This is a genomic window from Cupriavidus pauculus (genome assembly GCF_008801835.1).
GTDB lineage: Bacteria > Pseudomonadota > Gammaproteobacteria > Burkholderiales > Burkholderiaceae > Cupriavidus > Cupriavidus pauculus.
The window spans coordinates 1-113,605 of sequence record NZ_VZOW01000017.1 but is presented as its reverse complement, the minus strand read 5'-3'; the positions used below and the strand labels follow the sequence as shown (position 1 = coordinate 113,605).

The following is a 113,605-nucleotide window of genomic DNA, read 5'->3' as shown; positions in this document are numbered from 1 at the left end:
TGGCTGCCGGCGTCAGCGGGATCGTCGGCGCGGCCTGCATGATCGGCGCCATCGGCACCATCGGCATGATCGGCGTGATCGGCTTCGGGCGGGGCTGTGCCGATGGCGAGCCGGGCACGGCGCGCCTCTGCGGCATCGATCTGCGCCTGCACGGCGGGCGACACGTTTTCGGTGTTGCGCGGTTTTGCCGCTGCGGCCTTCTGGCGCGCGCGTTCGATCGCCGCCTGGATGATCGCTTTCTTGCGCGCTTGCGCGGCCTGTTCGGCTTCGCTCGCGGCGGATTCGGCCTGCAGCGCTTCAAGCTTTGCGGCGGCTTTGGCGGCGAGGCGCGCGTCGTTTTCCGCGCGTTCGCGCACCAGCCGCTCGCGGCGCGCCAGATGACGGACGTGCGCGATGTCGGCCTGCTCCTGCGACCATGCCGCCCAACCAGTCTTCGCGCCGGTGACCGGGATCATGGCGATGCAATCGACCGGGCAGGGCGCCACGCAAAGGTCGCAGCCGGTGCACCAGTCCGGCAGCACGGTATGCATCTGCTTGGCCGCGCCGACGATGGCATCGACGGGACACGCCTGGATGCAGAGCGTGCAGCCGATACACAGCGACTCGTCGATCCGGGCCACGGTGCGCGGCTGTTCGATGCCGCGCTCGGGGTCCAGCGGTTGGGGTGCCACGCCCAGCAAGGCGGATAGTCGCACCACACCCTCGGCGCCGCCCGGCGGGCAGCGGTTGCTTGCGGCCTCGCCCGCGGCCATGGCTTCGGCGTAGGGGCGGCAGCCATCGAACCCGCATTTGGTGCATTGGGTTTGCGGCAGCAGGGCTTCAAGGCGGTCTGCCAGGCTGTCGCCGGCAGCGATCGATTGGGTGTGGATCACGACGTAAAACGGTTTTCGAGGGGAGCGGCTGCGACGTGGCGGGTCTGTGGCGCGCCTGCGCGGCAAGGATTATCCCCGATTTCGCCGCAGTGCAGAAAAGGCGATCATGCGGCGTCACTCGATAGGGGAGAGGCCGCCGCAAGCCGGGTGACACGCTATGCCATAATCCGCGCAACTGACAGACGGAATTTCATGTCGAACGAGCCAAGAACCAAGCGGGATCCCGAGGGCACACGCCGACGCATTATGGCGGCAGCCACCGAGGAATTTGCCAAGGGCGGTCTGGCCGGTGCACGCGTCGACCAGATCGCACGTCGCGCCGAAACCAACGAGCGCATGCTGTACTACTACTACGGCAGCAAGGAAGGCCTGTTTTTGGCCGTGCTGGAAAGGCAGTACGCCGAATTTCGTGCCGCCGAAGAGCAACTGCATATCACCGATGAAGATCCGGTGGCGGCGGTACGGACCCTGGCCCGCTTTATATGGGACTGGTATTACGCGCATCCGGAATTCATCCGCCTGGTCAACAGCGAAAACCTGCATGAGGCGCGTCATCTGAAGAAATCGGCGCAACTGCATGAGCTGATCAATCCGGTGGTGGACGTGCTGGCCGATGTGATTCAGCGCGGACAGAAGCAGGGCGTATTTCGCGACCAGATCGATGTGCCGCAGTTCTACCTGACGATTTCGGCGCTGGGCTATTACGTGCTGTCCAACCGCTATACGATCAGTGCGGTGATCGGTCGCGATGTGGCGTCGGAAGAAGAGCATGCGCGCTTTGCCGAATTGCACACCGATATGCTGCTGTCCTACCTGACCAATCGTTGAACCGACCTTTCTGATCGGGACGGCGCCAAGACAAAACGCCCGCGAAAAATTCGCGGGCGTTTTGTCTGGCGGCTTGCCGGATCAATACTTGCGGATGAATTCGCGCAGTTCCGGATAGATGTTCTCGCGCCAGCGACGGCCCGAAAAAATCCCGTAGTGACCGCACTTCGGCGCAGTGATGTGCTGCTTGCGCGTTTTCGGAATGCCCGCGCACAGGTCGTGCGCGGCTGCGGTCTGGCCCGCTCCGGAGATATCGTCGAGTTCGCCTTCGATCGTCAGCAAGGCCGTGCCCTTGATGTCCTGCGGACGCACCGGCGCGCCGTCGATTTCCCACGTGCCGTTGGCTAGGCGGAATTCCTGGAACACCTCGCGAATCGTATCCAGATAATATTCGGCGGCCATGTCGAGTACCGCGTTGTACTCGTCGTAGAACTTCACGTGGGCCTCGGCATTGTCGGCATCGCCTTCGATCAGGCTCAGGTAATAGTCGTAGTGCGATGACAGATGGCGATCCGGGTTCATTGCCACGAATCCCGCATGCTGCAGGAAGCCCGGATACACCTTGCGGCCGTGGCCGGGATAATTGGCCGGCACGGTGTAGATGACGTTGTTCTCGAACCACTCGAACGATTTGTTGGTGGCCAGCGAATTGACCGACGTCGGGCTTTTGCGCGCGTCGATCGGACCGCCCATCATGGTCATCGTGCGCGGCGTCTTCTCCCCGGCCGAGGCCATCAGCGAAATGGCCGCCAACACCGGTACGGTCGGCTGGCAGACGGAAATCACATGCAGGTTTTCGGCGCCGATATGGCGGATGAATTCCTGGATGTAATAGATGTAGTCGGACAAATGGAAGCTGCCGCTTTCCACCGGCACCATGCGCGCGTCGACCCAGTCCGTGACGTAGACCTTGTGGTCCTGCAGCAAGGTGCGCACGGTATCGCGCAGCAGCGTGGCGTGGTGGCCGGACAGCGGCGCGCAAACCAGTACGACCGGCTCGTCCTTGAGCAGCTTGATGGTTTCCGGGTCGTCCGCGTAGCGCTTGAAGCGGATCAGTTTGCAGAATGGCTTTTCCAGCACGGCCTGTTCGACGATGGGAATGTCGCGGCCGTTGGAACGGACAGCCTTGATATCAAAGGCTGGTTTTTCGTATTCCTTGCCGAGCCGGTAGAGCAGCTCATATCCCGCAGCCATCCGCGGCGCACCGGGAATCAGCGATAACGGGCTGAGGGGATTGGTAAATGTCTTGGCTGTCGCCTGAGCCCAGGCGGTCAACGGGTTCAGCATCGAGCGCTGAAATTCATGCAATTGGTAAAGCATGCTTGTCTAGCCTTTCTGGTCGCGAGTGCTTGTCGCGCAACGATTATGCCCGCAATCGAACGATCGTGCTCTGCAGCATATGCCGCCAACTTACCCGACCAAGCAGGGAGGACGATAGGACATCGGCCGTAAATCCTGATGACAACGCTGAAGAAAAGAAAAAGGCGACCCGGAGCGCACTCCGGATCGCCTTTTCATGTCGCGGGTGTTGCTTTTTTGCGCAACCGCCGCGAGGCGTCTTTGCGGACGCCTGGCTTAGTAGACCGCTGCGATAGCGTTTACCACGGCGTCGATGTTGCGGCTGTTTAGCGCGGCCACGCAGATGCGGCCGGTGCTGACGGCGTAAATGCCGTGTTCGGTGCGCAGCGTGTCGACCTGAGCCGAAGTCAGGCCCGAGTACGAGAACATGCCGCGCTGGGCTTTCACGAACGAGAAGTCGCCGGGCACGCCCTTGGCGGCCAGCTTGTCGACCAGGGCGTTGCGCATCAGCTTGATGCGGTCGCGCATTTCACCCAGTTCTTCTTCCCACATGGCGCGCAGCTCGGGGCTGTTCAGCACGGTGGCCACCACGGTGCCGCCGTGGGTCGGCGGGTTGGAATAGTTGGTGCGGATCACGCGCTTGACCTGCGACATCACGCGCTGTGCCTCTTCCTTGCCGGTGGTGACGATCGACAGCGCGCCGACGCGTTCGCCATACAGCGAGAAGCTCTTCGAGAACGAGCTGGACACGAAGAACGGCAGGCCCGATTCGGCAAACAGACGCACTGCGGCGCCGTCCGGGTCGATGCCTTCGGCAAAGCCCTGGTAGGCCATGTCCAGGAACGGAATCAGGTTGCGTTCCTTGACCAGTTCGACCACTTGCTTCCATTGGGCTTCGTTCAGGTCGACGCCGGTCGGGTTGTGGCAGCAGGCGTGCAGAACGACGATCGTGTTGGCCGGGTACGACTTCAGCGATTCGACCATGCCGGCGAAGTTCAGGCCGTGGCTGGCGGCGTCGTAATAGGCATAGTTGACCACCGGGAAACCGGCGGCTTCGAACAGCGCGCGGTGGTTTTCCCAGCTCGGGTCGCTAATGGCGACGGAGGCGTTCGGGTACAGACGCTTCAGGAAGTCGGCGCCGATCTTGAGCGCGCCGGTGCCGCCAAGTGCTTGGGCGGTCACAACGCGGCCTTCGGTGATGAGGGCCGAATCCTTGCCGAACAGCAGCGTTTGCACGGCCTGGTCGTAGGCGGCAATGCCTTCGATGGGCAGGTAGCCGCGCGGCGTGGCGGTGGCCAGGCGCGCTTTCTCGGCTTCCTGCACGGCGCGCAGCAGCGGAATTTTCCCTTCGTCCGTGAAGTACACGCCAACACCCAGATTCACCTTCGTGGAACGCGTATCGGCATTGAATGCTTCATTCAGGCCCAGGATCGGGTCGCGCGGGGCCATCTCGACGGCAGAAAACAAACTCATTTGGAATCTCGTGGTCAGCTGTGTAACAAAACGGAGGGCGTAGAATGCTTCGGACTGCGCTGTGGCTGCGTCGGAACATGGTCCGGTCGAATCCGGGGCGTCTGACACTCCTGACAGAACCTGACAGCAGCGTTCAGGCACACTGGCCTTGAACCGATCCGCGCAACCCCAAGATTCTAGCGTAATCCGCCAGTATTCCTCAGGTTTTTCCCTACGTTTATGACGAATCTCGCCGAAGTCGCCCCCGCCCTGGATGAAGACAAATTCGTCTCTTTTCCGGGGTCGCCGTTCCAGCTGTACCAGCCGTTTCCGCCCGCCGGCGACCAGCCCGAGGCCATCCGGCAACTGGTGGAAGGGGTGCAGGACGGACTCTCATACCAGACGTTGCTGGGCGTGACCGGCTCGGGCAAGACCTTCACAATGGCCAATGTGATCGCTCGCCTTGGGCGCCCGGCCATCGTTTTCGCGCCGAACAAGACCCTCGCGGCGCAGCTTTATTCGGAATTCCGGGAATTTTTCCCGCGCAACGCGGTGGAGTATTTCGTCAGCTACTACGACTACTACCAGCCCGAGGCCTATGTGCCTCAGCGCGATTTGTTCATCGAGAAGGATTCGTCGATCAACGAACATATCGAGCAGATGCGCCTGTCGGCCACCAAGAGCCTGCTCGAGCGTCGCGACACGATTATCGTGGCGACCGTTTCGGCCATTTACGGTATCGGCAATCCCAGCGAATACCACCAGATGATCCTGACGCTGCGCATGGGCGACAAGATCAGTCAGCGCGACGTCATCGCGCGTCTGATCGCGATGCAGTACACGCGCAACGAAACCGATTTCCAGCGCGGCAGTTTCCGCGTGCGTGGCGATACGCTCGACATCTTTCCGGCCGAACACGCCGAAATGGCCGTCCGTGTGGAACTGTTCGACGACGAGGTCGACTCGCTGCAGTTTTTCGATCCGCTGACCGGCCGCGTGCGGCAGAAGATTCCGCGTTTCACGGTGTATCCGTCCAGCCATTACGTCACGCCGCGCGAAACCGTGCTGCGCGCGATCGAGGACATCAAGGTGGAATTGCGCGAGCGGCTCGATTTCTTCTACAAGGAAAATCGGCTCGTCGAGGCCCAGCGCCTTGAGCAGCGCACGCGCTTCGATCTGGAAATGCTTTCGGAACTGGGTTTCTGCAAGGGCATCGAAAATTATTCGCGCCATCTTTCAGGAGCCAAGCCGGGCGAGCCGCCGCCCACGCTGGTCGATTATCTGCCGCCCGATGCGCTGATGTTCCTCGACGAATCGCACGTGCTGATCGGCCAGTTGAACGGCATGTACAACGGCGACCGCGCGCGCAAGACCACGCTGGTCGAATATGGCTTCCGCCTGCCGTCGGCGCTCGACAACCGGCCGCTCAAGTTCGACGAATACGAGCGCAAGATGCGCCAGGCGGTATTCGTGACCGCCACACCGGCCAATTATGAAAAGGAACACGCGGGGCAGGTCGTGGAACAGGTGGTGCGTCCCACCGGACTTGTCGATCCGATTATCGAAGTGCGGCCGGCCACCACGCAGGTGGACGACCTGTTAAGCGAGATCCACCTGCGCGTGAAGGTCAACGAGCGCGTGCTGGTGACCACGCTGACCAAGCGCATGGCCGAACAGCTCACCGAATTTCTGTCCGAGAACGGCGTCAAGGTGCGCTATCTGCATTCGGATATCGATACTGTCGAGCGCGTCGAGATCATTCGCGATCTGCGGCTTGGCACCTTCGATGTGCTGGTCGGGATCAACCTGCTGCGCGAGGGCCTCGATATTCCGGAAGTGTCGCTCGTGGCGATTCTCGATGCGGACAAGGAAGGTTTTCTGCGTGCGGAGCGGTCGCTAATTCAGACCATCGGCCGCGCGGCGCGCAATGTGAACGGCATGGCCATTCTTTATGCCGATCGCATGACCGATTCGATGAAGGTGGCGATTCAGGAAACCGAACGCCGCCGCATCAAGCAGACCGCGTACAACGAAGCGCATGGCATCGTCCCGCGTGGCGTGGTCAAGCGCATCAAGGACATTATCGACGGCGTGTATGACGCCAACGAGGTCAAGGCAGAATTGACCGCCGCTGCGGAACGCGCCAAATACGAGGATATGAGCGAGAAGCAGGTATCCCGGGAAATCAAGCGTCTGGAGAAGCAGATGCTGGACCACGCCAAGAATCTCGAATTCGAAAAAGCGGCTCAGGTGCGGGATCAATTGAGCAAGCTGCGCGCGCAGGTATTTGGCGGCGCCGCGGACGGCGACCATCTGCTGCCGCCGTCAAGTTGAGGGGATACCGGATCAGCTTCTGATGCGCATGCGGCGCGAAGGCATCCTATAGTGGTTAGGGCCTGTTTTTGAACAATGGGAACCCAGACTCTGCCGCCAACCAGGAGCGCGCCATGGTGACACAGTTCGAATATGGTGGTTATGCCGTTGTGGCCCGCGCGATCCCGCATGCGGGCGGCGGCTTCGCCGGAAAGCTGACGATTGCCGATGCATTTGGCGAGCCCGGCGGACCCACGTTTGAAACGGAAACCGGCGCGGCCCAGACGCCCGAGGCGGCACTTGCCCTGGCTGAGGCCGAAGCCATGCGCACGATCGATGCCGGCGAAGTGAATTGACCCAGGCCACGGGTCAATACAAGACACAGTCGGCCAGGAGACATTGATGGCCTACCGCAGTGAATGGAAAAAGAAGGTTTTCGACACGCACGAGATCCAGGTGCTGGTGAAACTCCGGACGCCGATCGAATGGGAATACACGGTGCGAGTTTGCCGCAAGGGCACGAATATTCGCGCCGCTGGCACGCTGCTCGAATCCTCCCCGCCGAGCGAGCATTTCGCGACACCCGAAGACGCCGAGACCGCCGGTTTCGCGCGCGGCCGTCAACTCGCCGAACAGCTTTAGCCGGCGATTGCGCATCGGCGCCGGTGCGCGGCAGGTAGAATCGCGCCGATGAAAAAATACGCCATTCTGATGTGCTGCATGGGCAATATCTGCCGTTCCCCCACGGCGGAGGGCGTGCTGCGCGCCAAGCTGCAGGCCGCCGGCCTGGCCGATCAGGTCGAACTGGATTCGGCCGGCACGCACAACTATCACGTTGGGCGGCCGCCCGATGCGCGCAGTCAGCGCCATGCGCTGCGGCGCGGTTACGATCTGTCGTCGCTGCGCGCGCGTCAGGTTGACGTGACCGATTTCGACCGCTTCGATCTCGTGCTGGCCATGGATCACGCCAATCTGGCGGCGCTGCGCGCGCTGCATCCCGACGGCGCCGCGAAGGTGCGCCTGCTGATGAGCTTCGCAGGCGATGCACGCGCAGACGAAGTGCCCGATCCCTATTACGGCGAAGGCGATGGATTCGAGCGCGTGCTCGACTACGTCGAGGACGCCTGCGACGGCGTGATCGCGTTTCTCGCACAACGGCTGGCTTGACGATGCGTTTGCTGTTTCGTAAATGGCGTGAATCGCGCAGCGCCAGTCTTCAGCTCGACGCCATCCTGGCAGCGGCCGATCCCGACGCGCCGCTGGCCGAGCGTAACGCCTGGCTGGTCGAACTTGGCTACTGGCTGCGGCGCGACGGCAACCCCGGGGTGGAGCAAGACGGCGATGCAAGCGCTGCGCGCCGCTATCCCGAGCACGTGCGCCTGCGCTATCTGCTGCAGGTTCTGGCGCGCCATCCCGAGTGGTCCGACAGCTTCGCCCGCACGGTGCGCGCCATCGTGCGCGACAACGATCCAACCGCGCTGTTCTGCGATACCGGCGTGGCGTCGCACCCTGGCATCTGGGGCGAGATGGTCGACCGCCTGCAGGCGCGGTTTCTGCCGCCGCCACCCAATCGCAGCGATATGGCGGCATTGTTCGCGCTGCTGTTTGTCGACGACAACGACGCCGAGTGGGTGGAAGCGCTCGACAACGAACTCGTCGAGCGCCTCGGGATGGCCGTGTTGTCCGACGCGGACGAGGGCGTGGAGCGCTTTCACGTCGCGCGTGAGGCCACGCTGACGACCAGCATTCAGGTGCTGGTGAGCCACGTCAAGGCCACCGGGCTGAGTCAGGCAATCCGCTCGCGCCTGCACGGGCGCGTCGAAGACACGCCGTTCTATCGGCTCGATACCGCCATCGTCGCGCTCTGCGAGGAAGGCCTTGCGCATGATGGCGCAACGTTCGCGCATCGTCTGAACTACTTCCGGGCCTTGCTCGACGGCTGCCATGCCGCGGCGCGCCAGGTCTACGACGACCTCGAGGAAAACGGCGTATCGGTGGAGGTGGTGTTCCAGATCGAGCGCATGAAGGCGCAACTGTCGCGTATCGACCTGCTGCTCAATGCCTGGGTCGATCCTTCGCGCCGCGAACGTCATGCGCACCTGATCGCCGAACTGATTCGCTCGACGCAGGCGCGCCGCAGCGTCGGACATCTGCTTGGCACGTCGTTCGCGCAGCTGGCGCGCAAGGTGGTGGAGCGTTCGGCCGAAACGGGCGAGCACTACATCACGCGCGACCGCAGGGAATATGGCGAACTGATGCGTGCGGCAGCGGGCGGCGGATTGGTGACCGTGATCACGGTCTATCTGAAGTTCCTGATCTATGGCCTGCACCTCGACAAATTCACCGAAGGCTTTCTCGCATCGCTGAACTACGCGGGCAGCTTTCTGGCGATCCATTTCGCGCATTTCACGCTGGCCACCAAACAGCCCGCGATGACCGGTCCGGCGCTCGCGCACCGGCTCGATGGCGCGGGGCGGCCGGACGGGCGCGAGCTGTTTGTCGATGACACGATCGCGATGATCCGCTCCAATGCGGCGGCGATCTTCGGCAATCTTTCGGTGGTATTTCCGGTGGCATTCGCGCTGCAATGGCTCGCCGCGAAGCTGCTCGGCACCAACCTGATCACGCCAGCCAAGGCCATCGCCACGATCGAATCGTTTTCGATTCTTGGCCCGACGCCGTTGTATGCGGTGTTCACGGGCGTGTTGCTGTGGCTGTCGAGCCTGATCGCCGGCTGGGCCGACAACTGGTTTGCGCTGCATCGCGTGCACGACGTGATGGCTTACAACCGTCGCCTGCGCTATGTGCTGGGACAGCGCGGCGCCACGCGCCTGGCGGATTTCTGGAAGCGCAACCTGTCGGGCATCACCGCCAATGTGTCGCTCGGATTCCTGCTGGGCCTGGGGCCCGAGATCCTGAGCTTCGTCGGCCCCCATATGGAAGTGCGTCACGTCACGCTTTCCACCGGATCGGTGGGGGCGGCGCTTGGCGTGCTGGGCGTCAATGCGCTGCGCATGCCGTCTCTGTGGCTGGCCGTGGCGGGAATCGCGCTGATGGGTGTGCTGAACGTCGCGGTGAGCTTCGCGTTGGCGTTCTATATGGCGTTGCGATCACGCAACCTGCGGCGCGTCGATCGCAAGGCGTTGGTAGGGGCGGTGCGGCGGCGCATCGTCAGGCATCCGATGTCACTGTTGATTCCGCCGCGCAGCAAGCCGGAGTCCCCGGCCGCGGAACGCTCATCGTTATAGCGGGTGGAACAGTGCGTTGCAGCAAGGGGAACTTGACTGATTTAGTCGGGATATCGTAAACTCGACCGAAATTCTCAAGTATTCCCTCTCCCCGAGCATCATGAGACTGACCACCAAAGGCCGTTTTGCGGTAACCGCCATGATTGACCTGGCCATGCGCCAGGATCAGGGACCCGTCACCCTGGCCGGCATCAGCCAGCGTCAGAAAATTTCCCTGTCGTACCTCGAGCAGTTGTTCGGCAAGCTGCGCCGCCACGAAATCGTGGAAAGCGTGCGCGGCCCGGGCGGCGGATACAGCCTCGCCCGCAAGGCCGAGGACGTCACCGTGGCGGACATCATCATCGCCGTGGACGAGCCGCTGGACGCCACGCAGTGCGGGGGAAAAGGCAATTGTAACGGCGACGACGGATCCGGGCGCTGCATGACCCACGAACTGTGGGCCACGCTGAACCAGAAGATGGTCGAGTACCTCGACTCTGTGTCGCTGAAACATCTGGTCGACCAGCAGCGCGCGCGGCAACCGGCGGTGTTGCACGACATGCGCGAAGACGCCGCGCAGCAGCCAGTGACCGTGGCCCGTGGCAAATCGGGGAAACAGGAAAAGCCCGCACGCGCCCGCATGGTCAATTCGGTCTTCAGTCTTGCGCAGTCCTGAGCAAGATTGCAGTAACCGATCTAAACTATTAGTAGGCAGTACGCGATTAGCGATCCCTATAAGGCAGTCATAACGATGAGCACCACCCCACATTTCCCGATCTATATGGATTACTCGGCGACCACGCCGGTGGACCCGCGCGTGGCCGACAAGATGATTCCGTACCTGCGCGAGCAGTTCGGCAATCCCGCTTCGCGCAGCCATGCCTATGGCTGGGACGCCGAGCGCGCCGTGGAAGAGGCGCGCGAGCAGGTGGCGGCGCTGGTTGGCGCCGACCCGCGGGAAATCGTGTGGACGTCTGGCGCCACCGAGTCGGACAACCTCGCCATCAAGGGCGCGGCCAATTTCTACTCGGGCAAGGGCAAGCACATCATCACCGTAAAGACCGAGCACAAGGCCGTGCTGGACACCACGCGTGAGCTGGAACGCCAAGGCTTCGAGGTGACGTACCTCGACGTCAAGGACGACGGCCTGATCGACATGGACGTGTTCAAGCAGGCGATCCGCCCGGACACGATCCTGGTTTCGGTGATGCTCGTGAACAACGAGATCGGCGTGATCCAGGACGTCGAGCAGATCGGCGAGATCTGCCGCGACAAGGGCATCATCTTCCATTGCGACGCCGCACAGGCCACCGGCAAGGTGCTGATCAACCTGGCCACGCTGAAGTGCGACCTGATGTCGTTCTCGGCCCACAAGACCTATGGCCCGAAGGGCATTGGCGCGCTGTACGTGCGTCGCAAGCCGCGCGTGCGCATCGAGGCGCAGATGCACGGCGGCGGCCACGAGCGCGGCATGCGCTCGGGCACGCTGGCCACGCACCAGATCGTCGGCATGGGCGAGGCATTCCGTCTGGCCCGCGAAGAAATGGCCACGGAAAACGAGCGTATCCGCATGCTGCGCGACCGCCTGTGGAACGGCCTGTCGAGCATGGAAGAGGTGTACCTGAACGGCTCGATGGAACATCGTGTGCCGCACAACCTCAACGTCAGCTTCAACTACGTGGAAGGTGAATCGCTGATCATGGCCATCAAGGACGTGGCCGTGTCGTCGGGTTCGGCCTGCACGTCCGCGTCGCTGGAGCCGTCGTATGTGTTGCGCGCGCTCGGCCGCAACGACGAACTCGCGCATAGCTCGATCCGCTTTACGGTGGGCCGTTTCACCACCGAAGCCGAAATCGACTACACCGTCGAGCTGCTCAAGAACAAGATCGGCAAGCTGCGCGAATTGTCGCCGCTGTGGGAAATGTTCAAGGACGGCGTCGACCTGAATTCGATCCAGTGGGCTGCGCACTGAACGCAGGCCAGGCAACAAGAAAAACCCCATAAAGATTCGTCAGAGGTAGCCAAAATGTCTTATAGCAACAAGGTTCTCGACCACTATGAAAATCCGCGCAACGTCGGCTCGTTTGACAAGAACGACGACGCGGTGGGTACCGGTATGGTCGGCGCCCCGGCCTGCGGCGACGTGATGAAGCTGCAGATCAAGGTCAACGAAGCGGGCGTGATCGAAGACGCCAAGTTCAAGACCTATGGTTGCGGCTCGGCAATCGCCTCGTCTTCGCTGGTGACCGAATGGGTCAAGGGCAAGACCGTGGACCAGGCGCTGGAGATCAAGAACACCCAGATCGCCGAAGAACTGGCGTTGCCGCCGGTGAAGATCCACTGCTCGATCCTGGCGGAAGACGCCATCAAGGCGGCCGTCGAGGATTACAAGAAGAAGCACGGCGGCGCCGAGCAGAAGGCAGCCTGATACCGCTCAGGCGGCCTGCAGCTTCAAATGGGTTGGTGTGACCTCGCGTGACGGCGCAAGCGGCGCGAGGTGTTCGACAGCAAGGCAAAGATGATCACAATGACCGAAAAGGCGGCGACGCACGTCGCCCGCTACCTGGAACGTCGCGGCAAGGGCGTGGGCCTGCGCCTGGGCGTGAAGACCACTGGCTGCTCGGGCCTGGCATACAAGCTCGAATACGTGGATGAACTGCTGCCCGAGGATCAGGTATTCGAGTCGCACGGCATCAAGGTGATCGTGGATCCGAAGAGCCTGCCGTACATCGACGGCACCGAGCTCGATTTCGCGCGTGAAGGGTTGAACGAAGGTTTCAAGTTCAACAATCCGAACGTCAGGGACGAGTGCGGCTGCGGCGAGTCGTTCCGGGTCTGACGGCCCGCGCCGCCTGCTTCGGTTTGCGACGCACGGGCGGCAACACGACAAGGGGCGGCATGACCGCTCCTTTTTGTTGTGAATGTTTCTTGAAAGACGCGCTTTGAAAGACGATTTCTTTTCGCTGTTCGGACTGCCCGCCCAATACGACGTCGATGAGGCCGCGCTCGACGCCGCCTATCGCACCGTTCAGACGCAGGCGCATCCGGACCGCTTTGCCAATGCCGGAGACGCCGAGCGGCGCGTGGCCATGCAGTGGGCCGCGCATGCCAACGAAGCGTACCGGACGCTGCGCCAGCCTCTGAAGCGCGCGATCTATCTGCTGCAATTGCGTGGCGTCGACATCCAGGCCGAGAGCAATACGGCCATGGCGCCCGCGTTTCTGATGCAGCAGATGGAATGGCGCGAGGCGCTGCAGGATGCGGTGCAAGCGCGCGCGGTCGACCAGCTCGATCGTCTATTGCGCGACCTGCGACAGGAAAAGCGCGAGCGGCACGCAGCCCTCGGCGCGTTGCTAGACGCCGGCGACAATGACGCCGCCGGCGGCGCCGCGCGCCAGTTGATGTTTATCGAGAAGATCGAACACGACGCCAGCGAAGCGATCGATCGTCTCGAAGATTAGAAGATTCCCATGGCACTGCTCCAGATTTCCGAACCCGGCATGTCGCCGGCGCCCCATCAGCGACGCCTGGCCGTCGGTATCGATCTTGGCACCACCAATTCCCTGGTGGCCGCCGTGCGCAACAGCATCCCCGAAGTCCTGCCCGACGACAGCGGCCGTTCGTTGCTGCCGTCCGTGGTGCGCTATCTGCCGAACGGCACCGCGCATATCGGCTACAAGGCCCAGGACGAAGCGGTACGCGATCCCAAGAACACGATTGTTTCCGTGAAGCGGTTCATGGGACGCGGCCTGCGCGATGTCAGCAATATCGAACACAGCCCCTACGATTTCGTCGACGCGCCGGGCATGGTCCAACTGAAGACCGTGGCGGGCGTGAAAAGTCCCGTCGAGGTGTCGGCCGAGATCCTGGCCACATTACGCCAGCGCGCCGAGGATTCGCTCGGCGACGATCTGGTCGGCGCGGTGATCACCGTGCCGGCGTATTTCGACGATGCGCAACGCCAGGCCACCAAAGACGCCGCGCAACTGGCGGGCCTGGACGTGCTGCGCCTGCTCAACGAACCGACCGCCGCGGCGATCGCGTACGGACTGGACAACGCAGCCGAAGGTATCTATGCCGTGTACGACCTGGGCGGGGGCACGTTCGATATCTCGGTGCTCAAGCTGACCAAGGGCGTGTTCGAGGTGATGTCGACCGGCGGCGATTCCGCGCTTGGCGGCGACGACTTCGATCAGCGCCTGCTGTGCTGGATCGTCGAGCAGGCCGGCCTGCAGCCGCTGTCCGCCGAGGACATGCGTCTGTTGATGGTGCGCGCCCGCGCCGCCAAGGAAGCACTGTCGTCCAGCGACAGCACCGTGATCGACGCCGTGCTGGCCAGCGGCGAGATCGTGCATCTGCCGCTGACGGCCGCGACGTTTATCGAAATCACCGCGCATCTGGTGCAGAAGACGCTCGCGCCGGTGCGCAAGGCGTTGCGCGACGCCGGTGTGACACCGGATGAGGTGAAGGGCGTGGTGCTGGTTGGCGGCGCCACGCGCATGCCGGCCATCCGCAAGGCGGTCGGCGAATATTTCGGCCAGCAACCGCTGACCAATCTCGATCCGGACAAGGTCGTGGCGCTCGGTGCGGCCATGCAGGCCAATCTGCTCGCCGGCAATCACGCGCCAGGCGAAGACTGGCTGCTGCTCGATGTCATTCCGCTGTCGCTGGGCGTCGAAACCATGGGCGGGCTGGTCGAGAAGATCATCCCGCGCAACAGCACGATCCCGGTGGCGCGCGCGCAGGAGTTCACCACCTTCAAGGATGGCCAGACCGCGATGGCGATCCACGTCTTGCAGGGCGAGCGCGAACTGGCCAGCGACTGCCGGTCCCTCGCGCGCTTCGAGCTGCGCGGCATTCCGCCGATGGTGGCCGGCGCGGCGCGCATCCGCGTGACCTATCAGGTCGATGCGGACGGCCTGCTTTCTGTATCGGCGCGCGAAACCAATTCGGGCGTGGAAGCGTCGGTATCGGTCAAGCCGTCGTACGGTCTGGCCGATGACGATATTGCGCGCATGTTGCAGGAGAGCTTCCGGGAAGCGGAGCAGGACATGAAGACGCGGGCGCTGGCCGAGGAGCGCGTCGAAGCCGAGCGTCTGATGGAAGCCACCCAGCGCGCGCTGGAAGTGGACGGCGATCTGCTGGCGCCGGAAGAACGCGCCGAAGTCGAAGCGCTGATCGCCAAGGTTGGCGAGATTGCCCGGGGCGAAGACCATCACGCGATCAAGGCCGCCGTTGAGGCGCTGTCGCACGGCACCGACGAATTCGCCGCACGCCGCATGAACCGCTCGATCAAGAGTGCGTTGGCCGGCAAGAAAGTGCAGGAGATCGGCTAAGCGCCGACGCTACAAAGAGAACAGGATAGAAATGCCACAGATCATCGTTTTGCCCCACGTCGAGTTGTGTCCCGAGGGAGCCGTCTTCGAAGCCAGCACCGGCACCAGCATCTGCGACGCGCTGCTCAACAACGGTATCGAAATCGAGCACGCGTGCGAAAAGTCATGCGCATGCACCACCTGCCACGTGGTAGTGCGCGAGGGCTTCAACTCGCTTGAAGATGCCGAGGAAAAAGAGGAAGACCTGCTGGACAAGGCGTGGGGTCTCGAACCCAATTCGCGGCTGTCGTGCCAGGCGCTCGTCGCTGACACGGACCTGACCGTCGAAATCCCCAAATACACGATCAACCACGCCAAGGAAGGCCACTGAGCCTGCCGCCCGGAGTTTCCCCGATGAAATGGACTGATACCTACGATATCGCTGCGGCGCTGTACGACAAATTTCCGGATGTGGACCCTTTGACGGTGCGCTTCACGCAACTGCGCCAGTGGGTGCTGGAGCTCGATGGATTCAGCGACCTGCCAGAGCGTTCGGGCGAGAAAATCCTGGAAGCGATCCAGGCCGCCTGGATCGAGGAAGCGCAGTAAGCGGATTTTCGACTCACGTCGTCACGAGCCAATCGCGGCGGCGCAACTCGAAAGCATGACGGCCTCTGGCGGGGACGCTAGGCCGTCTCAGATAACAAAGCCGGCACATGGCCGGCCTTGTACACGCGCCGAGTGGCGCCCGATATTTCCGCGGCGCTTCCGGCGTATCAGCCGGCGTATCAGCCGGTTACCAGCACGCCGCGCTCCAGATGCACACGCTGGCCCACCTCCACTCCCGGCGGGTTCTGATAGGTGAAGGTGCGTCTTGAGCCGTCATCCATCTGTACGCTGACACGGTAAGACTTGTTGGTGTTCAGCTTCTTCTCGGCATAGTTACCGCCAAAGCCGCCTGCGGCAGCGCCCGCTACCGTACCGAGGATGCGGCCATTGCCGTTGCCGATCTGATTACCGAGCAAGCCGCCCACAACGGCGCCGCCCACGGCGCCAAGTCCGCTGGTCGGCTTTTCGGCTTCCACCACCTGTACGCCTGTCACGTGTCCAGCGGTATGGCTGGGGCGAGCCGCCGGCCGGGGCTCGGCCTGCGCCTGCTGAGCCGGCGCGCCCGGCGGCGGCGCCATGCCGGACGCCTGCTGGGCATCGTAGGCGGGTGGCCGCGTGGTCGAGCCGGGTGCTGGCATCTGACCTTGCGCAGCCTGCGCCTGCGTACCCTGGGCCGCGCGCGCGGACGGATAGGGTTGGGGCTCGCTGTACGAGGCAGTCGCGTTCGACATCGATGCCTCGGGGGTGCCCTGACTGGCCTTGCCGGTCGGCAGCACGCCAGTAATGGCGGCAACCGCGGTCAGGCTGGCGATGACAACCGCCACCGCAGCGGCGCCGATCAGCGGATGCAGGCGGCGCGACGGTGGCAGGGTAGGAAGCGATTCCGGACCAGACATTGTTTGTTCTCCGACGACTACGGGACGTAGTAGATACTTGAAGTCTGTCCGAAGCGCGCGCCAAATGCCGTTTGATTTTGTAAGTATCTGTAGCTGAATTGTTCTTTTAAATTCAATGGGTTAGAGATCTTTTGCGACGGCCTGCCGGCGGCTCGTTGTTACAAGTGGCCGTGCGCGCGGACCGGAGCCTGCAGAAATGAAAAAGCCCCGCCAAAAAGGCGGGGCCTGTCATGCGCGGTGCGGGTCTTGCCCGCCAGCGCAACTGCTTAGTCTTCCCGGCGCAGGTGCGGAAACAGGATCACGTCGCGAATATTCGGGCTGTCGGTCAGCAGCATGACTAGGCGGTCGATACCGATGCCGCAGCCGCCCGTCGGGGGCATGCCGTATTCGAGCGCGCGAATGTAATCGGCGTCGAAATACATGGCTTCCTCGTCACCCGCATCCTTCTGCTCCACCTGCTTGCGGAAACGGTCGGCCTGATCTTCGGGATCGTTCAGTTCCGAGAAACCGTTGGCGATTTCGCGCCCGGTGATAAACAGCTCGAAGCGTTCCGTAATGCCCGACTCGGTATCCGATGCGCGCGCCAGCGGCGACACTTCGACCGGATAGTCGACGATAAAGGTCGGCTCCCACAGTTGCGATTCGGCGGTTTCCTCGAACAGCACCAGTTGCAGTGTGCCCAGGCCAGCGTTCAGGAACTGCGGCGCGCTGGTGTTGATCTTGAACTTGTTCTTGAGCTCGCTGCGCAGGAAGTCGGCATCGGCCAGCTGCGCGTCGGTATATTCGGGCGCGAACTTCTGGATCGCCTGGCAGATCGTCAGCCGATGGAACGGGCGCGACAGATCCAGTTCGCGGCCTTGGTAGGTCAGCACCGCGCTGCCGCTTGCGTCGATTGCCGCTTGTCGGATCAGGTTCTCGGTGAAGTCCATCAGCCAGCGATAGTCCGTGTAGGCCGCGTAGAACTCCATCATCGTGAATTCGGGGTTGTGGCGTGGGCTCACCCCTTCATTACGGAAGTTGCGGTTGATCTCGAACACACGCTCGAAGCCACCCACGATCAGGCGCTTCAGATACAGCTCGGGCGCGATGCGCAGGAACATCTGCATGTCCAGCGCGTTGTGATGCGTGATGAACGGCTTGGCCGCCGCGCCGCCCGGAATCGGATGCAGCATCGGCGTTTCCACTTCCATGAAGCCGGCGTCGGCCATATGGCGGCGCAGCGACGACATCGCCTTGGTGCGCGCGCGGAACGTGTCGCGAGTTTCCGGCGAGACGATCAGGTCGACGTAGCGCTGGCGATATTTGAGCTCCTGGTCGGCCAGGCCGTGGAACTTGTCCGGCAGCGGGCGCAGGCTCTTCGACAGCAGGCGCAGTTCGCGCACCTGCACCGACAGCTCGCCCTTGTTGGTGCGGAACAGCACGCCGCGCGCACTGATGATGTCGCCCAGGTCCCAATGCTTGAACGCCGCGTAGACATCCTCGCCAACCTTGTCGCGCGTGATGTAGAACTGGATCTGGCCGCTGCCGTCCTGCACAGTGGCAAAGCTGGCCTTGCCCATCACGCGCTTGAGCATCATGCGCCCGGCGATGGCCACTTCTACCGGATTGGCTTCCAGCGTCTGGCCGTCGGTCTCGCCGTATTGCGCATGCAGCGCGCCGGACTGATGCGTCGGGCGGAAGTCGTTCGGAAAGGCTACGCCCTGCGCACGCAGGGCCTGCAGCTTTTCGCGCCGCTCAGCGATGATCTTGTTCTCGTCTGCGGCTGGCGCTTCGGCGGCCGGCGTGCGGGTCTGTTCGGTCATGATGTGAGTTTCGGTCGCGCGCAAGCAAGCGCCCGCGCGCGTCAGTCGGTTCAATGGTTGCGGATGTCGTCGAGTTCGGTCTTGCCGAAATCGGCGCGGCCAAGATAGGTGACGATACGTTGCGCCACGTCTTCGGGCGACGCCAGCTGGTCGTTGGCCTTCAGGTCGCGGAAGCGTTGCACCTGCGCGAAATCGGCGCCGCGGATGGTTTCCTGCATGCCCGTGTCCACCACGCCCGGCGCCAGCGCCACGGCGCGCACCGCGTGCGCGTCCGGCAGGTTGCCGTACTCGGCGTTGACCGAGCGGATGAACATGTCCAGCCCCGCCTTGCCGGCGCAGTAAGCGCTCCAGCCCGGCACGGGATTGCGCGCCGCGCCGGACGAGATCGCCAGAATCTTGCGCGGGCAATCGAAGCGCGAGGTGCCTGTGATGAACGCGCCCGTCATCGTCATCGGCGTAACCAGGTTGGTTTGCAGATGCGGCACCAGCGTGTTCTCGTGCAGCGACGTGATCGGGCCGATCGGTTCCACCACGCCTGCGTTGAGGATCAGCGTGACGCTGGCCGGCGCCTCGTCCACGGCTTCCAGTACGCTCGCCAGCCAGCCCGCCGACGGGCCCGGTTGCGCAAGATCCTGCAAGTGCCAGGCCACCGGCACGCCGCTGGCCGACGCCTCGGCCTCCAGCTCGGTATTGCGGCTGCGTGCCACGCCAATGATGCGGTTGCCCGGCTTGAGCAGCGCGCGCACCAGCGCCGCGCCCAGGCCGCGCGAGGCGCCGGTGACGATATGGAGATGGGTGGAGCGGGGCGTTACGGTGGTCATGGCGTGGACCTTGTCTTGTGCAACGGCGAGATGGATGACGTGGGGTTGTCGCGTGCATCGTGGCGTGTGGCGCAGGCCACCGCCACGATGCATCGCAGGTCTTGCGGTATTACAGGCCCTGTTTCAGGCTGGCCTCGATGAACGGATCGAGGTCGCCGTCCAGCACCTTCTGCGTGTTGGACATTTCCACATTGGTGCGCAGGTCCTTGATGCGGCTCTGGTCCAGCACGTACGAGCGGATCTGGTGACCCCAGCCCACGTCGGTCTTGCCGGCCTCGAGCTTGTCGGCCTCGGCCTGACGCTTGCGCATCTCATGCTCGTACAGGCGCGATTTCAGCATCGACATCGCTTCGGCGCGGTTGCGGTGCTGGGAACGGTCGTTCTGGCACTGCACGACGATCCCGGTCGGGATGTGCGTGATCCGCACGGCGGAGTCGGTCTTGTTGATGTGCTGCCCGCCCGCGCCCGAAGCGCGATACGTATCGACGCGCAGATCGGCCGGGTTGACTTCCACCTCGAACGAATCGTCGACCTCGGGGTAGACGAACACCGACGAGAACGAAGTATGGCGTCCACCCGACGAATCGAACGGCGACTTGCGCACCAGTCGATGCACGCCGGTTTCCGTGCGCAGATAGCCGAACGCGTAATCGCCTTCAACCTTGATCGTCGCGCTCTTGATGCCCGCCACGTCGCCTTCTGATTCTTCCAGCACTTCGGCCTTGAAGCCCTTGCGCTCGCAGTACTTCAGGTACTGACGCAGCAGCATTGACGCCCAGTCGCACGCCTCGGTACCGCCGGCGCCGGCCTGGATGTCGATGAACGCGTTGGCCTGATCCATTTCGCCGGAGAACATGCGGCGGAATTCCATGTCGGCGACGATGGCCTCGAAGCCTTTTACGTCGGCCTCGATCGATTCCAGCGTCTCGTCGTCGCCTTCCTCGCGCGCGAGTTCGAAAAGCTCGTCAGCGCCGTTCAGGTCTTCCGTCAGCTTGCCGAGCGTTTGCACGACGGCTTCGAGCGCCTTCTTTTCCTTGCCCAGATCCTGGGCGCGCTTGGGGTTGTTCCAGACGTCCGGGTCTTCCAGCAGTCCGTTGACTTCGTCTAGGCGATTTGCTTTGACATCGTAGTCAAAGATACCCCCGTAGATCTTCCGTTCGCGAACGGAGATCGGAGATGGCACCGGAGATGGCGTTGAGGCGTTCTGCTTCCATGAAAATTGAGATTCCTGCGCTTGAAAAACGTTGAATTATAGCGGATTGGCGCCGGAAACCGGCCTCGGATCGCGCGCAGCCGGCATATATTCCGGGCGAACTGTTCGTGCAGCGAACAGTCTATTGCGAGACTTTCACCCATTTGGGCGACAATAGCGGCCACGATCAGGAGTTTTCCGGACGCATGACAGGACATCTCGCAGCAAATCACGACGCCCGTGCCACGCCCAGCCGCCGCAGCGCGCTGGGATGGCTGGCCGCTCCCGCCCTGGCCTTGATGTTGGCCGCCTGTGGCACCACGCCCAGCGAGCCGGCGCCCGAAGGTTACTACCGCGTCGAACGCGGCGACACGCTTTATTCGATCGCGCGCCGGCATAACCGCTCGGTTGCCGAACTGTCGCGCTGGAGCAATCTGGCGGACAACAATCAGATCGAAGTCGGACAGCTGATTCGCGTCAGGCCGCCCGCCGGCGCAGGGATCTCGGCGGCCAAAGCGGCGGACAAGGCTGCCGCGGCCGACAAGCCGACACGCAGCGCCGCGCCTGACCCCGCATCGGCCAAGCCGCCAGCCAGCGCGATCAGCCTGCAATGGCCGGCCGACGGCCGCGTGACCGGCCGCTTCGCGCCGCCCGCGGAGAAAGGCTTGCGTATCGAAGTGCCGGCCGGCGGCAAGGTGCGCGCCGCTGCGGCGGGCTGGGCCATCCACGTCGGGACGCTGCGCGGCTACGGCCAGATCGTCATCGTCAAACATAACGACGACTGGCTGACGGTCTACGGCAATCTGGACAAACCGCTGGTCAAGGAAGGCGCGCGCGTTGCCACGGGTCAGGAGATCGGCAGCATGGACAACGCTAGCGAACTGCATTTTGAAGTTCGGGGCAACGGCAAACCGATGAACCCGGCCAATTACCTGCCGTCGCGCGGCTGACCGGCTGACCGGCTGACCGTCTGACCGGCTGACCCGCTGACCCGCTGACCCGCTGACCCGCGGAACGGTTATTGCGCGTGCTCTACCACCAGTTGCACGCGCGTCGTCCCGTTGAAGGTGTTGTTGTCGAGACGATAGGCTACCGTGGCGCTGGCGCCGTCCAGCGCGTCCGGGTGGTTGAACCAGATGGCGTCGAAGCGCTGGCTACCGCGTCCCAGTTGCAGTTTCAGGTGCTTTCCCTTCAGGACCGTCTGCCGCAGCACATCAAACTCGCCTGAGAACGTGGGCGGCGGAAAGCCCTGGCCCCAGACATGGCCTTCGAGCAGCGTCACAAATTCCGGACAGAAGCAGGTGTCGTCGATATCGCCGTCGGTTTCAATCACGCGCGCCAGTTGTTCGTCGTTGAGCCATTCCCGACCCACCGCTTCGAAGGCGGCGACAAACGTGTCGAAATCCGCGGCGCGCACGGTCAGGCCGGCCGCCATTGCGTGGCCGCCAAACTTGACCAGCAGCCCTGGGTGCCGTTTTGACACCAGATCCAGCGCATCGCGCAGGTGAAATCCGGGAATCGACCGGCCCGAGCCCTTGATATGCTCGTCGTCGCCAGGCGCGAAGGTGATCGTCGGACGATGAAATTTCTCCTTGAGCCGCGACGCCACGATGCCGATCACACCCTGGTGCCAGGTTTCGTGGAACACGCTCACCGTATATCGCGACGCGGGATCCAGCCCATCCAGCGGCTGTTCCAGGATCTGCATGGCTTCCTGCTGCATGCCGGCCTCGATATCGCGCCGCTCGCGGTTCATCCCGTCCAGTTCCTGCGCAATCTCCCAAGCGCGGTTGGCGTCGTCGGTAAGCAGGCATTCGATGCCGAGAGACATGTCGGCAAGCCGCCCCGCCGCATTCAGACGCGGGCCGAGTCCGAACCCAAGATCGAACGTGTTGGCGCGCGACGCCTCGCGTCCCGCGGCGCGGAACAGCGCCGCGACGCCGGCGTGCATGCGGCCGGCGCGCATGCGCTTGAGTCCTTGCGCAACGAGGATCCGGTTGTTGGTGTCGAGCTTGACGACGTCCGCTACCGTACCCAGCGCAACCAGGTCCAGCAGCGTTTGCAACGGCGGCTGCGTGGCTTGTGTAAACACGCCGCGCTTGCGCAGTTCTGCCCGCAACGCCAGCAGCACGTAGAACATCACGCCGACGCCGGCCAGGTTCTTGCTCGGAAACTCGCAGCCCGGCTGGTTCGGATTGACGATCACCGCCGCGTCGGGCAACACCGCGCCGGGCAGATGGTGATCGGTCACCACGACGTCAATGCCGCGCATATTGGCCGCCGCCACACCGTCGACGCTGGCGATGCCGTTGTCGACCGTCACAATCACATCCGGCTGTTGCTGGGCGGCCAGTGCGACGATTTCGGGCGTCAGGCCATAGCCATACTCGAAGCGGTTCGGCACGATGTAGTCGACGCGCGCCCCCAGCATCCGCAGGCCGCGTACCCCTACCGCGCAAGCGGTGGCGCCATCGCAATCGTAGTCGGCCACGATCAGCAGCTTGCGTTTCGCGGCAATGGCGTCGGCAAGGTATTCGGCGGCGTGGCCGATGCCCTTCATCGCCGATGGTGGCACCAGTTCGGGCAGATCGGTGGCCAGTTCGGAAGGGCTGAGCACGCCGCGCGCCGAGAGGATCCGCGCGAGGGTGGGATGCAGTCCGGCGGCCGCCAGCGCGTTCGCGTGGTCGTCGGAATAGTTACGGATGGCAATCCGGGTCATGGGCGAGTTCGGTAGTTTTGGATCAGGCGGCCATCGCCAGATTGGACAGCAGCGCGCGCCAGTCCCCGCGCGTGCCAAGGCCGCGCCAGAACTTGCGCAGATCCGCGCGCGTGACGGTGAATTCGGCAAAGTGGTTTTCGCCGCCGAGCACCAGCGTGACGGCCTGGAGCCCGCCTGCGGCAAGCGCGTCCAGCGCCGGCTGGAACCAGTCGGCGTCCAGGCTGTGCATCCGTTCGATCCATAGGCCCCAGTCGGTGGCGATATGCGCTTCGGTGGCGTCGGCGAGCATCGTCAGTACGGAGCCGTCGATGCGTTCGATATCGGCGAAACGCGCTGGCTGGGCGGCCAGCCGGCTGCCGCCCGCCAGCGCCAGCCCGGCCAGGAACGGATCTTCGGCGAGCACAATATCGGCAAGCCGGGCAACCGGCGCGGCCGCCCCGCCGCCGTGCAGCCACACCGAGTTGATCGGAAGTTTGCCTTCGGTTTCGCGCGCGGCGTTGACCGGATGGTCGTGCCACGTCATCTGGATTTCGTTCTGCAGCCGCCGCCATTCGCGCGCCCGCGCGCCGGCCTGCATCCAGATATCGATGTTGCGCCCAGTGGCGCGCACGGGCGTGGTGGCCACCAGATCGCCAAAGACGCCCTCGGGCACATACCAGCGCGCCGGATGGGGCGCATCGAGCGGGATGCCGGCTTCGGCAAGGAGGTCGTCGATCGCCGCACGCAGCGCGGCGGCCTCGTCGGCACGGATGGCCAACTGGTCGGGATGCATCAGGACCAGGTGATCGCGCGCCGCATGGATATGCACCGGCTGGAGACAGGCCCACGCACCGGCAGGCTCGATTGCCCCGGCCGCCGCCTGGTTGGCCGCCGACCCCGCAGCGGCATGGTCGGCCAGACGCATAAAGGGCGCAGTCGGCACCCGCACGGTGTCCAGCCCGGCGCGGCCGGCCAGCCAGCGCTCTTGCGGCAGCGTGCGCAGATAGGGATCATCGTGGTTCTCGCGCGGGCCCGGGGTGGCGCGGGTCAGCAACTTTCCGAGCGCGGGCAACTCCAACTGCCGCAGTACCGCGCCGGGAACGACATCGTCCGTGGCGTCGTCGCCGGCGCCAGGTGGGACGGAAAAAGGCACAATCAGGGTCAGGTGCGTCATCATGGTTGCCGAGATTGTAAACTTCCGGCTGGCCGGCGCCACATTTCCGTCTTTCGGGGCGGTCATGCCAGGCGCCGACGCGTTTCTAGAACAACAGGACTCCTCTTGAACTTTCCTTACGAGTGGCAGATCGGCTGGCGATATACCCGCGCGAGCAAGCGCGCCAGCCGCAACACGTTCATTTCGTTCATTTCGATGATCTCGATGCTTGGCATTGCGCTGGGCGTGGCGGCGCTGATTGTGGTGCTGTCGGTCATGAACGGTTTTCAGAAGGAAGTGCGGGATCGCATGCTGTCGGTGCTCTCGCACATCGAAGTCATCGGCGCCGGACCGCTGCAGGACTGGCAGAAGACGGCCGCCGAAGCCGAGCGCAACAAGGAAGTCATCGGCGCCGCGCCGTATGTGGCCGCCCAGGCGATGCTTACCCGCGACGACGCCGTGCGCGGCGTGCTGCTGCGAGGCGTAGATCCTGCGCAGGAACCCAAGGTGTCCGATGTCGCCAGCCAGTTCCGCGCGGGCAGCATGAACACGCTGGTGCCCGGCGGCTTCGATATCGCGCTGGGCAGCGAACTGGCCAATGCGCTGGGCGTACGGGTGGGCGACAAGGTGACGCTGGTGGCGCCGCAGGGCACCATCACGCCGGCCGGCATCCTGCCACGCCTCAAGCAATTCACCGTCAGCGGCATTTTTTCCTCGGGTCACTATGAATTCGACAGTGCGCTTGCGCTGGTCAACATGGAGGACGCAGAGGTGCTGTTCCGCCAGAACGGTCCGACGGGCGTGCGCCTGAAGCTGCAGGACATGCAGCGCGCGCCCCAGGTGGCGCAGGATCTCGCCACCACGATGAGCGGCGACCTGTATCTGCGCGACTGGTCCAAGCAGAACCGCAACTGGTTTGCGGCGGTGCAGACCGAAAAACGCATGATGTTCATCATCCTCACGCTGATCATTGCGGTTGCCGCCTTCAACCTTGTTTCGACGCTCGTGATGACGGTGACCGACAAGCAGCCGGACATCGCCATCCTGCGGACGATGGGCGCCCAGCCGCGATCGATCATGAAGATCTTTATTGTTCAGGGCGTGGCCATCGGCTTTATCGGTACATTGCTGGGCGTGCTGGGCGGCACGCTGATCGCCACCAATATCGACGTGATCGTGCCGTTTATCGAACGGGTGCTGCATGTGCAGTTTCTGCCAAAAGATATCTATTTCATCAGCGAATTGCCCTCGGATCCCCGCGTGAACGACATCGCCACCATCGGCATCATTTCCTTTGTATTGGCCACCCTGGCCACGATCTATCCGAGCTGGCGTGCGGCCCGCGTAAATCCGGCGGAGGCGCTGCGCTATGAGTGATTCGACGCTGCTTCAGGATGTGTCCGCGCCAGTGGCGCCACACGCTTCGGCGCAGGCCGGCGCGCCCGTGCTGGTCGCCGAAGGATTGACCAAGCGATTTCGCCAGGGCGGGCTCGACGTAGAAGTCTTGCGCGGCGTGGACGTGCGCATCCATGCCGGGGAAAAGGTGGCGATCGTGGGCGCCTCCGGATCGGGTAAATCCACCTTGTTGCATGTGCTGGGCGGGCTCGACAACCCTGACTCCGGGCGCGTGGCGTTGCACGGCAAGCCCTTTACGGCGCTGCGCGAGAAAGAGCGCAATATCGTGCGCAACCGCTCGCTCGGCTTTGTCTATCAGTTCCACCATCTGCTTCCCGAGTTCACGGCGCTCGATAACGTTGCGATGCCGATGCGCATCCGGGGGCTGCCGGAGCGCGAGGCGCGTGACGCCGCGCAAGCCATGCTCGAACGCGTTGGCCTTGGCAAGCGATCGAAGCACCGCCCCGGCGAGCTGTCCGGAGGCGAGCGTCAACGCGTGGCCGTGGCACGGGCGCTGGTCGGACAGCCGGCTTGTGTGCTTGCCGACGAGCCCACGGGCAACCTCGACGACCACACCGCCGGCGGTGTCTATGACCTGATGCTCGAGCTCTCGCGCACGCTCGGCACCAGTTTCGTGATCGTGACGCACGACATGGAACTGGCAGGCCGCTGCGACCGCATCTTCCGGCTGCGCGACGGCCTGTTGCATCCGGAACGCTGACCTTTTTCGCCCGGGATCTCCGCCATCATGTGGATCGACACCCACTGCCATCTTGACGCCAGGGAATTCGATGCGGACCGCCCGAGCGTCATGGCGGCCGCATGCGCGGCGGGCATCTCCGGCATCGTGCTGCCCGCCGTCGCGGTATCCAACTTTGACGCCGTGCGGGCGCTCGCCCACGGCCAGTCCGGGAATGCTCCGCAATGCGTCTACGCGCTTGGCATTCATCCGCTCTGTACGCCCGGTGCGGGGCAGTCGGATCTTGACGCGCTGCGACGCGAAGTGGCCGCATCGATCGATGATCCTCGACTGGTCGCCATCGGCGAGATCGGGCTCGACTTCTTCGTGTCCGGGCTGGACGCTGCGCACCAGACCTGGCTTTACGTGGAGCAGCTCAAGATCGCGCGCGAGTTTGACCTTCCCGTGTTGCTGCATGTGCGCAAATCTCAGGATCAGGTCTACGCACAGTTGCGCCGCGTGGGTGTTCGACAGGGCATTGCCCACGCGTTCAATGGCAGCCATGAGCAGGCGCGTCGCTATATCGAACATGGCATGAAGCTCGGGTTTGGCGGCAATGTCACCTTTTCGCGCGCCAAGCAGATTCGCCGGCTTGCGGTAGACGTGCCGATCGAGGCGATCGTGCTCGAGACCGATGCGCCCGACATCGCGCCTGCGTGGCTGTCGGACGACCAGTTCGGCGAGCAACACAAGGCGCGCAACACACCCGCTGAAGTGGCGGGCGTGGCGGACGTGGTGGCCGGACTGCGCGGGCTGGCGCAGCGCGATCTCGCAGACATCATGTGGCGCAACTCCTTGGCGGCGCTGCCTCGACTGGCAGCCTTCGCGGACATCATGGCGCCGCGTTGAGCCGCCGACAAGCGACATCTCGCAGATTTAACTCATTGACACATCGACGTATCGCGCGGACACGTTTTTGCCTGCGCTTACGCGGTACAACTACGCCCATCGATAACTGATGGGGACCTCCGATGCGTGCAGTGCTGCTGGCATTCGTGGCGGGCTGCTGGCTGCTGCAACAGCAGTCGGCGCTGCCGGCGGGCCGGCTATTGGCGGCCGGGGGCGGCATCGCAGCGGCGTTGTCGCTTGTGGCCTGGCGCATGCATGGATCGCGCGCAGCATGGATGCGGATCGCGCTGTGCATGGCCGTGGCATGCCTGCTCGGTTTTGCCTGGGCGGCATGTCGCGCTGAAGTGCGGCTCGCACGCTGGATCGATCCCGGGCTGACCGGCCGCGACGTCGAGATCGATGGCGTCGTCGCAGGTTTGCCTGATACGGCCGCTCACGGCACGCGCTTCGTCTTTCTTGTCGAGTCCTGGCCCGCCACCGCAATGCCCGAAGCAGCGCGACGGCGCACAACGCCCCAGCATCTGATCCTGACGTGGCAGGACCCGCCCGAGCAGTTGCAACCAGGGCAGCGCTACAGGATGACCGTTCGCTTGCGACGCCCCCGCGGTCTTGCCAACCCTCATGGCTTCGACTATGCGTACTGGCTGCTGTCGCAGGACATCGATGCGACTGGCTACGTGAGCGCAGGCGCGGCGCTCCCTGCCACAGGCGCGACGGCATCGGGTGCTCGGCCTGTTCCGACGGCTGTCCGCGTGACCATACTGCGGGCCCGGATACGCGATCACCTGCGCGCGTCTCTGCCTGAGAATGCGCGGTTCGGGCCGATATTGCTGGCGCTTGTCATCGGCGATCAGCGCGGCATTTCGCCGGCGGACTGGGATGTATTCCGACGGACCGGCATTGCGCATCTGGTCAGCATATCCGGGCTTCATATCACCATGACCGCGGGCCTTGCCGGGGCAAGCGCGCGGCTGCTGTGGCGACGCTCGTTCGGATTTGGCGGTCGAATGCGCAGACCGCTGCCTTTGCTCTGGCCCGCGCAGAAGGCCGCACAGGTTGCGGCGCTGCTGTTGGCCCTGGTGTACGGCGCGATTGCCGGCATGCAGATTCCTGCGCTGCGCACGGTGACCATGCTCGCCGTGGCGGCGATTGCGCTGTGGGGGAATCGCTGCCCGCCAGCGTCGTTGGTCCTGATCTGGGCCGCGGCGCTGGCCATTGCGATCGATCCCTGGGCCGTGATGCTGCCCGGCTTCTGGTTGTCGTTTGGCGCCGTCGCGGTAATTTTCCTGCATGCGCAAGGCGATTCCGATCAGGAGCTTGCGCGCGCCGGGCCACCGTCCTCGCTCAAGCGCGCAGGCGGGCGAAGCGTGGCGGCGAAAGCGGCGGCGTGGTTGCCGGAAAGCTGGCGCGCAGCGCTAAGCGGTGCTGCGCGGACCCAATGCGCGGTGACGATCGGACTCGTGCCGTTGACGCTGGTGCTGTTCGGGCAGGTTTCGGTGGTGTCGATCCTTGCCAACGCTGTGGCGATTCCCGTCATCAGTCTGCTGGTGACACCGCTAGCGCTGACGGGCGCTGTATTGCCGCAGGCATGGTCGGCGGTCGTGCTTGGCGTCGCGCATGGGGTGCTCGTGTACCTCATCGATGGACTGGCGTGGCTGGCGCGCCCATCGTGGGCGGTTTGGGAAGCAGCACAGCCGGGGATCATCGCCACCGTGTTGTCGCTCTGCGGGATTGTGCTGGTACTGACGCCGTTGCCGCTTGCGATATCTAAGGCATCGAATGGATCGAATGCATCGGACCACCTGGCGTGGTGGCGGCAACGGGCACGTCGGCTGGGTCTGGTGGCCATGCCGCGCAAAGCCGTGGTGCGCGGCGCGGGCGTGCTGGCGATGATCCCGATTCTGGCTGGCATGCGTGAATCCGTTGCGAAGGGCGAGTTCCGTATGACAGCGATCGACGTGGGGCAGGGTACGGCGGTCCTTGTGGAAACGCGCGCGCATGCGATGCTCTATGACGCAGGCCCGGCATATGCGTCCGGCTCCAGCGCGGGCGGCCAGGTCATCGTGCCGTTCTTGCGGGCCAGTGGCGTCCGGCAACTCGACATGGTGATGATCAGCCACGAGGATGCGGACCATGCGGGCGGCGCGCGGGACGTGCTAAAGGCCGTGTCCGTGGCGCAGGGTCTTACAGGCGCACCGCGCGATCATGCGCTATTGCAGGGCGGCGACCTCGAGTGGCAGCCTTGCGCCGAGGGCCGCCGCTGGAAGTGGGATGGCGTGGCATTCGAGATCATTCATCCGCCCGAAGACGCGCTGTCGCAAGCCACAGTGAGCAGCAATGGCCGAAGCTGTGTGCTGCGCATCGCGACGGCGCATCGCAGCGCCCTGCTGACGGGGGATATCAGCGAACGAGAGGAGCGGGCGCTGATCAGGCGCAAGTCGCCGCAGGACTATCGCGCTGACATTTTGCTCGCGCCGCATCACGGAAGCGGCACATCGTCGCATGCGGCATTCCTGCGTGCCGTGCGCCCGGAAATCGCGATATTCCAGCTCGGTTTCGCCAACCGCTACCAACATCCTCGCGCCGATGTCTGGCTGCGCTACAAGCGCGCCGACATCGCCCGGTATCGCACCGACGAAACCGGCGCAGTGTCCGTGGTCACGGACAAGGAGCGCTATGTCGTGCAGGCGTATCGGGAACTGCATCGCCGATACTGGCGCGATGTTCCGCCAATGCAGCGCTGAGCGAACGAAATGGCTGACGCAATGAATCTCGATCTATGCGTTCTTTCCGCGCGTTTTCCGTGCAGGCGGCACGGCGTGCCGCACTTCCCGTCCCTTGGTCGGGCGGGCCGGTTTTGGCGGTTGGGCTTTGGGGGTGCCGCCGTCGGCCGACGCGCCGGCGATATCGGCGACGAGAGGCGCGGGCTCCGCGCCCGCAATGCGGCGTTCGCGCAAATGCGCCTTGGCGCGCTGCAGCCCAGCGGCGACGGTCTCGGCGCGCTCCAGCGCCACGCCGGCGGCGAGCACGTCGCCCAGCACCAGGTGGCTGATCCGCGAAGTCATCGGCGTGTACACCTCGCTATCTTCCTCGACGTCCGAAAAAACGCAGACGTCGGCCAGCTTGGCGAGCGGCGATCCGCTGTGCGTCAGCGCCAGCACACTTGCGCCACTGCTTCGCGCAAGCGTGGCCGCAGCCAGCATGTCCCAGGTGCGGCCGCTGTTGGATACCAGAACGGCAACATCGCCGGGGCGCAGCAGCGCGGCCGACATGCTGAATACATGGGAATCCGAATAGGCGGTGGTGGGAATGCCGAGGCGGAAAAACTTATGCTGAATATCGAGCGCCACGATTCCCGAGTTGCCGCAGCCATAGAACTCGATGCGACGCGCGTTGGCAAGCAGGCGGATGCCGTGTTCGATCTGGTCCGCCGAGAGCGCGTTGCGCACGCTCATCAACGTGGCGATGGTGCGGTCGAATACCTTGCCCGCGATGTCAGCCGGCCGGTCGTCGGCCTGCACGTCCTGATGAACGAATGGCGTGCCGCCACCAACGTTCTGCGCGAACTGCAGCTTGAATTCCTTGAAGCCGTCGTAGCCGAGTGCGGCGCAAAAGCGGGCGATGGTCGGCTGCGAAACGCCGGCGCGCTCGGCAAGTTCCGGCATGGACAAGCGGATGACGCTCGCGCCGTGCCGCGCCACGTAATCGGCCAGGCGGCGTTCGGACGGGCGCAGCGTGTCATAGACGGCAAGGATTCTGTCGCGCATGGTGTGGTGTGCGGGAAATCTTGGAAGTGTTTGCGGAGCCCGGTTGTTGCGTCGAGTCCTGAATTTGTAGAGATTCTACACAGAAACGTGGCCGATCCAGCGCGCCTATTCGGGATTCTGGACTCGGGATTAACCCCAATTTGCGCCTTGGCAAGCATTATTCAGATGTATTGCCTATTTCGGTGTCTGATTGCAACTGGCTATAATGTAGAAAATCTACATGCGTCGCGGTCCCAGGCGGAACGCGCACGTCTCCCACAAGGATGATTTCCGACATGTCCCAAGCAGCAAGTGGCAACGTCCTGGCCGTCGTATCGGCCGTTACGCAACGCATTGTCGAACGCAGTCGCGTCAGTCGTGCCGCCTATCTGGCGCGCTGCGAACGCGCGCAGCAGGAACTCGGGCCGCTGCGCGGCATGTCCTGCGCCAACATTGCGCACGGCTACGCGGCATTGCCGGCCGACGACAAGCTCCGGCTGCGCGTCGAGCATGCGCCCAATCTCGGTATCGTGACCGCCTACAACGACATGCTGTCGGCCCATCAGCCCTACGAGCGGTATCCGGCCGTGATCCGCGAGGCGGCGCGCGCCGTGGGCGCGGTGGCGCAGGTGGCGGGTGGTGTGCCGGCGATGTGTGACGGAATCACGCAAGGCAATGCGGGGATGGAGCTGTCGCTGTTCTCGCGCGACGCCATCGCCATGGGCACTGCCGTGGCCCTGTCGCACAACACGTTCGATGCGGCGCTGATGCTGGGCGTATGCGACAAGATCGTGCCCGGCCTGCTGATGGGCGCGCTGCAGTTCGGCCACTTGCCGATCGTGTTCGTGCCGGCCGGTCCGATGGCCTCGGGCTTGTCGAACAAGGAAAAGGCGCGCGTGCGCCAGCTCTACGCTACCGGACAGGTGGGGCGCGATGCGTTGCTGGAGGCCGAATGCGCGGCGTATCACGGCGCGGGCACATGCACGTTCTACGGCACCGCCAACAGCAACCAGTTCCTGATGGAAATCATGGGATTGCACATGCCCGGGTCGGCCTTCGTGCATCCGGACAGCGGGGTGCGCGACGCGCTGACCGTGGCTGCGGCGCAGCGCGCGCTGGCATTGATCGCACGCGGCAGCGAATACACGCCGCTGGCAAGCATCGTCGACGAGCGTGCCATCGTCAATGCAATGGTGGGCCTGCTGGCCACCGGCGGTTCCACCAACCATACGATTCATCTTGTGGCCATGGCGCGCGCCGCGGGCATCATCATCGACTGGAACGATTTTGATGAGCTGTCCGCCGCCACGCCGCTGCTGGCGCGCGTTTATCCGAATGGCTCGGCCGATGTCAATCATTTCCATGCCGCGGGCGGCGTGGCCTTCGTCATCGCGCAACTGCTGGAAGCGGGCCTGCTTCATGAGGACGTGAACACCGTGGCCGGGCGCGGACTGAAGCACTACACCCGGGAGCCCGTGATGGTCGAGGGCGTACTGCGCTGGCGCGACGGGCCTACGGTCAGCGGCGATGCCTCGGTGGTCGCTCCGGCCAGTGCGCCGTTTTCGCCGGAAGGCGGCTTGCGGCTGATGGCCGGCAATCTGGGGCGAGGCGTCATCAAGGTATCGGCCGTGAGCGACGAACATCGGATTGTCCAGGCGCCGGCACGGGTGTTCGATTCGCAGGAAGCGCTGCAGGCCGCGTTCGATGCCGATGAGTTGAACCGCGACGTGGTGGCCGTGGTGCGCTTCCAGGGTCCGAATGCCAACGGCATGCCGGAGCTGCATCGTCTGACGCCGGTACTGGGCGCGTTGCAGGACGCCGGGTACAAGGTTGCGCTGGTCACCGATGGCCGGATGTCGGGCGCATCGGGCAAGGTGCCGGCCGTGATCCACGTCGGCCCCGAGGCGCTGGCGGGCGGCCCGCTGGCGCGCGTGCGTGATGGCGACATCATCCGGATCGACGCGGTGGCGGGCACGCTGGACCTGGTCGGCGACAACGCTGTGCAGGGCGAATTTGCCGCCCGCGCACCGGCTGTCGCGCAGGTGGACGGTTTCGCCAGCTTCAGCATGGGGCGTGGCCTTTTCGGGCTGTTCCGCCGGCATGCCCGCGGCGCCGAGGAGGGCGGCAGCGCGCTGGACCTTTCCGAGGCCGACGCTATCCAAACCGGATCCGCCGTCGCACAATAGGCGAACGTCCAACTGGCGATCGCATTTCTCTGACATCCCGTATTCCCCGGCGCGCAAGCGGCCGGGGCACCGCCGTGCCACATGGCTGCTGCACGGCGGCTACCGACAAGGATGGCAACACCATCCGACACATGCTCGATGGAGCAGACATGATCTATATCCTGATGGGCGTTTCCGGCAGCGGCAAGACCACCGTGGGCCAGATGCTTGCGGAGCGCCTGCACTGCGGCTTCCATGACGCCGACAGCTTCCACAGCGAGGCCAACAAAGCGAAGATGCACGCCGGTACTCCATTGACCGATGAAGACCGCTGGCCGTGGCTCGATGCCATGCGTGCGGCGATCGACGCCGCCCGGGCCGAGGGCCGCACCCATGTATTCACCTGTTCGGCATTGCGGCAGGTTTATCGCGACCGGCTGATGCCGCCCGGGGGCGGCGTGACCTTTGTGTTCATGAAGGGCGACGCGGCGACGATCGGCGGCCGATTGTCGGCGCGCTCGGACCACTTCTTCAACCCGGCGTTGCTGCAAAGTCAGTTTGATACGCTCGAAGAACCGGGCGACGCCCTGGTGCTGGACATCCGCCAGACGCCGGAGGCGCTGGTCCAGGACATCCTGGAAAAATGCCCGCCGGACGCCGTCTCGTGCACGGGCCAGGCCGCGCGCTGAGCGCCTGGCAAGCATCTTGCTAAACCGAATCGCGTACCGGCGCCTGTCGCGCGCGCAGTTCTTGCGCGATTCGCCGGTGCGGATATGCTGAAAGAGTTGACTCGACAAGGCATCGACAAACGGGTGGCCGGCGACATTGTCTGGCAGTAGCCGTAGCAGCACGCGGGGGACGGTTGGCGGCAGAACGCCCATTTCCACGAAGGAGCGGCCATCATGGCGGCGCGGTTTTTCGACGAGATGCTGGAAGGGCGAGAGGACGGCACGTTGACTGCCATCGAGGCGGGTCAGGTGTTGCCGCACGGGGCGGTCCGGCCCCATTACCGGAGTTTCACCGAATGGTTGGGCAGGCAGTCCGCTGCCACGATGGACAACAAACGGACCGAAGCCGATCTGATATTCCGGCGCGTGGGCATTACCTTTGCCGTCTACGGCGACAAGGACGAGTCCAACAGCGGTACCGAGCGGACTATCCCGTTCGACGTCATCCCGCGCATTTTCCCGGCGAGCGAATGGGCCACGCTGGAACGGGGACTGCGCCAGCGCGTAGCCGCGTTGAACCGGTTCATCCATGACATCTATCACGGGCAGGACATCATCCGCGCCGGCGTGATCCCGCCAGACCAGATCTACAACAACGCCCAGTACCGGCCGGAGATGCTGGGCATCGAGGTGCCGCGCGACATTTATGCGCATATCGCCGGCATCGACGTGGTGCGTGCCGGGGCGGGCGAGTTCTATGTACTGGAAGACAACCTGCGGGTGCCGTCGGGCGTGTCGTACATGCTGGAAAACCGCAAGATGATGATGCGGTTGTTCCCGGACCTGTTCGCGCGCAATCGCGTGGCGCCCGTGGCCCACTACCCCGACCTGCTGCTGGACATGCTGCGCAGCGTGTCGCCGCAAAACATCGCCGATCCTACCGTGGTGGTGCTGACGCCGGGCATGTACAACTCGGCGTATTTCGAACACGCCTTCCTGGCTCAGCAGATGGGCATCGAACTGGTGGAAGGCAGCGACTTGTTCGTCGAGGACGACCATCTGTACATGCGCACCACGCAGGGGCCGCAGCGTATCGACGTGATTTACCGCCGCGTCGATGACGATTTTCTCGATCCGCTGGTGTTCCGGCCCGATTCGACGCTGGGCGCCGCGGGCTTGCTATCGGTCTATCGCGCCGGCAACGTGACCATCAGCAATGCGATCGGCACCGGTGTGGCGGACGACAAGTCGATCTATCCCTATGTGCCGGACATGATCCGGTTCTATCTCGGCGAAGAAGCCATCCTGTCGAACGTGCCGACCTATATGTGCCGGCGGCCCGATGACCTGCAATATGTGCTCGACCACATGGAGGAACTGGTGGTCAAGGAAACGCATGGCGCGGGCGGTTACGGCATGCTGGTCGGGCCGGCCGCGACGCGCGCGGAGATCGAGCGGTTCCGGGAGGTGGTCAAGGCGCGGCCCGAGCAGTACATCGCGCAGCCGACGCTGGCGCTGTCGACCTGTCCGACATATGTGGAATCGGGCATCGCGCCGCGCCATATCGACCTGCGACCATTCGTGCTGTCAGGCAAGGAGGTGCGTATGGTGCCCGGCGGCCTGACGCGCGTGGCGCTGCGCGAAGGATCGCTGGTGGTGAATTCGTCCCAGGGCGGCGGCACCAAGGACACGTGGGTGCTGGAGCGCTGATTCATGAACGTCGATCGCCGGGAGAACCCATCATGCTGAGCCGTACCGCCGACCACCTGTTCTGGATGGCCCGCTACACCGAGCGCGCGGAGAATACTGCGCGGATGCTTGACGTCAACTATCAGACCTCGCTGCTGCCGCAATCGGCCGAAGTGGCCGAGCAGGGCTGGTGGGCCATGCTCGATATCTCCGAGCTGACGCAGGCCTATGATCACAAGTACGGGTTGCTGCATCGTGACGACGTGATCGACTTCATGGTCCGCGACATGACCAACCCTTCGTCGATCATGAGCTGCCTGCGCGCCGCGCGCGAAAACGCACGCGCGGTGCGCGGATCGCTGACCACGGAAGTGTGGGAGACGATCAACACTACGTGGCTGGACGTGCAGCGCATGATTTCCGAGGGAGAACTGCGCGACGATCCATCGCGTTTTTTTGAATGGGTCAAGTTCCGCTCGCACCTGGCGCGCGGCGTGCAGTTCGGTACGATGCTCAAGGACGATGCCTTCCATTTCATGCGGCTGGGCACATTCCTGGAGCGGGCCGACAATACCGCGCGGATCCTTGACGTCAAGTTCCAGGCGTCCGGCCGCGACGACGGCGATCCGAATCGCGAGCAGAACGACTTCTATCACTGGGCGGCGGTGTTGCGGTCGGTATCGGGCTTCGAGGTGTATCGCAAGATCTATCGCGCCGTGATCACGCCGCAGCGCGTGGCGGAGCTGCTGATCCTGCGTCCCGACATGCCGCGTTCGCTCGTGTCGAGCCTTGATGAAGTCGTGTCGATCCTTGCGCTGGTGGCCAACCAGCAGTCGTCCGAGACCGAGCGGCAGGCTGGTAAACTCCACGCCGACCTTAAATACGCGCGTATCGACGACATTTTTGCCGTCGGACTGCACGCCTACCTGACCAGCTTTCTGGAGCGCATCGGCGATCTCGGCAATGGCATCAGCCGGGATTTCCTGGTTCCGCTGCTGGCCGCCTGATCCGCCTCGAAGTGCCCGATGCGTCATGCATCGGGCAGGGGGCCTGCTCTGACGGTAATGCGTGCTGGACGCGACAAGCACTGTGAAATACAAGATCCGCCACAAGACCGTCTACCGATACACCGAACCGGTGCGCCGAAGTGTGCACGAATTGCGACTTTCGCCGCGTTCCGGCCCGCTGCAGGCGGTGCAGGCGTGGACGTTGTCTGCGCCGGGCAACTTGTCCGAGGCGCGTGACGGCTTTGGCAATATCGTCCACAACTTCACCATGACGGGGCCTGCCCGTACCATCGCCATTTCGGCCACCGGCGAGGTGGAGGTCATGGCGGCGCAGCGCGGCGACGATATCGCCGACGCCAGCCATGGCGCGTTCCACGATGCGCCCGAAGCCGGCGAGGCGCGTGTTTCGCCGCTTTATTTCATGACGGCCACGCCCTTGACGCAGGCGCCCGCAGAAATGCAGGCGTTTGCCGCCCCGTACCTGGCGGCTGGCCATGACGTTCCCGCATTGCTGGCGCTGGCCGAGGGCATCGCCGCACGGGTTCGCTACCAGGCAAATTCCACCCACGTGGGGACGTCCGCGGCCGAGGCTTTCCGGCTCGGCAGCGGCGTTTGCCAGGATCAGGCGCAGGTCATGGTGGCCGCGTGCCGCGCACTCGGTGTGCCGGCCCGGTATGTCAGTGGTTACTTCTTCGATCCAGCTGCCACCGAGATGGCCAGCCACGCCTGGGCCGACGTTTGTCTCGATGCCGGCCGCGGCCTCTGGTGCAGCATCGACGTAACGCACGGTTGCGTGACCGACGCGCGCCATGTGCGCCTCGCCGTGGGGCGTGACTACGCATCGGCTGCACCGATCCGGGGCATCCTGGAGGGCGGAACGGGCGAGACGCTGGAAGTCGCCATCGATATCACGCCCCTGGCCTGACCTCGCCGCAATGGTTTGCATCGTCCGCGCCCGCGCGTTGGCGCGGCCACGAACAAACGGCGTGCATGTCTGGCGACCGGCTAGAATGCAAGCTTGCCGTCGCCCCAAAATCACACTTTCTATGACGTATTGCGTAGCCATGCGGCTCGATGCCGGCCTGGTATTCCTGTCCGATTCCCGAACCAACGCTGGCGTGGATGCGATTTCCACCGCCCGCAAAATGACCGTCTTCGAAGAGCCCGGCGACCGCGTAATGGTGCTGATGACGGCCGGCAACCTGGCCATCAGTCAATCGGTGCGGCAGTTGCTGGCCGAGGCGCGGGAAGAAAAACGCTCGCTCTGGACCGCGCGGGACATGTTCGAGGCGGCCACCATCGTCGGCGAAGCGGTGCGTGCGGTGCACAAGCGCGACGCGCAGGCGCTGCGCGAGGCTGGTATCGAATTCAACGTCAGCATGATCTTTGGCGGGCAGATTCGCGGCGAACGCACGCGCCTGTTCAACATCTATGCGGCCGGCAACTTTGTCGAAGCGACGCCGGAGAATTGCTATTTCCAGATTGGCGAAGCCAAGTACGGCAAACCGATTATCGATCGCGTGGTGTCGCCGTCGCTGCCGCTGGGCGAGGCCGCCAAGTGCGCGCTGATTTCGATGGACTCCACCTTGAAATCGAATATCTCGGTGGGCCTGCCGCTGGACCTGCTCGTCTATGAAGGCGATTCTCTGCGGGTGACTCGTTTCGTCAATATCGACGAGAAGAACGCCTATTTCCGCATGATTCGCGACACCTGGGGACATCGTCTGCGCCAGGTGTTCGGCGAGATCAGCAATCCCGAGTGGGACGCGAGCGAGCCGGCCGAGTTTCCGTTGGCCCGTGATGAGGCCGATCGCTGGGGCCAGCCGGTGCGTGCCCGCCGGGAGCGTTGACCGAAGTTAACCCACGTCGCTTTAACGGCGCAAACACAGTTGGTGCGCCGCTGGTACGCCCCCACAATTGCTGTTTCAGTTTCTCAAGTAGACCATTCGGTCTCGACAGCAATTACAGATGAGACTTCTTCTGCTTCTCCCCGATGCCTATTGGGCGCTGATGCCGCGTCGTAATCATCCGGGCGAATTCGGTCTCGTGATTTGTGCCCATGGTCGGGAAGGTGTCGTGGAGATGGGCGGGCAACTGCTCAATGCCGCGCAAGTCGCCGCACAAGTCGTCGCCTTGCCCGACGAGCGGCACATTACGGCGGTCCATCTCGTCGCCTGTTCGACGGCACGACCGGCGCTCCGCTCGTCGCTGGGGATGCCCAGCGACGCCTACACGTCCAGTTTTGCCGCCCAGCTGTCGACGCGTTTGCCGGGGCGGCTCGTATTCGGTTACGTGAATAGTCCCTCCATCAGGAGTATGGCGGAGCCCGCTACGATGTTCCGATTTGCCGAGGAGTTCGGGCGTGAAGTCGCGCTGCGACTCGCTTCGGTCTGCCTCGCGGAACTCACGCAGAGCAGACATAAAATCCATTTAGTGATTTTCCTGGACGGCCGTGCGCTCACCCAGCGTTTCCCGATCGCCGGCATAGAAGGAAAAACCTACGCGGTTCTCTGAAGACGACGGCCCGGCGCGGCGGGACAGTCGGTACACTTTGCGTCAATTCGCAAACGTTCTGATAATTGTCATTCGCCCCACGCCATGCGCGACCTCCTGCTGTTTTCCCACGCCAACGGGTTTCCCGTCACCACATACCGCAAGCTGTTTGGTGCCCTGGACGACGCGTTTGAAATCCGCGCCGTCGAGCGTTATGGCCACGATCCGAAATTTCCGGTCACGCGCGAATGGCCGAATCTCGTCGAGGAACTGCTGCACGAAATGGAGCGGGCCGGGCGCGGGGGCAACGATTCGCGCAAGGTCTGGCTGGTCGGCCATTCGCTGGGCGGATTTTTGTCCCTTATGGCGGCGTTGCGCCAGCCGCAGAGCGTGCGCGGCGTCGTCATGCTGGATTCGCCGATCATCGCTGGCTGGCGGGCATCGCTGCTGCGTGCCTCCCAAGTGCTGGGACTCGATGAAAAGCCGAGCCCCGCCGCGGTGACCAAGAACCGCCGCACGCATTGGCCCGATACCGAATCGGTGTGGACGCATTTCCAGGCCAAACGCAATTTCCAGGTGTGGGATCCCGAGGTGCTGCGCGATTACGCCGAGCATGGCACCGAGCCGACCGGCCGCGCCGCCGAGCGCAAGCTGCGCTTCGATCGGGACGTCGAATATCGTATCTACCGGACCCTGCCGACCAGCCTCGGGCGGCGCGTGGCGCATGGCGCGCCAGTCCCGGTGGGATTTGTCGCGGGCACCCGATCGCGCGAAGTCCGGCAGGTGGGGTTGGGCGCCACGCGCAAGCTGGTGGGCGATCGCCTGCGCTATGTCGAGGGCGGCCATCTCTATCCGATGGAGCGGCCGCTGGAGACCGCCGAAGTGGTGCGCGGCCTGATTGGCCAGATGCGCGCGGAGGGGCGCTAGCAGAGCCTCCGGCCGTCATCGCGGGGCCGTGCGGCGCATGCGCCGCAGCCATGCCAAAGGCGCGGCGAACCGCTGCCAGACGCTGCGCTGTCACAATTTCCGGGTCGGCGGGCGACGGGCTCTCATGTATAATCCCGATTTCCCCGGCAAGCTCGGTTTATGACCAAATTCGTCTTCGTCACCGGTGGCGTCGTCTCTTCTCTCGGCAAGGGCATCGCTGCTGCTTCGCTCGCGGCTATTCTTGAGTCGCGCGGCCTCAAAGTCACCCTCCTCAAGCTCGATCCCTACATCAACGTCGATCCCGGCACGATGAGCCCCTTCCAGCATGGTGAGGTGTTCGTGACCGAAGATGGCGCGGAAACCGATCTCGACCTCGGTCACTATGAGCGCTTCGTATCGGCCAAGATGCGCAAGTCGAACAACTTCACGACTGGCCAGATCTACGAATCGGTGATCCGCAAGGAGCGTCGCGGTGAATACCTGGGCAAGACCGTGCAGGTCATTCCCCATATCACCAATGAAATCCAGGCTTTCGTCGAACGTGGCGCGGCCGCTTCGCACGATGGCAAGGCCGACGTGGCGCTGGTGGAAATCGGCGGTACCGTGGGCGACATCGAATCGCTGCCGTTCCTGGAAGCCGCACGCCAGATGAGCCTGCGCATGGGCCGCAACCATTGCGCCTTCGTGCATCTGACGCTGGTGCCGTTCATCGCCAGCGCCGGCGAGCTGAAGACCAAGCCCACCCAGCACTCGGTGCAGAAACTGCGCGAAATCGGCATTTCGCCAACGGCGCTGCTGTGCCGTGCCGACCGCCCGATCCCGGACGACGAACGCGCCAAGATTTCGCTGTTTGCCAATATTCCGCAGGAAGCCGTGATTTCGGTGTGGGATGCCGACAGCATCTACAAGATCCCGCAGATGCTCAATGAGCAGGGCCTCGATCGCCTGATCTGCGAGGAACTGCGCCTGGATCCGAAGCCGGCCGATCTGTCGATGTGGCAGAAGCTGGTCAACGCGCAGGAAAATCCCGAGCACGAAATCACCATCGGCATGGTCGGCAAGTATGTCGATCTGACCGAATCGTACAAGTCGCTGATCGAGGCGCTGCGTCACGCCGGCATGCACACCGCCACGCGCGTGAACATCGAATACATCGATTCGGAAGAACTCGAATCGGGCCATCTGGAAGTGTTGCAACCGCTCGACGCGATCCTCGTGCCCGGCGGTTTCGGCAAGCGTGGTACGGAAGGCAAGATTCGCGCGATCCAGTACGCTCGCGAGAACAAGGTGCCGTATCTGGGCATCTGCCTGGGCATGCAGTTGGCCGTGATCGAATTCGCGCGCGATGTCGCCGGCATGAAGGACGCCAATTCGACCGAATTCAATCTCGAGACCGAACATCCGGTGGTGGCTCTGATCACCGAATGGGTCGATCGCGATGGCAAGGTCGAGCAGCGTTCGGCCGATTCCGATCTCGGTGGCACGATGCGCCTCGGTGCGCAGCGCGTGCCCGTCAAGGCCGGCACCAAGGCGGCCCAGATCTACGGCGCCGAAGTCAACGAGCGTCATCGTCACCGCTACGAAGTCAACAATCACTACGTGCCTGAGCTCGAGAAGGCCGGCATGGTGATTTCGGCCCGTACGCCGACGGAAAACCTGCCGGAAATGATGGAACTGCCGGAATCCATGCACCCATGGTTCGTGGGCGTGCAGTTCCACCCGGAATTCACCTCGACGCCGCGTGACGGCCATCCGCTGTTCAAGGCCTACGTGGAAGCCGCGTTGGCCTCGCAACAGCGCAAGGGCGCCTGACGCGTCGCGACGAAGGAGTCAGCCATGAAACTGTGTGGATTCGACGTCGGCCTCGACAAGCCGTTCTTCCTGATCGCCGGTCCGTGCGTGATCGAGTCCCAGCAGATGGCGCTCGACACCGCCGGGGAACTCAAGGCGATCACGGCCGAACTGGGCATTCCGTTCATCTACAAGTCGTCTTTCGACAAGGCCAATCGGTCCTCGGGCAAGTCGTTCCGCGGGCTTGGCATGGAGAAGGGGCTTGAGATCCTCGCCACGGTCAAGCGCGAGATCGGCGTGCCGGTGCTCACGGATATTCACGAGATCGACGAGATCAAGCCCGTCGCCGCCGTGGTGGACGTGTTGCAGACCCCGGCATTCCTGTGCCGCCAGACTGATTTCATTCGTGCCTGCGCGCAGAGCGGCAAGCCGGTGAATATCAAGAAGGGTCAGTTCCTGGCGCCGCACGACATGAAGAACGTGATCGACAAGGCGCGCGATGCGGCACGCGAAGCCGGCCTGCCCGACGACGTGTTCATGGCTTGCGAACGCGGGGTGTCTTTCGGGTACAACAATCTTGTGTCCGACATGCGCTCGCTGGCGATCATGCGCGAAACCGGCGCACCGGTGGTGTTCGACGCCACGCACTCGGTGCAACTGCCGGGCGGGCAGGGCACGAGCTCCGGCGGCCAGCGCGAATTCGTCCCGGTGCTGTCGCGCGCCGCAGTCGCCACTGGCGTGGCGGGCCTGTTTATGGAAACCCATCCGGACCCGAGCAAGGCCATGTCCGACGGCCCGAACGCGGTGCCGCTGTCGCGCATGAAGGAACTGCTGGCCGTGCTCAAGGACCTCGACGCGCTGGTCAAGCGTGCCGGTTTCCTGGAAGACAACTTCGGCTGGCCGGCCTGCGCCTGAAGCCGCTTGCAGTATCCGCCGCCCGCGTTTCGTCGCGGGCGGTGTCGCTTCTGGATCCGTTCACGCCGACGGAACAGTATCGAAAGACAATACAAAAGATTCGGAGATAGCGCATGGCCCCCGGTTATATCATCGCGTACGTCGACGTGACGGACCCCCAGCAGTACGAGCAGTACAAGGTGCTCTCCACCCGCGCCATGCAGGCCCATGGCGCCGAAGTGCTGGTGCGCGGCGGCAAGACCGAGCCGCTCGAAGGGCAATGGGCGCCCACCCGGGTGGTGATGCTGAAATTTCCGAGCTACGCGGCCGCCAGGGCCTTCTACGATAGCGAGGAATATCTGGCCGCCCGCAAGTCCCGCGAGCACGCGGCACGGATGAACATGATCGTCGTGGAAGGCGTCTGACACATTTGTCGGGCATCGTGCCGGAAGCGGCCATTGCGCAGCAGATTGAAGATTCAACGTCCTGAGAGGAAATATGAGTGCAATCGTAGATATCATCGGTCGCGAGGTTCTTGACTCGCGCGGCAACCCCACCGTCGAATGCGACGTGCTGCTGGAATCCGGCGTGATGGGCCGCGCGGCTGTGCCGTCGGGCGCGTCGACGGGCTCGCGCGAAGCCATCGAACTGCGTGACGGCGACAAGTCGCGTTACCTGGGCAAAGGCGTGCTGAAGGCCGTCGAGCACATCAACACCGAAATCTCCGAAGCGATCATGGGCCTGGATGCGTCCGAGCAGGCGTTCCTGGACCGCACGCTGATCGAACTGGACGGCACCGACAACAAGGGCCGCCTGGGCGCCAATGCCATGCTGGCCGTGTCGATGGCCGTGGCCAAGGCTGCCGCCGAGGAAGCCGGCCTGCCGCTGTACCGCTACTTTGGCGGTTCGGGCGCGATGCAGATGCCGGTGCCGATGATGAACATCGTCAACGGTGGCGCGCACGCCAACAACAGCCTGGATATCCAGGAATTCATGATCATGCCCGTGTCGCAGACCAGCTTCCGTGAAGCGCTGCGTTGCGGCGCCGAAGTGTTCCACGCGCTCAAGAAGATCCTGTCCGACAAGGGCATGTCGACCGCGGTGGGCGACGAAGGCGGTTTCGCGCCGAACTTCTCGTCGAACGAGGAATGCCTGAACACGATCGTGCAGGCCGTCGAGAAGGCCGGCTACAAGGTGGGCGAGGACGTGCTGCTGGCGCTCGATTGCGCGGCCAGCGAGTTCTACCACGAGGCCGAGGACGTGTATCAGCTGGACGGCGAAGGCCTGAAGCTGTCGTCGACGCAGTTCGCCGATTACCTCGCCAACCTGTGCGACAAGTTCCCGATCGTTTCGATCGAGGACGGCATGGCCGAAGGCGACTGGGAAGGCTGGAAGACGCTGACCGAAAAGCTGGGCAACCGCGTGCAGCTGGTGGGCGACGACCTGTTCGTGACCAACACCAAGATCCTGAAGGAAGGCATCGAGAAGGGCATCGGCAACTCGATCTTGATCAAGATTAACCAGATCGGCACGCTGACCGAGACGTTCGCCGCCATCGAAATGGCCAAGCGCGCGGGCTACACCGCCGTGATCTCGCACCGTTCGGGCGAAACCGAAGACAGCACCATCGCCGACATCGCCGTTGGCACCAACGCCGGCCAGATCAAGACCGGCTCGCTGTCGCGTTCGGATCGGATCTCGAAGTACAACCAACTGCTGCGCATCGAGGAAGATCTCGGTGACATCGCCACGTATCCGGGCAAGAGCGCGTTCTACAACCTGCGTTGATGTCTGACCCCGAGGCGGTTCATGGCCTCGGAATAAAAAACGCCGTCACTGGTCTCCAGGGCGGCGTTTTTCTTTGTTGGGATGTGGGGTGAATGCAGCGGTATCGTTTCGGGTGTGGGCAAAGTTGCGCCTTGTATCTTCTTTTGTTTTGCAATCTTTGATCGCTTGGTGGATCATTGATGGCGGTCATAAACGGCCGACCGCCAATTTTCTTTGCGCCTTTTGCCCCAATGCGCCTGATTTCCCTGCTGCTGTTCGTTCTTCTGCTTGCCATTCAGTACCCGCTATGGCTGGGCAAGGGCGGCTGGCTGCGTGTCTGGGACCTGAATCGCCAGGTCAACGAACAGACTGCGCACAATCAGGCGCTGAAACTGCGCAATGCCAAACTCGAAGGGGAAGTGAAGGACCTGCAGGACGGCACCGGCGCTATCGAGGAACGTGCCCGGTACGAGCTGGGTATGGTCAAGGAGGGCGAGGTTTTCGTGCAGTTCGTGGCGCCCGCGCCGAAGGTCAGCGCCACGCCGCCGCTGCCGCCGCCGCCCAACTCCGTCGCCGGACGCGGCGGCCACTGATTTCCGCTGTCACCAAGGCAGGCGCGCTGCCGCGCGCTGCATCACCACCATCCGTACGGATAGCCACCCCAGCCATAGCCGCCCCAGCCGGGCGAGCTGATGCCCACCCCACCGCCCCAGTGGCCGCCGCCCCAGCCGCCGTAGAACAGGCTAAGGCTCGTATTCGGATAGGCATAGGCCGCGCGGCTCCAGGCGGCTGCCTGTTGCTCGCTGGCCATGACGGTGGCCTGCTCGCGAAGGAGCTGCTGGTTCAGTGCGCCAAGCCGTTGGCGCTCGGCCTCGCTCAGTGGGGCGGGCGCGATGGCGTCTGGGGCAAGCCGGGACGTGGCCGGTGCGCCGTCGATGTCGCGTGGGACAGGGGCCGCACAGCCGGCGACCAGCGCGGCCGTCGCCACGGCGCCGGCCAGCAGGAGCGGGGATCGAGAGCGGATGGACGCAATCATTTCAAACTCCGATAGCTATCGCGTACAAGATTGCCATTGGACCACTCCGACAGTGCGTGTGGTTCCGCACGCAGGTCGACCTCCCGCAACTGTCGAGCAACTGTCGCGCGTCAGTGCTGCTGATTCGCGCCGTCGCCAGCGCCGGTCGCTACCGGGGCGGTGAACAACTGCGCCGCGTCGACCGGGTCGAAGGCATAACGCTGGCCGCAAAAATCGCAGTGAATTTCCACTTCGCCACGCTCGGCGATGATGCTTTCGACTTCTTCCTGCCCGAGCGATTGCAGCATTCCCGCGACTTTGGCCAGGGAGCACGAGCATTGGAAGTGCGGCGTCATCGGCTCGAATACGCGCAGACCGGCATTCTGCAGCTCTTCCCAGAATAGGCGTCGCAGCAGCGTTTCCGGCAATTCCGCCAGCAGTTCGTCCGCTTTCAGCGTGGCGCCCAACTGGCAGGCGCGATCCCATGTATCGAGATCCTGCGCGCGGCCTTCGGCGTCCAGCGGCGCACCGGTCTCGCCGACTTCGGCGCCGAGTGTTCCCCCGTACGAGGGCAGTTTCTGCAGCAGCATGCCCGCCGCCACCTGATCGTTCGACGCCAGCCACAGCCGCGTGTCCAGCTGTTCGGACGCCTGCATGTAGTGCTCCAGCACTTCGGTCATGGTGGCCAGCGGCCCATGTTCGTCTGCCAGCGGCACGATGCCCTGGTAGGGCTGCTGGCCCGGCAGCTTGTCCTGCGGGTCCAGCGTGATGGCGAAGCGGCCCTTGCCGTGCACGTTGACGAGCTGTTTCAGCGACGCATCGTCGGCGATCTCGGCGTTTTCGGCGATCTTGGCGGTCGCGCGCAGCGAGAGATCCGACAGGCACTCGACCACCAGCATGCGCACCGGCCCATCGCCATGCAGCTGCATTACCAGCGCGCCATTGAACTTGAGATTGGCCGACAGCAGCGCCGCGGCTGCCATCATCTCGCCCAGCAGGCGCCGCACCGGCGCCGGGTAGGCGTGCCGGTTCAGCACTTCTTGCCAGGTGGCCTCCATGCGGACCAGTTCTCCGCGCACGGGGGCCGCGTCGAACAGGAATTTCTGGAGGGTGTCGGGATTGGAGGAAGCAGTCACGGTTCTGTGGATCTTTGTTGCGTTGATGCGTTGCCGGCGAGTGTCAGCCGATACGCTTGAGTTCGGTCTTGTAGACGGCCTGCCGCTGCGAATAGGTCTGCGCGTTGCGATAGAGGTTGGCGACGTCGTTGTCGGTCAGTTCGCGCACTACCTTGGCGGGCGCGCCCAGGATCAGCGAGCGGTCCGGGAACACCTTGTTTTCGGTGACCACGGCGCCCGCGCCGACCAGGCATTCCTTGCCGATCACGGCGCCATTGAGCACCACCGCCTGGATGCCGATCAGCGAACCTTCGCCGACCGTGCAGCCGTGCAGCATGGCTTGGTGCCCGACGGAGACCTTGTCGCCCAGCGTCAGCGGCCGGCCCGGATCGGTATGCAGCACCGAGCCTTCCTGGATGTTGGTATCTTCGCCCACCACGATCGGTTCGTTGTCGCCGCGGATCACCACGCCCGGCCAGGCGCTGGCACGCGCCTTGAGCGTCACGTTGCCGATGATGGTGGCTTGGGCAGCGACATAGGCTTCGTCGTGAATGGTCGGGGCGATATCGCCGAGCTGGTAAAGCGCCATGGGGTCTCCTGCAGGAATGGGTGTAATTGGGGGCCGCCGCGCGGATTAAAAGAGCCGGGCAAAGCGTCAGGTAAGGCCCGGAATCCGATGCCGGCATGGTTTCAGCCAGGCTCTACAATGGCGGCTTCCCGAATTTTACGCCTATGCCAGTGATCGCACCTGCCGACATCGCTGAACCGCCACTTTCCGCCCGCCGCCGCGCGCTGGAAGTGTTATGCATGACCGATGCCAGGGCCAAGGCGGCCGCGGCGCGCTCGCTGTACGCGGCGCTGCGGGCCGCTACTGGCATCGTGATCGATCCGGATGAATGTCTTGTGGCAGAGCCGTCCCGGGTGCCGGGCCGTCCGGCACTTCCGGAACTGGTGCCGCCGCAGCAGGTCGAGCGCCGGCGATCGATCCACACCACGGCCGGCCGGGCCAACATGATTCACGCGCTGTGCCATATCGAATTCAATGCGATCAATCTGGCGCTGGACGCGGTGTGGCGATTTCCGGGCATGCCGCTCGACTATTACCGCGACTGGCTGCGCGTGGCCGACGAAGAGGCGTACCACTTCAGCCTGCTGGCCGATCACCTCGAGACGCTGGCGGCGTCCTATGGCGACTTCCCCGCGCACAACAGTCTCTGGGAAATGACCGACAAAACGTCGGGCGATGTGCTGGCGCGCATGGCGCTGGTGCCGCGCACGCTGGAAGCGCGCGGGCTCGACGCCTCGCCGCCGGTGCGCGCCAAACTGGCCGAAGCGGGCGACGCCGCGGCTGCAGCCATCATCGACATCATCCTGCGCGACGAAGTCGGGCATGTGGCCATCGGCAACCATTGGTATCGCTGGCTGTGCGCCCAACGCGGGCTGGAGCCCGTGGCCACGTATGCGCAACTGGCCGCGCAATATCGCGCGCCCAAGCTGCGCGGTCCTTTCAATCTCGAAGCCCGGCGCGCGGCCGGTTTCGACGAGGACGAACTGGCGTGGCTGACGGCTTCGGCCGGCTAGCTCGCCGCGCCCTTCTGCGCGCGCTCCTGTTCCATCAAACGCAGCACGCGGCGCTGGATCTTGCCGGTCGTCGTCATCGGCAACTGGTCGATAAATTCGATCGCCTTCGGATATTCGTAAGGCGCCAGCTGGCCGCGCACGTGCTGCTGCAGTTCGGTCACGAGCGCCGCGTCGTTATCGAACGACCTCGCGATGGAAGGCGTCAGCACGATGAACGCCTTGACGATGGCGCCGCGCTCGGGATCGGGCGACGGCACCACGGCGCAGTTCGATACGGCTGGATGCTTGAGCAGGCAGTTTTCGATTTCGCTCGGTCCGATCCGGTAGCCCGATGACTTGAATACGTCGTCGGCGCGGCCCTGATACCAGAGGTAGCCATCGGCGTCGACGCGCGCCAGGTCCCCGGTGCGGCACCAGCGCAGGCCGTCGTATTCCGCATACTTGCCGGCCGTGGCGGCTTCGTTCTTCCAGTAACCGAGGAAGAAGACCGGGTCCGGATGGCCGTGAATGTCGGTTGCGCATACGGCCACTTCGCCGTCTTCGCCGGGCGCACACGGTTTGCCGTCTTCGTCGATCACCGCCACGCGATGGCCAGGGTAGGGGCGTCCCATCGATCCGGGCCGCGCAGGCCAGCCAAGATGCGCGTCGTCATTCTGCGCGGTGCAGTTGCCGACGATGTAGTTGATCTCGGTTTGGCCGAACATCTCGTTGACGGTCACGCCGAGCGCATCGCGGCACCACGAAAACACGGTCTCGCCAACCGCTTCGCCCGCGCTCATGATCGCGCGCAGCTTCAGCTGGTAGCGCTGCGCTGGCGACGGGCACGCCTTCATCATCTGCTTGAGCGCGGTGGGAAACAGGAACGTGTTGGTGACGCCATACCGTTCGAGCAGCTCGAACGCGCGCTCGGCCGAAAAACGGCCCTGATAGCCGACGATCGGCTTGCCGAAATAGAGCGCTGGCATCAGGGCGTCCCACAGCCCGCCGGTCCAGGCCCAGTCGGCGGGGCTCCAGAACACGTCGTCGTCCTGCGGATACCAGTTCTGCGAGCAGACGAAACCGGTCAGATTGCCGATCAGCGCGCGGTGCGGGATCACCGCGCCCTTGGGCGGCCCGGTGGTGCCGCTGGTGTAGATCAGCACCGCAGCCTCGTCAGCCTTGGTTTGTTCGGCCGTGAATTCGGGCAGTTGCGCGGCCAGCAGCACATCCCAGTCCAGATCGCCGCGTCCGGTGGCCGCGCCCACCCCGATCAGCGTTTTGAGCGTCGGGCATTCGGGCCGCGCCGCCAGCAGGTTGTCGATCGACGTCTCGTCGCCGATTGCCACGCGCGTCTCGCTATGATCGATGCGGTACGCCAGCGCTTCGGGCCCGAACAGCATCGACAGCGGCATGGCAATCGCGCCGAGCTGGTAGACCGCCATCCCGGCGATCACGGTCTCGATACGCTGCGGCATCACGATCGCGACACGATCGCCGCGCCGCACGCCGATTTCGCGCAACGCGCGCGACAGCCGGTTGGCTTCGGCCTGGATATGGGCGTAGGTGTATGACGCGCGCCTGCCGTCTTCGTGTTCGGTGTGGACCGCGATGCGGGACGCCGTGGCCGGGTCGCGCGCCCAGCGTGTGCAGCAGACATCGGCCAGGTTGAAGTGCTCGGGCACGTTCCAGCGGAACGATTCGTACAGCGCGTGATAGTCGTCACGACGCGTGGCCGGCAAGGCGGTCATGCAATGTCTCCATGGTTGTGGCCTGCGCGGGATTTGGCGTTATGGCTATAATCCGGCAAGCGAACGATCGTTCTATTTTTATCCGGGCCGCCGCGTGGCCATGCCGTGCGCGCATAAGAAGACCTGGGCACAGAGGGTAGACACCATGACCATCACGGAAACTTCGCGTTCCGAATTTATCACGCTGCGCGGCCTGCGCACGCACGTGCGCCAATGGGGGCAAGCCGGTGCGCCGAAGTTGTTCATGCTGCACGGCTGGATGGATGTGGCGGCGTCGTTCCAGTTCCTGGTCGACGCATTTCAGCACGACTGGCATGTGATCGCGATGGATTGGCGCGGGTTTGGCGAAACGGACCATCCCACGCGCTATCCGGGCACGCAGTCATACTGGTTTCCCGACTATGTGGCCGATCTGGAGGCGCTGCTGGACCACTATCAGCCCGATGGCCAGGTGGATCTGGTCGGACACAGCATGGGCGCCAATGTCGCCTGCATTTATGCGGGCGTGCGGCCGGAGCGCGTACGGCGCGTGGTCGATCTGGAAGGTTTTGGGCTGACGCGCACGCGGCCCGAGCAGGCGCCGGGACGCCTGCTGCGCTGGCTCGACGAGATGCGCGAGCCGCCCGCGCTGAAGACCTACGACAGCGAGGCCGCGGTGGCGGCACGGTTGCAGAAGACCAATCCGCGCCTGCCGGACGACCGCGCCGCGTTTCTGGCCGCGCACTGGTCGCGCCGCAATGAGCAGGGACGTTGGGAGATCCTCGGCGACGCCGCGCACAAGATGACGAATCCGACGCTGTACCGCATCGACGAGATCATGGCCATCTGGGCCAAGGTCACGGCGCCGGTGCTGCATGTGGAGGCACGCGATTCGGCAACTCTCAAGCACATCGCGCACAAGCAGGACATCGACGAATTCCGCGAGCGCTTTCGCGCGTTCCCCGATTTTCGTGAAGTGTTCGTCGACGACGCCGGCCACATGCTGCATCACGATCAGCCGCAGGTCGTGGCGAAACTGATCGAGGATTTTCTGCGCTGAGCGCGGCGCGTTGCATCGGACGCTGGCTCGCAATGGCCGCGGCCAAGCCGCTCAGCCGTGGGTCAGCTTTTCTTTCAGGGCGGGGTTGTTGCTGGTATGCATATGCACCAGCGCCTTGTTGGGAAACGCGTAGTGGTATGCCTTGCGCAGCGCCAGCGCGGCTTCGTGGAAGCCCGACAGGATCAGCTTCTGCTTGTTCGGATATACCGCGATGTCGCCCGCCGCAAAGATGCCGCGGCGCGAGGTTTCATACGTGGTGGTGTCTTCAATGGCGATGCGGCCCGCGCGCATGTCCAGATCCCATTGGGCGATCGGGCCGGGCTCGGAAACCAGCCCGTACAGAGCCACCAGTTCGTCGGTTTCCAGCATTCTTTCGCCATCGCGCGTCTTGATGCCGGCATGCGTCAGTGCGCCGGTGTCGCTGGTGTGCAGGCTGCCGAGCATGCCGACCACGAAATCCATTTCCCCGGCTTCGACCGCCGCGCGCATCGCATTGACCGTGTGATCGGCGGCGCGGAAACCCTCGCGTCGATGCAGCAATGTCACGCGCGCGGCCACCTTGCGCAGCGCCAGCGCCCAGTCGAGTGCGGAATCGCCGCCGCCGGCCACGATCACGCGCTTGCCCGCAAAACGCGACACATCGCGCACCGCGTAATGCACGTGGCGATCTTCGAGCGCGGCGGCTTCCGGCAGCGACACGCGTTGCGGCGCAAAGGCACCCGCGCCGGCGCAGATCAGCACCGCGGCGACATCGAAGCGCTTGCCCGCATCGGTGGTCACCAGCATGCGGGGATGGCCGTCGGCGTCCGTGATGTCGGTGACAGAATCTGCGCGCTGGCTGAAGTGCATCGGAAATGCGAACGGCGCGCATTGTTCGAGCAACCGATCGACCAGATCCTGGGCCAGGCAGCCGGGCACGGCCGGAATGTCGTAGATCGGCTTTTCGGGGTAGAGCTCGGTGCATTGCCCGCCGGCGCGGTCCAGCACGTCGATCAGTTCGCATTTGAGCCCCAGCACGCCGGCCTGGAACGCCGCGAACAGGCCCACCGGCCCCGCGCCGACGATCAGCACATCGGTCCGGACGGGTTCATGGGGGTGGGCGAGGGGAGCGGTGGACATGGCGGGCTGGGGAGTCTTGAAACAGGGCCCCATCATACCTTGCACAGGGCGGCAATCCGGACACGCCACCTTTGCCGGGAGGGCTAAAAACGCCTGTCGGGAGTAGAATGGCCCCCATGAAAAACGCGCACGACATCAACGCCGACCTGCACTGCCATTCGACCGTGTCCGACGGGATGCTGCCGCCGTCCGACGTGGCTGCGCTTGCCCATGCCGGCGGTGTGCAGTTCTGGGCGTTGACCGACCACGACGAAGTCGGCGGCCAGGCCGAGGCGCGCGCCGCCGCCGAGGCGCTGGGCATGCGTTATGTGCCGGGCGTCGAGATTTCGGTCACGTGGGCCGGGCAGACGGTGCACATCGTGGGCCTGCAGATCGACCCGTTCCATCCCGATTTGATCGACGGACTGGCCAAGACCCGCGATGGCCGCGCGCGGCGCGCGCAGGACATCGGCGAGGCGCTGGCAAAGGTCGGGATTCCCGGCGCCTATGAAGGCGCGTTGCGCTATGTCGGTAACCCGGACCTGATCTCGCGCACCCACTTTGCACGCTGGCTGGTCGACGAAGGCCGTTGCAAGACCATCGGCGACGTATTCAGCGAATATCTGTCGGAAGGTCGCCCCGGCTTTGTGCCGCACCGCTGGTCACGCCTGTCCGAGGCTGTCGGCTGGATCCGCGCCGCGGGCGGCATCGCCGTGATGGCGCATCCGGGCCGCTACAACTACACCGACACCCAGCACGACGCGCTGTTCGACGAATTCACCGAGCTGGGCGGACGCGCCGTCGAGGTCGTGACCGGCAGCCACACGCCCGACCAGTTCCGGCGTTATGCCGACGTGGCGCGGCGCTACGGCCTGATGGCGTCGCGCGGGTCGGATTTCCACGGTCCCGGCGAAGGCCGCGTGGAGCTCGGCACGCTGCCGCCGCTGCCCTCCGACGTCACGCCGGTCTGGCACGATTGGTGACCTGCGTCCTTTTCCAAGGTTATTTCCGCGCCCCATGTCACAGTACTTCGAAATCCATCCGGACACCCCGCAGGCGCGGCTGATCAAGCAGGCCGCCCAGATCGTGCGCCAGGGCGGCCTGATCGCGCTGCCTACCGATTCCAGCTACGCGCTGGCCTGCCAGCTTGACGACAAGGCCGCGGTCGAGCGGCTGCGCCGGTTGCGCGAAATCGACGACCGTCACCATCTGACGCTGATGTGCAGCGACCTCTCGGAACTCGGCAACTTCGCGCGGGTCGACAACCGGCAATACCGCTGGATCAAGGGCGCCACGCCCGGCCCCTACGTGTTCATTCTCGAAGCCACCAAGGAAGTGCCGCGGCGCCTGTCGCATCCGGCGCGCAAGACGATTGGCGTGCGCGTGCCCGAGCATGCGGTCGCGCTGGCATTGCTGGGCGAACTGGGCCAGCCGCTGATTTCGGCCACGCTGCAGATGCCTGGCGACGAAGCGCCGATGAACGATCCGTCAGAAATCCGCGCCAGGCTGGAAAAGCGGCTCGACCTGGTGATCGACGGCGGCCCCGCGCCAGCCCAGCCGACCACGGTGATCGACCTGACCAGCGGCGAACCGGAGTTGATCCGTGTGGGGCGCGGCGACATCGAACGATTCGGACTGAATGCCGCAGCCGCCTAGCTTGTCCTGATGGCTGCGTTTTTTGATACATGGCGCGCAATACGCCGACATACCGGACAGCCTGGCGCTCCGGTAGCCCAATAGAATAGGCCGCATGGATTCCTCGCTCGTCCAGACTTTCGCTGTTTATGCCTTGCCCGTGTTGTTTGCCATCACGCTGCACGAGGCGGCGCACGGTTATGTCGCCAAGTATTTCGGCGACGATACGGCCTGGCGGCTGGGGCGCGTCAGCCTCAATCCGATACGGCATATCGACCCGATCGGCACGGTGGCGGTGCCGTTGCTGCTTTACTTCCTGACCGCCGGGCAATTCGTGTTCGGCTTCGCCAAGCCCGTGCCCGTGGTGTTCAGCCATCTGCGCAACCCGCGCTGGCATGGCATGTGGGTGGCGCTGGCTGGCCCCGCCAGCAATATCGTGCAGGCGTTTTTCTGGGCGCTGGTGGCCGTGGGGCTTTCGTTGGCGCAGGTCCAGGAGCCGTTCTGGAGTCAGATGGTGCGGGCCGGCGTGATCGTGAATACGGTCGTTGCCGCGTTTAATCTGTTTCCGATTCCGCCGCTTGATGGCGGACGCGTGCTGACGGCGTTTCTGCCGCGCCGGGCCGCCGAAGCAGTCGCCCGCATCGAACCCTACGGCATCTTCATCGTGCTGGCGCTGGTGGCGGCTGGCGTCATCACGCAGATCTGGATGCAGCCGGTGATGACCGCGTTGCTGTCGCTCGTCGAACTGATGCTGCGGCCGGTGCTGATGGTGCTGCAGTGACGGCCATCGGTTCGCGTGTCGCCGGGGCACCTGTTCCCTGTTTCCGGTTTGCCTGTTCCCGGTTCACTCGTGCCGGCCTGCGCAATCCCGTTGCCGACTGTTAGTCCCGCATGATTCCGACACACTTCCCAACTGGCGCACCTTCCACCTGGCTGACCCGCTGGGCGCATCTGATCCGGCCCGGCGGCCGCGTGCTCGATCTCGCCTGCGGCAGCGGCAGGCACGCCGCATGGCTGGCGCAGCGCGGCTTTGCCGTGCTGGCCGTCGATCGCGACGCCGCGGCAGTTGGCAGCCTGCCGGACGGCGTCGAGGGTCGCGTGGCCGATCTGGAGCAGGGCGCGTGGCCGCTTGACGATGCCGGTCCTTTCGATGCGGTGGTCGTCACGAACTATCTGCATCGTCCGCTCTGGCCGCATCTGCTGCGGGCCGTGGCGCCGGGCGGCGTGTTGATCTACGAGACCTTTGCGGCGGGCAACGAAACCGTGGGCAAGCCGTCGCGCCCGGATTTCCTGCTCAATCCCGGTGAACTGCTCGATGTGGTGCGCGGGACCCTGCGCGTGATCGGCTATGAGGACGGCACACTGGAAGCGCCGCGCGTGGCTTTCGTGCAGCGCATCTGCGCCGTGAGTGAAGACCTCGGCGCCACGCCCGAGGCCGGCCGGCAAGTGCCGCCGGCGCGCTACCAGCTGCTCGTGTGACGCCTGCGCGCCGGCCCGGGCGGTGTCAGCGCCACCGCGTCGCCACACGTTACCTGCGCTAACGTTTTCCCTCATTGATAGGGGGCGCGAACGTACTAAGGGTTCCGGTACAATCCCGGTTGTTCGAAATTCCGACTTCCCAGAGCTATGACACAGATTACCGGCAGCATCGTGGCCATCGTCACCCCGATGCATGAGGATGGCAGCCTGGATTTTCCGGCCCTGCGCTCCCTCATCGACTGGCACGCGGCGGAAGGCACCGATGGCATCGTGATCGTGGGGACCACGGGCGAGTCGCCGACCGTCAACGTCGAGGAACACTGCGAACTGATCCGCGTCGCCGTTGAACAGTCGGCCGGACGGGTGCCGATCATCGCCGGCACCGGCGGCAATTCCACGCGCGAAGCGATCGAGCTGACGGCCTTTGCCAAGAAGGTGGGCGCCGACGCATCGCTGCAGGTCGTGCCGTACTACAACAAGCCGACGCAGGAAGGCATGTACCGCCATTTCCGCACCATTGCGGAAGCCGTGGAACTGCCGGTGCTGCTTTACAATGTGCCCGGCCGTACCGTGGCGGACATGACCAACGAGACCATCCTGCGCCTGGCGCAGGTGCCGGGTATCGTCGGCGTCAAGGAAGCCACCGGCAATATCGATCGTGCCGCGCAACTGATCAAGGGCGCGCCGCAAGGGTTTGCGATCTATAGCGGCGATGATCCGACGGCGGTGGCGCTGATCCTGCTGGGCGGTCATGGCAACATCTCGGTCACCGCCAACGTCGCGCCGCGCAAGATGCACGAAATGTGCATGGCCGCGCTCAAGGGCGATGTGGTGACGGCTCGCCGTCTGCACATGGAGCTGATCGACCTGAATCGCGCCATGTTCGTGGAAGCCAACCCGATCCCCGTAAAGTGGGCGCTCCAGCAAATGGGCAAGATGGAAGGCGGTATCCGCCTGCCGTTGACCCCGCTGGCCGAAGGTCAACACGAAACCGTGCGCCGCGCGCTGGCAGCGGCTGGCCTGCTGGGCTGAAATTCGCCGGCTGAACGTTCGGCTATTTGCCGATTCTTGAAACCAGGATTACGTGTCAATGAAACAGAAGCTTAACCGTCGCGCCGCGACGCAAGTTCGCCGCGTCGCAGTGGTTGCGCCCGTGTTGGCGCTGACGCTGATTGCCGGCTGCAGCAGCATCAACGAGGCTATGCAGCCCGACAAGATCGACTACAAGTCCCAGGGCAAGAAGACCGCATCGCTGGACATTCCGCCGGACCTGACCAAGCTGGAAGGCGATCGCCGCTATACCGTGCCCGACGCGGCCGGTACCTCGACGCTGTCGACCTACCAGCAGGCCAACAAGACGCGTGAAGCGGAACCGGCCAACAACGTGCTGCCGAGCGCCCAGGGCATCCGCATGGAGCGAGACGGCAATCAGCGCTGGCTGGTGATCAGCAACGGCATGCGCGCCGACCAACTGTGGGAGTCGCTGCGCGGTTTCTGGCAGGAAAACGGCTTCCTGCTGACGCAGGATTCGCCGCAGACCGGGATCATGGAAACCGACTGGGCGGAGAATCGCGCCAAGATTCCGCAGGACATCATCCGCAACACGATCGGCAAGGTTTTCGACGGCCTGTACTCGACCTCCGAGCGCGACAAGTTCCGTACGCGCGTGGAGCGTGCACAGAACGGTCAGCTTGAAGTGTTTATCAGCCATCGCGGTGCCCAGGAACAGCTGACCGGCATCGACAAGTCCACCACGGTCTGGACGCCGCGTCCCGCCGATCCCGAGCTCGAAGCCGAATTCCTGTCGCGCCTGGCCCAGCGCCTGGGCGTGCAGAAGGAGCAGGCCGACATGATGGCGAAGAATCCGACGCCGGCCGGCATCGGCGCCGCTCCCGCGAATGGCGCCTCGGCGCCGGCCGCCGCCACGGCTGGCGCGGCTGCCGCAGCGGCCACCGGCGCAGCGGCGAGCGCGGACAGCAAGTCGTTCCTGAGCCAGGTTAATGGCACCCCGGCATTGCAGTTGCCCGAGCCGTTCGACCGCGCATGGCGCTCGGTGGGACTGTCGCTCGATCGCGTGAACTTCACCGTCGAGGATCGCGATCGCGCGCAAGGCCTGTACTACGTCCGCTATGTGGATCCGAAGCAGGCCGTGGACGATCGTGGTTTCTTCTCGAAGATCTTCACCAAGGCCAACGACGGCAAGACCGCGAAGAAGTACCGCGTGGCGCTCAAGGGCAGTGGCACCGGCACCACGGTGACGGTGCTCAACGACGCCGGCCAACCGGAAAATACCGACATCAGCAAGCGCATTCTGTCGCTGCTGGACGAACAGCTGCACTGATGGCTGCAAATGCAGCCGAAACGATGCCGACGGCGCCCGCCGTCGGGCATCGCCTCAAGCGAGCGCATCAATGATGCGCTTTGCTTTTTTGGGCAGCGGCAGTGAAGGCAATTCGCTGCTGATCGAGGCCAGCGATGGCACAACCGTGACGCGCGTGCTGCTCGATTGCGGCTTTGGCATCAAGGAGACGGCGTTACGTCTTGCGCGCCTGGGCGTGACACCCGACCAGCTCGACGCTGTGCTGGTGACGCACGAGCATGGCGACCATGTCGGCTCCGCTTACGCCTTTGCCGCGCGCCATGCGCTGCCGGTCCATACCAGCCACGGCACTTGGCTGGCAACGTCGCACATGCGCGGCGCGGATCGGGCTGACGTGCGCGTGTGCTGCGCCGATCATCCATTCGCGATCGGCGGAATCGAGATCCATCCCTACACGGTGCCGCACGATGCACGCGAGCCATTGCAGTTTGTACTCACTGACGGCGCAGCGAAGCTTGGCGTGCTGACCGATGCAGGTATGGAGACGCCTTATGTCACCGCGCGGCTGGCAGGCGTCGACGCATTGATCCTGGAATGCAATCACGACCGTGAAATGCTGCGTAATTCGGCCTATCCGTTTTCACTGAAGCGTCGCATTGGTGGGGATTTCGGCCATCTGGCCAACGATATTGCCGCAAGTATTCTTTCGCAGGTACTGCACGACAAGCTGTCGCGCGTTGTGGCGGCGCATCTGAGCAAGCAAAACAATACCCGTGAACTGGCATCGGGAGCGCTGGCTACAGTGCTGGGCGTGTCGCCCGAGGAGATCCTGATCGCGGATCAGGCCGAAGGATTGGACTGGCAGCCGGTGCGGCCATAATCGCCGAAACCTTGACCCCACGAATGTGGGGAGGCCCGGATAATCGCGGGAAATAAAAAAGCCGACCCGAAGGTCGGCTTTTTCAATCGGTTAAAAACCGATTACTGCTTGGCAGCCGGAGCCGAAGCGTCAGCAGCCGGAGCCGAGGCGTCAGCAGCCGGGGCCGATGCATCAGCAGCCGGAGCAGCGGCAGGAGCCGATGCGTCAGCAGCAGGAGCGGCAGCGGCCGGAGCCGAAGCAGCGGTGTCAGCGGCCGGAGCGGCGGCTTCTTCCTTCTTGCCGCAAGCGGCCAGGGCAACAGCAGCCAGCAGGGATGCGATCAGGAGAGACTTCTTCATTGTTCGTCCTTTAACTTTTAATAAAACGAAAACAGGCGATGAATAATTACCGGTAATTATCGCTCTTGTACTGCAAATATGAGGCTCTCCCGGGTGCCGACAGTGCAGTGGTCCACAGTACTAGCCAGCGGGCGATTATATCCGCGTTTTCCCGCCTTGTGTACAGTCGAAATTTGCCGGTTCACTCTGTTACGCATTATTACACCCGTACCGGCGCAAATTGCATCCACCCTTCCATCGCCCAGTCGTGGAGCGTATCCATCAGATCGGGCAGGGCAGCGCAAGCATCGACTTCGTCCGCGGTCAGTTGGCGTTGATCTGCCAGCCGCCGTAGCCACTTGGCAAGTGGGGCGGGCGGCTCGTACGCTTCGCCGTTCAAAAAGAAATGCGTGCGATCGTAGAGCGCAATCGTTCCGGGAGCAAGTACCACGCCATGTTGTTTGGCAAGTTTTGCGAACTGCTTGAGCGTAATTTCTGCAACGTCGTTGAAGTGCACCGACTGCTTGGGCTCCGACAGATACGACCCGAGGAACTCGGACACCATACCGGAATTCCACTTGAGCGCCTGCAACTTTTCGGACACGGCGCGGGCCAGCCCGGGAGGCAGTTGCGCTGGGGTGGAGGTCGCGGCCTCGCCTGCGTCCGCGTAGCGGCCGTCAAGTCCCTCGTTGCCTTCCACGGTCTCCGAAAGCCAGGCCAGAAAATGGCCTGCCAGCTCGCGATAGGCGGGGGCCCGGAAGCCGATCGAGGCGGTCATGCATTCGCCCTGCGCGACGCCGTCATGCGCGTACTGCGGCGGCAGGTAAAGCATGTCGCCCGGTTCGAGTACCCATTCCTGCTCGGCGCTGAAGTCGGCGAGGATCTTCAGCGGCATGTCCGGAATCAGATCCAGCTTGGTCTGTGACGAAATCCGCCAATGGCGGCGGCCCGATACTTGCAGCAGGAACACGTCGTAGGAATCGAAGTGCGGCCCCACGCCGCCGCCATCGGTTGCATAGCTGATCATGACGTCGTCGAGCCGCGCGTCGGGTATGAAGCGGAACTGGCTCATCAGGTCGGCCGCAGCCTGATTGTGAAGATTGACGCCCTGCACCAGCAGGGTCCATTTGCCGGTCTTGCGCGACGGGAGATTGTCTTCGGCGAAGGGACCGTGCTCGAGCTTCCAACGGTTGCGAAAGTACGACACCAGTCGTGATTCAACATCCTCTTGATCGGCCAGATCAAAAAGCGCTTCGCGCGACACAGGTGGCACGATTCCAGGCACAGCCTGTCGAATCAGCAATGGTTTGCGGTGCCAGATATCACGCATGAAGGCCGCGGGGGTCATGCCCCCGAGCAGCGTGAGCGGCGCGTCGGGATCAATGGGTCCCGCAGGCAAGGCCTGCGCGTATAATGCGGAATCGCTCATGGAGTCAAGAATTGAAAATCGCTAAGAACACGGTGGTGTCCGTGGTGTACAAGCTGTCGGACGCGCAGGGCAATCTGATCGAAGAGTCCGATGAGCCCATGGTCTACTTGCACGGCGGCTATGATGGCACGTTCCCCAAGATCGAGGAAGCGCTGGACGGCCACGATGCTGGCTTCGAGACCCAGTTGCAGCTCGAACCCGACGATGCGTTCGGTGACTACGATGCGGAACTCGTGAAGGTCGAGCCGCGCGATCGCTTCCCGGAGCCGCTCGAAGTCGGCATGCAGTTCGAGGGCGTGCCCGAGGACGGCGATGACGAGGATTCGATCGTCTACACGGTGACTGACGTTGCCGAAGACAAGGTGGTGCTCGACGGCAACCATCCGCTGGCCGGCATGGCGCTGCGCTTCTGGCTCAAGGTTTCCGAGGTGCGCGAAGCCACGGCCGAGGAAGTCGAGCACGGCCACGCGCATGGCGCATCGGGAATCGAAGTGGTCGACGAAGACGAAGACGGCGACCAGGAAAGCCCGCGAACCCTGCACTGATCCCTGATCCCTACAAGCTAATCTGGGCGATACGCGACAGGTCATCGCGGACATGAGAAAGCCGGCAATTTTGCCGGCTTTTTCTATACTTGGCCCCCGCTCGCGACCCATGCCAACTCTTGAGGCAGATCAGATGAAATGGCGGGCAATACAATGAGCGTCATAGGGCGGACGTCATTGAGCGAGTGTCAAACGGCGAGTGTCATACGGCGAATGTCATACGGCAAGCGGCCGTGACGCTCCGGCTATTTTGCTCCCGGCGCATCCTGCAGTTCCACCTGAAAGACGGATCGTGTGTCCGGCGTGATGACCAGTTCGGTCCAGCGCGATGGCGTGCCAATCGGCAACGCGACACGTGTGAAATTGTTGACGACCTTTCCCGACGCATCGCGCAGGGGTTTGTCGACGCTGAAACCGTTGTCGCTGGCATGGACGAGCAATACCTGCCCCGCATACTTCGTCGCCAGTTCCCGCAGTTGCCGTTTGAACTCCAGGTATCCATCGCGCGACTTCCTGCGCAGAAAGCCGTCGAGCAACGAAGGCTTGCCGTATTTTTCCCACCCGTTGCCAAACAGCGGATCGGCATGCGCAATCACGACGATGCCAGGTAAATCGCGCTGCGCCGCCACCGAGAATGCGCGGCTCAGCCATTGGCGATTGGCTTCGCGGCGGTCTTCGAATTCGCCGTTGCGGCCGCCTTCGCTGCGATAGTGATTGTTGTCGCCGGGTAGATTCAACCCCACCACGAGCACATCGCCGATGACCAAGCGAACGTTCTCGCGAAAGCTCCGGAACATCGCCTGGTCCGACTGGCGCACCACGGGCAAGGTGCGCCGCCCCAGCGTGTTGTCGATCGGGAAGAACAACTCGCGCAGCCGGTTCAGCCGTTCCACCGCATCGAATCGGCCATTGATCGGTTTCTGGCATTCCGCCCAGTCGGTCTCGCCTGGAACGTAGAGCAGCGGTAACGGCGAGTCATCGAGCACGCGCAGGCGCGCGCCCAGCACCGCGTCGCCGCAAGATTCCGTATCGCCCTTGATGCCGCCGGCATGCACGATCAGCGACACTTGCTGCGCATTTATCGAATCGAACAGCGCGGTCATCTGGTCCTCGGCCGCCGGCCATTGGGGCACGTCGGCAATCAGCGCCAGCCGGGTGATCGGCGCGGCTGCCTTGGCCGGCGGTGCCACTTTGCTGGCGCGCGCAGCGAAAACGGGCGCCGCAGCCGCTGCGGCGCAGGCCAGGAAGACCGCCATGACGACGGCCTGCGGGACCGGATGCCGGGCGCTCATACCTTGCGCGCGGTCTCCGCCAGCGCCTTGAGCCGGTACAACGCGTCGAGCGCATCGCGAGGCGACAGGCTGTCCGGGTCGAGATCGGCCAATGCTTCGAAAGCGGCGGCCTGTTCCGCCGACAGGCGGTGATCGGCGGTGCCGCCGGCTACGTCGTCGATGTCCTCGTCGGGCGGCGCGGCTGGCGCGGCGAACAGATCCATCTGGGGCGTCGGCGTCGCGTCGGCCGATTGCTGTTCCAGCCATGCCAGATGCTTGCGCGCGGCACGTATCACCGGCTGCGGAACGCCCGCCAGTTGCGCGACCTGCAAGCCATAGCTCTGGCTGGCCGGTCCGTCCTGGACGGCGTGCAGGAAAACGATGCCGTCGCCGTGCTCCACCGCCGACAAGTGCACATTGGCCGCTTGCGGAAATTCCTGTGGCAGTTGTGTCAGTTCGAAGTAGTGCGTGGCGAAAAGCGTGTGGCTGCGATTGTGCGACAGCAGATGCCGCGCGATGGCCCAAGCCAGTGCAAGGCCGTCGAACGTGGAAGTGCCGCGGCCGATTTCATCCATCAGCACCAGGCTCGACGGCGTGGCGTTGTGGAGAATGCCGGCGGCCTCGGTCATCTCGACCATGAACGTGGAACGACCGCCGGCCAGATCGTCGGCCGCGCCAATCCGCGTGAAGATGCGATCCACCGGGCCGATGATCGCGTGACGAGCCGGCACCCACGCGCCGACACACGCCAGCAGCACGATCAGCGCGGTCTGGCGCATGAACGTCGATTTACCGCCCATGTTGGGGCCGGTGATCAGCAGCAGCTTGCGCGCTTCTGTCAGATGGCAGTCGTTGGCGATGAACGCGACCGATTCCGCGGCGAGCTGGCCTTCGACCACCGGGTGACGGCCCTGTGAAATGTCGATGACGTTTTCGCTCACCCGTTCCGGCTGGGTCCAGTCAAGCGTCTGCGCGCGCTCGGCCAGCGTAGCCAGTACATCGAGGCGCGCCAGCGCGCCCGCCACCCGGCGCAGGCTGCCAATATGCGGCAACAGCGCTTGCAGCAATGCCTCGTACAACTGCTTCTCGCGCGCCAATGCGCGGTCCTGCGCGGACAGCGCCTTGTCCTCGAAGGCTTTCAGTTCAGGCGTGATGTAGCGCTCGGCGTTCTTGAGCGTCTGGCGGCGACGGTAGTCGTCCGGCACCTTGTCGGCCTGCCCATTGGTGACTTCGATGTAGAAGCCATGCACGCGGTTGTATTCGACGCGCAGGTTCGCGATGCCGGTGCGTTCGCGCTCGCGTGTTTCGAGATCGATGAGGAACTGCCCGCAGTTTTCGGAAATGTCGCGCAGTTCGTCGAGATCGGCATCGTAGCCTCGCGCGATGACGCCGCCATCGCGGATCACGGTCGACGGTTCCTCGGCCACGGCGCGGATCAGCAGGTCCAGGCAGTCCTTCGGTATTTCGAGTTCTTCCAGCGTCTGCGCCAGCAATGCCGATTCTTCGGCGTTGGTGATGCAACCCTGCACCGCTGGCAGCGCGCGCAATGTGTCGCGCAACGACGAAAGATCCCTGGGGCGCGCCGACAGCAGCGCCAGCCGGGCCGTGATGCGTTCCACATCGGAAAGCTTGCGCAGCGCCGTGCGTACGGTGTCCGGGCCCTGGGCGATCAGCGTGCCGATTGCCTGTTGTCGTGCGCGCGGCAACGCCGGGTCGCGCAGCGGATGATGCAGCCAGTGACGCAGCGCACGGCTGCCCATGGTGGTCGAGCAGGTGTCCAGCAACGAGAACAGGGTAGGGGATTCGCCGCCGCGCAGCGTCTCGGTCAGTTCCAGGTTGCGACGCGTGGCGCTGTCGAGCCCCACGAACTCGGACTCGCGCTCGACGATCACGCCTTGTACATGGCGCAGCGATTGTCCCTGCGTGGTCGCCGCGTAGTTCAGCAGCGCGCCGGCCGCGCCGAGCGCCGCGCCCAGCCCGGTGCAGCCGAACGGCTCCAGGCTGGCTACGCCGATCTGCTCGCGCAGACGGCGCGTGCCGGCTTCCTGGTCGAAGTGCCATTCCGGCAGCCGCGTGCGGGCGCAGGTCAGCGCGGGCAGCTCGATGCCGTCCGCATACAGCAGCTCGGCCGGGCGCACGCGCTCGAGCTCCCGTGCGAGAACGCCGGCTTCGCACTCCATCAGGCGCAGTTCGCCGCTGGCCAGATTCAGCCATGCCAGGCCGGTTTTGCCGACACCGCGCCGCGTGGTCTGCTGATGCACGGCCATCAGGTAGGTGTCGACCTTGTCGGGCAACAGCGCGGCGTCGGTCAGCGTGCCGGGCGTGACGATGCGCACGACCTTGCGTTCCACCGGCCCCTTGCTGGTTGCCGGGTCGCCAATCTGTTCGCAGATGGCCACCGATTCGCCAAGCTTGACCAGCCGGGCGAGGTACTGGTCGACCGAATGAAACGGGATGCCCGCCATGCGGATCGGCACGCCGCCCGACTGGCCGCGCGCGGTCAGCGTGATGTCGAGCAGCCGGGCAGCCTTCTCGGCGTCGTCGTGGAACAGTTCGTAGAAGTCGCCCATCCGGTAGAACAGCAGCGTGTCCGGGTGGTCCGCTTTGATGCGCATGTATTGCTGCATCATTGGCGTCTGCTTGTCGGCCTTGTCCGCCTTGTCTGCCTTGGTGGACTTCGTGCCGCGCGGGCCGCTCGTGCCGTTGTCGGCGCCTTCGGCGGCCGCCAGCGCGGCGGCGGAAAACGCGCCGTCGGCGTTGTCGAGCGGTTCATCCGCTGGCGCGGCGGGATTGGAAAGGGTTTCTGCGGACATGCATTCCTCGCGGGCAACGCCCCGAATGGGGTTGCCGATATATCGGTAGCCGCGGATCCTGGCCGGGCGCTGCGGCTGTGCCGGCAGCGCTCCCGGCCGGGCCGCGACGCAAAGCGGCATTTTACTGCCAGCCCACGACCGCCGACCGATCCCCGAGTCTCATTCTCGAATGAGATTCTTCGCTTTTTTTTGGATTCTGGACCGGTGCCGGGGATGTTGCGTCGACGGCGGGGCGGGTTTGCCACTCGGACGCGCCGTGTTTGAAATCGGTCAGCGGCAGCGGGCTGGCGGGGAATGTCGCGCGCGGGGCGGCGTTTTCAGCGAGTTTGCGTGGATCGCACTGACCTTCTTGGCGACGATCGTCGGCATTGCACCGAGTGCGCTTTTGCTGGTCTGGACCGTGGCGCACGGGCAGCCGTGCCGCTGCCCGCAAGGATGCGCCGTGACTCGATTACTCGGCGAGCGGCTTGGCCGCCGGTTTGGCGTTGTCCAGCGAATAGGGCGACAGCAGACGCACCATCTGGGCGAACGCCTTCGGATTGCCGGCGAGCACCTCGCCCTGTTCCATCTGGCGCGATTCGCCCGCGTAGTTGCCGACCAGGCCGCCGGCTTCGGTGATCAGCAGCATGCCGGCCGCCATGTCCCACGGCTTCAGGCCGCGCTCGAAGAAACCGTCGAGACGGCCGCACGCCACGTAGGCCAGATCCAGCGCGGCCGCGCCCGGGCGGCGCAGACCGGCGCAGCTGCGCGTCATCAGCGCGAACATCTCCAGGTATTCCTCGACGCCTTCGAGATCGCGGAACGGAAAGCCGGTGCCGATCAGGCAATCGGCCAGCTTGTCGCGGCGCGTCACGCGGATGCGGCGGTTGTTCAAAAACGCGCCGGCGCCCTTGCTGGCGGTGAACAGCTCGTCGCGGGTCGGGTCATAGACCACGGCCTGCGAGGGCACGCCCTTGTGCAGCAGGCCGATCGACACTGCATATTGCGGAAAGCCGTGAATGAAGTTGGTGGTGCCGTCCAGCGGATCGATCACCCAGGTGTATTCGTTCTGCTCTTCGCCCTCGGCCCAGGACTGGCCGGACTCTTCCGCTAGAATGGCGTGCTCGGGGTAGGCGGTGCGGATGACCTCGATGATGTTCGCCTCGGCGGCGCGATCGACCTCGGTCACGAAATCGTTGTGTTGTTTGCGCGAAACGCGCACCAGATCGACGTCGATGGACGCGCGGTTGATGATGGAACCCGCCTTGCGGGCCGCCTTGACGGCGATATTGAGCATCGGATGCATGAATCTCTCCAGGCGGCGGATGGGGCGCGTCTCGGCGCAAAGCAGCGCCAGGCATGGCGTATGCGCACGATCTGCCCGGCATCGGCCGAACAACACAACGGATTGTAGAAGAACGAGGCGCGTCGCCAGTCAAGGCGCCGCGCCGCAATTTGAAGGCTGCATTGTATAGGAACCCGGCCCGTCGCACGAGTCGACGCTTGCGCATCGTTGCGGACGGACCCTACCCGAATGACTGAAGCATTGAATTCCCAGCCAGGCCAGCCGCCGGCGCCGGCCGTTTCGAGTGATCCGTCGGACATTTTTTCGCGTGTCCGCGTGGTGCTGGTCGAGACCAGCCATCCCGGCAACGTCGGCTCGGTGGCGCGCGCCATGAAGACGATGGGTTTCGGCGATGTGCCGGGCAGCCTGGTGCTGATCTCGCCGCGCGAGCCCGACGTGCAGTCGCATCCGGACGCCGTCGCCATGGCCAGTGGCGCCGACGACGTGCTCGCTGGCGCGCGCATCGTCGATTCGCTCGAGACCGCGCTGGCGGGCACCGCGTTTGCCGTGGCGATGACCGCGCGGCAGCGCGAATTTGGCCCGCCGCGCCTGCTGCCGCGCATGGCTGCGGCGCAGGCGCGCAAGATGCTGGTCGCCGACCGCGCCGCGGAAATCGCCTTCGTGTTCGGCAACGAGCGCTACGGCCTGCCCAACGATGCGGTGCTGCGCTGCTCGGCGGTGACCCATATCCCGGCCAATCCGGCCTACGCGTCGCTGAACCTGGCGCAGGCCGTGCAACTGATCGCCTACGAGATGCGGCTGGCGTTGCTGGAGGCCCAGGAAGCGCCGGGTGCCGCGTCGGACGGCCTGCCCAATATCGGCTATGCTGGCGAGCCGGCCACGGCGGAACAGATCGAATCGATGTTCGGTCATCTGCAGGCCGGGCTGGCGGCGATCGGCTTCCTCGATCCCGCCAATCCGCGCAAGCTGATGCCGCGGCTGCGGCGCATGTTTGCGCGCGCGGGCCTCGAGCGCGAGGAGGTCAACATTCTGCGCGGCGTGGCCAAGTGCATGCTGCTGGCGCGCGCGCCGCACGATGGCAAAGGCGCCGGTGACGACGATGGTGGCCACGACGAGCCCCGGATAATCGGCAACGATAAAGGCTGATCCGTGATTTCGATTCAGGCAGGTTCCAGACAGGTCGGCTCCGACCCCGCAGCACGCGGCGGGCGGGGCGCGCATGGCTGCGCACGGCGTCTGGCGCGATGTTGAAGCCGCGGCGTTCCGAAAAGCCCTGATGGCCACATGGCCGGCGGCAGGCGCATAAATCTCTTACACTCCCTGCTCGCACGCGCCCCGGCTGTCCCCCAGATCCAGCAACCCGCGCATGACCGGCTTATGACCGCGCCGGCGACCGTTCGCATGCTCCGCGTGCCAACGGCGCTCAAGGCATGGCAACACGACACGACAAAGATGTTCACTCGCCTGAAGGAAGATATCGACGCCATCATGCGGCGCGACCCCGCCGCCCGCAGCCGCCTCGAAGTGCTGACGTGCTATCCCGGCTTGCATGCCGTGATCTTTCATCGCGTGGCCAATGCGTGCTGGCGCGCCGGATTTCACTGGTTGGGGCGCTGGATCTCGCATTGGTCGCGCTGGCTGACCGGCATCGAGATTCATCCCGCGGTCAAACTCGGACGTCGCGTGTTCATCGATCACGGCATGGGCGTGGTGATCGGCGAGACCGCCGAGATTGGCGACGACTGCACCATCTATCAGGGCGTGACGCTGGGCGGCACGTCGCTCTACAAGGGCCAGAAGCGCCATCCCACGCTGGGCGCAGGCGTGGTGGTCAGCGCCGGGGCGAAGGTGCTGGGCGGATTCGAAGTGGGCGAAGGCGCGCGCGTGGGATCGAACGCCGTGGTGCTCAAGCCGGTGCCGCCGGGCGCCACCGCCGTGGGAATCCCGGCGCGCATCATCATGCCCGATGCGCCGGCGACCCAGCAGGCCGCCAAGCAGGAATTCTCTGCCTACGGCATTACGCCGAATGCCGACGATCCCGTGTCGCTGGCGCTCAAGAGCCTGATCGACAACGCGGCCAAACAGCATGACCGCATCGAGGCCGTGCTGGCCGCGCTCGACCGCCTCGGCGAACATCTCGAGAACACCCCGAACGATCGTTTCGACGCAAGCGAGCTGCGCAAGCTGATGAAGTGACCGACTGGCACGCCGTGCGGCGCGGTGCTGCAGGCCCGCGGATGCGCATGGCTGTTAGTCCGCCTGCGCCGTGTTTGCCGTCTGCGGCAGCACGCTGAATCCGTCGGCGTCGAGCACCAGCACCGCGGCCCGGGGATGATGGCCATCCAGATCCCAATCGGTCAGCACCCAGCGCACGCCGCCCGCGTGCTGGTGGCGTGCGGGCCGATGCGTGTGGCCATGAATCAGGATCGGCGCTTCGTGTGCGGCCAGCAGGGCATCGACCTCGCCAGGCGCGGCGTCGCCGTAGGTGGGCGGGGCGGCGTCCTTGTCGTGGCGGGCGCGCCCGGCTTCGCTGTCGGCGCGCAGGCGCCGCGCGATGGCCTGCCGGGCCGCAAGCGGCAGCAGCAGGAATAGCCGCTGCACCCAGCGCTTGCGCGTCCAGCGGCGAAAGCGCATATAGCGCGCGTCGTCGGTGCACAGCATGTCGCCGTGGCTGAGCACGATGCGCTGGCCGGCGCAGACAATGACGGTCGGGTCGGGCAGCAGCGTGGCGCCGGCGGCGGCCGCAAAGCGCTGGCCGATCAGGAAATCGCGATTGCCGTGCATCAGGTAGACGGCCACGCCGGAAGCGGACAGCGCACGCAACGCGGCTGCCACGTCTGCGGCAAACGGGGTGTCGGTCTCTTCGTCGCCGACCCAGAATTCGAAGAAATCCCCGAGTATGAACAGCGCCCGCGCCTGCACGCGGGCCAGGTCCAGCACGCGCTGGAACGCCGCGAGCGTGCGCGGCATGCCCGGCGTCAGGTGCAGGTCGGAAATGAACCACGCCGGCGAAGGCACCGCGATCGGTGCGTCCGCCGGCGTGCGGGTGGATGCGGTCATGCGCGTCGGATGGCTACGTTCACCTTGAGCGGCATGCCGCGGTCCGGTCGGAACGAGGGAGTCGATTTACTCGACGATCGTTGCCTTCTCGATCACCACGTCTTCCAGCGGCACGTCCTGGTGGAAGCCCGAGCTGCCGGTGCGCACGCCCTTGATGGCGTCGACCACCTCGGTGCCTTCCACGACCTTGCCGAACACGGCGTAGCCGAAGCCCTGCGGCGTGGGCGAGCTGAAGTTCAGGAAGTCGTTGTCGACCACGTTAATGAAGAACTGGGCCGTGGCCGAGTGCGGCGCGTTGGTGCGCGCCATGGCAACGGTGTAGCGATCGTTCTTCAGGCCGTTGCCGGCTTCGTTCTCGATCGGCGCATCGGTGTCCTTCTGCTTCATGCCCGGCTCGAAGCCGCCGCCCTGGATCATGAAGTTCTTGATCACGCGGTGAAAGACGGTGTTGTCATAGTGGCCCTTGCGCACGTACGACAGAAAATTCTCCACGGTCTTGGGCGCCTTTTCGGCGTCCAGTTCGATGGTGATGACGCCTTGCGTCGTTTGGAGTTGTACCTTGCTCATGGTTACCTCTGTGCGGTGACGGTGATTGCCGCGCGCCAGGCGCGGGTGCTTACTTGGTGACGACCGTGGCGGACTCGATCACGATCGGCGCGGCGGGCACGTTGCGCATGGCGCCGTACGCCGTGGTCGGCGTGGTCTTGATCTTGTCGATCGTGTCCATGCCTTCCACCACTTTGCCGAAGACGGCATAACCGTTGCCATCGGGCTGCGGGTAGTCGAGGTTCGGATTATCCACCACATTGACGAAGAACTGCGCGGTGGCGGAGTTCGGATTCGACGTGCGCGCCATGGCGACGGTGCCCGCCTTGTTCTTCAGGCCGTTCTGGGCTTCCAGCGGAATCGGCGCGCGGGTAGGTTTTTCCTTCATGTCGCGGTCGTAGCCGCCGCCCTGCACCATGAATCCATTGATCACACGATGGAAGATGGTGCCGGAATAGAACCCGCTCTTCACATATTCCATGAAGTTGGCGACGGTCTTCGGCGCGGCGTCGGGATAGACCTCGATGGTGAACTTGCCGGCGGTGGTGGCGAACTGCACGCGCTCGGTCTTCGCCGCGGCCGCGGCGGGGCTCGCGGCCTGCGCCAGGGCGGCCAGCGGGGCCAGGGTGGTGGCGGCCATCAGGCCGGCCAGGACGATGCGACGGGAAAGGGTCATGTCTGGACTCCGTGATTCAGGTGAGGCAGATCGGGGTGCCGCCTTGTCGCCGCGAACGACGCACCGGGGTGCGCCAAAACGGGCGGGCAGACGAAGCGAAACGAGCCTAGCGCGCCCGCGGCGCGCTGGCCGGGGCCTTGCGTGTCTCTGGCGTTGCGGCAGGCGCGTCGGCGTTCTGCGAGCCCTGCAGCTGGCGCAGGCTTGCCGCCGCGCGGCCGTCGCCCGGATTGCGGCGCACCGCGTTGCCGTAGGCCTGTTCGGCCAGGCGGCGGTACACGTCGCCAAGGTTGCTGTACGCGATGGCGTAGTCGGGCTTGGCGTCGATGGCCAGCAGCAGTTCGGCCTCGGCGCGCTTCAGGTCGCCGCGCTTGGCGTACAGCAGCGCCAGGTTGTTGTGGGGCTCCGGCAACTCGGGGAAATCCTGCGCCATTTCGGCGAAAGCCTGGATCGCGTCGTCGTCGCGGCCGAGCTTGGCCATCGCCCACGCGCGCTGGAATCGCGCCTGGGCATTGCGCGGGTTGCTGGCCAGCACCTTGTCGAAGGCCGCGATCGCGTCGCTATATCGCTTCTCGTTCACGGCCTTCTGGGCCGGCGCCATGCCCGGGTCCGACGAGATCGGTCCAGACGGCGGCGCGGGGGGCGCGGACAGCGACAGCGGGCCGTTCTGCGCCAGCGCCGGCGCGGCAAGCAGGGCCGCCGCCATCGCCAGCGAGCACGTCAGCGCGGAAAGGGTTCCGCCGCGACGGGCAGAGGCAATGGTCGGGATGGGCAGAAGCAGGCTCATGTAAGGGCGGTCCGTTATACTCCGCGGCATTCTAGCAAAGCGGCAGGGCGTGCAGCAGCGGCCGCACGGTCTGTCCCCGGCAATGGCGGTTGCGCATCAGGCCGGACCAGAAAGCTTCCGGTAAGATATGGGGCCCGCGCGACGTCTCGCGCGCGTCCGGCATCGTCATCCAATCACATCGCTACATGCAGCAACTGAACATCTACAACACGCTTGCGCGTGAAAAGCAGCCTTTCGTGCCCATCGAACCCGGCAAGGTACGCATGTATGTGTGCGGCATGACCGTGTACGACTACTGTCACGTCGGGCATGCGCGCGTGATGGTGGTGTTCGACATGGTGCATCGCTGGCTGCGCGCGGCTGGCTACGATGTGACGTACGTGCAGAACATTACCGATATCGACGACAAGATCATCCGTCGCGCCGCAGAAAACGGCGAGACGATCGGCCAGTTGACCACGCGCTTCATCCAGTTCATGCATGAGGATGCGGCGGCGCTCAATATCATCCGCCCCGACTACGAGCCGCGCGCCACCGAGTACGTGCCGCAAATGCTCAACATCATCGAAAAGCTCGAAGCCAAGGGACTGGCCTATCATGCGCCCGATGGCGACGTGAATTATTCGGTGCGCAAGTTTGCCGGCTACGGCAAGCTGTCCGGCAAGTCGCTGGAAGACTTGCGCGCCGGCGAACGCGTGAGTGCCAACGACGCCAAGCAGGATCCGCTCGACTTCGTGCTCTGGAAATCGGCCAAGGAAAACGAGCCGCCGGAATCGAAGTGGGATTCGAAGTGGGGCAGCGGCCGTCCCGGCTGGCATATTGAATGCTCCGCCATGAGCTGCACGCTGCTGGGCGAACATTTCGACATCCACGGCGGCGGCGCGGACCTGCAGTTTCCGCATCACGAGAACGAGATCGCGCAATCGGAAGGCGCCAGCGGCAAGCCGTTCGTCAATGTCTGGATGCACAACGGCTTCGTGCGCATCAACGACGAAAAGATGTCGAAATCGCTCGGCAATTTTTTCACGATCCGCGAAGTGCTCAAGCAATACGATGCGGAAGTCGTGCGCTTTTTCATCCTGCGCGCGCACTACCGCAGCCCGCTGAACTACAGCGATGCGCATCTCGACGACGCTCGACATGCGCTGACGCGCCTGTACACGGCGCTGAAGGAAACCCAGCCCGGCGGCTGCGCGGTCGATTGGGACGAGCCTCACGCCAGGCGTTTTGCCGAGGCGATGAGCGACGATTTCAATACGCCGATCGCGGTGTCGGTGCTGTTCGACCTGGCCAGCGAAGTGAACCGCACCGGGTCGCTGGCGTCCGCGCATCAGCTCAAGGCGCTGGCCGGCACGCTGGGCCTGCTCGAGCGCGATCCGCACACGTTTCTGCAAGGCGGCAAGATGGCCGATGGCCTGTCGGCGGACGACATCGAGGCGAAGATCGCCGCGCGCAAGGCCGCCAAGGCGGAACGCGATTTCGCGCAGGCTGACCGCATCCGCGCCGAACTGCTCGAATCGGGCGTCGTGCTGGAAGACAAACCGGGCGGCGTCACCGAATGGAGGCGTGCTTGAACGCTGTCGCGCGCAAGCCGAAAACTGCCGCCGCCGGCCCCAGGCCAGCGGGCAAGACGGCGGCAAAGCAGGCGCCGAAGGTGTCCGCCAAATCCGCGGCAAAGGTCGCTGCCAAGGCGGCTGCTCCTGCCAGGGCCGGCGCCGGCAAGGGCCGCAAGCCCGAACTGCCGGAAGCCAGCGCCGTGCCGCTGCCGGTCGAGACCGTGGTCGACGCCGTGCGTCCCGCCTATTGGGACGAAGCCTGCGCGGACCTGATGAAGCGCGACCGCATCCTGCGCAAGATGATCCCGACGTACGGCCCGGCGCACCTCGTGTCGCGCGGCGACCCATTCGTCACGCTGGCGCGTTCGATCGTCGGCCAGCAGATTTCCGTCAAGGCAGCCCAGTCGGTCTGGGAGCGCCTGGTGACGCTCTGTCCACGGCTGACGCCGGCGCAGTTTCTGAAGGCCGGCACCGACCAACTGGCCGGCTGCGGCCTGTCCAAGCGCAAGGCCGAGTACATCACCGATCTCGCTGAACATTTCAAGGCCGGCAGCGTCCATGTCAATGAGTGGTCCGGCATGGACGACGAGGCCGTGATTGCGGAACTCACCCAGATCCGCGGCATTGGCCGGTGGACGGCGGAGATGTTCCTGATGTTCAATCTGATGCGGCCGAACGTGCTGCCGCTCGACGATGTCGGGCTGATCAACGCGATTTCCGCCAACTACTTCAGCGGCGAGCCCGTGACCCGTAGCGAGGCGCGCGAGGTGGCCGCCAACTGGGAACCCTGGCGAACGGTTGCCACTTGGTACATGTGGCGCAGCCTCGATCCCTTGCCAGTGACGTATTAGTGACGTAGCAGGGTGTTTGGAAGCAAAAACAGTGTTGATTTCCGTTCTAAGTGCGCTGTAATCAACTTAATGGGTGGCGGAAACCTGAATATTTTCCGGTAGAATGCGCCCCTTCACAGACAGGTCCGCGTCTTTATGAAAACCACCTTCCTGGATTTCGAGCAGCCGATTGCCGAGCTCGAGGCAAAAATCGAAGAACTGCGTTTTGTGCAGGACGATTCGGCTGTCGACATTTCCGAAGAGATTTCGCGGCTGGCCGGCAAGAGCCAGCAGCTGACCAAGGATATCTACGCCAGCCTGACCCCGTGGCAGGTTGCGCAGATCGCGCGTCACCCGCAGCGTCCTTACACGCTGGACTATGTGCGCGAGATCTTTACCGACTTCCATGAACTGCATGGCGATCGCGCCTTTGCCGACGATCTTTCGATCGTGGGCGGCCTGGCGCGCTTCAATGGCCAGGCGTGCATGGTGATCGGCCACCAGAAGGGCCGCGACACGAAGGAACGCGCGCTGCGCAACTTCGGCATGTCCAAGCCCGAGGGCTATCGCAAGGCAAAGCGCCTGATGGAGCTGGCCGACAAGTTCGGCCTGCCGATCTTCACGTTTGTCGATACGCCCGGCGCATTCCCCGGCATCGACGCAGAAGAGCGTGGCCAGTCGGAAGCCATCGGCCACAACCTCTACGTGATGGCCGGACTGAAGGTGCCGCTGATCGCCACCATCATTGGTGAAGGCGGCTCGGGCGGCGCCCTGGCAATCGCCGTGGGCGACGTCGTGCAGATGCTGCAGTTCGCCACCTACGCGGTGATCTCGCCGGAAGGTTGCGCGTCGATCCTGTGGAAGACCGCCGAGAAGGCCCCCGAAGCCGCCGAAGCGCTGGGCCTGACTGCGCATCGTCTGAAGGCGCTGGGTCTGATCGACAAGATCGTGAACGAGCCGCTCGGTGGCGCGCACCGCGATCCGAAGGCGATGGCCACGATGTTGAAGCGCACGCTGGCGGAATCGCTGCGTCAGTTCCAGGGCATGAGCGTCAAGGAACTGCAGGCGCGCCGTCACGAACGGCTGATGGCGTATGGCAAGTTCAAGGAAACCGGCGCGCAGGAATGATGTGAGCGCCGCAGGTTCCGCGCCCGATACGCTCGCGCAACTGACCGCAAAGGTCGCACAGGCTCTGCAGGCCGGTGCGGCCTTTGTTGTTTCTGGCGCGTCGGCGCCGGCGGCGATTGCGGTGGCGTTGTCCGGCGGACGCGATTCCGTAGCCTTGCTCCACGCCACGCGCGCCGCGCTGCGCGAGGGCTGGCCGGCGGCGCGACTGGTGGCGCTGCACGTGCATCACGGCCTGCAGCCGCAGGCCGACGCCTGGACGGCGTTTTGCCAGACGCTGTGCGATGGATGGCAGGTGCCGCTGGCCAGCGCGCGCGTGACGGTCGCGCCAGCTGCTGGAGAGGGCATCGAGGCGGCGGCGCGGCGCGCCCGTTACGAGGCCCTCGGGCGCATGTGTCGCGAACATGGCGCCGGGCTGCTGCTGTTCGCGCATCATCGCGACGACCAGATCGAAACCGTGCTGATGCGCTTGTTTCGCGGCACGGGCGTGGCCGGCATGGCGGGCATGCCGGCACGGCGTCCGCTCGATGCACGCGGCGATGTGCAACTGCTCCGTCCCTGGATCGACATTCCGCGCGCGCAAATCGACGACTATTGCGCGCAAAACCGGCTGCAATGGATCGACGATCCTTCCAACGCCGACACCCGCTTCGCGCGCAACGCGCTGCGCGCGCATCTGCCCGCGCTGCTGCAGGCGTTCCCCGCACTTCACGATAACGTCGCGCAGGCGGCTGCGCATTTCGCGCAGGCGGCCGGCATGCTCGACGCACTGGCGCAGCAGTCGCTGGCCGCGCTGGTGCGCGCAGGGCGCGACGCCGACACCTTTTCCGAACTCGACCTTGCCGGTCTGCGCGCCTTGCCCGCCGAACATGGCGATGCGGTGCTGCGCCACTGGCTGCGCGATCTTGGCGTGCAGCCGCCATCGACGGCGCGCCTGGCGGCGATGCGTGCGCAACTGATCGAGCACCACGGCGGCGAGCCTGCCATCGCGCACGACGGCCTGGTACTGCGCCGTTTCCGCGATCGCGTGCTGGCGTGCCGGGCCGCGCCGGTGGCGTCGCCCGCGCCGTTCTCGTTCGAGTGGCGCGGCGAGACGCGCATCGTGGTGCCCGCATGGCACGGCGAACTGCACTTCGCGCGCGACGACTCTTTCGGCGTCCCCGAAGACGTGTTGCGCGGACCGTTGAGGCTCACGGGCAGGGCAGGGGGCGAGCGCATCGTGCTGCGTCCGGGCGGCCCGGCGCGAGCGCTCAAGCAGGCCTACCAGGAGGCGGACATCCCTGCGTGGCGGCGCGCGCATCTGCCGCTGCTATGGCGGGAGCAGACGCTTGTGCTGGCGGCCGGACTGGGCATGCATCGGCGCTGGCCGGCAGATTTATCGCATGCGCCGCGCTGGCGCGTGGAGTGGATCGCGCACATCGATTCCGCGCCGCCGCAACCGCCGGGCCACGGAAAATAGGGACAGATCTATTTTTTTATGTGAGTATTTTTCACATAAAAATGACAGCAAATCCGCCACGTTTTTGCCCATTTTGACCCTTTCGGCCTTTACCAGCAGCCAGTCTTGGTGTAATTTCTTCGGCTTTGCACAATCGTCGGCGTCGACTAGAAGATGGCTCTCATCGTTCACAAATACGGCGGCACTTCGATGGGTTCCACGGAACGCATCAAGAATGTCGCCAAGCGCGTAGCCAAGTGGCATCGCGCCGGTCACCGCGTTGTTGTGGTGCCTTCGGCCATGTCGGGCGAGACCAATCGCCTGCTGGGTCTTGCCAAGGAAATTTCCGCGCAGCCGGACCCGCGCGAACTCGACATGCTGGCATCGACCGGCGAGCAGGCCAGTGTGGCCCTGCTGGCCATCGCGCTGCACGGCGAGGGCATCGATGCGGTGAGCTATACCGGCTGGCAGGTTCCGGTGAAGACCGATTCGGCCTATACCAAGGCGCGCATCCAGTCGATCGACGACGAGCGCATCCGCGGCGATCTCGACGCCGGCAAGGTGGTGGTCATCACCGGCTTCCAGGGTATCGACGAGGAAGGCAACATCACGACGCTGGGGCGCGGCGGCTCGGACACCTCGGCAGTTGCCATCGCCGCGGCCATCGAGGCTGACGAATGCCTGATCTACACCGACGTGGACGGCGTGTACACGACCGATCCGCGCGTGGTCGAGGACGCCCGCCGGCTGGACAAGATCACCTTCGAGGAAATGCTGGAAATGGCCAGCCTGGGCTCCAAGGTGCTGCAGATCCGCTCGGTGGAGTTTGCCGGCAAGTACCGCGTGAAGACCCGCGTGCTGTCGTCGCTGACCGACCCCCTGATGCCGCTCGAACAGGAAATGCATTCGGGCACGCTGATTACTTTTGAGGAAGAGTCTGATATGGAAGCAGCCGTCATCTCTGGCATCGCCTTTGCCCGTGACGAAGCCAAGATCACTGTGCTGGGCGTGCCGGACAAGCCGGGCATCGCCTACCAGATCCTGGGCCCGATCGCCGACGCCAACATCGACGTCGACATGATCATCCAGAACCAGTCGGTGGACGGCAAGACCGACTTCACCTTCACCGTGCCGCGCGGCGAATACCAGCGCGCGCTGACGATCCTGAACGACGGCGTGAAGTCGCACATCGGCGCCGGCAGCGTGTCGGGCGACCCGAAGGTGTCCAAGGTATCGGTGGTGGGCGTCGGCATGCGTTCGCACGTCGGCATCGCCAGCAAGATGTTCCGCACGCTGTCCGAAGAGGGCATCAACATCCAGATGATCTCGACGTCCGAAATCAAGATCTCGGTGCTGATCGACGAGAAGTACATGGAGCTCGCCGTGCGCGCGCTGCACAAGGTATTCGAGCTGGATCAGGCGTGATCCGACTCTGATTTTTTTCTGGCGGGATTGTTGTGGATTTTGCGCTCGGTCATCGAAATTTCATTGACCAGCTACAGCACCCTCGCTAGAATACGCGCTTCGTTGTGCGGCTCCCTCGCACAACGCAAGTTTGGGAGACGTGGCCGAGAGGTCGAAGGCACTCCCCTGCTAAGGGAGCATCCGGGCCAAAACCTGGATCGAGGGTTCGAATCCCTCCGTCTCCGCCAGTAATGGCGAATGTGGACCCCAGCCCTTGAGGGGGCTGGGGAATCCGCTAGGAGACAGTCTTACACCGCTGCACCTTCCGCGTGTCACTTACACCGAGGGAGAGTCAGCGATGCACATCACCCGCCGAAACGGCGTCTACTACTTCCGCAAGAAAATCCCCGCTGACCTCGTTGCCATCTACGGCAAGCGAGAGATCATCTACAGCCTCCGCACCAAAGATCGTCCTATGGCGGCCCGCCTTGCGCTTCGTGCTGCCGTCCAGCTTGATGACGAGTTCAGCCTGAAGCGCGGTGAGCCGGTGCCTCCCGAGCGGATTGCTGTAACGCCGGACCAGACTGCGCCTCTGAGCACGCAGGGCGCAGCCGAGCGGCGAGCGCCGAAGTCGAACAAGGTCACGCTGGCCTGCCTTATCCCCATCTGGCGGCGCGAGAACAATCCCACTGACAAGACTGCGGACGCGGTGGCTCGCGCAGTATCCGAGGTGGGCAACCCCCACATCGGAACGATCACGCGGGCGACCGTGGCTGCCATGCGGGATAGGTGGCTGGAGCGGGGTAACACCGCTTCGACCGTCACCAAGAAGGTCGGCTTCATCCGTCTGCTTCTGACAGTGGGCCGCAATCGCGGCCTCATCGAAAGCAATCCTGCGGAGGGGATGGCCTTACCTGCGGATACTCGCGCAGTGGAACTGCGGCAGCCGTTCTCAACGAGGCAGGTAACTGCCATCCTCTCTGCGACTGCCGAGTATCGGGACACCGAGCCGGCGAAGTTCTGGATTCCCCGCTTGGGCTATCTCACGGGAGCGCGGCTCAACGAGCTTTGCCAGCTTCGCACTTATGACATCCTGAACAAGGAGGGCTTCTGCGGCCTTCAGTTAACCGATTACGGCGAGTACATGCCGGGCGTGCCAATGACGTTGAAGAACGCTGCTTCGCGGCGTTGGGTGCCTTTGCACCCGTCCCTAAACTCGTTCGCTGAGTGGGCTGCGACGCTGCCACCCGGCCCCATCTTTGGGCTGAAGCCAAACAAGTATGGAGTGGTTTCGGACAGCACAAGCAAGTGGTTCGGGAAACTGTTGCGTGCAAAGCTGAAAATCGCGGATAGCCGGCTGACGTTTCACAGTCTGCGGCACGGAATGGCGGACATGCTTCGCATTGCTGGCGTAGCCGACGTTGTGCGGCATGCCATCCTTGGTCATGCGGAGCAAGGAGCTTCGGGAGCCTACGGCAGTGGCGACCTCCCGGCGCCGCTCTTGGCTGACTGCATTGGGAAACTCAAAGCGTTATAGAGAGAGTTTCTCCGGGCACAGGCGTTTCGGGAATGACACCTGGCGGCGACACTCCCGAATTTTGACGTTTTACTTTCGCCAATAGGGCGAGCCGACCCGAAGAGGCAAGGCCTTCAAGACTTCGTTGAACGCAAGCAATTGACTTGCGGGTTCCTTGTACACATACCGACGCAATAATTCAGGAACAGCGCCTGTTTTGCCATCTTCAGAGAACACCAACGTAATGATCTGGAACTGCTCTCCCTTCTTGCGCTTTTCTTGAATTGCGTAGTCAACTTCGGACGCAAGATAGTTCTCATCCCTATAGTTGGGCGTTATGAAGAACACGGCTGCGCAAGAATCCGAGAAGCCCTTAAGCAGCGATCTTTCAAGTTCCGCGCCAGCGTTCATCGCGTCTTCATCCAGCCAGGGGTCGAAGCCCAATTCGCCCAGCGTCTGCTTGAATTGCCGTACAAGCGGCTTATCGGCCGACTTATGGCTCAGAAAAATCTTCATTGGTGTCAATCCAAGCGCCATCTCGTGCCGGCGCATCATTACTTCGAATTCCTCATCCGTGAATCCACTCGGCGGGCAAAAGACGAGCGCATCTTCAAGCGTTAGACGATGCATCTCGATCAAGCGGCGGCGGATGGCTTCCTTGTTTTCTTCAGTTATCGTTGCCGCTCCGACGATCTCCGGCGTGAGGACACCCATGCCGTCATGCAAGCGCATGGCGGTTGAGCCTGTATGTTTGAAGATGATTATGAACCACCCGCAAAATTGACCAACCAGGAGATTGCATCCAGATACCACCGGCCAACGGGCGGCCAGCGACGGGTGCTTCTCGCGGACACGATTTGCATAGGGGTCTTCGATAATCTCTTTGATCTGTCGAAAGACTTTCTGACTGTTGTTCTCACTCATCTGCGTATCGTTGGTTTCTTTTCAAATGGGGTACGTAGCGTGATGTCGGCATACCACCATCGGCAGCATTGACATCGCGCTCACGGCGCTACTTCGCCGGAGGAAAGGCGATTACTTGCGCTCCTGCGCTGGGGCGAGTCTGCTCGATCTGCGGAGCATCTCTCTTCAGCCGCACAGCGTCCAGAGAGGACACGCTTGATTGCTGGCTAAAGAAGCCTGAAGGTAAGCTGCACAGTGGCTCAGTAGCATCTGCGCCGAAGCCGATCGCGTCCAGAAGTCCGCCCTTAGTTAAGCCGCCATCAGAGAGGAGTAGGTTGACGGTGCGGGGCAGCAAGCGAATCTGCTCAAAGCCTACGCGCTCATCTAGAGGCTCACCTTTACGCCAGCCACGAGCACTGTAGTTCTTCCACAGCCGCACAGCGTACTCCTCGTCAATGATGTCGAGTTGTTTGCACCGCATAATCATGGCACCAATTGACACCTTCCAGCGGGCCTTCAGCGCGACGAAGGTATCCAAGCTGGGGCGGATCAATTCAGCCGCAAATGTTTCAGCGGGTAATAGGAACGCCGCAGCAAACAAATGCGCTTGGCGTTCAATCTCGGGGTAACGTGTCTGGAACTCGATGTTGTCGATGTCGCGATGCAAGACAAGGTGGCCAAGTTCGTGCGCTGCATCGAATCGGCTCCTTACACCATTAGCCTTGTCGGCCGCCAGGAATACGTACGGTCGCCCATCTGTGTCGAACCATTGAGACGCGCCGTCCATGCGCGTGAAACCAAGTTCTTCACGCACACAGATAACACCAGCGTTCTCCATTGCGAGCACGACATCCGAGATGGGGCCAAGCCCCAAATTCCACATGCGGCGGCACTCTGCCGCTGCCTGTTCAATGTCCGCGTCGGTGATCTTGAGATGGTCGTTCGCACCGAGACGCGGGACATTTATGGCAGGCCAATCTACCCATTCTTGCAGCACCAGACTGATTTCGTTCAACCACTTCAGTCGAATGTCTGCGATCGTTTGAGCTTCTTTCGTAACGGAGGCAGTGCTCCTGTAGAAGCAAACTTTGTCACCGTACTCCGGCACCTTGGCAAGGAACCATGAGCTAGGCATGCAAAGTTCCTCCGCTATCCGTTCCAGGGCGTCTGCCTCGGGAACCTGATCTCCTTTCTCCCACTTCGAAACTGTGCCCGACGACCGACCGACCTTCGCCGCCAACGCGGTCTGCGTCAGTCCTTTGCAAAGGCGGGCCTGTGTTAGGCGTTCAGGCTGAAAGCCTGCTACTCCTGTACGCATCATTAACCTTCAGAATCGCCCATACGGCGTTTCAACTTCCCGAATGCCAAGTCGGGTACGTCGATTTGCTCGGCGGGGTGGTACGCGGCCATGATCTCCGAGACCGGTACAAACAAATGCCAGTCGCGCAGATTTGAGTAGGGCACTCCTACCATCACACTGAACGGGACTGACTGGGGTTGTCCTCGATGTTGCCGGACCGCAACTATTAGACAGCCAAGACCTTCGGGGATTGGATTCTTGAGACCATTGAAGAGATCGGATTGCGTCGGTTCGAGGGGGCCATTGACCGCTGCAATTGCATTGCGATGCTTGGCAGGCCGCGGAGTGCAGTTGTTGAAGGGCACACAAATCTGCCCGAAACGGATCTCCCCGCAAGCAACGAGACTGAACCGCTCACCTTTCGGTTCCGTGTGCGGGGCGGCGGCCTCCATGCCCGCTACCACAGCAGCCTTGCGCAGCGCCGCGTTTGACCCGTAGTGCTGAAGCTGCGGCAGCACCCTGAAACGCTCAGGTTCCTCGTATGTGCTGGCCGCTTGGTGCGCCACAAAGTGCGCGGTTTCAATTTCTTCCACTACTTGTTGGAAGAACAGGGCCGGCGTCCGCGACGCGATGTACTGGATAAGCTGGTCCTTCATCGGACGCTCGACAACTTGCAGATTCAAGTGACGCTCCATCGACATGAGACTCGGATTTGACCCTATCTTTTCTTCGTTTTGCATCGAAGTGCTGCTTAGTATAGCTGTTATTAAGGTGTTGGCCAAAATTTTGATTGGCATTTTTGCGGGGCTACACACGGCGCGCGCGAGGCCGATTCCCCCCGTGTGCACCCTCCCGAACGCGCCCGCGAACTGATGCGGGTGCGCGCATGATTCACGTCGCGTCCGCGCCCGCATGAAATGCATAGCGCGCCCAGCCGGAGTGGCAGGGCCGCGCAACGAGCCGGTGCAGGGCGGGTATCCAGTGGGCCAGAAGTTCACGGTTATGAACCGGGCCGGGCGGGCCTCTCCTGCTTGGGTCAAAAGTTACGATTGACGCTTAATGCTCTGTGGGCCAGAATGCAGTGTATCTTCTGACCCAATGGAGCAGCCATGACCCGAATCGCCTACTACCGCGTGTCCACCGCCGACCAGTCCATAGAGGCACAGCGCGCTGCACTAGGCGGGGGCTTTGACCATGAGTTCATGGACGAGGGCGTGTCCGGGGCAACACAAGCGGCGAAGCGCCCCGGCTTTGCGAAGCTGCTTGAGTTCATCCGTAAGGGTGACAGCCTGCACGTGTACGCCATCGACCGGCTTGGCCGGGACAGCATCGACGTACAGCAGACCGTGCGCGTCCTCCTAGACAAAGGTGTGATGGTGGAAGTCCGGGGGCTGGGTCAGATAAGCGCAACGGGTGCGGGTGGTCTGCTGTTGGCACTCATGGCGCAGATGGCTGAGTTGGAGCGAGAGCGCATTAGGGAACGCACAGAGGCAGGGCGAGCCGTGGCGCGGGCCAGTTTGGCAGCCACAGGCCGTACACATCGGGGTAAGGCCAGCCTCGGGCGACCAGTGGAGCATGACGCCGCTTCCATCGCAGCATGGCGCACCCAGAACAAGGCCAGCATTGCAGAGACTGCCCGGCACTTCGGCACGTCTGAGAGCACTGTGAAGCGAGCCGTGAGGGGGTAACAGTCTGGCGCAGCGCGCGTACCGAGTACGCACTGTTTTCTCGGACTTTTCGATAGGTACTACGTACCTAGTGGAGCGTGGATAGCTCGCCCTGCGGCTACGGCGGCGTGAAAGCGCAAGCACGGGGGCGACCGGGCGCGGCCACCCCGTACAGATTGATAGGACGCTCACCCCGCTGTGTGCAACGCGCTGCCGCTGTTACAAAAATGTTCGATAGTTGACACAAGCGGGTTGGGACTTTGCCAGGGGCCGGAGGATTTCCCTCACTTCACCTACCCGGAAACCCGCGTAGTAGAGCCGTTTCCTTCATTACCCCCGAATACTCGCAGCGTGACGGCGCGTGGAATCTCCGTGTCTGCTGCCTCGAAATGTACCCATGCGTGGTACATCGATTGCTATTGAAAGGGATGCGGGAGCCAGCCTAGGATGCGGTCCTCGCGTAGACAAACGCGAACGGGCTTGGCCGCTCGGGATCAATAGGCGCACTTCCGCCACGGGCGGCATTATCATTTGTGCGTTGCCTCAGCACGCCCCTTCAATGGCGGGCCGGGGCGGGGACACCTTCGGGTGTGCCGGTTTCCTATTGACCGGTCGGCCAACCTCGCTTCCGGTCCGCCGCCCCCATCTTGGCCGATGCGCGGCAGACCTCCACTCTCTCAATAGGAGGCCGCATCATGCGCCACGCAGTAACCCACACCACTCAGCATTCCAACTCCCCCATCTACAGCCAGGACGAGCACGATGCCGCCTACGGCCTCGGCCAGTTCGGCGCGAAGTACTGGCCTGCCGCACGCAAGGCTATGCCATCGGGCAGCACGCTGCGGGATTGGCGGGACAAGTGCGCACGGGACTTCATCGCCAGCATGAGCGCGGATGGTCATGGACTGCTGCCGTCGATGTTGGCCGGCTTCTATGACGAGGCGGACGACCGCTACGGGCTGCACGAGTTGACGGTGGAATCGCGGACGGCCATCGCTGCCGGGGACACCGTGTTGTGCATCGACGTGGAGGACGCCGAAGACTGGCTGACGCTTGGTAAGACGTACCGGGTGAACGCCGTTGAAGGCGGCGCGCTCGATACTGAACGCGGAGCATGCGTGATTCTGGTTATCACGGACGACAGCGGCGACACCGAAGGCTGGCACCACGCTTCTCACTTCATCCCCGCCTGACCTACCGGCCCGCGCCGGTAGTACCCAAAGGGCTGGCCTATCAGCCGGCCCTTTTTTTGGGCTGGAACATGTGCCGATCTTTTCGTTGCACGACACAGACAATACCCGACGTCCTTTTCGTCCTACGACAAGATAACTAACGCCATCGGTGCTACACCGAGGCGAACACCCAACGTCTATTTCGTCCTCTGACTGAGACACACACCCATCCCTCACGGGGCGGGGTTGTGCCGTCTGGACTTAGGCGTGCTGCGTACTCGGTACGCACTCTTTCGTGGACTCCTCAATAGGTACTTTGTACCTGACCAAGGGCAATCAAATGATAAACGAGGTAAAAGACAGTGCTCAGGCACACGCAGAGCGCGCCAAGGAAATCGCTGCCCTTGGCAAACTCGTCCAGAGCGGGGCCATCTCTATTGATGGCGTATCGCCCAGCAAGCAGGCGGAGGTGCGGAAGTATCTTGAAGGCGACGGAGCACGTGGAATGTCTCCGCAGCAGTTCCATGCCCAGCAGCACGCCGAGCGTATGCGGTACTTCCGCGAGCGCAGCGCCCGAGGACTCAGGACGCACCGCGCGTCACAGAAGGATCACGACTACATCGTAGAGACCATCCTTGACACCGTGGACTTGGGGGCGAAGCCCACTGTGAATCCTCTGGTCCGGGAGTACGCCGAGCAACAGGGGTACTCGCCCGAGTGGGCCGACAGGGTGGCAAATAGCAAGCAGCCCAAGCGAATGGGAAAGTCGCTGAAGGCCCAGCAACAGCACCCTGTTATCCAAGACCTGAAGGGAAACCACATGTTCACGCAAACTCATCAATCCGCCCTGAGGAACGCCACGTACCGGGGTCTAGCCGAATTGCTGTTCTCTGGCTCGCAGTTCACCCGCGAGAAGCGAGCGATGCAAGCTCGCATGGACGCGCTGGAGGCACGTCTTGCCGTCGCCGAGGCGGATGTGGCCCGCGCTAACGTCCGCCTTGACGCAAAGGACGCAGGACTTGATTGGAAGGAAAAGGCCCGAGCGATCCTTGCAGCGGAGCCGGGAATCTCCAAGCGGGAAGTTGCGCGCCGGGTCGGTATGCACGAGAGCACCGTGCGCAAGTACGTATCCGGTCTGCACTGAGCCATGCCCAAGGGACAAGGCACCCGGAAGCACGATCGCCGATGGCAGATGCACCACCAGCAGCCCCGAGCACGCGTACTTACCAAACGCATTCGGGAGATTGCCATCCGAGACACGGCGTTTGCTGATGAACTACGGAAGCGAACCGAGCCAGCCCGGATTGACGCGCTGGTAGCCGGTCGGGGCATCTTCTGGAGCGAGACACCATGCCCGCGTTGTGGCAGTCCGCATCGGCGCGTGTATGACCGGGCCTGCTGGACGTGCTGGAGTACGCGCTACCGAAAGCCGGAGGTATGGGATGCCATTCGAGCGGGTCGCGGGTACGTTGGTGGGAAGCGCAGTAGAGACGGCTGGCTGGATCAGCAGGACATACGACGGCGCACACGAGCCGGCGAATTCAATAGCATCACTCAGGGCGACATCACTGCCCATGAGCACCCGGACGGACGGCTGGAGATAACCCAGCCCCCGGACCTCAAATGCCCCGACTTGCGGGCGATACATCCAACCCGACTATTCCAGTTACTGCATCAGCATCCCATGTTTGTGGAGGTGCTGCGCCGCGCTGGATGGTCTATCGATTGAAGGCAAAGAGCATGAGCAACACAAAGACACACCCGCTGGAAAACGACGCGAGCGAACGCGAGTACTTCGAGCGCATCTCGCAGCATAGCAACGCAGTAGGCCAGTACCGCCGCCTTACGGAGAAGCTGACCGGCTACCTGCCCACATGGGCCGCTCGCAAGACGCCGGGGCGCAAGTCCAGCGCAGAACGGCCCACGCTTGACGTAACCAATCGACGAGGCCGCTGAATGACGCGCCGCTTCCACAAGCCCACGACGCAGACGGTGCGAGCGCGTGAAGCGCGACGAAGTAAGGCGATTCGTGATGCGGACCTGAGTGTGTCGCTGAGTCAAGCGGCAACCCGGAACGCCGCCATGATTGAGGACAGGCTTGCGGGGATGAGTACACAGGAAATTGCGGGGAAATACAACGCACCCCTGGGCCTCGTTTCGCTAGTTACCGATACCTGCGAGCCGTTTTGGGGCTAGTCAACGCACCGCAGTAGCGGCCCCCAACTCACCTCTAATCCCCGGCGTCGTGTCGGGGTTTTCATTTCTTGGCGCGCTCAAGTAGCGCGTCCAATACAGGAGATTAACAATGGCAGTTCCCGACTCTTTCGCTCTCAACTCCGACGGCGGAGTAGTTCTACAGGACGCAGTGCAGACAAGCGCCCCAGCCACGCAGATCAACGGCTCGGCCTCAACGACCGTACCCCAGGCAATAGGTGCACAACTCGCGCCCACCGATTGGAACGGTATCGCCGATACGGGCCTGCGCTCGCTCGAAGCGGTGAACAAGCTGGCTGACGGTGTGCTCAAGCCTTACGTTGAGCGCATGGAGAAGCGGCAGTATTTCGAGGGTATGTCGAAGGTGGTTCAGGGGCAAACGCTCCAGCAGGTTGTCAAAGACGACCCGTGGTACATGAACATCTTCGGCCCCTCGGCCACGGTGCGTGGCGCACAGGCCATGACGGCAACCACTGCGCTCCAGCAGGCAGAGACGGACTTCCTGTCCAACATGGACACGCTGCGCCGGCAGTCGCCCGATCAGGTGAGGCAGTTCCTCGTGCAGCAGGCGACGAACCTGGGCAACACGGGCGATCCTCTCGTGGACGCCACAGTGCAGTCGAAGCTGGCCGAATCGTGGGGTCCGATGCTGAAGACCCACATGCGGGAACACCTCGCGTGGCAGCAGCAGGACATGCTGGAGAAGCAGACCAACCTGAACCTGTCCATCGGCAACGGCATGCGCGCGCAACGCAACGCGAACTCCACCGGCTGGGACCCGGCTGAGAAGGAGGCCGCCTACGCGAATGCCGTGGCCGCCGCCGCGCCGGCTCCGGGGCAGTCTCAGGATTCGTGGAACCGTGGAATGGCGCAGTCGCTTGTCGCCTCGCTACAGAACGGCAATTTCGACCACTACGAGGCGATCAAGGCCAGCCCGCTGTGGAACCAGATCAACGTGAAGGTACGCGAGCAGATTGAGGAGAACATGCCTCAGTTTGTCATGAAGGACGCGCATCAGAATCCCGCGATCACGAGTCTGACGAACAACCTCGCGGGCTTCGAGTTCACGCTCGCTCACGGTTCATCGGGAATCACGACCGAACGTGAGCTGGACGCGCACATCGACCAGTACAACGACAGGTTCTCGCAGCGCACTGGCGCAGGCGCACCGCTTATCGACAACGCCAAGCGAGCGGCCCTGCACAAGCAGTGGCTTGCAGGCCAAGCGGCCATGCAGAAGGCCACGGCGTCCGCTGCGGCGGCAGACGGCAAGTACGTCGATTCGGCGAACGTAGTCAGCCAAGCCTTCGCTACGGGCAACTACTCCGTGCTGAAGGGGCTGGAGTTGGACGGTAAGGCCGTGGCCGACACGATGAACGAGGCGTTCGACCGCGAAGTCGGAAGCAACGACCCCGCGCGCGTCACGAATTACTTCCGTCGCGCAGCGCAGGTGTCTGTGGCCGAGAGCATGCGCAGTCCGAAGTTGGAGCAGATGCTTCAGACCGGCATCAATGGTTTTCTTACGGGCGGCAGTGCCGCGCCGACGAAGGAGCAGATTCAGGCGTTAGCCTGGGCGGGGGCGCTGTATCAGTCGGGCGACAATGGGCCAGAGGCGTTGGTGAACTACCTCGGCGCAGAGAAGGCCGCGAAGGTGGCCGGCTTCCTGAACAGCGGCACGGACCTGAACGACCCGAAGGAGGTTGTGGAGTTCCGCGCCGCGATGCAGAAGGGCCGCCCCGACATTTCACCTACGGGGGACGAGCGCAAGAAGGTGCGTTCGGTCATCCAGTCCGAGAACCCCGGCTGGCTGAAGCAGTTGGTCCCGTTCCTCGGCGGGCAAGGCATGCTGTCGAGGTACAAGCTGACGGACGAGACGGTAGCGAACCTGGAGAAGTCTGTGGCACCGGATGCCGTGCGCTATGCGACCGCGTACAACGTGCCGCTGGAGACGGCGACAAAGATCAAACTGGCGGACACGCTGAAGAACGCGGACTTGCTACCCGGCACGATCATCCCGGCACAGCGCAACGTGCAAGGCGACCGGTCGCTCAACGCGGCGGTGAACCGCATTCTTCCCGGCGTAGGCGTGCAGTCCACTGAGGTGTACCAAACGGCAGTGCGGAACCTCATCAACGCACAGCTTACGGCTGGCGTGAAGGCGGCAGGCGGCGACATGTCGAATTTCAGCCCCGACGATTTCGTGATTCGCAGCGGGCAGCAAGTCGGCAACGGCATGCTGACCGTCTTCATGTTCCCGAAGGACGCCACGAAGGCCGCGACGCTGGGGCCAACAATTGTGAACCTCCTTCCTCAGCCTGTGGCTGATGAAATCTCCCGCCTCACCAAAGAGCGCGGTACGCGCAAGGCCGAGGTGTCTGCGAAATCCCCGACCCTCGATCCGCAAGGATTCGAGGAGAAGCGAAAGCAAGCCATGCGTAAGGCCGGTATTCTCATTGATTGACGCAGTCAGTTGTTGCGATGGCGAATAGGCGGGCCTCGCGCTGTCTCGGCTCGCCGTTCTTTCCTCGGCACCCATCGGTGGTGGGGTGTTGGGAGAGAGCAACGAGGCGGAAGGCGTTCTCGGTTAGATTCGTAGATGGGGTGGCGCGGGCTTCGGCCCGAGTGCCGCCTCGCACGAACACAGAACGATAAATGAGGTCGGGTCGATGGGACGTAGGAGAAAGGAGCCGTCGCTGAGCGACGTATTGTTGGATTCGCCTTGGTGGGTGTCCGCAGCACTGGCCGTGGGCGCGTACATTGTCTTTCGCTGGGCCTTGCCCGCTTCGTTCGCATCGAATCCCTTCCTCGCGGGCATCGTGATGATGAGCCAGTCGCTGGCATGGGTTCCAGCAACGATGTTCGCATTCTTGGGGCTGTTGTCGTTCATCCGCGAGAGGCGGCAGAACAACGGTAGCGCACGGGAGCAGCCGGAGCCTAGAGAGCGGCGCTCATCTGTAAGACAGCCACGTCAGGCCAGGCCAACTCCGTCGGAGCCAAGGCAGCGAGCCAGGGCGCCCGATAAATCAACCGCCTCCCAGCGACCAGTATCGCCAGCAGAGAAGCCGGAATTTAATGGCTGGACACTAGACGCGCTCAAGATTCTGGAGTGGAAGCGATTCGAGTTGCTGTGTGTCGGCTACTACGAGGCGATGGGGTTCACCGTCAAGACAGTGCCGCATGGCCCGGACGGCGGAATCGACGCCACGCTATACAAAGCAGGGCTGGACGCCCCGGTTGCCGTCGTGCAATGCAAGGCTTGGAGCAAACCAGTTAAGGTGGTTGAGGTTCGCGCATTGGCTGGCGTAATGCATGAGCACAAGGTGCGCAGGGGCGTGTTCTGGTCCCTGTCTGGCTATGTGGGGCGACCGGTGCAGGAGTCGGCGGAGCGGGCCGGTATCCAGTTGCTTGACGGCCCGGCGATCATTGAGCGGATTCGCGCGCTGGACCAATACAAGCAGGCAACGCTGCTGGCGCAGGCATTTAAGGGGGACTACCGGACGCCGACATGCGCGGCTTGCGGGGCGAAGATGGTTGAGCGTAGTGGCAAGGGTAAGGCGTTTTGGGGGTGCGAGACGTTTCCCGTGTGCAGATTCACGCTCCCCCGCGCTTCATAACTCCGCGTCAATCCAACTGTTCGGCTAGGTCTTTTACGCGCAAATGTGTGTATCGGGCGAGCATTCGGGGGTCGGTATGGCCCGTTATCTTCGCCACTTGCATCTCGGACAGCCCTTTCTCAAAAAGCCGGCTGGTGGCCTCGTGGCGCAAGTCGTGGAAGCGGAAGTTCTTCAGTTCGGCGCGTTTCACCGTGCGATCAAACGCTAGTTTGAAGGCGTTGACGGTGAGGCCGGGAAATACTGGGCCGGTGCCGATTTCCCCGTCACGTCCAAGATGGCGGGCAGCGACACGCCGAAGCGAGTCCAATGCCGCCATTGCTCGCTTCGACAGCGGGACGCCTCGCGGCTTGCCATTTTTCGTGTCGATCAACTGGATAGCGCGGTTCTGGAAGTTGATCCGCTCCCATTCGAGGTTGAGAATTTCACTCCGACGCATGGCCGTCTCAAGGGCCAAGTCCAAGATGGGTAGCACGAAGGGATTTCTTGCGGCTTCCCCAGCAGCCCGCAAAGCTTCTTCCTCTCCGGGCTGAAGACGACGCTCCCGGCCATGCGGGTTCTTGGGGCGTCGTACTGACACCAGCACGCTCTTGCAGAGAGATACATCCCATTCGTAGACCGCCAGCTTGAATACTGCGTTGAGGATGTTCAGTTCCCGATTGACGGTGCTCGGCGCAACGTCTTGCAATCTCTGGTCCCGCCATTCATTGATGTCATGGCGGGTCAGGTTCGTCAAGTGCATGCGGGCTAGTGGGTACTTCAGGATGCTGCGGATGTGATTAGTCTCCGCCTCTGCTCCCTTCTTGCTGCCCGTCTCATCAGTTAGGCGGCGGTGGAGGAGGTCAGCCACGATGCGTGGGCGGTCTCTGAACTTTTTGAGCATCTTCGCCTGAGCTTGCTCTCGCGCCGTCACCCGGGAGCGTGCCCGTAGTTCCGGCGTCGTGGCGCGTATCCATGTCTCCGCTTCCTCTCGGCTGCTGAAGACCTTTGATGTTATCGGCATGCCCGTGAGTCGAATCTTCGCCTGGAAGCGAGCCTCGTTGCGCTTGGTGAAGCGTTCAATGATGGTGCCCATGTACGTCATCCTTGTAAGTGGATGCACGGTACTTGGTGCTTTGCGCCCCGTTCCTCGGTGCAGTTTATAGCCCGCGCCATCGGCCGCAGGTAGGCGAATTGTGCCCGCGCTATGGAGCCTCTGGAATCCGGGATACTGCTACACTAAAGCCTTCCACGCGGACTGCGTGGTGTAACAGTCGAATAAGAGACGTGGCCGAGGGAGCGGCGAGTGTAACGAGCCGCAAAGCCTTGCGCAGCAAGGCCTACAGGTCGAAGGCACTCCCCTGCTAAGGGAGCATCCGGGCCAAAACCTGGATCGAGGGTTCGAATCCCTCCGTCTCCGCCACTACATCGTATTGGCGGCGAACCCCGGAAGATCGCGGTCTTCCGGGGTTTTGTTTTTTGGAAAACACCCTTTCACCGCTGCACCTTCCGCGTGTCACTTACACCGAGGGAGAGGCAGCGATGCACATCACCCGCCGAAACGGCGTCGATTACTTCCGCCGACCAAGCGACATCAAGCGACGTACCGCCAGCCCTGCCAGCTACGGTGCCGTGCGCGCCCGCGCGTTCCTGCGAGGCCCAAGTTGCTTCGAAAAATATCCCGAGGCAGACCGCCCCGACGCGCCAACAGTTGCCCCGGGGTGTTCCAGTCCATCGGGCGAGCAACGACGCCGCTATTGCAGCTTGAGCGCCTGTGGCGTTGCGGTGGCTGAGCGAACGAAGCGGACAGACATGGCGTTCGCCCACTAGTCGCAAAGGCTCGCTACGATGCGTCCCGCCAGCATTCCACGGCTTACGGGTTCAACATGCAGCGTCTCAGAGCTTGGGCTTCTATAAGCTATGCAAACCGCTATCGCATTCTCGATTGGGTAACGGTGCTCACCTCATCGACCGCATCCCGCATACGCTCCGAAACCAGCGCATTCCGACGCACCATCGACGTCCCTTAGGGATTGACCGGATGTCGCCCCGGACGACTTGATTTCGTTGGGTTTTCTAATTTTTAGTGAATTTTTATTCACTTTATGTTGACGCGTCTGTACTTGCCTTCGACCGCAAATTGCCCATAATGCAAACGTTTGCAAAAGAAGGAGTTCAAATATGGAGACGCAAGAAGCCCGGCCAGCACCGAAGCCGGTCAGCGCGCTGTCGCTGATCGAAGATGAGGATTCGATAACCGAGGTCGTCCTGCAGGCGATGGCGGGAACGGAGGACCTGCGCCTGCGCGGCGTGATGGCTGCGCTGGTATCGCACTTGCACGCCTTCCTGCGTGAGGTCCGGCCGACCGACGAGGAATTTGAGGGGGCGCTGGCGTTCATCGCCGCCCTCGGCCACGCCACGCATGCCACGAATAACGAAGTGGTGCTGGCAGCCGATGTGCTTGGCTTGTCGACGCTGGTCACGACGATCAACAACAACACGAATGGCGGACGCACGCCCGGCGCGTTGCTGGGGCCGTTCTATCGCGCCAACGCGCCGCGTTATGCGTGTGGCGACTGCGTCGTGCAAGACGAGTCGCCTGGCCTGCCGCTGTTCGTCAGCGGCACGGTGCGCGCCACTGACGGTTCGGCGCTGCCCGGCGCGATGGTGGAGGTCTGGCAGGCGTCGCCGGTGGGCCTGTACGACAACCAGGACCCGCGCCAGCCTGACCGCAACCTGCGCGGCGTGTTTCATACAGATGCCGACGGCAACTATCACTTCCGTACCGTGCGTCCCGCGGGCTACCCCGTGCCGACCAATGGCCCGGTGGGCACGTTGCTGGCCGCCCAGCGTCGCCATCCGTACCGCCCCGCGCATATTCATTTCATCGTGGCCGCACCCGGCTACCGCACGTTGGTGACGCAGGTCTTTGCCGACGACTCCGACATTCTTGAGACCGATGTCACGTTCGGCGTGCATCGGCAACTGGTCGGCGCGTTTCAGCGTGTCGAGGTGGGGCGCAGCCCGTGGGGCGACCTGCCGGCGCCGTTCTACACGCTGAAGTTCGACTTCACGCTAGAGCCAGGCGAGCAAACCTTTCCGACCCCTCCCATCGATTGACCACACGGCTGAACGCCTATTTACCGCGCCATACCATGACCACTCACTCACTATCCGGCAAGATTGCCGTCATCATCGGCGGCACCGGCGGCATCGGTTTTGCCGCTGGCCGCGCCCTGGCCGATCTGGGCGCCAGCGTCGTGCTGACCGGGCGCGATGCCGCGCGTACCGCGAAGACGGTCGAAGGGCTGCCCGCCGGCAACCACATGGCAGCGTATGCCGAGGTGGCCGACAGCGCCTCGCTGCGCAAGCTGGCTGCCGACGTGCAGCACCATTACCGCCGCGTGGACATTCTCGTCAACACATCGGGCTTCACACGCGCCATTCCACATGGCGATCTCGATGCGCTCGACGACGACCTGATCGACGAGCTCTTTGCCGTTAATTGGCGCGGCCAGTTTGCCGCCATTCGTGCCTTTGCGCCGGCATTGCGAGCCAGTGGTGCCGGCTTGGTCGTCAATGTCGGGTCGATTGCCGGGCGCACGGGGCAGGGCAGCAACGTGGCCTACTGCGCCGCGAAGGCGGGGCTGGACGTGATGGCGATGTCGCTGGGTCGCGCGCTGGCGCCCGAGATCCGCGTCCTCAATGTCTCTCCGGGAGTGGTCGATACGGCCTTCGTTCCGGGGCGCGACAGCACGTTCAACGAGCGGGCCGCCAAGACCACGCCGCTGCGCCGCATTGGCCATGCGGAGGACGTGGCCGATGCCATCGTCGCGTGCGCGACCTCGCTGCGGTTCGCCACGGGTACCACGATTGTGGTCGATGGCGGCCGCCAGCTTGGCTAGTACTTTCTCAGGCCCTTAACTTCCATTCTTCCATGCACGCAAGAAAGACCATCATCACCTGCGCGGTGACCGGCAATATCGTGACCCCCGAGCAGCACCCCGGACTCCCAGTGACGCCGGCCCAGATTGCCGACGCGGCGCTTGAGGCGGCTGAAGCGGGGGCGGCCGCGGCGCACATTCACGTTCGCGATCCGCAAACGGGGCGGCCGTCGATGTCGCTCGACTACTACGCCGATGTCATCGACAGGATCCGCGCGCGCAATCGCAGCCTGATCATCAATCTCACGACGGGGCCAGGCGGGCGCTTCGTGCCCGACGAGAACGAACCGCGCGTCGCCGCGGCAGGCACGACGCTGCAGCACCCGCTCAAGCGCGTCGAGCATATTGCCGCCTTGCGCCCCGATGTGTGTTCGCTCGACCTCAACACCATGAACTCGGGCGGTGACGTCGTCATCAATACACCCGCCAACGTCCGCAAAATGGCCGAAGTGATTCGCGGCGCGGGCGTCATGCCGGAGCTGGAAATCTTCGATTCCGGGGACTTGAACATGGCGCTCGATTTCATGCGTGAGGGGGTGCTCGAGGGCCCGGGTTTGTGGACCTTCGTGCTCGGTGTGAAGTATGGCTTCGCGGCCACGCCCGAGACGATCTTCTATGCCCGCAACATGCTACCGGCAGGTGCTCAATGGTCCGCGTTCGGCGTCGGCCGGGCCGAGTTTCCGATCGTCGCACAGGCCTGGCTGGCCGGCGGCCACGTGCGAGTGGGCCTGGAAGACAACATCTACCTGGAAAAAGGCGTGCTGGCGCCGAGCAATGCTGCGCTGGTGGCCAAGGCGCGGGACATCGTCAAGTCGCTGGGCGGAGCGATCGCATCGGCATCCGAGGCGCGCGCGCAGTTGGGTCTGCGCGAAGCCTGAGCGCCGCGCACTTTTTAAACATTACTGATCATCCATACATCATGAACACCATTCAGGTTCAACGGAAAGCTTCGACCATCGACGCGCTCGAGCTGTCGCTGGTCGGGATGCCGCGGCCAGAGGCGGGCGCGGGCGAGTGCATTGTCGAAGTGGTTAGCGCGGGCGTGAATCCCAGCGATGTCAAGGCCACGCTCGGCCTGATGCCGCATGCCGTCTGGCCACGTACGCCGGGACGCGACTACGCAGGCGTTGTTATCGATGGCCCTGGCCAGTTGATCGGGCAGCAAGTGTGGGGCAGTGGCGGCGAGCTTGGCATTCGCCGCGACGGTACGCACGGCAAGTACCTGCGCATCAGCGCGGAGGCCGTGCGCGCCAAGCCGCACGCCATCTCGCTGATCGAAGCCGGTGCCGTGGGCGTGCCGTTCATTACGGCTTATGAAGGCCTGCGCCGCGCCGGCATGCCCAAGGCGGGCGACGTGGTGCTGGTCGCCGGCGGCAATGGCAAGGTTGGCCAGGCCACGATCCAGATTGCCACCGCGCTCGGCGCACGGGTGTTCGCGGTGGAACGCAAGTCGGAGCCGTACCGTGGCCACGCCAGTAGCGCGGTGCGCATGATCGATGCCAGCCGGGAAGCCATTGCCGAGGTGGTGCGCGACGAAACCGGCGGCCATGGCGCGGACATCGTTTACAACACGGTGGGCAGCCCCTATTTCGAGCAGGCCAACCTGGCCATGGCGATTGGCGCCACGCAGATCTTTATCTCGACCATCGAGAAGCCTGTGCCCTTCGATATCTTCGCGTTCTACCGGGGGCAGCACACCTATGTGGGCGTGGACACGCTGGCAATGGACAGCCAGGCCTGCGCCAAGATCCTCGACGCCCTGGCGCCGATGTTCGCCGCCGGGCAACTCAAGCCGTTTCCGGTGCTGCCCGACTATACCTATGCGCTGGCCGACGCCAAGGACGCCTATCGCGCGGTGCTGCAGGGCGCCCCCGAACGCGTGGTGCTGACGCCATGAACACGACCCGATTTGCCGAGGCACCGGCCTACCATCCGGCCAACCACGACGGCATGCATTGCCTGCGGCTGCAAGGGCACGAGGCGGGCCCGTCGGAGGCGCTGTGGATGGGCGTCTCAGTGATCCTCCCGGGCGGCCATACGTCGCTCGATGCGTCGCCCGTTGAGAAGCACTATGTCGTGCTGGAAGGCACGGTCTGTATCCGCACCCCGTCGGAGACCGTCACCCTGGGGCGGTTCGACTCCGTGCGGCTGGCGCCGGGGGAAGCCCGCCAGGTATCCAATCCGTCCAACCTGCCAGCCATGCTGCTGCTGGCCATGCCGTATCCGCCGCGCGCCGTGCCTTAGTTTTTTTAGCGGATCTGCAAACGTTTGCAGATCCGCGTCATCCGCCACGACCCATAACAAAGGAGGAGACCCAGGATGCAAAGAAGAGCTTTCCAACGTCGCCGTCTAGTGCCGCTGGCGCCGCTGGCGCTGATGTCGGCCGGTGTTGTAGCGCCGGCCATGGCAGAAAACAGCGTCACCATCTACGGCCGGCTCAATACGGCCATCGAATACTCCAGTGCCAGCACGTCCACCGATGGCACCAGGCTTGGCGGCAGGGCGCGGCTGACCAACAACCGCTCGGTGTTCGGGTTTCGGGGCGAGGAGGATCTGTTTGGCTCGCTCAAGGCCGTCTGGCAGATCGAAAGCAATGTCTCGCTCGATACCGGCCAGGGGCAGATCGCGGGGCGCAACTCCCGTGTGGGACTGCAGGGCGACTACGGCCTGGTGTTCATGGGGCACTGGCAGACGCCCTACACCGAATCAACCGCCAGCTACGATCCGTACTACCCAACAACGGCTGGCTACATGGCGCTGATTGGCAACGGATCGACGTCCAGCTCCGACAACGTGCAGGACACCAGTTCCTTCGACCGGCGCCAGAAGAACATCGTGCAGTACCGCTCGCCCCAGCTCTGGGGTGCCAGCCTGTGGCTGGGCTGGGGGCTGCCGGAGGAGAAGACCACCGTCCCGAGGAACCCGGCGCTGTACTCGGCGGCGCTGGTCTACGACCAGGGGCCGCTTAGCGCGACGTTCGCATACGAAATCCACCAGCATTACCAGGCGGCCGGGCGCAACGACGATGCCCTGAAGGTGGCGCTGGCCTACCAGTTGCTGCCGGGCACCCGTATCGCTGCGGTCTACGAACATCTGCACTACCGCACCGATACCGGGGATCTGCAGCGCAACGGCTACTACGCGTCCCTGGTGCAGAAGCTCGGCCCGGGCAGCGTTCGCGTGGGCTTTGCCTTCGCACCGAACGGGACCGGATCGTCCACTGACACGATCGGCTTCTTCCGAAGCGGCCCGGAAACCGGTGCCATGCAGTTCACCGTGGGCTACGACTATCCGCTTTCAAAGCGGACGGCGCTATTTGCCTACTACAGCCGCATCAACAACAAGAAAAACGCGATCTACGACTTTGCCATCAACGAGCTTGGCGTCAAGGCCGGCGCCGATCCGCAGACGTTTGCGCTCGGCATGCGGCATTTCTTCTGACGCCACGACACGTCACTGTTGCGAGGAGACCATCATGATTCGACAGCTTTTCCGCCCCCGTACGCTCCAGCCCCTTGCCGCGTTCGCGCTGGCGGCAGCGGTGGCTGTACCGACAATGGCTGGCGCGCAGCCGCAGTTTCCTGCCAAGCCGATCCGGCTGGTGGTGCCGTTTTCCGCGGGCAGCGCCACCGACATCCTGGCGCGCATCATCGCCACCAAGATGGGGGAGGGCGGCCATTGGCAGGTCGTCGTCGACAACCGTCCGGGCGCGGGCGGCACGCTGGGCGCCACTACGGTTGCCAAGTCGGCCCCTGACGGCTACACGCTGATCCTGGTGTCCGTGGGGCACGCCATTAACGCCACGCTCTATCCGAAGCTGGCTTATGACACGGTGAAGGACTTCGCGCCCGTATCGCTGGTGGCGTCGGTCCCAAATGTGCTGGTGGTCAATGCGGCCAGCCAGTACAAGTCGGTCCGTGACATTGTCGCGGCGGCCAAGGCCCGGCCGGGTGCGATGAATTTCAATTCGGCCGGATCGGGCAGTTCCACGCACCTGAGCGGCGAGATGTTCAAGATCCAGGCGGGCATCGACATCATGCACATCCCATACAAGGGCACGGGTGAAGGATTGACCGATGTGATGGCGGGGCGCGGCGACATGATGTTCGCGCCGACCGTGTCGGCGATGCCATTTGTCCGCCAGGGCAAGCTCCGCGCGCTGGCGGTGACCACGCCCAAACGGGCCGCCGCGCTGCCGGATGTCCCAACCGTGGCGGAGTCCGGGCTGCCGCACTATGCCTTCGACTCCTGGTTTGGCGTGCTCGCGCCAGCTTCGACGCCCAAGGAGATCGTCAACGCGATCAACGCCGAAATCGGCAAGGCGCTGGCGGCGCCGGACGTGCGCGAGCGCCTGGCAGCGCAGGGCGCGGAACCCCGACCCAGTACCCCGCAGGAGTTTGCCAGCTATATCCAGGCCGAAATCGTCAAGCTGGCGCCGGTGGTCAGGCAGTCGGGCGTGCGCGCCGGGGAGTAAAGGGTGCAGGCACGGCAGACGCTAGAATGGCGGACCTCAATGAACCAGCCTGGCGTCCGCCGTCCCATGTCCGAGCGCAAACGCGTGACCATCAAAGACCTTGCCGCGGAGGTCGACGTGCATTATTCCACGGTGTCGCGTGTGATGAACCCGGCAACGCGCCACTTGGTGGCCGAAGAGGTGGCCGCTCGTATCCTGAAGTTGGCCGAGGCGCGCGGTTTCCGCCCCAACCGCATCGCAGCCGGGCTGCGCACGCAGCGCTCCGGGCTGGTCGGGGTGATCCTTCCCGATATCGCCAACCCGGTGTTCCCGCCAATCCTGGCGGGCATCGAATCGGTGCTTTCACGGATGGGCTATGTACCGATCGTCGTGAATGCCGGCACCGAGCGCGCGCGCCAGCGCTTCGTCGTGGACCAGATGCTGGCTCGCCAGGTGGAAGGGCTGATCCTGGCGACAGCCGAGCGCGACGATCCGCTGCTCGAATACTGCGTGAAGGTGGGCATCCCCGTGGTGATGGTCAATCGCGGCGAACCGACGGGAAGGGCGTCATGCGTAGTCAGTGACAGTGCGCTGGCCATGGGGCTGACGGTCGATCACCTGGTGTCGCTGGGCCATCGATGCATCGGGCATATCGCCGGCCCGGCCAGTACGTCGACAGGCGAGTCGCGCCGGGAGGGCTTCCTGCATGCAGTGAAGCGGCATCGCCTGCGCCGCGCCCAGTATGTGGTCGTCGAGGCGGAAAGCTATGGCCGCGAAGCAGGTCGCAAGGCCTGCGCGCAGTTGTTTGAAGCCTTGCCCGGCCTGACCGCCATCGCCGCTGGCAATGATCTGGTAGCGATGGGGTGCTACGACTATCTGCGCGAGCACGGCATCCGCTGCCCGGATGACGTTTCCATCGTCGGTCACAACGACATGCCGTTCGTCGATGCGCTGACGCCGCCGCTTACCACCATCCGCATCCCCGTACACGACATGGGCGAGCAGGCCGCAGAGCTGCTGCTGCGCCGGATCGCCAAGCCACTTACCGCCAGCGTCGTCGTCGAATTACGGCCGGAGCTGGTGGTGCGCGGGTCCACCGCGGCACCCCCGGCAGCCAGCTAGCGCAGGTGAAGCGGGTTCGCGCGGCGGCTACGGGGGCGAGTGCAGCGCGCATGCCGGCTCAAAACGCGCATGGAATGCAACGTAGGGACCCGCCGCCCGTCATTCAATGCACGGGAATCGCGGCATTGAGGATCAGCACCATGATCAGTCCGACAGCCGCAACGATCGACTGGACCACCGAGATGGTCTTTGTCGCTTCGCTCATGGTCATGCCGAACGATTCCTTGACCATCCAGAAACCCGCGTGATTGGCGTAGTTGAAGAACAGCGATCCGCAACCGATCGACAATGCGAGCAGTGGCAGATTGAGGCTCGGATCGCTGCCGGCGAGCGGTGCCAGCAGGCCCGCGGCGCCGACGATGCCAACGGTGGCGGACCCGGTCGAGACCGATAGCAGCATCGCGATCAGCCAGCCAAGGATAAGCGGCGGGAATGCGAGTTGCTGCGTCAGATGTACGATGGCGTCGCCCACTTTAGCGCTGGTGAGCATCTGCTGAAACGCGCCGCCGCCCGCGATGATCATGATGATCGAGGCAATCGGCTTGAGGCTGCTGCCCAGCGCGCCGCGCAGTTTCTCGGCATCGCCGCCGCGCGAGAGCACCAGCGCCACAATCGCGAACATCACGCCCAGCAACATGGCAATCAACGGATTGCCGAGGAAGCTTGCCACATGCAGCACGGCGCTCCCCTTGGGCAGCACCGTTTCGGCAATCGCATGCGCGAGCATCAAGATCGCGGGCAGCAATGCTGCGAGCACGCCGGTCCCGACGCCGGGCTGCCGGGCGGCGGCCGCTTTCTCCGGGAGGGTGAACTGGTCCAGGAGAGCCTGGTCGGGCCGGGTATTCATGCGCGGCGAAATGAAGGCGCCGTAAAGTGGACCGCCAAGAATCATGGCGGGAATCGCCGCGATAAAGCCGTACAGCATCGTGGGCCCCACGGATGCTTTCAGACTGGCGATGGCCGTCAGCGGACCGGGGTGGGGCGGCACCATGCCATGCATGGCGGCCAGCGCGGAAATGACCGGGACCCCCACATAGACATAGGCCGAACCCTTGAAGCGGCTGTTGCTCTCCAGTTTGCGGGCGACACTGAAGATCAACGGCAGCATCACCACCAGACCGACTTCGAAGAACATGGGAATGCCGACGACAAAGGCCACCAGTGTCATCGCCCACGGGATCATCCGATCCGAAGTGCGCTTCAGAATCGCATCTGCAATCTGCTCTGTGGTCCCGGCATCAGCAAGAATCTTGCCGAGCATGGCGCCGAGCGCAATCACTACACCCACCGCGCCGAGCGTTTTGCCTGCACCATCGACTAGATGCTTGACGATGCTTTCCGGGGCCATGCCAGTTGCGAAGCCGACGCCAATGGAAACGATGAGCAGCGCCAAGAGCGGGTGCATCTTGATTCGCGACACGATGAGCGCGACGAGCACGAGTACGCTGACGAGGGCGGTCAGCAACAATTGAATATCCAGGGGTGTCATGAGGTGTTAAGGCGAGACAGCGAGGGGTCCATTATCTTTCTATTAGTCATTTGAGTGGAAGATTCCCCTCATAGGACCCTCAAACAAGCTCTCGCCCTCGGGCGGATGAGCAGCATGATGCGTTACTGGCTGTGAGAACTGTACAGCCGGGTTTCGATCTGGTCCTGGCATCGGGCCGCAGTTTTCCTTCTGGGCTGACTCCATGACCCGCCCGCGCAATCCCGCTAGGCGGAGTACAACATTTCATCGATGGTTGGAATCGCTTTAAAAGCCGGTTTTGCGAAAAAATAGCCTTGCATCAGACGCACTCCATGCGCAACAAAGAAATCACGCTCGCCTTTGGTTTCGATGCCTTCCGCAACCACGCGGATGCCGAGGTCGTGGCACATCGATATGACACTTCGCACGACGCGCTGACGCACGCTGTCAGTGTCGATGCCGCGGAGAAGTCCCATATCGAGCTTGATGATGTCGGGCTGAAAATCTACCAGAAGCGCAAGTCCCGAGTAACCCGACCCAAAATCATCGATTGCAGTGAGAAAGCCGTATTCCTTGTAGGCTCTAAAAATATCGACCAGGTGATTTCGGTCCGCAAGATGTTCACCCTCGACCGTCTCGAAGATGATTCTTTCAATCGGGAAACCATTCGCCTGCGCCGCGTCCAGGGTGCTTCGTATGCAGACCTCCGGCCGATAGACCGCGTTGGGCATGAAATTGATTGACAGAAACGCGTCCAGACCTAACGCCGCAGCACTGGCGATTGCAGTCTGCCGGCACTGTTGGTCGAACTGGTATTTCGTTGCATCGTCGATTTGCGATAGCACCGAATGCGCAGATTCCCCGTTTGCACCCCGTACCAGCGCCTCGTACGCGAACACCGCTCTGGCGTTCACGTCGACGATTGGCTGAAATGCGAAATCGATCTCAACTGGCAGGGGTTTCGTGTCCTTGCATCCAGAACATCTATTCGATTGACTGGCCACAGCGTCGTGGCCATGAATCTTGAAAGAAGCCATTTCTCTTTGCGCCGTTTCTATTTTCTGTTTGGGATTGCACCTACCGGCGCCGTGGCCCGGCACCCGTGGAGTTGGAGCGGGTGCCTTCTTCTCTGACAGAAAGCGCTACGTCCTTCGGCCCCGCAGTGGCGCCGCGCACACAATTTCGCCCCGCTTGTTTTGCGGCATAGAGGGCGCGGTCACCGGCAGCCAACAGGGCTTGCAGTGTCGGGTTTTCATCACCGAGACTCGCTACGCCAAGACTGATAGTCGCTTTGAATTGTCCGACAGCCGTGTCAATAAGTGCTTGCTCGACGGCGATGCGCAGTCGCTCCGCGACCGCCATTGCTTCCTCTGCTGTGGTGGACGGAAGCAGCAGGACGAATTCCTCTCCTCCGAGTCTCGCGACAATGTCGGACCTTCCCAGAAGCGCTTTTGCTTCACCAGCAATCCGCTTCAAAACCTCGTCGCCAGCCTGATGGCCGCCCGTGTCATTGATCCGCTTGAAGTGGTCGGCGTCCAGCATAACCAGCGACAATGCCCGGCGGTGGCGTTCGGCCCGTGCAACTTCGGACTCCCCGATTTCAAAGAAGTGAGCGCGGTTCGTTACGCCGGTCAGGTGATCTGTTGTAAGAAGCCGCGCGAGGTTGTCGCTGTGAACTTTTCGTTCCGTAATGTCCCTCAACACCACCGAATACCCGGAAATCTCGTCGTCCTCCTCACGAAGCACAGAAACGAGAACTTGCCCCCAATAGCGCCGACCCGCTTTCGATTCGCACCAGAACTCCTCTACGTGCCAACCATCTTCGCGCGTCAGCGCGATGTGCTCGGGTGAACGGTGCAAAACAATCTCATCGTTGGCATAAAAGCGCGACAGCGTATGCCCGACAACTTCCGCCTCACGAAAACCCGTCAAGCGCTCAACAGATGGATTCCAGCTATCGATGCAGCCGTGGGCATCGAGCGTAAAAAACGCAAAATCGTTGACGCCGGTATAGATTCCGGCAAGCCATGACTCGGTTTGTCGTGCTCGGCGCTCAGCGGCAACCTGGCGGGAGATGTCCGTCAACACCATCATCAGCACATCCACATTCACTTTGATGATGGAACATGCCAGGACGACTGCGCCATCCTTGGCCGGGGTTACGAAAACCCGATGGTTTTCACACACAGGCCCCCGCTCCGCTTCGAAACTGGCCGCCAGATGGCGCAGCTCTGGGGCCACCGACGCAAGGCTGTCGAAAATATTCTCGATGTTCCCGCCTTTTACCAGAGGCATGAGCAGTTGCGCGGCAAGCGGATTCATCATGTCAACGCGGCCAGATTTGTCGCAGCGAACAATCCCGACCGGCGATAGATACATGAATGAGAGCAAGGATTCGTACTCGGACTCCACGTCGTTCTTGTCGGTATTCGGCCCGCTCAATTTGCTGTCCTCCGCTCGATCAGGACAAAATGGGTCGCGCAGCCGAGCGCTTTCAGCAGCCTCAACCGTACCGGCGTCGGACGCATGCGCAAGGTCAGGACGTAGGGAATGATGTCGTCGAGCTCGTCCGCGTCGTCGAATCGTTGCGCAACCATGAAGTTGTTCATGCACGGCGCGACTTCTTCAAAAAAATGCTTGCCTAGCACTCGCTTCGGACTCAAGCCCGCGTTTGTCGACTCGGTGGCGTTATAGACGGTAACAGTCCCGTCCAGCGTAAATCCGATTACGCCGAATGGGAGCGCATCTACCTCTTCGGCAGCTGATGTAGCCAGTTCCTCTATTCGCACCTCTTCGAATTTCTGGTTCACCTCTTTTCCTTTCTGGATCTACTTTTAAAAAGTTGAACACTCTGGAACATTTAGCCAAGCACGTATGTAACGTTGGCAGGCCTCAACGAATAACAAATGGAATGCCAGCATAAAATCTGGCCTACCATGTCATCGGCTGAAAAAGCTAAGACTTTAGCGCAGGTGCCAGAAAGTTGTTCAGGAGGTCGGGATGCCTCTAGCCGACCGATTCATGCGGGTCGGCCACGCCCTCCTGTGCGTCCCGGGGGGACCGAAAGGCGGCGAGGAGCGATCGCACTAACGCGCCTCAAGTCTGTCCAGACGCAGTCGGTGGCGTGAATCCGTCAGCCGCCATAGCGCTAGCCATGCGGCTAATACAACTGCGAGAATGCTTCCCCCCGATAGCAGGAACATCAGCAGAATCTGGTAACGAGCTGCCTCGATCGGGTCCATACCCGCCAGGATCTGGCCGGTCATGATCCCTGGAAGGGTAATGATGCCGGCGGCGGCCATCGTGTTGATGGTCGGTAGCAGTCCACTTCGAACTGCCTGCCGCAGAATCGGGCGGAGCGCGGTCTGCCGGTCGGCACCGAGTGCCAGCCGCGCGTCGATGGCCTGACGTTGATACCAGGCGGCATTGAACGTCGTCTGCAACGTCAGGCTCGCTGCATTCATCGCATTGCCAAGGATGATGCCGGCCAGTGGGATGGCGTGGCGAGCGTCGTACCAAGGGGAAGGGCGCAGCGCTGTCACCAGGGCCAGTACGGTAATGAGGATTGTCGGGGCGCTCACCGTGGCCAGCCCCAAGAGGAATTGCCAGCGACGGTCCAGACGCCGCTCCTGCCGGCTTCCCGCTTCGCGGGCCGCGGCAAGAATCATTGCAACGACGAGCAGGAGGGTGATCCAGGGAGATGCGATGGCGAATACGGCGCGCAACACCAGGCCGACGAGAAGCAATTGCACAACCATGCGAACCGCGCCGAGCAGCAGCATGCGATGGATCCCCAGGGACAACGCCACCGACAGTGCAGCTCCGGCGACGATAAGCAGGCTCGCCAGAACCAGGTCTCCTGAGGTAAGCAAAATGGGATTCATGCGGAGACCCTCTCAAGGCCGGTGGCGCAAAGACGAACGCGATCGCCCTGCAAACGGATGGCCTGTTCAGGACTGTGCGTGACGACAAGCAATCCGGTCCCGTCGGCCATCAGCCCCTTCAGTAGTGCTTCCACCGCCAAGGTGGAATCCTCATCGAGGCCCGAGGTCGGTTCATCCAGTAGCAGGAACCGTGGACCGAGGACGATTGCTCTCAGCAACGCCAGTCGTTGGCGCTCTCCGGTCGAGAGATGGCTGACGTGCGCGGTCAGGATATCGGTGCGCAGACGCAGCTTGACCAGCAACGGCGCCAGCGCCGACGGCGTGCAGGTATCGAAATGGCTCAGAACATCGTCGGCCCACCAGCCGGATTCCGCGGCAACGTATGTAACCTGGCGACGCCAGGCCGGGCCGCTCAGGCTGTCGCGAGACATGCTGCCGATGCGGACGTCGCCCGTACTCGGAATCAGATCCGCGATCATCCTCAACAGCAGACTCTTTCCAGATCCCGATGGGCCCGATAGGGTCGTGCACCGTCCGCTGAGTACGTCGAAGTCAAACGGGCCGCGGCCGTGGCCGGCGAGTTGGCGGATGTGGAGGTGGCCGTCCATCTGGCGCTAGACGCTGTAGGTGGGACGCATAGGATACCTGCTCTCGCTTAAGCGAGGATTTTGCCGGCATGCGGTCCACTGTGATCCCGCCGCCGTAAATGGCAATCGAAAGCTCAACCTCCCTCACGCTGCAGTCGCCAGGGCGCCGGTCCTCGCCACAGCTGCCAGTGTCTGCCGGATGCCTTCCTGATAGGACGTCTTGCGAATCGGGCCGATCAGTTGCCGCAGCGCTGAATCGTCCATGATCAACGGCTCGGTCATCAGATAGTTCATCTCCACCATCTCTCGCATGAATGGGTTGAACAGACCGATCAGGCGCAGCATCGTCTTGCCCGCCACGCGTAATTTGAGCTTTCTGCCCGTCAGCCGCTCCATCTCCGACACCAGCTCGCGCTGCGTCGTGACGCCCGCACCGGCCAAATTCCAGATCTTTCCGAACGCAGCGGGCGTATCGAGCAGCCGGGCGACGACCGGTCCCACGTCGGGCACGAAGACGAACTCGTGCGGGCAGTCGATCGGCCCGACCATGTCTGCGGTGCCGCCATTCACCGCCGCCAGCGCTGCGCGGTGCAGCAGGCTGGCTTCCACGCCCGGGCCGTAGAAGTCCGGCAAGCGCAGGACGGTCGCCTTGATGCGGCCGGCTTTATGCGCTTGCATCAGCAAGTCTTCCTGCGCCTTGCGCATGCGGCCCTTGAACGTGTGCGGCGCTCGCGGGTGGTCCTCGCGCACCGGATTGGATCTTGCCCTGCCGTATGGGTACACGGTGCCGATAAGGATGATGTTCTTGACTCCCGCCGCGACGGCGCCCTCAATCGTTCTTTGCATCAGTTCGGGATGCAACTCGAACTGCCAGTAGTTCACGCCGACCATGTACACGAGCGTCTCGATGCCTTCGGCCGCCGCCTGCACCGACGCGGGCGAGTTCGGGTTCCACGTGACGATCTCGGCGAGCGGATCGGCGCCGAACGCCTCGCGCAGGCTGGGTTCGCTCCGGCCGACCACGCGATAGCGACGCCCCTCGCGACTGAGAGCGGCGGCGATGCTTTGACCGATGACGCCTGCGGCGCCGAACAGGGCTACTTTGGACATGACGGTTCTCCTGGGACTTCGATTGATTGCGCCGTTGGAAGCCGTAGATTGCCAAATGGACGGGCAAACGAAAATTGCCTAGAATCGCATCGCCGCTATAGAAAAATGCATACCATGACGCAAAGCGAACCGAACTGGGAGTGGTACCGGACCTTTCTGACGGTGCTGGAGACTGGTTCGCTGTCGGCGGCGGGGCGCGCGATGGGTCTGACCCAACCGACCGTCGGCCGACACATCGATAGCCTTGAATCGGCGTTGGCATTGAAGCTTTTTACGCGCTCGTTCGATGGCTTCGCGCCCACCTCGGCTGCACTCGAACTCAAGCCCTATGCGGCCAGCGTGGCCGCTACCTCCGCGGCGATCCTCCGAGTGGCCAGCAGCCACGGCTCAGGGGTTCGCGGCACGGTGCGCCTGAGCGCCAGCGAGGTGATTGGCGTAGAAGTACTGCCGCCGATCCTCGCCAAGCTGAGAAATGAGTACCCGGAACTGATCATTGAGCTCGTTCTGTCGAACAAGGTGGACGATCTGTTGCATCGCGAGGCGGACATCGCGGTGCGCATGCTCCGGCCCACGCAGGACGCATTGGTCGCCAAGCGCATAGGCGGTATCGAACTTGGTTTACATGCGCACAAACGCTATCTGGCCGCGCACGGCACGCCGAAATCGCTGGAAGCGTTATCCCACCACACGCTCATCGGCTTTGACCACGAGAACGCGTACATTCGCCGACTGCTCGATCAATTCCCGATGTTCTCGCGCGCGGCCCTTGCGTTCCGTGCCGACAGCGACCTCGCCCAGTTAGGGGTTATCCGGGCGGGCTTGGGCATTGGCGTTTGCCAATCGGCGTTGGCCGCACGGGACAAAGCGCTGGTACGCGTGCTACGGAGCGAGTTCTCGCTGAAGATGGATACCTGGATCGCCATGCACGAGGACCTGCGCGAAAGCGCGCGCTGTGCAGTGACTTTCGCCGCGCTCGCCGAAGGTTTGAAGGCGTACATTCAGTGAGCCGGTCAGATGCCCGGTCCCGCTGAATACTCCCGAGATTACGACTCCGCCTCTTTACCGCTTGCCGGTTCGCTGATGACTACTGTATATTTATACAGTGCTCGCCGCAACCGGAAATCTGGCTCATGCCAAGGCCGTACGGCGCCTGCGTTTTTTCTCTCCACCTCCGAAAGGCAATCATGTTCGTGGACCGCACCGAAATCGTCAACGCCGCCAAGGCACTGCGCGCCAGCCAGGAAGAATCGAAGTACAGCAAGCTCGTCGCGCTTGCGAACAAGCAGCTCAAGGCCATGCAAGCGGCCATCCAGAAAGGCAAGGAAGAATTCGAGACCAGGCTGGTGCTCGACATCACCGAAGACAATCCGCAAGCCGCGCTGGAGCCGCGCGCGCAACGGCTCGCCGACGATCTCCGGGCGCAGGGCTACACCGCAACGGTGACCACCTTTGCCGATGTCAGTACCGATCGCAAGGACTGGACGCCGAATATCACGGTTGTCATCGGTCTGGGCGACATGGTTTCCGAAGTCGACGAAGCGACGGCGAAAGCCAAGGTGGCTGCCGAGACCGAAGTCGCGCTGGCCGGCGAGGCTGTCGAGGAAATGGCCTGACGGCACACGGGTGCGTCGCGGCCATTCGCGATATCGCCTGGGCCAGTGCGCAAGGGCGATCGCGCCAGAAAATCGCCGCTGATTTCTTTGTCACGCATCGCAAGCGAGGTTTCCTCGCGCTCCGGGGCGCGGGGCCTTGATGCGAGGTCTCGCCATCCCGAAGACGGCGCAAAAGATCGCTGCCGACGATCTCTTGCGCGCTCGCACAAAACCGCCCGTTTGACGACACGTAACGGTAAACTGGCGCGGTTTCCGTCACCGGTTCACCTCATGGCCAACGTTATTCTCGATCACCTGCTTGCGCCCATTCCTGGCGATTCGCCATATGGTGAAGACATGCTCTTTTCCGCGGAATTCGATCGCATTCAGGAGGCGCGTCGTTTCGACGATCCATCGCTCGATCAAGGCGAATGGGTGACAGACCTCAAGGAAGCCGACTGGCGCGAGGTGGTCAAGATTGGTACGTCGCTGCTGGGCAGCAAGACCAAGGATTTGCGCGTAGCCGTGTGGATGACCGAGGCGCTCTCCAAGACCAACGGTTTTGCCGGCCTGCGCGACGGCTATCTGCTGACGGCGGGGCTGTGCGAGCAGTTCTGGGATGGCATGCATCCGCAGGCCGATGCCGACGACGTCGAATACCGGACCGGCAGCGCCGCATGGCTGGCGGGCCGTTCGCGCCAGTTGATCCGCGAGGTTCCGCTGGTCGATCAAGGAAGCGGCGGCTACAGCTTTATCGACTGGGAGGCGGGCGCCAACCTGGCCGAGGCGATTCGGCGCGACCCCGATAACGCCGATGCGCTGGCGGCCGGCAAGACCACGCTGGACATGTTCGACGCTGCGCGCAAGTCCACGCCGGCCGCATTCCACGCGGCGACGCTGGCGGACATCGCCCGTTGCATAGAAGCCGTTCAGCGGCTTGCCGATGTGCTGGACGACAAGGCTGGCGAGCATTCGCCCAGCTTCCGGCAGGCGCTGGAAGCGCTCGATGCGGTCAAGAATCTGGTCGAGCGATGGGTGGAAAAACCGACGACCCCCGCGGAAGACAAGGCGTCGGTGCAGGGCGGACCGGCGGTGCGCCAGGAGCCGACGTTCGCGCCGGCCGCAGGTCAAGGATCGGCCGGCAACGGCGCGGGCGGTCCGCTGCGCTCGCGGCAGCAGGCGCTGGCGCAACTGCGCGAAGTGGCCGAGTTTTTCCGCCGCACCGAGCCGCACAGCCCGGTGGCCTATCTCGCGGCCCGCGCTGCACGCTGGGGCGATATGCCGCTGCATGAATGGCTGCGCACCGTGGTCAAGGACGATGCCACGCTCTCGCAACTGGAGGAACTGCTCGGCATGCAGCAGGACCCGTCAGCCGACGGCAATTCGTGATGTGCCTTGCGCCGGTGGGCTGCGCAACACGCTGCCCGCCGGTCTGCGCTTACTGGCTGGCCCGGAATTCGATGCGCCGGTTGCGCGCGCGGTTTTCTTCCTTGTCATTGGGCGCCACGGGCTGGTCTGGGCCGACGCCCACCGCGCTTAGCGTGGCCGGGTTGATCCCCTTGCCGGCCAGATAACTCTTCACCGTCTCCGCGCGCGACTGGCTGAGCGCAAGATTCAGCGCGCGGCTGCCCGAATTGTCGGTATGGCCGACGATCTCGATACGCTTGCCGGCCAGCTTGGGCAGCACGCCCGCCATCTCGTCGAGCAGCGTCCGTCCCTTCGGCGTCAGCGTGGCGCTGCCGGTTTCGAATTCGACGATGCGGTTGGCCAGCGTCTGATCCAGCAGGTTCTGTCCCGATGCCGGCACGCTCAGGCCGTTTTTGATCGTGTATTGCTGGCCCAGCCCGTTGGACAGTTCCGCCGCCAGCTGCTGGCGCCGGCTTTCGGTCGGCACATCGCCAAACAGTGAGATCTGCGTGCCATCGATGCTGAGCTGGCCGCGCGTGACTTCCTTGATCTGCGGGGAGAGCACCTTCTTCACGCTGGCGGTCCAGTTGGGCGGCGACACCACGCCGCCCACTTCGATCTGGTCGACGACATTGGCCGGCCCATACAGCTCGCGCAGGCGTGCCAGCACCTCGGACTTGGTGGCTTCGTCGGGCACGGCGCCACCGGCCACCACGCGGCCCGCGGCTGCGCCAGCGGCCGGCGTCGCGGGGGCGGAAGCCTGCTGTGCCGGTGCCGCGCCAGCCAGGCAGAACAACGCGCACGCCACGGCCAGCGCGCGAGGGGACATCGAAAAACCCATGCTCATTCTCCGAGGAACACTTCGCGGAACGTGTCGATCGCCGCGCGCAGCGACAGCTGCGGTTGTTCCAGATAGCTGGCCAGCTTGGCCACACCCTGTTTGCCTTCGGCGTGCTGCTCCACCCAGGCCGGATCGTCGATGTCGATGTTCACCGCGGCGTACGCCAGCGGCGACATCACGCCATGCAGCGTGCGCGACGACGCGCCATTGAAGCCGATCACGAGCCGGTCGCGGCCGCCCACGTTGCACAGGAAGAACGCCAGTTCGCAATCGCCGCGCCGCAGGAAGCCCGATACCAGGTCCAGCCAGAAGCTGGCCACCAGGCTGCGATAGACCGGATCGGTCGGCAGCGGCAGCGTCAGTCCTTTCTCCAGGCGCGCCGCGCCCGACGCGAACACCGGCTCCAGCAGCAGCCCCAGCGCCAGCAGCGTATTGCGCAGGCGCAGCGTCTGGCCTTGTGTCTGCAGCATGTGTTCGAGCCCGGCCACGGTCTGGAAGTCGATGAAGTCCGCGAAGCTGGCGTCGTAGGCCTGCGCGCCCGCGCCGGTTTCCAGCGCCAGCGGCGTTTGCGCCAGCGCGCGCAGTCCCTCGGCGGGGTCGCTGTCGGCCACCAGCGCACGCATCTGCTGGCCGGCGCGCGTCCATAGCCGCGCCAAGGCCAGCGGGCTGCGCGCCATGAAGCCGAGCGGCTTGTCTACCGGCAGCGTGGCCGCCGTCAGGAACGGAAAGCGCCGCGTCGACTGGTCGCTGCTGGCCATGATGCAGCCGGCCACGGCGATGCGGCTTTGCGAGCCGACGATCGCAAACTGCACCGGCTGCCACGCGTCATAAACGCTCTTCCAGCCCGGATCCTCGGACAGCAGTTCCATGCTTTGCGACAGCCAATGGTCCAGCGTGCCGAGCAACTGCGTGTTGTTCTCGCTTTTCACGAAGTCGCCGCGCGAAGGCAGCTTGCCGAAATAGGCCAGGTTCAGTTGCGTGGAGGGCGTCATTGCGCGCCTCCCGCATGGACGGTCTGCACGGTTTGCGATGGCACGGGCGCGGGCGTGAGCGGCGGCAGCGCCGCCGTGGCGGCGCCGGGCGCAGGGTTGGGAGTGGTGGGTGCGGACGGCGTCGGCACGGCCGCATCGGCGATCGTGGCAGGCAGCTTCATGCCGCGCAGGCCCTGGCCTTGCGGCGCATCCGAATTGGCCTGTGTCTGCGGACTGCTGACGATGCGCAGCGCCACGGCTACCGTGGTGCCGCCCTGGGTCCACGACAGATCGAACGCGCCATCGGGCCGGCGCTTGCGCTGCGCCGTGGAGATCAGGCGCTCCAGGCCGAAACGCCCGGGCTCGCTGAGCACTTCCACGGTGCGGCCGTCAAACGTGGTGGCGGTGATGCGCGCGCCCGGCGATCCCTGCGGATTGGGCCAGACGAAGTTGGTCCACTGCGGCGGCGTGTTGCGATAGCGCAGCTGCTGACCGTCGATCTCGACCGTGTATTCGGTGGTGCCCTGGGCCGGCGACGGCAGGATCTGGAACACTGTCTGCTGCGCCGCCGCGGCACCCTGGCCGCCCGCCGCCGCGCCGCCGGTCAGCGGCGCGATCCAGCGCGTGAAGTTGGTCACGAACTCGGGCACGAAGGTCAGGCCCAGGTCGCCCCAGGTGCGTGCCGCAATCATGTCGCCGCGGCGTACCGACAGCGGGCCGATCGTCGATCCGGCAAAGCGCGCAATGGTGCCTTCGGGGCCGAACACCTGCGCGATCTCGGCCGAGCTGGCTTCGATCTTGGCGTCGGCGGCAAATGGATACTTGGTGGCCAGCGTCTGCATGAACGGCTGGAACACCTGCGCATTCCACACCTTGTTGATCTCGAGCGCGGCGGGGCGCATCGTCACCGCATACGACTGCAGCAGCGGCCGCACCAGGATCGGACGCAGCGTGCCGCGCTGGCTGTCGGTCATGCCGGTCAGCATCTGCTCGTCGACATACTTGAGCGAATCGGCCAGCTCGGACCCGTTGCCTTCCAGCGTCTGCTGCATCAGCTGGCGCGCGCCAGGTCCCGGATCGCCCTGGTTCTTGATGGTGTTGAATCGGGTGCGCACCTTGGACAGCGATTCCATATAGCCGCGCAGCAGCGAGCTGTTGTCGTGCATGACGACGATCTTGGCCAGTCCGGCGAACTCCTTGCCGACCGGACCGACGGGCACGGGATTGCCGGACGTGGCGTCGTTGGCTGCGGCGGCGATGGCGTTTGGATCGACATCCACGCCGGACGGCGCGCGGTTGGTGAACCAGCGCGTGATCCAGCTGAACGCACCGCTGCGCGCCTGCTTGAGGCCGGCATTGACGAGCGACGGGTTGTCCCACGACGTCTGGTCGTAGGCGGTATCGAACAGCTTGCGGATCGGCGAGTTGACCGGATCGCCAAGCAGGTTCATCGCGGTGACGGCCTGGTCGAAACTGGTGAACTCCTGCACCGCCACGCCCTGCATGAAGCGTTGCCACTCGCGCGCGTACTCGGTCTTGTACATCGTCACCAGCGCCTTCTGGATCTGCTCGGGGCTGCCTTCGAGCGTCAGGTCGTCGCGCGCGGCCACGTTCAGCACCCAGTCCTTGGTCTGCAGCTCCTTGTTGGCGGCGTCGCGGATGGCGGGCTGCACATACTGCTGCCAGGCTTCGCGCGTGAACGTGCCCGGTACGGCGTAGCTGCCGGCCACGATGCGCGCACCGTTGTCGCCGACGATACGCGCGACGGTCATCGGTGCGAAGCGCGTCGCCGCGCGTGCCTTGATCTCGGCATAGGCGCGTTCGCGCGCAGGCATGCCGCGCACCACGCGCCGCAGGTTGTCGCGCGTCTGGTCGATCAGCGACAGGTTGCCTTCGAGCAACGGCCAGTTGTCATCGTTGACGCGGCCCAGGAAGAACGAGATGTTGCGTTCGGCGGAGCGGATCATCTGCTCGCGCGGCATGTTGCCGCGGTTCTCTTCGAGCCAGCTGCGCCAGAAACGCGTGACCTGGTCGGTCAGATGCGCCACTTCGACGTGGCGCTTGTCGCCGAGCATCAGGTACGTCTTCAGCGCGTTGTAGGCGTCCTCGACATTGGTCGGCGACGCGTCGGCGTAGCGCTTGCCCGGTGCCTGCGCCGCGTTCAGCGCATCGCTGACGGCGCTCGCGGCGCCCGGCATGGCGACGGCGGCCGAGGCCGGCGCGGCCGATGGTGCGGCGGACGCGGAAGCCCCGGTGGCCCCGGCGGCGACGGGCAGGGCGCCCGGTCCT

At 63.7% G+C, this 113,605-nt stretch carries 105 protein-coding genes and 1 tRNA gene (1 of these 106 cut by a window edge); 68 read left to right on the top strand and 38 right to left on the bottom strand.

The window, feature by feature from the left end; translation table 11 throughout:
* A protein-coding gene (gene rsxB / locus F7R19_RS18190) for an electron transport complex subunit RsxB (protein WP_150981533.1) crosses the window boundary here: on the bottom strand, nt 1-854 show its 5' portion. The gene continues 34 nt to the left of window position 1, outside the view; only the first 854 of its 888 coding nucleotides appear in the window; it begins with the start codon at nt 852-854; its stop codon lies off the left edge, out of view.
* 210 nt (nt 855-1,064) lie between these two features.
* Here rsxB and F7R19_RS18185 point away from each other — a divergent pair, with 210 nt between their 5' ends.
* Entirely contained in the window at nt 1,065-1,700 is a 636-nt protein-coding gene (locus tag F7R19_RS18185) for a TetR family transcriptional regulator (RefSeq protein WP_150981514.1), read from the top strand.
* An 81-nt stretch (nt 1,701-1,781) separates the two neighbouring features.
* Here F7R19_RS18185 and F7R19_RS18180 read toward each other — a convergent pair whose 3' ends face one another.
* A complete protein-coding gene (locus F7R19_RS18180; RefSeq protein ID WP_150981513.1) occupies nt 1,782-3,020 on the bottom strand; it encodes a polyhydroxyalkanoate depolymerase in 1,239 nt (412 codons plus the stop codon).
* A 255-nt stretch (nt 3,021-3,275) separates the two neighbouring features.
* A complete protein-coding gene (locus tag F7R19_RS18175; protein WP_150981512.1) occupies nt 3,276-4,472 on the bottom strand; it encodes an amino acid aminotransferase in 1,197 nt (398 codons plus the stop codon).
* Between the two features lie 219 nt (nt 4,473-4,691).
* On the opposite strand from F7R19_RS18175, the gene uvrB reads away from it, so the two are divergent.
* The 13 genes from uvrB to iscX all read left to right on the top strand — a co-directional run bounded on the left by uvrB (nt 4,692) and on the right by iscX (nt 15,915).
* Nucleotides 4,692-6,785, top strand: coding sequence for an excinuclease ABC subunit UvrB (gene uvrB, locus F7R19_RS18170; protein WP_061956023.1), 2,094 nt, complete (start codon nt 4,692-4,694; stop codon nt 6,783-6,785).
* A gap of 113 nt (nt 6,786-6,898) precedes the next feature.
* Nucleotides 6,899-7,120, top strand: a complete 222-nt coding sequence (locus F7R19_RS18165) for a hypothetical protein (protein WP_061956167.1) — start codon at nt 6,899-6,901, stop codon at nt 7,118-7,120.
* Between the two features lie 46 nt (nt 7,121-7,166).
* The gene (locus F7R19_RS18160; protein WP_061956025.1) at nt 7,167-7,406 is read left to right on the top strand and encodes a hypothetical protein; all 240 of its coding nucleotides are present in this window, start codon (nt 7,167-7,169) and stop codon (nt 7,404-7,406) included.
* Between the two features lie 48 nt (nt 7,407-7,454).
* Nucleotides 7,455-7,931, top strand: coding sequence for a low molecular weight protein-tyrosine-phosphatase (locus F7R19_RS18155; RefSeq protein ID WP_150981511.1), 477 nt, complete (start codon nt 7,455-7,457; stop codon nt 7,929-7,931).
* A 2-nt stretch (nt 7,932-7,933) separates the two neighbouring features.
* Nucleotides 7,934-10,012, top strand: a complete 2,079-nt coding sequence (locus F7R19_RS18150; protein ID WP_150981510.1) for a site-specific recombinase — start codon at nt 7,934-7,936, stop codon at nt 10,010-10,012.
* Nucleotides 10,013-10,112: 100 nt separating this feature from the next.
* Complete coding sequence (iscR, locus tag F7R19_RS18145) at nt 10,113-10,667, top strand: Fe-S cluster assembly transcriptional regulator IscR (RefSeq protein WP_150981509.1); 555 nt, start codon at nt 10,113-10,115, stop codon at nt 10,665-10,667.
* A 75-nt stretch (nt 10,668-10,742) separates the two neighbouring features.
* Complete coding sequence (locus tag F7R19_RS18140; RefSeq protein WP_061956034.1) at nt 10,743-11,963, top strand: IscS subfamily cysteine desulfurase; 1,221 nt, start codon at nt 10,743-10,745, stop codon at nt 11,961-11,963.
* Nucleotides 11,964-12,017: 54 nt separating this feature from the next.
* Entirely contained in the window at nt 12,018-12,419 is a 402-nt protein-coding gene (iscU, locus tag F7R19_RS18135; RefSeq protein ID WP_061956036.1) for a Fe-S cluster assembly scaffold IscU, read from the top strand.
* A gap of 90 nt (nt 12,420-12,509) precedes the next feature.
* Nucleotides 12,510-12,830 (top strand): iron-sulfur cluster assembly protein IscA, encoded by a 321-nt coding sequence (gene iscA / locus F7R19_RS18130; protein ID WP_150981508.1) that lies wholly within the window; start codon nt 12,510-12,512, stop codon nt 12,828-12,830.
* A gap of 103 nt (nt 12,831-12,933) precedes the next feature.
* Complete coding sequence (hscB, locus tag F7R19_RS18125) at nt 12,934-13,452, top strand: Fe-S protein assembly co-chaperone HscB (protein WP_061956038.1); 519 nt, start codon at nt 12,934-12,936, stop codon at nt 13,450-13,452.
* Between the two features lie 9 nt (nt 13,453-13,461).
* Complete coding sequence (hscA, locus tag F7R19_RS18120) at nt 13,462-15,327, top strand: Fe-S protein assembly chaperone HscA (RefSeq protein ID WP_061956040.1); 1,866 nt, start codon at nt 13,462-13,464, stop codon at nt 15,325-15,327.
* Nucleotides 15,328-15,358: 31 nt separating this feature from the next.
* The gene (gene fdx / locus F7R19_RS18115) at nt 15,359-15,697 is read left to right on the top strand and encodes an ISC system 2Fe-2S type ferredoxin (protein WP_061956042.1); all 339 of its coding nucleotides are present in this window, start codon (nt 15,359-15,361) and stop codon (nt 15,695-15,697) included.
* Between the two features lie 23 nt (nt 15,698-15,720).
* On the top strand, nt 15,721-15,915 hold the full coding sequence (gene iscX / locus F7R19_RS18110; RefSeq protein ID WP_150981507.1) for a Fe-S cluster assembly protein IscX: 195 nt from the start codon (nt 15,721-15,723) through the stop codon (nt 15,913-15,915).
* Between the two features lie 179 nt (nt 15,916-16,094).
* On the opposite strand, the gene F7R19_RS30215 is transcribed toward iscX, so the two are convergent.
* The 4 genes from F7R19_RS30215 to prfB all read right to left on the bottom strand — a co-directional run bounded on the left by F7R19_RS30215 (nt 16,095) and on the right by prfB (nt 20,648).
* Nucleotides 16,095-16,811 carry a glycine zipper 2TM domain-containing protein gene (locus F7R19_RS30215; protein WP_223505677.1) on the bottom strand — a complete coding sequence of 239 codons (717 nt, stop codon included), beginning with the start codon at nt 16,809-16,811 and terminating at the stop codon, nt 16,095-16,097.
* 266 nt (nt 16,812-17,077) lie between these two features.
* Nucleotides 17,078-18,613 carry a lysine--tRNA ligase gene (lysS, locus tag F7R19_RS18100; RefSeq protein ID WP_150981506.1) on the bottom strand — a complete coding sequence of 512 codons (1,536 nt, stop codon included), beginning with the start codon at nt 18,611-18,613 and terminating at the stop codon, nt 17,078-17,080.
* Nucleotides 18,614-18,663: 50 nt separating this feature from the next.
* Complete coding sequence (locus tag F7R19_RS18095) at nt 18,664-19,434, bottom strand: SDR family oxidoreductase (RefSeq protein WP_150981505.1); 771 nt, start codon at nt 19,432-19,434, stop codon at nt 18,664-18,666.
* A 109-nt stretch (nt 19,435-19,543) separates the two neighbouring features.
* A protein-coding gene (prfB, locus tag F7R19_RS18090) for a peptide chain release factor 2 (RefSeq protein ID WP_099047561.1) occupies nt 19,544-20,648 on the bottom strand; the annotation gives its coding sequence in 2 pieces (ribosomal slippage) (nt 19,544-20,566 and nt 20,568-20,648; 1,104 coding nt in all).
* Nucleotides 20,649-20,832: 184 nt separating this feature from the next.
* Between prfB and F7R19_RS18085 the strand changes: the two genes are divergently transcribed.
* Nucleotides 20,833-21,576, top strand: a complete 744-nt coding sequence (locus tag F7R19_RS18085) for a M23 family metallopeptidase (RefSeq protein WP_150981504.1) — start codon at nt 20,833-20,835, stop codon at nt 21,574-21,576.
* Nucleotides 21,577-21,644: 68 nt separating this feature from the next.
* On the opposite strand, the gene recJ is transcribed toward F7R19_RS18085, so the two are convergent.
* Nucleotides 21,645-23,345, bottom strand: coding sequence for a single-stranded-DNA-specific exonuclease RecJ (gene recJ / locus F7R19_RS18080; RefSeq protein ID WP_150981503.1), 1,701 nt, complete (start codon nt 23,343-23,345; stop codon nt 21,645-21,647).
* Between the two features lie 22 nt (nt 23,346-23,367).
* The gene (locus F7R19_RS18075) at nt 23,368-24,501 is read right to left on the bottom strand and encodes a hypothetical protein (RefSeq protein ID WP_150981531.1); all 1,134 of its coding nucleotides are present in this window, start codon (nt 24,499-24,501) and stop codon (nt 23,368-23,370) included.
* 102 nt (nt 24,502-24,603) lie between these two features.
* Here F7R19_RS18075 and F7R19_RS18070 point away from each other — a divergent pair, with 102 nt between their 5' ends.
* From F7R19_RS18070 to F7R19_RS18055, 4 genes are all read left to right on the top strand, one after another.
* The gene (locus F7R19_RS18070; protein WP_061956056.1) at nt 24,604-25,854 is read left to right on the top strand and encodes a lipoprotein-releasing ABC transporter permease subunit; all 1,251 of its coding nucleotides are present in this window, start codon (nt 24,604-24,606) and stop codon (nt 25,852-25,854) included.
* On the top strand, nt 25,847-26,593 hold the full coding sequence (gene lolD, locus F7R19_RS18065; RefSeq protein WP_150981502.1) for a lipoprotein-releasing ABC transporter ATP-binding protein LolD: 747 nt from the start codon (nt 25,847-25,849) through the stop codon (nt 26,591-26,593). Before F7R19_RS18070 ends, lolD begins: the two co-directional genes overlap by 8 nt.
* Before the next feature lie 27 nt (nt 26,594-26,620).
* Nucleotides 26,621-27,460, top strand: a complete 840-nt coding sequence (locus F7R19_RS18060) for a TatD family hydrolase (protein ID WP_061956060.1) — start codon at nt 26,621-26,623, stop codon at nt 27,458-27,460.
* 122 nt (nt 27,461-27,582) lie between these two features.
* Nucleotides 27,583-30,204: a DNA internalization-related competence protein ComEC/Rec2 gene (locus F7R19_RS18055; RefSeq protein WP_150981501.1), complete on the top strand. Its 2,622-nt coding sequence runs from the start codon at nt 27,583-27,585 to the stop codon at nt 30,202-30,204.
* A gap of 33 nt (nt 30,205-30,237) precedes the next feature.
* On the opposite strand, the gene F7R19_RS18050 is transcribed toward F7R19_RS18055, so the two are convergent.
* Entirely contained in the window at nt 30,238-31,227 is a 990-nt protein-coding gene (locus F7R19_RS18050) for a MurR/RpiR family transcriptional regulator (protein WP_150981500.1), read from the bottom strand.
* A 275-nt stretch (nt 31,228-31,502) separates the two neighbouring features.
* Between F7R19_RS18050 and edd the strand changes: the two genes are divergently transcribed.
* The 13 genes from edd (at nt 31,503) to ftsB (ending at nt 45,200) form a co-directional block, all read left to right on the top strand.
* A complete protein-coding gene (gene edd, locus F7R19_RS18045) occupies nt 31,503-33,392 on the top strand; it encodes a phosphogluconate dehydratase (protein ID WP_150981499.1) in 1,890 nt (629 codons plus the stop codon).
* 149 nt (nt 33,393-33,541) lie between these two features.
* On the top strand, nt 33,542-34,060 hold the full coding sequence (locus F7R19_RS18040) for a gluconokinase (protein WP_061956175.1): 519 nt from the start codon (nt 33,542-33,544) through the stop codon (nt 34,058-34,060).
* Nucleotides 34,061-34,273: 213 nt separating this feature from the next.
* Nucleotides 34,274-35,749: a circularly permuted type 2 ATP-grasp protein gene (locus F7R19_RS18035; RefSeq protein ID WP_150981498.1), complete on the top strand. Its 1,476-nt coding sequence runs from the start codon at nt 34,274-34,276 to the stop codon at nt 35,747-35,749.
* A gap of 32 nt (nt 35,750-35,781) precedes the next feature.
* Nucleotides 35,782-36,735 (top strand): alpha-E domain-containing protein, encoded by a 954-nt coding sequence (locus F7R19_RS18030; protein ID WP_061956070.1) that lies wholly within the window; start codon nt 35,782-35,784, stop codon nt 36,733-36,735.
* Nucleotides 36,736-36,817: 82 nt separating this feature from the next.
* Nucleotides 36,818-37,660 carry a transglutaminase family protein gene (locus F7R19_RS18025; protein WP_061956177.1) on the top strand — a complete coding sequence of 281 codons (843 nt, stop codon included), beginning with the start codon at nt 36,818-36,820 and terminating at the stop codon, nt 37,658-37,660.
* A 121-nt stretch (nt 37,661-37,781) separates the two neighbouring features.
* Nucleotides 37,782-38,585, top strand: a complete 804-nt coding sequence (locus F7R19_RS18020) for a peptidase (protein WP_150981497.1) — start codon at nt 37,782-37,784, stop codon at nt 38,583-38,585.
* A 118-nt stretch (nt 38,586-38,703) separates the two neighbouring features.
* Nucleotides 38,704-39,249 carry a hypothetical protein gene (locus tag F7R19_RS18015; RefSeq protein WP_150981496.1) on the top strand — a complete coding sequence of 182 codons (546 nt, stop codon included), beginning with the start codon at nt 38,704-38,706 and terminating at the stop codon, nt 39,247-39,249.
* Between the two features lie 84 nt (nt 39,250-39,333).
* On the top strand, nt 39,334-40,155 hold the full coding sequence (locus F7R19_RS18010; RefSeq protein WP_150981495.1) for an alpha/beta fold hydrolase: 822 nt from the start codon (nt 39,334-39,336) through the stop codon (nt 40,153-40,155).
* Nucleotides 40,156-40,314: 159 nt separating this feature from the next.
* Entirely contained in the window at nt 40,315-41,967 is a 1,653-nt protein-coding gene (locus F7R19_RS18005; protein ID WP_150981494.1) for a CTP synthase, read from the top strand.
* A 24-nt stretch (nt 41,968-41,991) separates the two neighbouring features.
* Nucleotides 41,992-42,861, top strand: coding sequence for a 3-deoxy-8-phosphooctulonate synthase (gene kdsA / locus F7R19_RS18000; protein WP_150981493.1), 870 nt, complete (start codon nt 41,992-41,994; stop codon nt 42,859-42,861).
* A gap of 113 nt (nt 42,862-42,974) precedes the next feature.
* Complete coding sequence (locus tag F7R19_RS17995) at nt 42,975-43,265, top strand: DUF1330 domain-containing protein (RefSeq protein WP_061956080.1); 291 nt, start codon at nt 42,975-42,977, stop codon at nt 43,263-43,265.
* Nucleotides 43,266-43,338: 73 nt separating this feature from the next.
* Nucleotides 43,339-44,628, top strand: coding sequence for a phosphopyruvate hydratase (gene eno, locus F7R19_RS17990; protein ID WP_061956082.1), 1,290 nt, complete (start codon nt 43,339-43,341; stop codon nt 44,626-44,628).
* Nucleotides 44,629-44,858: 230 nt separating this feature from the next.
* Nucleotides 44,859-45,200, top strand: coding sequence for a cell division protein FtsB (ftsB, locus tag F7R19_RS17985; protein ID WP_061956084.1), 342 nt, complete (start codon nt 44,859-44,861; stop codon nt 45,198-45,200).
* Between the two features lie 41 nt (nt 45,201-45,241).
* Here ftsB and F7R19_RS17980 read toward each other — a convergent pair whose 3' ends face one another.
* The 3 genes from F7R19_RS17980 to F7R19_RS17970 all read right to left on the bottom strand — a co-directional run bounded on the left by F7R19_RS17980 (nt 45,242) and on the right by F7R19_RS17970 (nt 47,326).
* Entirely contained in the window at nt 45,242-45,643 is a 402-nt protein-coding gene (locus F7R19_RS17980; RefSeq protein WP_150981492.1) for a hypothetical protein, read from the bottom strand.
* A gap of 110 nt (nt 45,644-45,753) precedes the next feature.
* Nucleotides 45,754-46,758: an Hsp33 family molecular chaperone HslO gene (hslO, locus tag F7R19_RS17975; protein WP_150981491.1), complete on the bottom strand. Its 1,005-nt coding sequence runs from the start codon at nt 46,756-46,758 to the stop codon at nt 45,754-45,756.
* Nucleotides 46,759-46,801: 43 nt separating this feature from the next.
* On the bottom strand, nt 46,802-47,326 hold the full coding sequence (locus F7R19_RS17970; RefSeq protein ID WP_150981490.1) for a gamma carbonic anhydrase family protein: 525 nt from the start codon (nt 47,324-47,326) through the stop codon (nt 46,802-46,804).
* A 143-nt stretch (nt 47,327-47,469) separates the two neighbouring features.
* Here F7R19_RS17970 and F7R19_RS17965 point away from each other — a divergent pair, with 143 nt between their 5' ends.
* The gene (locus tag F7R19_RS17965; protein WP_150981489.1) at nt 47,470-48,318 is read left to right on the top strand and encodes a ferritin-like domain-containing protein; all 849 of its coding nucleotides are present in this window, start codon (nt 47,470-47,472) and stop codon (nt 48,316-48,318) included.
* Here F7R19_RS17965 and F7R19_RS17960 read toward each other — a convergent pair.
* The gene (locus F7R19_RS17960) at nt 48,315-50,045 is read right to left on the bottom strand and encodes an acyl-CoA synthetase (RefSeq protein WP_150981488.1); all 1,731 of its coding nucleotides are present in this window, start codon (nt 50,043-50,045) and stop codon (nt 48,315-48,317) included. The genes F7R19_RS17965 and F7R19_RS17960 overlap by 4 nt on opposite strands.
* 145 nt (nt 50,046-50,190) lie before the next feature.
* On the opposite strand from F7R19_RS17960, the gene F7R19_RS17955 reads away from it, so the two are divergent.
* Entirely contained in the window at nt 50,191-51,084 is an 894-nt protein-coding gene (locus F7R19_RS17955; protein ID WP_150981487.1) for an alpha/beta fold hydrolase, read from the top strand.
* A 51-nt stretch (nt 51,085-51,135) separates the two neighbouring features.
* Here F7R19_RS17955 and F7R19_RS17950 read toward each other — a convergent pair whose 3' ends face one another.
* Nucleotides 51,136-52,203 carry an NAD(P)/FAD-dependent oxidoreductase gene (locus F7R19_RS17950; protein WP_150981486.1) on the bottom strand — a complete coding sequence of 356 codons (1,068 nt, stop codon included), beginning with the start codon at nt 52,201-52,203 and terminating at the stop codon, nt 51,136-51,138.
* A 116-nt stretch (nt 52,204-52,319) separates the two neighbouring features.
* Between F7R19_RS17950 and F7R19_RS17945 the strand changes: the two genes are divergently transcribed.
* The 7 genes from F7R19_RS17945 to F7R19_RS17915 all read left to right on the top strand — a co-directional run bounded on the left by F7R19_RS17945 (nt 52,320) and on the right by F7R19_RS17915 (nt 58,496).
* Entirely contained in the window at nt 52,320-53,165 is an 846-nt protein-coding gene (locus tag F7R19_RS17945; RefSeq protein WP_084003950.1) for a 3',5'-nucleoside bisphosphate phosphatase, read from the top strand.
* 34 nt (nt 53,166-53,199) lie between these two features.
* On the top strand, nt 53,200-53,838 hold the full coding sequence (locus F7R19_RS17940) for an L-threonylcarbamoyladenylate synthase (protein ID WP_061956099.1): 639 nt from the start codon (nt 53,200-53,202) through the stop codon (nt 53,836-53,838).
* Nucleotides 53,839-53,932: 94 nt separating this feature from the next.
* The gene (locus tag F7R19_RS17935) at nt 53,933-54,598 is read left to right on the top strand and encodes a site-2 protease family protein (RefSeq protein WP_061956101.1); all 666 of its coding nucleotides are present in this window, start codon (nt 53,933-53,935) and stop codon (nt 54,596-54,598) included.
* A 110-nt stretch (nt 54,599-54,708) separates the two neighbouring features.
* Nucleotides 54,709-55,296: a class I SAM-dependent methyltransferase gene (locus F7R19_RS17930; RefSeq protein WP_150981485.1), complete on the top strand. Its 588-nt coding sequence runs from the start codon at nt 54,709-54,711 to the stop codon at nt 55,294-55,296.
* 147 nt (nt 55,297-55,443) lie between these two features.
* Nucleotides 55,444-56,328: a 4-hydroxy-tetrahydrodipicolinate synthase gene (dapA, locus tag F7R19_RS17925; protein ID WP_150981484.1), complete on the top strand. Its 885-nt coding sequence runs from the start codon at nt 55,444-55,446 to the stop codon at nt 56,326-56,328.
* Nucleotides 56,329-56,386: 58 nt separating this feature from the next.
* Entirely contained in the window at nt 56,387-57,637 is a 1,251-nt protein-coding gene (bamC, locus tag F7R19_RS17920; protein ID WP_150981483.1) for an outer membrane protein assembly factor BamC, read from the top strand.
* A 70-nt stretch (nt 57,638-57,707) separates the two neighbouring features.
* Nucleotides 57,708-58,496: an MBL fold metallo-hydrolase gene (locus F7R19_RS17915; protein ID WP_150981482.1), complete on the top strand. Its 789-nt coding sequence runs from the start codon at nt 57,708-57,710 to the stop codon at nt 58,494-58,496.
* 101 nt (nt 58,497-58,597) lie between these two features.
* Here F7R19_RS17915 and F7R19_RS17910 read toward each other — a convergent pair whose 3' ends face one another.
* Together F7R19_RS17910 and F7R19_RS17905 are read right to left on the bottom strand one after the other, a co-directional pair.
* Nucleotides 58,598-58,834, bottom strand: coding sequence for a hypothetical protein (locus F7R19_RS17910; RefSeq protein ID WP_084003951.1), 237 nt, complete (start codon nt 58,832-58,834; stop codon nt 58,598-58,600).
* 199 nt (nt 58,835-59,033) lie between these two features.
* A complete protein-coding gene (locus tag F7R19_RS17905; RefSeq protein WP_170292608.1) occupies nt 59,034-60,242 on the bottom strand; it encodes a ribosomal protein uL16 3-hydroxylase in 1,209 nt (402 codons plus the stop codon).
* Between the two features lie 11 nt (nt 60,243-60,253).
* On the opposite strand from F7R19_RS17905, the gene F7R19_RS17900 reads away from it, so the two are divergent.
* On the top strand, nt 60,254-60,787 hold the full coding sequence (locus tag F7R19_RS17900) for an FKBP-type peptidyl-prolyl cis-trans isomerase (protein WP_061956110.1): 534 nt from the start codon (nt 60,254-60,256) through the stop codon (nt 60,785-60,787).
* A gap of 245 nt (nt 60,788-61,032) precedes the next feature.
* Here the strand turns inward: F7R19_RS17900 and F7R19_RS17895 are convergent, their stop codons facing one another.
* The 3 genes from F7R19_RS17895 to F7R19_RS17885 all read right to left on the bottom strand — a co-directional run bounded on the left by F7R19_RS17895 (nt 61,033) and on the right by F7R19_RS17885 (nt 66,156).
* A complete protein-coding gene (locus F7R19_RS17895) occupies nt 61,033-62,079 on the bottom strand; it encodes a hypothetical protein (RefSeq protein ID WP_211922753.1) in 1,047 nt (348 codons plus the stop codon).
* A complete protein-coding gene (gene mutS / locus F7R19_RS17890; RefSeq protein WP_150981528.1) occupies nt 62,076-64,688 on the bottom strand; it encodes a DNA mismatch repair protein MutS in 2,613 nt (870 codons plus the stop codon). Before mutS ends, F7R19_RS17895 begins: the two co-directional genes overlap by 4 nt.
* Before the next feature lie 634 nt (nt 64,689-65,322).
* Nucleotides 65,323-66,156 (bottom strand): inositol monophosphatase family protein, encoded by an 834-nt coding sequence (locus tag F7R19_RS17885; RefSeq protein ID WP_150981481.1) that lies wholly within the window; start codon nt 66,154-66,156, stop codon nt 65,323-65,325.
* A 228-nt stretch (nt 66,157-66,384) separates the two neighbouring features.
* On the opposite strand from F7R19_RS17885, the gene F7R19_RS17880 reads away from it, so the two are divergent.
* Both F7R19_RS17880 and cysE read left to right on the top strand, forming a co-directional pair.
* Nucleotides 66,385-67,302 (top strand): RNA methyltransferase, encoded by a 918-nt coding sequence (locus tag F7R19_RS17880; protein WP_150981480.1) that lies wholly within the window; start codon nt 66,385-66,387, stop codon nt 67,300-67,302.
* A gap of 255 nt (nt 67,303-67,557) precedes the next feature.
* On the top strand, nt 67,558-68,352 hold the full coding sequence (cysE, locus tag F7R19_RS17875) for a serine O-acetyltransferase (RefSeq protein ID WP_150981479.1): 795 nt from the start codon (nt 67,558-67,560) through the stop codon (nt 68,350-68,352).
* Between the two features lie 54 nt (nt 68,353-68,406).
* On the opposite strand, the gene F7R19_RS17870 is transcribed toward cysE, so the two are convergent.
* The 4 genes from F7R19_RS17870 to F7R19_RS17855 all read right to left on the bottom strand — a co-directional run bounded on the left by F7R19_RS17870 (nt 68,407) and on the right by F7R19_RS17855 (nt 71,222).
* The gene (locus tag F7R19_RS17870) at nt 68,407-69,216 is read right to left on the bottom strand and encodes a UDP-2,3-diacylglucosamine diphosphatase (protein ID WP_150981478.1); all 810 of its coding nucleotides are present in this window, start codon (nt 69,214-69,216) and stop codon (nt 68,407-68,409) included.
* Nucleotides 69,217-69,282: 66 nt separating this feature from the next.
* Nucleotides 69,283-69,783, bottom strand: coding sequence for a peptidylprolyl isomerase (locus tag F7R19_RS17865; protein WP_150981477.1), 501 nt, complete (start codon nt 69,781-69,783; stop codon nt 69,283-69,285).
* 49 nt (nt 69,784-69,832) lie between these two features.
* Nucleotides 69,833-70,438, bottom strand: coding sequence for a peptidylprolyl isomerase (locus F7R19_RS17860; protein WP_150981476.1), 606 nt, complete (start codon nt 70,436-70,438; stop codon nt 69,833-69,835).
* Between the two features lie 106 nt (nt 70,439-70,544).
* Entirely contained in the window at nt 70,545-71,222 is a 678-nt protein-coding gene (locus tag F7R19_RS17855; protein WP_150981475.1) for a tetratricopeptide repeat protein, read from the bottom strand.
* Nucleotides 71,223-71,407: 185 nt separating this feature from the next.
* Here F7R19_RS17855 and cysS point away from each other — a divergent pair, with 185 nt between their 5' ends.
* The 7 genes from cysS (at nt 71,408) to F7R19_RS17820 (ending at nt 79,112) form a co-directional block, all read left to right on the top strand.
* On the top strand, nt 71,408-72,796 hold the full coding sequence (gene cysS / locus F7R19_RS17850) for a cysteine--tRNA ligase (RefSeq protein ID WP_061956127.1): 1,389 nt from the start codon (nt 71,408-71,410) through the stop codon (nt 72,794-72,796).
* On the top strand, nt 72,781-73,629 hold the full coding sequence (locus F7R19_RS17845; protein ID WP_211922752.1) for a DNA-3-methyladenine glycosylase family protein: 849 nt from the start codon (nt 72,781-72,783) through the stop codon (nt 73,627-73,629). The genes cysS and F7R19_RS17845 overlap by 16 nt, the downstream gene beginning before the upstream one ends.
* A 135-nt stretch (nt 73,630-73,764) precedes the next feature.
* Nucleotides 73,765-74,736: an acetyl-CoA carboxylase carboxyltransferase subunit alpha gene (locus tag F7R19_RS17840; protein WP_061956129.1), complete on the top strand. Its 972-nt coding sequence runs from the start codon at nt 73,765-73,767 to the stop codon at nt 74,734-74,736.
* A gap of 40 nt (nt 74,737-74,776) precedes the next feature.
* Nucleotides 74,777-76,192 carry a tRNA lysidine(34) synthetase TilS gene (gene tilS / locus F7R19_RS17835; RefSeq protein WP_285846848.1) on the top strand — a complete coding sequence of 472 codons (1,416 nt, stop codon included), beginning with the start codon at nt 74,777-74,779 and terminating at the stop codon, nt 76,190-76,192.
* A gap of 153 nt (nt 76,193-76,345) precedes the next feature.
* Nucleotides 76,346-77,596, top strand: coding sequence for an aspartate kinase (locus tag F7R19_RS17830; RefSeq protein ID WP_061956131.1), 1,251 nt, complete (start codon nt 76,346-76,348; stop codon nt 77,594-77,596).
* A 133-nt stretch (nt 77,597-77,729) separates the two neighbouring features.
* Nucleotides 77,730-77,823 (top strand) — tRNA-Ser (locus tag F7R19_RS17825).
* A gap of 110 nt (nt 77,824-77,933) precedes the next feature.
* On the top strand, nt 77,934-79,112 hold the full coding sequence (locus tag F7R19_RS17820; RefSeq protein WP_150981473.1) for a site-specific integrase: 1,179 nt from the start codon (nt 77,934-77,936) through the stop codon (nt 79,110-79,112).
* Nucleotides 79,113-79,181: 69 nt separating this feature from the next.
* Here F7R19_RS17820 and F7R19_RS17815 read toward each other — a convergent pair whose 3' ends face one another.
* The 3 genes from F7R19_RS17815 to F7R19_RS17805 all read right to left on the bottom strand — a co-directional run bounded on the left by F7R19_RS17815 (nt 79,182) and on the right by F7R19_RS17805 (nt 82,034).
* Nucleotides 79,182-80,015 (bottom strand): toll/interleukin-1 receptor domain-containing protein, encoded by an 834-nt coding sequence (locus F7R19_RS17815; protein ID WP_211922750.1) that lies wholly within the window; start codon nt 80,013-80,015, stop codon nt 79,182-79,184.
* An 88-nt stretch (nt 80,016-80,103) separates the two neighbouring features.
* On the bottom strand, nt 80,104-81,312 hold the full coding sequence (locus tag F7R19_RS17810) for a helix-turn-helix domain-containing protein (protein WP_150981525.1): 1,209 nt from the start codon (nt 81,310-81,312) through the stop codon (nt 80,104-80,106).
* Between the two features lie 2 nt (nt 81,313-81,314).
* The gene (locus F7R19_RS17805; protein ID WP_150981472.1) at nt 81,315-82,034 is read right to left on the bottom strand and encodes a hypothetical protein; all 720 of its coding nucleotides are present in this window, start codon (nt 82,032-82,034) and stop codon (nt 81,315-81,317) included.
* A 369-nt stretch (nt 82,035-82,403) separates the two neighbouring features.
* Between F7R19_RS17805 and F7R19_RS17800 the strand changes: the two genes are divergently transcribed.
* The 6 genes from F7R19_RS17800 (at nt 82,404) to F7R19_RS17775 (ending at nt 89,961) form a co-directional block, all read left to right on the top strand.
* The gene (locus tag F7R19_RS17800) at nt 82,404-82,982 is read left to right on the top strand and encodes a recombinase family protein (RefSeq protein WP_150981471.1); all 579 of its coding nucleotides are present in this window, start codon (nt 82,404-82,406) and stop codon (nt 82,980-82,982) included.
* 674 nt (nt 82,983-83,656) lie between these two features.
* A complete protein-coding gene (locus F7R19_RS17795) occupies nt 83,657-84,154 on the top strand; it encodes a hypothetical protein (RefSeq protein ID WP_150981470.1) in 498 nt (165 codons plus the stop codon).
* Nucleotides 84,155-84,449: 295 nt separating this feature from the next.
* The gene (locus F7R19_RS17790; RefSeq protein WP_150981469.1) at nt 84,450-85,277 is read left to right on the top strand and encodes a helix-turn-helix domain-containing protein; all 828 of its coding nucleotides are present in this window, start codon (nt 84,450-84,452) and stop codon (nt 85,275-85,277) included.
* A gap of 596 nt (nt 85,278-85,873) precedes the next feature.
* The gene (locus F7R19_RS17785; protein ID WP_150981468.1) at nt 85,874-86,089 is read left to right on the top strand and encodes a hypothetical protein; all 216 of its coding nucleotides are present in this window, start codon (nt 85,874-85,876) and stop codon (nt 86,087-86,089) included.
* Nucleotides 86,090-86,438: 349 nt separating this feature from the next.
* Nucleotides 86,439-88,808: a hypothetical protein gene (locus F7R19_RS17780; RefSeq protein WP_150981467.1), complete on the top strand. Its 2,370-nt coding sequence runs from the start codon at nt 86,439-86,441 to the stop codon at nt 88,806-88,808.
* A 265-nt stretch (nt 88,809-89,073) separates the two neighbouring features.
* Entirely contained in the window at nt 89,074-89,961 is an 888-nt protein-coding gene (locus F7R19_RS17775) for a restriction endonuclease (protein WP_317851303.1), read from the top strand.
* A 7-nt stretch (nt 89,962-89,968) separates the two neighbouring features.
* Here F7R19_RS17775 and F7R19_RS17770 read toward each other — a convergent pair whose 3' ends face one another.
* Entirely contained in the window at nt 89,969-91,033 is a 1,065-nt protein-coding gene (locus F7R19_RS17770) for a site-specific integrase (protein WP_170292607.1), read from the bottom strand.
* A 1,085-nt stretch (nt 91,034-92,118) separates the two neighbouring features.
* On the opposite strand from F7R19_RS17770, the gene F7R19_RS17765 reads away from it, so the two are divergent.
* The 8 genes from F7R19_RS17765 (at nt 92,119) to F7R19_RS17730 (ending at nt 99,456) form a co-directional block, all read left to right on the top strand.
* Nucleotides 92,119-93,057 (top strand): intradiol ring-cleavage dioxygenase, encoded by a 939-nt coding sequence (locus F7R19_RS17765; protein WP_150981464.1) that lies wholly within the window; start codon nt 92,119-92,121, stop codon nt 93,055-93,057.
* Between the two features lie 35 nt (nt 93,058-93,092).
* A complete protein-coding gene (locus F7R19_RS17760; RefSeq protein WP_150981463.1) occupies nt 93,093-93,842 on the top strand; it encodes an SDR family NAD(P)-dependent oxidoreductase in 750 nt (249 codons plus the stop codon).
* 32 nt (nt 93,843-93,874) lie between these two features.
* Entirely contained in the window at nt 93,875-94,759 is an 885-nt protein-coding gene (locus tag F7R19_RS17755) for a beta-keto acid cleavage family enzyme (RefSeq protein ID WP_150981524.1), read from the top strand.
* 41 nt (nt 94,760-94,800) lie between these two features.
* The gene (locus F7R19_RS17750; RefSeq protein WP_061956138.1) at nt 94,801-95,778 is read left to right on the top strand and encodes a quinone oxidoreductase family protein; all 978 of its coding nucleotides are present in this window, start codon (nt 94,801-94,803) and stop codon (nt 95,776-95,778) included.
* Nucleotides 95,775-96,125, top strand: a complete 351-nt coding sequence (locus tag F7R19_RS17745; protein WP_150981462.1) for a cupin domain-containing protein — start codon at nt 95,775-95,777, stop codon at nt 96,123-96,125. Before F7R19_RS17750 ends, F7R19_RS17745 begins: the two co-directional genes overlap by 4 nt.
* A gap of 132 nt (nt 96,126-96,257) precedes the next feature.
* Nucleotides 96,258-97,322 (top strand): porin, encoded by a 1,065-nt coding sequence (locus F7R19_RS17740; protein WP_223505946.1) that lies wholly within the window; start codon nt 96,258-96,260, stop codon nt 97,320-97,322.
* Between the two features lie 115 nt (nt 97,323-97,437).
* Nucleotides 97,438-98,355, top strand: coding sequence for a tripartite tricarboxylate transporter substrate binding protein (locus tag F7R19_RS17735; RefSeq protein ID WP_404993521.1), 918 nt, complete (start codon nt 97,438-97,440; stop codon nt 98,353-98,355).
* Between the two features lie 66 nt (nt 98,356-98,421).
* The gene (locus F7R19_RS17730; RefSeq protein ID WP_150981459.1) at nt 98,422-99,456 is read left to right on the top strand and encodes a LacI family DNA-binding transcriptional regulator; all 1,035 of its coding nucleotides are present in this window, start codon (nt 98,422-98,424) and stop codon (nt 99,454-99,456) included.
* Nucleotides 99,457-99,559: 103 nt separating this feature from the next.
* Here F7R19_RS17730 and F7R19_RS17725 read toward each other — a convergent pair whose 3' ends face one another.
* The 7 genes from F7R19_RS17725 to F7R19_RS17695 all read right to left on the bottom strand — a co-directional run bounded on the left by F7R19_RS17725 (nt 99,560) and on the right by F7R19_RS17695 (nt 106,505).
* Complete coding sequence (locus F7R19_RS17725) at nt 99,560-100,945, bottom strand: GntP family permease (RefSeq protein WP_150981458.1); 1,386 nt, start codon at nt 100,943-100,945, stop codon at nt 99,560-99,562.
* A 224-nt stretch (nt 100,946-101,169) separates the two neighbouring features.
* Nucleotides 101,170-101,961 carry an EAL domain-containing protein gene (locus F7R19_RS17720; protein WP_150981457.1) on the bottom strand — a complete coding sequence of 264 codons (792 nt, stop codon included), beginning with the start codon at nt 101,959-101,961 and terminating at the stop codon, nt 101,170-101,172.
* 40 nt (nt 101,962-102,001) lie between these two features.
* Nucleotides 102,002-103,366, bottom strand: a complete 1,365-nt coding sequence (locus F7R19_RS17715; RefSeq protein WP_150981456.1) for a sensor domain-containing diguanylate cyclase — start codon at nt 103,364-103,366, stop codon at nt 102,002-102,004.
* Nucleotides 103,363-103,734: a PAS domain-containing protein gene (locus F7R19_RS17710; RefSeq protein ID WP_061956153.1), complete on the bottom strand. Its 372-nt coding sequence runs from the start codon at nt 103,732-103,734 to the stop codon at nt 103,363-103,365. Before F7R19_RS17710 ends, F7R19_RS17715 begins: the two co-directional genes overlap by 4 nt.
* Nucleotides 103,735-104,010: 276 nt before the next feature.
* On the bottom strand, nt 104,011-104,808 hold the full coding sequence (locus F7R19_RS17705) for an ABC transporter permease (protein ID WP_061956154.1): 798 nt from the start codon (nt 104,806-104,808) through the stop codon (nt 104,011-104,013).
* Nucleotides 104,805-105,416, bottom strand: coding sequence for an ABC transporter ATP-binding protein (locus tag F7R19_RS17700; protein WP_150981455.1), 612 nt, complete (start codon nt 105,414-105,416; stop codon nt 104,805-104,807). Before F7R19_RS17700 ends, F7R19_RS17705 begins: the two co-directional genes overlap by 4 nt.
* A gap of 123 nt (nt 105,417-105,539) precedes the next feature.
* Nucleotides 105,540-106,505: an NAD-dependent epimerase/dehydratase family protein gene (locus F7R19_RS17695; RefSeq protein ID WP_150981454.1), complete on the bottom strand. Its 966-nt coding sequence runs from the start codon at nt 106,503-106,505 to the stop codon at nt 105,540-105,542.
* 114 nt (nt 106,506-106,619) lie between these two features.
* On the opposite strand from F7R19_RS17695, the gene F7R19_RS17690 reads away from it, so the two are divergent.
* The 3 genes from F7R19_RS17690 to tssA all read left to right on the top strand — a co-directional run bounded on the left by F7R19_RS17690 (nt 106,620) and on the right by tssA (nt 109,486).
* A complete protein-coding gene (locus tag F7R19_RS17690) occupies nt 106,620-107,510 on the top strand; it encodes a LysR family transcriptional regulator (protein ID WP_150981453.1) in 891 nt (296 codons plus the stop codon).
* A 179-nt stretch (nt 107,511-107,689) separates the two neighbouring features.
* On the top strand, nt 107,690-108,118 hold the full coding sequence (locus F7R19_RS17685) for a hypothetical protein (protein WP_061956160.1): 429 nt from the start codon (nt 107,690-107,692) through the stop codon (nt 108,116-108,118).
* 270 nt (nt 108,119-108,388) lie between these two features.
* The gene (gene tssA / locus F7R19_RS17680) at nt 108,389-109,486 is read left to right on the top strand and encodes a type VI secretion system protein TssA (protein WP_150981452.1); all 1,098 of its coding nucleotides are present in this window, start codon (nt 108,389-108,391) and stop codon (nt 109,484-109,486) included.
* Nucleotides 109,487-109,535: 49 nt separating this feature from the next.
* Here tssA and F7R19_RS17675 read toward each other — a convergent pair whose 3' ends face one another.
* The 3 genes from F7R19_RS17675 to F7R19_RS17665 form a co-directional block, all read right to left on the bottom strand.
* Nucleotides 109,536-110,345, bottom strand: a complete 810-nt coding sequence (locus F7R19_RS17675) for an OmpA family protein (RefSeq protein WP_150981451.1) — start codon at nt 110,343-110,345, stop codon at nt 109,536-109,538.
* Between the two features lie 2 nt (nt 110,346-110,347).
* Nucleotides 110,348-111,337: a type VI secretion system-associated protein TagF gene (gene tagF / locus F7R19_RS17670; protein WP_061959590.1), complete on the bottom strand. Its 990-nt coding sequence runs from the start codon at nt 111,335-111,337 to the stop codon at nt 110,348-110,350.
* The coding region (locus F7R19_RS17665) for an ImcF-related family protein (RefSeq protein WP_282959935.1) at nt 111,334-113,605 on the bottom strand (2,272 nt) is incomplete at its 5' end. The genes F7R19_RS17665 and tagF, both read right to left, overlap by 4 nt.

What these genes read in the sequence shown, in the direction of transcription:
- F7R19_RS18180 (WP_150981513.1), bottom strand. Translation starts at nt 3,020, where the DNA reads ATGCTTTACCAATTGCATGAATTTCAGCGCTCGATGCTGAACCCGTTG.
- mutS (WP_150981528.1), bottom strand. Translation starts at nt 64,688, where the DNA reads ATGATGCAGCAATACATGCGCATCAAAGCGGACCACCCGGACACGCTG.
- F7R19_RS17830 (WP_061956131.1), top strand. Translation starts at nt 76,346, where the DNA reads ATGGCTCTCATCGTTCACAAATACGGCGGCACTTCGATGGGTTCCACG.
- F7R19_RS17795 (WP_150981470.1), top strand. Translation starts at nt 83,657, where the DNA reads ATGCGCCACGCAGTAACCCACACCACTCAGCATTCCAACTCCCCCATC.
- F7R19_RS18075 (WP_150981531.1), bottom strand. Translation starts at nt 24,501, where the DNA reads ATGATGACGCACCTGACCCTGATTGTGCCTTTTTCCGTCCCACCTGGC.
- F7R19_RS17935 (WP_061956101.1), top strand. Translation starts at nt 53,933, where the DNA reads ATGGATTCCTCGCTCGTCCAGACTTTCGCTGTTTATGCCTTGCCCGTG.
- F7R19_RS17910 (WP_084003951.1), bottom strand. Translation starts at nt 58,834, where the DNA reads ATGAAGAAGTCTCTCCTGATCGCATCCCTGCTGGCTGCTGTTGCCCTG.
- F7R19_RS17805 (WP_150981472.1), bottom strand. Translation starts at nt 82,034, where the DNA reads ATGCAAAACGAAGAAAAGATAGGGTCAAATCCGAGTCTCATGTCGATG.
- F7R19_RS18175 (WP_150981512.1), bottom strand. Translation starts at nt 4,472, where the DNA reads ATGAGTTTGTTTTCTGCCGTCGAGATGGCCCCGCGCGACCCGATCCTG.
- F7R19_RS18055 (WP_150981501.1), top strand. Translation starts at nt 27,583, where the DNA reads ATGCGTGCAGTGCTGCTGGCATTCGTGGCGGGCTGCTGGCTGCTGCAA.
- F7R19_RS17855 (WP_150981475.1), bottom strand. Translation starts at nt 71,222, where the DNA reads ATGAGCCTGCTTCTGCCCATCCCGACCATTGCCTCTGCCCGTCGCGGC.
- recJ (WP_150981503.1), bottom strand. Translation starts at nt 23,345, where the DNA reads ATGACCCGGATTGCCATCCGTAACTATTCCGACGACCACGCGAACGCG.
- F7R19_RS17695 (WP_150981454.1), bottom strand. Translation starts at nt 106,505, where the DNA reads ATGTCCAAAGTAGCCCTGTTCGGCGCCGCAGGCGTCATCGGTCAAAGC.
- F7R19_RS17780 (WP_150981467.1), top strand. Translation starts at nt 86,439, where the DNA reads ATGGCAGTTCCCGACTCTTTCGCTCTCAACTCCGACGGCGGAGTAGTT.
- F7R19_RS17810 (WP_150981525.1), bottom strand. Translation starts at nt 81,312, where the DNA reads ATGCGTACAGGAGTAGCAGGCTTTCAGCCTGAACGCCTAACACAGGCC.
- lolD (WP_150981502.1), top strand. Translation starts at nt 25,847, where the DNA reads ATGAGTGATTCGACGCTGCTTCAGGATGTGTCCGCGCCAGTGGCGCCA.
- F7R19_RS17940 (WP_061956099.1), top strand. Translation starts at nt 53,200, where the DNA reads ATGTCACAGTACTTCGAAATCCATCCGGACACCCCGCAGGCGCGGCTG.
- fdx (WP_061956042.1), top strand. Translation starts at nt 15,359, where the DNA reads ATGCCACAGATCATCGTTTTGCCCCACGTCGAGTTGTGTCCCGAGGGA.
- F7R19_RS17880 (WP_150981480.1), top strand. Translation starts at nt 66,385, where the DNA reads ATGACTGAAGCATTGAATTCCCAGCCAGGCCAGCCGCCGGCGCCGGCC.
- F7R19_RS17760 (WP_150981463.1), top strand. Translation starts at nt 93,093, where the DNA reads ATGACCACTCACTCACTATCCGGCAAGATTGCCGTCATCATCGGCGGC.
- F7R19_RS17870 (WP_150981478.1), bottom strand. Translation starts at nt 69,216, where the DNA reads ATGACCGCATCCACCCGCACGCCGGCGGACGCACCGATCGCGGTGCCT.
- F7R19_RS17700 (WP_150981455.1), bottom strand. Translation starts at nt 105,416, where the DNA reads ATGGACGGCCACCTCCACATCCGCCAACTCGCCGGCCACGGCCGCGGC.
- F7R19_RS18020 (WP_150981497.1), top strand. Translation starts at nt 37,782, where the DNA reads ATGACGTATTGCGTAGCCATGCGGCTCGATGCCGGCCTGGTATTCCTG.
- F7R19_RS17730 (WP_150981459.1), top strand. Translation starts at nt 98,422, where the DNA reads ATGTCCGAGCGCAAACGCGTGACCATCAAAGACCTTGCCGCGGAGGTC.
- F7R19_RS17960 (WP_150981488.1), bottom strand. Translation starts at nt 50,045, where the DNA reads ATGACCGCCTTGCCGGCCACGCGTCGTGACGACTATCACGCGCTGTAC.
- F7R19_RS18085 (WP_150981504.1), top strand. Translation starts at nt 20,833, where the DNA reads ATGACAGGACATCTCGCAGCAAATCACGACGCCCGTGCCACGCCCAGC.
- F7R19_RS17705 (WP_061956154.1), bottom strand. Translation starts at nt 104,808, where the DNA reads ATGAATCCCATTTTGCTTACCTCAGGAGACCTGGTTCTGGCGAGCCTG.
- F7R19_RS17675 (WP_150981451.1), bottom strand. Translation starts at nt 110,345, where the DNA reads ATGGGTTTTTCGATGTCCCCTCGCGCGCTGGCCGTGGCGTGCGCGTTG.
- F7R19_RS30215 (WP_223505677.1), bottom strand. Translation starts at nt 16,811, where the DNA reads ATGTCTGGTCCGGAATCGCTTCCTACCCTGCCACCGTCGCGCCGCCTG.
- F7R19_RS17800 (WP_150981471.1), top strand. Translation starts at nt 82,404, where the DNA reads ATGACCCGAATCGCCTACTACCGCGTGTCCACCGCCGACCAGTCCATA.
- F7R19_RS18015 (WP_150981496.1), top strand. Translation starts at nt 38,704, where the DNA reads ATGAGACTTCTTCTGCTTCTCCCCGATGCCTATTGGGCGCTGATGCCG.
- F7R19_RS17905 (WP_170292608.1), bottom strand. Translation starts at nt 60,242, where the DNA reads ATGAGCGATTCCGCATTATACGCGCAGGCCTTGCCTGCGGGACCCATT.
- F7R19_RS17785 (WP_150981468.1), top strand. Translation starts at nt 85,874, where the DNA reads ATGAGCAACACAAAGACACACCCGCTGGAAAACGACGCGAGCGAACGC.
- F7R19_RS17815 (WP_211922750.1), bottom strand. Translation starts at nt 80,015, where the DNA reads ATGAGTGAGAACAACAGTCAGAAAGTCTTTCGACAGATCAAAGAGATT.
- F7R19_RS17765 (WP_150981464.1), top strand. Translation starts at nt 92,119, where the DNA reads ATGGAGACGCAAGAAGCCCGGCCAGCACCGAAGCCGGTCAGCGCGCTG.
- iscU (WP_061956036.1), top strand. Translation starts at nt 12,018, where the DNA reads ATGTCTTATAGCAACAAGGTTCTCGACCACTATGAAAATCCGCGCAAC.
- cysS (WP_061956127.1), top strand. Translation starts at nt 71,408, where the DNA reads ATGCAGCAACTGAACATCTACAACACGCTTGCGCGTGAAAAGCAGCCT.
- edd (WP_150981499.1), top strand. Translation starts at nt 31,503, where the DNA reads ATGTCCCAAGCAGCAAGTGGCAACGTCCTGGCCGTCGTATCGGCCGTT.
- F7R19_RS17820 (WP_150981473.1), top strand. Translation starts at nt 77,934, where the DNA reads ATGCACATCACCCGCCGAAACGGCGTCTACTACTTCCGCAAGAAAATC.
- F7R19_RS17845 (WP_211922752.1), top strand. Translation starts at nt 72,781, where the DNA reads ATGGAGGCGTGCTTGAACGCTGTCGCGCGCAAGCCGAAAACTGCCGCC.
- F7R19_RS17915 (WP_150981482.1), top strand. Translation starts at nt 57,708, where the DNA reads ATGATGCGCTTTGCTTTTTTGGGCAGCGGCAGTGAAGGCAATTCGCTG.
- lysS (WP_150981506.1), bottom strand. Translation starts at nt 18,613, where the DNA reads ATGACCGAACAGACCCGCACGCCGGCCGCCGAAGCGCCAGCCGCAGAC.
- F7R19_RS17750 (WP_061956138.1), top strand. Translation starts at nt 94,801, where the DNA reads ATGAACACCATTCAGGTTCAACGGAAAGCTTCGACCATCGACGCGCTC.
- ftsB (WP_061956084.1), top strand. Translation starts at nt 44,859, where the DNA reads ATGCGCCTGATTTCCCTGCTGCTGTTCGTTCTTCTGCTTGCCATTCAG.
- F7R19_RS17770 (WP_170292607.1), bottom strand. Translation starts at nt 91,033, where the DNA reads ATGGGCACCATCATTGAACGCTTCACCAAGCGCAACGAGGCTCGCTTC.
- F7R19_RS18040 (WP_061956175.1), top strand. Translation starts at nt 33,542, where the DNA reads ATGATCTATATCCTGATGGGCGTTTCCGGCAGCGGCAAGACCACCGTG.
- F7R19_RS18060 (WP_061956060.1), top strand. Translation starts at nt 26,621, where the DNA reads ATGTGGATCGACACCCACTGCCATCTTGACGCCAGGGAATTCGATGCG.
- dapA (WP_150981484.1), top strand. Translation starts at nt 55,444, where the DNA reads ATGACACAGATTACCGGCAGCATCGTGGCCATCGTCACCCCGATGCAT.
- F7R19_RS17980 (WP_150981492.1), bottom strand. Translation starts at nt 45,643, where the DNA reads ATGATTGCGTCCATCCGCTCTCGATCCCCGCTCCTGCTGGCCGGCGCC.
- F7R19_RS17860 (WP_150981476.1), bottom strand. Translation starts at nt 70,438, where the DNA reads ATGACCCTTTCCCGTCGCATCGTCCTGGCCGGCCTGATGGCCGCCACC.
- F7R19_RS18165 (WP_061956167.1), top strand. Translation starts at nt 6,899, where the DNA reads ATGGTGACACAGTTCGAATATGGTGGTTATGCCGTTGTGGCCCGCGCG.
- iscA (WP_150981508.1), top strand. Translation starts at nt 12,510, where the DNA reads ATGATCACAATGACCGAAAAGGCGGCGACGCACGTCGCCCGCTACCTG.
- F7R19_RS17945 (WP_084003950.1), top strand. Translation starts at nt 52,320, where the DNA reads ATGAAAAACGCGCACGACATCAACGCCGACCTGCACTGCCATTCGACC.
- F7R19_RS17755 (WP_150981524.1), top strand. Translation starts at nt 93,875, where the DNA reads ATGCACGCAAGAAAGACCATCATCACCTGCGCGGTGACCGGCAATATC.
- iscX (WP_150981507.1), top strand. Translation starts at nt 15,721, where the DNA reads ATGAAATGGACTGATACCTACGATATCGCTGCGGCGCTGTACGACAAA.
- F7R19_RS17735 (WP_404993521.1), top strand. Translation starts at nt 97,438, where the DNA reads ATGGCTGGCGCGCAGCCGCAGTTTCCTGCCAAGCCGATCCGGCTGGTG.
- F7R19_RS17995 (WP_061956080.1), top strand. Translation starts at nt 42,975, where the DNA reads ATGGCCCCCGGTTATATCATCGCGTACGTCGACGTGACGGACCCCCAG.
- F7R19_RS18095 (WP_150981505.1), bottom strand. Translation starts at nt 19,434, where the DNA reads ATGACCACCGTAACGCCCCGCTCCACCCATCTCCATATCGTCACCGGC.
- F7R19_RS17930 (WP_150981485.1), top strand. Translation starts at nt 54,709, where the DNA reads ATGATTCCGACACACTTCCCAACTGGCGCACCTTCCACCTGGCTGACC.
- F7R19_RS17720 (WP_150981457.1), bottom strand. Translation starts at nt 101,961, where the DNA reads ATGGCTTCTTTCAAGATTCATGGCCACGACGCTGTGGCCAGTCAATCG.
- F7R19_RS18185 (WP_150981514.1), top strand. Translation starts at nt 1,065, where the DNA reads ATGTCGAACGAGCCAAGAACCAAGCGGGATCCCGAGGGCACACGCCGA.
- hscA (WP_061956040.1), top strand. Translation starts at nt 13,462, where the DNA reads ATGGCACTGCTCCAGATTTCCGAACCCGGCATGTCGCCGGCGCCCCAT.
- tagF (WP_061959590.1), bottom strand. Translation starts at nt 111,337, where the DNA reads ATGACGCCCTCCACGCAACTGAACCTGGCCTATTTCGGCAAGCTGCCT.
- F7R19_RS17950 (WP_150981486.1), bottom strand. Translation starts at nt 52,203, where the DNA reads ATGTCCACCGCTCCCCTCGCCCACCCCCATGAACCCGTCCGGACCGAT.
- iscR (WP_150981509.1), top strand. Translation starts at nt 10,113, where the DNA reads ATGAGACTGACCACCAAAGGCCGTTTTGCGGTAACCGCCATGATTGAC.
- F7R19_RS17965 (WP_150981489.1), top strand. Translation starts at nt 47,470, where the DNA reads ATGCCAGTGATCGCACCTGCCGACATCGCTGAACCGCCACTTTCCGCC.
- F7R19_RS18035 (WP_150981498.1), top strand. Translation starts at nt 34,274, where the DNA reads ATGGCGGCGCGGTTTTTCGACGAGATGCTGGAAGGGCGAGAGGACGGC.
- F7R19_RS17865 (WP_150981477.1), bottom strand. Translation starts at nt 69,783, where the DNA reads ATGAGCAAGGTACAACTCCAAACGACGCAAGGCGTCATCACCATCGAA.
- eno (WP_061956082.1), top strand. Translation starts at nt 43,339, where the DNA reads ATGAGTGCAATCGTAGATATCATCGGTCGCGAGGTTCTTGACTCGCGC.
- F7R19_RS17885 (WP_150981481.1), bottom strand. Translation starts at nt 66,156, where the DNA reads ATGCATCCGATGCTCAATATCGCCGTCAAGGCGGCCCGCAAGGCGGGT.
- cysE (WP_150981479.1), top strand. Translation starts at nt 67,558, where the DNA reads ATGCTCCGCGTGCCAACGGCGCTCAAGGCATGGCAACACGACACGACA.
- F7R19_RS17895 (WP_211922753.1), bottom strand. Translation starts at nt 62,079, where the DNA reads ATGAGCGCCCGGCATCCGGTCCCGCAGGCCGTCGTCATGGCGGTCTTC.
- F7R19_RS18030 (WP_061956070.1), top strand. Translation starts at nt 35,782, where the DNA reads ATGCTGAGCCGTACCGCCGACCACCTGTTCTGGATGGCCCGCTACACC.
- F7R19_RS17840 (WP_061956129.1), top strand. Translation starts at nt 73,765, where the DNA reads ATGAAAACCACCTTCCTGGATTTCGAGCAGCCGATTGCCGAGCTCGAG.
- F7R19_RS18155 (WP_150981511.1), top strand. Translation starts at nt 7,455, where the DNA reads ATGAAAAAATACGCCATTCTGATGTGCTGCATGGGCAATATCTGCCGT.
- kdsA (WP_150981493.1), top strand. Translation starts at nt 41,992, where the DNA reads ATGAAACTGTGTGGATTCGACGTCGGCCTCGACAAGCCGTTCTTCCTG.
- F7R19_RS18010 (WP_150981495.1), top strand. Translation starts at nt 39,334, where the DNA reads ATGCGCGACCTCCTGCTGTTTTCCCACGCCAACGGGTTTCCCGTCACC.
- F7R19_RS17745 (WP_150981462.1), top strand. Translation starts at nt 95,775, where the DNA reads ATGAACACGACCCGATTTGCCGAGGCACCGGCCTACCATCCGGCCAAC.
- tssA (WP_150981452.1), top strand. Translation starts at nt 108,389, where the DNA reads ATGGCCAACGTTATTCTCGATCACCTGCTTGCGCCCATTCCTGGCGAT.
- F7R19_RS18005 (WP_150981494.1), top strand. Translation starts at nt 40,315, where the DNA reads ATGACCAAATTCGTCTTCGTCACCGGTGGCGTCGTCTCTTCTCTCGGC.
- bamC (WP_150981483.1), top strand. Translation starts at nt 56,387, where the DNA reads ATGAAACAGAAGCTTAACCGTCGCGCCGCGACGCAAGTTCGCCGCGTC.
- F7R19_RS17725 (WP_150981458.1), bottom strand. Translation starts at nt 100,945, where the DNA reads ATGACACCCCTGGATATTCAATTGTTGCTGACCGCCCTCGTCAGCGTA.
- F7R19_RS17690 (WP_150981453.1), top strand. Translation starts at nt 106,620, where the DNA reads ATGACGCAAAGCGAACCGAACTGGGAGTGGTACCGGACCTTTCTGACG.
- F7R19_RS18150 (WP_150981510.1), top strand. Translation starts at nt 7,934, where the DNA reads ATGCGTTTGCTGTTTCGTAAATGGCGTGAATCGCGCAGCGCCAGTCTT.
- F7R19_RS18050 (WP_150981500.1), bottom strand. Translation starts at nt 31,227, where the DNA reads ATGCGCGACAGAATCCTTGCCGTCTATGACACGCTGCGCCCGTCCGAA.
- F7R19_RS18140 (WP_061956034.1), top strand. Translation starts at nt 10,743, where the DNA reads ATGAGCACCACCCCACATTTCCCGATCTATATGGATTACTCGGCGACC.
- uvrB (WP_061956023.1), top strand. Translation starts at nt 4,692, where the DNA reads ATGACGAATCTCGCCGAAGTCGCCCCCGCCCTGGATGAAGACAAATTC.
- F7R19_RS18160 (WP_061956025.1), top strand. Translation starts at nt 7,167, where the DNA reads ATGGCCTACCGCAGTGAATGGAAAAAGAAGGTTTTCGACACGCACGAG.
- F7R19_RS17685 (WP_061956160.1), top strand. Translation starts at nt 107,690, where the DNA reads ATGTTCGTGGACCGCACCGAAATCGTCAACGCCGCCAAGGCACTGCGC.
- F7R19_RS17740 (WP_223505946.1), top strand. Translation starts at nt 96,258, where the DNA reads ATGTCGGCCGGTGTTGTAGCGCCGGCCATGGCAGAAAACAGCGTCACC.
- F7R19_RS17970 (WP_150981490.1), bottom strand. Translation starts at nt 47,326, where the DNA reads ATGGCGCTTTACCAGCTCGGCGATATCGCCCCGACCATTCACGACGAA.
- F7R19_RS17955 (WP_150981487.1), top strand. Translation starts at nt 50,191, where the DNA reads ATGACCATCACGGAAACTTCGCGTTCCGAATTTATCACGCTGCGCGGC.